The 111,517-nt window shown below is 57.1% G+C and carries 111 protein-coding genes, 1 tRNA gene and 1 pseudogene (2 of these 113 running past the window's edge); 51 read left to right on the top strand and 62 right to left on the bottom strand.

The genetic code is table 11. From position 1 onward, the window contains the following. Window positions 1–145, bottom strand: the start of a protein-coding gene (locus SHM7688_RS04500; protein ID WP_058238781.1) for a nucleotide exchange factor GrpE. It extends 416 nt beyond the left edge of the window; the window shows 145 of its 561 coding nt (coding positions 1–145); the start codon lies at window positions 143–145; its stop codon lies off the left edge, out of view. A 9-nt stretch (window positions 146–154) separates the two neighbouring features. Continuing rightward, on the bottom strand, window positions 155–1,219 hold the full coding sequence (gene hrcA, locus SHM7688_RS04495) for a heat-inducible transcriptional repressor HrcA (protein WP_058238780.1): 1,065 nt from the start codon (window positions 1,217–1,219) through the stop codon (window positions 155–157). A 116-nt stretch (window positions 1,220–1,335) separates the two neighbouring features. Here hrcA and rph point away from each other — a divergent pair, with 116 nt between their 5' ends. The 4 genes from rph to SHM7688_RS04475 are packed head-to-tail and all read left to right on the top strand — an operon-like array spanning window position 1,336 to window position 4,164. After that, window positions 1,336–2,052 carry a ribonuclease PH gene (gene rph, locus SHM7688_RS04490; protein WP_058238779.1) on the top strand — a complete coding sequence of 239 codons (717 nt, stop codon included), beginning with the start codon at window positions 1,336–1,338 and terminating at the stop codon, window positions 2,050–2,052. Further along, window positions 2,049–2,660, top strand: coding sequence for an RdgB/HAM1 family non-canonical purine NTP pyrophosphatase (gene rdgB / locus SHM7688_RS04485; protein ID WP_058238778.1), 612 nt, complete (start codon window positions 2,049–2,051; stop codon window positions 2,658–2,660). The genes rph and rdgB overlap by 4 nt, the downstream gene beginning before the upstream one ends. After that, entirely contained in the window at window positions 2,653–3,810 is a 1,158-nt protein-coding gene (gene hemW / locus SHM7688_RS04480) for a radical SAM family heme chaperone HemW (RefSeq protein WP_058238777.1), read from the top strand. Before rdgB ends, hemW begins: the two co-directional genes overlap by 8 nt. Then, on the top strand, window positions 3,811–4,164 hold the full coding sequence (locus SHM7688_RS04475; RefSeq protein ID WP_058238776.1) for a YbaN family protein: 354 nt from the start codon (window positions 3,811–3,813) through the stop codon (window positions 4,162–4,164). On the opposite strand, the gene SHM7688_RS04470 is transcribed toward SHM7688_RS04475, so the two are convergent. From SHM7688_RS04470 to SHM7688_RS04440, 7 genes are all read right to left on the bottom strand, one after another. After that, complete coding sequence (locus tag SHM7688_RS04470; protein ID WP_058238775.1) at window positions 4,154–5,047, bottom strand: ParB/RepB/Spo0J family partition protein; 894 nt, start codon at window positions 5,045–5,047, stop codon at window positions 4,154–4,156. The two genes, SHM7688_RS04475 and SHM7688_RS04470, sit on opposite strands and share 11 nt — an antisense overlap. A gap of 12 nt (window positions 5,048–5,059) precedes the next feature. Continuing rightward, entirely contained in the window at window positions 5,060–5,869 is an 810-nt protein-coding gene (locus tag SHM7688_RS04465; RefSeq protein ID WP_058238774.1) for a ParA family protein, read from the bottom strand. Beyond that, window positions 5,847–6,485 carry a 16S rRNA (guanine(527)-N(7))-methyltransferase RsmG gene (gene rsmG, locus SHM7688_RS04460; RefSeq protein WP_058238773.1) on the bottom strand — a complete coding sequence of 213 codons (639 nt, stop codon included), beginning with the start codon at window positions 6,483–6,485 and terminating at the stop codon, window positions 5,847–5,849. The genes SHM7688_RS04465 and rsmG overlap by 23 nt, the downstream gene beginning before the upstream one ends. Next, window positions 6,485–8,347 (bottom strand): tRNA uridine-5-carboxymethylaminomethyl(34) synthesis enzyme MnmG, encoded by a 1,863-nt coding sequence (mnmG, locus tag SHM7688_RS04455; RefSeq protein WP_058238772.1) that lies wholly within the window; start codon window positions 8,345–8,347, stop codon window positions 6,485–6,487. The genes rsmG and mnmG overlap by 1 nt, the downstream gene beginning before the upstream one ends. Window positions 8,348–8,370: 23 nt before the next feature. Next, on the bottom strand, window positions 8,371–9,669 hold the full coding sequence (gene mnmE, locus SHM7688_RS04450; protein ID WP_058238771.1) for a tRNA uridine-5-carboxymethylaminomethyl(34) synthesis GTPase MnmE: 1,299 nt from the start codon (window positions 9,667–9,669) through the stop codon (window positions 8,371–8,373). 10 nt (window positions 9,670–9,679) lie between these two features. Further along, on the bottom strand, window positions 9,680–10,951 hold the full coding sequence (gene rho, locus SHM7688_RS04445; RefSeq protein ID WP_058238770.1) for a transcription termination factor Rho: 1,272 nt from the start codon (window positions 10,949–10,951) through the stop codon (window positions 9,680–9,682). 122 nt (window positions 10,952–11,073) lie between these two features. After that, on the bottom strand, window positions 11,074–11,523 hold the full coding sequence (locus SHM7688_RS04440) for a CopD family protein (RefSeq protein WP_058238769.1): 450 nt from the start codon (window positions 11,521–11,523) through the stop codon (window positions 11,074–11,076). A 426-nt stretch (window positions 11,524–11,949) separates the two neighbouring features. Here SHM7688_RS04440 and SHM7688_RS04435 point away from each other — a divergent pair, with 426 nt between their 5' ends. The 4 genes from SHM7688_RS04435 to dnaQ are packed head-to-tail and all read left to right on the top strand — an operon-like array spanning window position 11,950 to window position 14,714. Next, window positions 11,950–12,549, top strand: coding sequence for a Maf family protein (locus SHM7688_RS04435; RefSeq protein WP_058239006.1), 600 nt, complete (start codon window positions 11,950–11,952; stop codon window positions 12,547–12,549). Next, on the top strand, window positions 12,546–13,379 hold the full coding sequence (locus SHM7688_RS04430; protein ID WP_058238768.1) for a shikimate dehydrogenase: 834 nt from the start codon (window positions 12,546–12,548) through the stop codon (window positions 13,377–13,379). The genes SHM7688_RS04435 and SHM7688_RS04430 overlap by 4 nt, the downstream gene beginning before the upstream one ends. Further along, window positions 13,376–13,984: a dephospho-CoA kinase gene (gene coaE / locus SHM7688_RS04425; protein WP_058238767.1), complete on the top strand. Its 609-nt coding sequence runs from the start codon at window positions 13,376–13,378 to the stop codon at window positions 13,982–13,984. The genes SHM7688_RS04430 and coaE overlap by 4 nt, the downstream gene beginning before the upstream one ends. Next, window positions 13,977–14,714: a DNA polymerase III subunit epsilon gene (gene dnaQ, locus SHM7688_RS04420; RefSeq protein WP_058238766.1), complete on the top strand. Its 738-nt coding sequence runs from the start codon at window positions 13,977–13,979 to the stop codon at window positions 14,712–14,714. Before coaE ends, dnaQ begins: the two co-directional genes overlap by 8 nt. Window positions 14,715–14,753: 39 nt before the next feature. Here the strand turns inward: dnaQ and secB are convergent, their stop codons facing one another. Together secB and SHM7688_RS04410 are read right to left on the bottom strand one after the other, a co-directional pair. Next, window positions 14,754–15,245: a protein-export chaperone SecB gene (gene secB, locus SHM7688_RS04415; RefSeq protein ID WP_058238765.1), complete on the bottom strand. Its 492-nt coding sequence runs from the start codon at window positions 15,243–15,245 to the stop codon at window positions 14,754–14,756. Between the two features lie 55 nt (window positions 15,246–15,300). Further along, window positions 15,301–15,852 carry an FxsA family protein gene (locus tag SHM7688_RS04410; protein ID WP_058238764.1) on the bottom strand — a complete coding sequence of 184 codons (552 nt, stop codon included), beginning with the start codon at window positions 15,850–15,852 and terminating at the stop codon, window positions 15,301–15,303. Window positions 15,853–15,956: 104 nt separating this feature from the next. Here SHM7688_RS04410 and SHM7688_RS04405 point away from each other — a divergent pair, with 104 nt between their 5' ends. From SHM7688_RS04405 to SHM7688_RS04395, 3 genes are read left to right on the top strand one after another with little or no spacing between them, the layout of a single operon-like run. Next, window positions 15,957–16,616: a Tim44/TimA family putative adaptor protein gene (locus tag SHM7688_RS04405; protein ID WP_058238763.1), complete on the top strand. Its 660-nt coding sequence runs from the start codon at window positions 15,957–15,959 to the stop codon at window positions 16,614–16,616. Further along, window positions 16,613–17,662, top strand: a complete 1,050-nt coding sequence (gene mltA / locus SHM7688_RS04400; RefSeq protein WP_058238762.1) for a murein transglycosylase A — start codon at window positions 16,613–16,615, stop codon at window positions 17,660–17,662. Before SHM7688_RS04405 ends, mltA begins: the two co-directional genes overlap by 4 nt. Then, window positions 17,659–18,252, top strand: a complete 594-nt coding sequence (locus tag SHM7688_RS04395; RefSeq protein ID WP_058238761.1) for a Smr/MutS family protein — start codon at window positions 17,659–17,661, stop codon at window positions 18,250–18,252. The genes mltA and SHM7688_RS04395 overlap by 4 nt, the downstream gene beginning before the upstream one ends. A 15-nt stretch (window positions 18,253–18,267) precedes the next feature. On the opposite strand, the gene SHM7688_RS04390 is transcribed toward SHM7688_RS04395, so the two are convergent. From SHM7688_RS04390 to hslV, 4 genes are all read right to left on the bottom strand, one after another. After that, window positions 18,268–19,362 carry an alpha/beta hydrolase gene (locus SHM7688_RS04390; protein ID WP_058238760.1) on the bottom strand — a complete coding sequence of 365 codons (1,095 nt, stop codon included), beginning with the start codon at window positions 19,360–19,362 and terminating at the stop codon, window positions 18,268–18,270. A 64-nt stretch (window positions 19,363–19,426) separates the two neighbouring features. Beyond that, window positions 19,427–20,737 carry an ATP-dependent protease ATPase subunit HslU gene (hslU, locus tag SHM7688_RS04385; RefSeq protein WP_058238759.1) on the bottom strand — a complete coding sequence of 437 codons (1,311 nt, stop codon included), beginning with the start codon at window positions 20,735–20,737 and terminating at the stop codon, window positions 19,427–19,429. 12 nt (window positions 20,738–20,749) lie between these two features. Beyond that, a complete protein-coding gene (locus SHM7688_RS04380; protein WP_058238758.1) occupies window positions 20,750–21,814 on the bottom strand; it encodes a hypothetical protein in 1,065 nt (354 codons plus the stop codon). Between the two features lie 60 nt (window positions 21,815–21,874). Further along, on the bottom strand, window positions 21,875–22,432 hold the full coding sequence (hslV, locus tag SHM7688_RS04375) for an ATP-dependent protease subunit HslV (RefSeq protein WP_058238757.1): 558 nt from the start codon (window positions 22,430–22,432) through the stop codon (window positions 21,875–21,877). A gap of 77 nt (window positions 22,433–22,509) precedes the next feature. Between hslV and SHM7688_RS04370 the strand changes: the two genes are divergently transcribed. Then, window positions 22,510–23,472 carry a phosphotransferase gene (locus SHM7688_RS04370; protein ID WP_158500666.1) on the top strand — a complete coding sequence of 321 codons (963 nt, stop codon included), beginning with the start codon at window positions 22,510–22,512 and terminating at the stop codon, window positions 23,470–23,472. Between the two features lie 19 nt (window positions 23,473–23,491). Here SHM7688_RS04370 and trxA read toward each other — a convergent pair whose 3' ends face one another. The 8 genes from trxA to regB all read right to left on the bottom strand — a co-directional run bounded on the left by trxA (window position 23,492) and on the right by regB (window position 35,420). After that, a complete protein-coding gene (trxA, locus tag SHM7688_RS04365) occupies window positions 23,492–23,812 on the bottom strand; it encodes a thioredoxin (RefSeq protein ID WP_058238755.1) in 321 nt (106 codons plus the stop codon). A gap of 59 nt (window positions 23,813–23,871) precedes the next feature. After that, window positions 23,872–27,282 carry a double-strand break repair helicase AddA gene (gene addA / locus SHM7688_RS04360; protein ID WP_058238754.1) on the bottom strand — a complete coding sequence of 1,137 codons (3,411 nt, stop codon included), beginning with the start codon at window positions 27,280–27,282 and terminating at the stop codon, window positions 23,872–23,874. Next, on the bottom strand, window positions 27,279–30,218 hold the full coding sequence (gene addB / locus SHM7688_RS04355) for a double-strand break repair protein AddB (protein ID WP_058238753.1): 2,940 nt from the start codon (window positions 30,216–30,218) through the stop codon (window positions 27,279–27,281). Before addB ends, addA begins: the two co-directional genes overlap by 4 nt. Next, on the bottom strand, window positions 30,211–30,903 hold the full coding sequence (locus tag SHM7688_RS04350) for a nucleotidyltransferase family protein (protein WP_058238752.1): 693 nt from the start codon (window positions 30,901–30,903) through the stop codon (window positions 30,211–30,213). The genes addB and SHM7688_RS04350 overlap by 8 nt, the downstream gene beginning before the upstream one ends. After that, window positions 30,879–31,904 carry an aminoglycoside phosphotransferase family protein gene (locus SHM7688_RS04345; RefSeq protein ID WP_058238751.1) on the bottom strand — a complete coding sequence of 342 codons (1,026 nt, stop codon included), beginning with the start codon at window positions 31,902–31,904 and terminating at the stop codon, window positions 30,879–30,881. Before SHM7688_RS04345 ends, SHM7688_RS04350 begins: the two co-directional genes overlap by 25 nt. Continuing rightward, window positions 31,901–32,374: a tRNA (adenosine(37)-N6)-threonylcarbamoyltransferase complex ATPase subunit type 1 TsaE gene (gene tsaE / locus SHM7688_RS04340; RefSeq protein ID WP_058238750.1), complete on the bottom strand. Its 474-nt coding sequence runs from the start codon at window positions 32,372–32,374 to the stop codon at window positions 31,901–31,903. Before tsaE ends, SHM7688_RS04345 begins: the two co-directional genes overlap by 4 nt. A 50-nt stretch (window positions 32,375–32,424) precedes the next feature. Next, the gene (locus tag SHM7688_RS04335) at window positions 32,425–33,768 is read right to left on the bottom strand and encodes a PAS-domain containing protein (RefSeq protein WP_158500665.1); all 1,344 of its coding nucleotides are present in this window, start codon (window positions 33,766–33,768) and stop codon (window positions 32,425–32,427) included. A gap of 266 nt (window positions 33,769–34,034) precedes the next feature. Continuing rightward, the gene (regB, locus tag SHM7688_RS04330) at window positions 34,035–35,420 is read right to left on the bottom strand and encodes a sensor histidine kinase RegB (protein WP_058238748.1); all 1,386 of its coding nucleotides are present in this window, start codon (window positions 35,418–35,420) and stop codon (window positions 34,035–34,037) included. An 83-nt stretch (window positions 35,421–35,503) separates the two neighbouring features. Here regB and SHM7688_RS04325 point away from each other — a divergent pair, with 83 nt between their 5' ends. Next, window positions 35,504–36,133: an SCO family protein gene (locus SHM7688_RS04325; RefSeq protein ID WP_058238747.1), complete on the top strand. Its 630-nt coding sequence runs from the start codon at window positions 35,504–35,506 to the stop codon at window positions 36,131–36,133. 70 nt (window positions 36,134–36,203) lie between these two features. Next, on the top strand, window positions 36,204–36,758 hold the full coding sequence (locus tag SHM7688_RS04320) for an ActR/PrrA/RegA family redox response regulator transcription factor (protein ID WP_058239005.1): 555 nt from the start codon (window positions 36,204–36,206) through the stop codon (window positions 36,756–36,758). A 121-nt stretch (window positions 36,759–36,879) separates the two neighbouring features. Here SHM7688_RS04320 and SHM7688_RS04315 read toward each other — a convergent pair whose 3' ends face one another. After that, the gene (locus SHM7688_RS04315; protein ID WP_188128092.1) at window positions 36,880–37,764 is read right to left on the bottom strand and encodes a LysR family transcriptional regulator; all 885 of its coding nucleotides are present in this window, start codon (window positions 37,762–37,764) and stop codon (window positions 36,880–36,882) included. 138 nt (window positions 37,765–37,902) lie between these two features. Here SHM7688_RS04315 and SHM7688_RS04310 point away from each other — a divergent pair, with 138 nt between their 5' ends. Beyond that, the gene (locus SHM7688_RS04310; protein ID WP_058238746.1) at window positions 37,903–38,592 is read left to right on the top strand and encodes a type 1 glutamine amidotransferase domain-containing protein; all 690 of its coding nucleotides are present in this window, start codon (window positions 37,903–37,905) and stop codon (window positions 38,590–38,592) included. A 70-nt stretch (window positions 38,593–38,662) separates the two neighbouring features. Here the strand turns inward: SHM7688_RS04310 and SHM7688_RS04305 are convergent, their stop codons facing one another. After that, window positions 38,663–39,709 (bottom strand): Glu/Leu/Phe/Val family dehydrogenase, encoded by a 1,047-nt coding sequence (locus tag SHM7688_RS04305; RefSeq protein WP_058238745.1) that lies wholly within the window; start codon window positions 39,707–39,709, stop codon window positions 38,663–38,665. Between the two features lie 153 nt (window positions 39,710–39,862). On the opposite strand from SHM7688_RS04305, the gene SHM7688_RS04300 reads away from it, so the two are divergent. Beyond that, window positions 39,863–40,318, top strand: a complete 456-nt coding sequence (locus SHM7688_RS04300; protein ID WP_058238744.1) for an Lrp/AsnC family transcriptional regulator — start codon at window positions 39,863–39,865, stop codon at window positions 40,316–40,318. Window positions 40,319–40,320: 2 nt separating this feature from the next. Here the strand turns inward: SHM7688_RS04300 and SHM7688_RS04295 are convergent, their stop codons facing one another. Together SHM7688_RS04295 and SHM7688_RS04290 are read right to left on the bottom strand one after the other, a co-directional pair. Further along, a complete protein-coding gene (locus SHM7688_RS04295; protein ID WP_058238743.1) occupies window positions 40,321–40,812 on the bottom strand; it encodes a GNAT family N-acetyltransferase in 492 nt (163 codons plus the stop codon). Window positions 40,813–40,840: 28 nt separating this feature from the next. Continuing rightward, window positions 40,841–41,404, bottom strand: a complete 564-nt coding sequence (locus tag SHM7688_RS04290) for an HD domain-containing protein (RefSeq protein ID WP_058238742.1) — start codon at window positions 41,402–41,404, stop codon at window positions 40,841–40,843. A gap of 594 nt (window positions 41,405–41,998) precedes the next feature. Between SHM7688_RS04290 and SHM7688_RS04285 the strand changes: the two genes are divergently transcribed. The 3 genes from SHM7688_RS04285 (at window position 41,999) to SHM7688_RS04275 (ending at window position 44,308) form a co-directional block, all read left to right on the top strand. Then, entirely contained in the window at window positions 41,999–42,316 is a 318-nt protein-coding gene (locus SHM7688_RS04285) for a hypothetical protein (RefSeq protein WP_058238741.1), read from the top strand. Between the two features lie 69 nt (window positions 42,317–42,385). After that, entirely contained in the window at window positions 42,386–43,771 is a 1,386-nt protein-coding gene (gene ahcY, locus SHM7688_RS04280; protein ID WP_058238740.1) for an adenosylhomocysteinase, read from the top strand. 195 nt (window positions 43,772–43,966) lie between these two features. After that, window positions 43,967–44,308 (top strand): DUF2853 family protein, encoded by a 342-nt coding sequence (locus SHM7688_RS04275; protein ID WP_058238739.1) that lies wholly within the window; start codon window positions 43,967–43,969, stop codon window positions 44,306–44,308. Window positions 44,309–44,681: 373 nt separating this feature from the next. On the opposite strand, the gene SHM7688_RS04270 is transcribed toward SHM7688_RS04275, so the two are convergent. From SHM7688_RS04270 to tsaD, 5 genes are read right to left on the bottom strand one after another with little or no spacing between them, the layout of a single operon-like run. Beyond that, window positions 44,682–45,077, bottom strand: a complete 396-nt coding sequence (locus SHM7688_RS04270) for a DUF1761 domain-containing protein (protein ID WP_058238738.1) — start codon at window positions 45,075–45,077, stop codon at window positions 44,682–44,684. A gap of 52 nt (window positions 45,078–45,129) precedes the next feature. Continuing rightward, entirely contained in the window at window positions 45,130–45,549 is a 420-nt protein-coding gene (locus SHM7688_RS04265) for an EVE domain-containing protein (protein WP_058238737.1), read from the bottom strand. Next, window positions 45,549–45,824 carry a YciI family protein gene (locus SHM7688_RS04260; protein ID WP_058238736.1) on the bottom strand — a complete coding sequence of 92 codons (276 nt, stop codon included), beginning with the start codon at window positions 45,822–45,824 and terminating at the stop codon, window positions 45,549–45,551. The genes SHM7688_RS04265 and SHM7688_RS04260 overlap by 1 nt, the downstream gene beginning before the upstream one ends. Before the next feature lie 3 nt (window positions 45,825–45,827). Then, window positions 45,828–46,781, bottom strand: a complete 954-nt coding sequence (locus tag SHM7688_RS04255) for an NAD(P)H-dependent glycerol-3-phosphate dehydrogenase (RefSeq protein ID WP_058238735.1) — start codon at window positions 46,779–46,781, stop codon at window positions 45,828–45,830. After that, window positions 46,778–47,875 carry a tRNA (adenosine(37)-N6)-threonylcarbamoyltransferase complex transferase subunit TsaD gene (gene tsaD / locus SHM7688_RS04250; RefSeq protein WP_058239003.1) on the bottom strand — a complete coding sequence of 366 codons (1,098 nt, stop codon included), beginning with the start codon at window positions 47,873–47,875 and terminating at the stop codon, window positions 46,778–46,780. The genes SHM7688_RS04255 and tsaD overlap by 4 nt, the downstream gene beginning before the upstream one ends. An 81-nt stretch (window positions 47,876–47,956) precedes the next feature. Between tsaD and SHM7688_RS04245 the strand changes: the two genes are divergently transcribed. From SHM7688_RS04245 to SHM7688_RS04235, 3 genes are all read left to right on the top strand, one after another. Then, window positions 47,957–48,667 (top strand): uroporphyrinogen-III synthase, encoded by a 711-nt coding sequence (locus tag SHM7688_RS04245; protein ID WP_058238734.1) that lies wholly within the window; start codon window positions 47,957–47,959, stop codon window positions 48,665–48,667. Window positions 48,668–48,742: 75 nt separating this feature from the next. Further along, complete coding sequence (locus SHM7688_RS04240) at window positions 48,743–50,029, top strand: COG4223 family protein (RefSeq protein WP_058238733.1); 1,287 nt, start codon at window positions 48,743–48,745, stop codon at window positions 50,027–50,029. Window positions 50,030–50,039: 10 nt separating this feature from the next. After that, on the top strand, window positions 50,040–51,512 hold the full coding sequence (locus SHM7688_RS04235) for a heme biosynthesis protein HemY (RefSeq protein WP_058238732.1): 1,473 nt from the start codon (window positions 50,040–50,042) through the stop codon (window positions 51,510–51,512). 68 nt (window positions 51,513–51,580) lie between these two features. Here the strand turns inward: SHM7688_RS04235 and SHM7688_RS04230 are convergent, their stop codons facing one another. From SHM7688_RS04230 to SHM7688_RS04205, 6 genes are all read right to left on the bottom strand, one after another. After that, window positions 51,581–52,834, bottom strand: coding sequence for an NAD(P)/FAD-dependent oxidoreductase (locus SHM7688_RS04230; RefSeq protein ID WP_058238731.1), 1,254 nt, complete (start codon window positions 52,832–52,834; stop codon window positions 51,581–51,583). A gap of 74 nt (window positions 52,835–52,908) precedes the next feature. Continuing rightward, window positions 52,909–55,359: a hybrid sensor histidine kinase/response regulator gene (locus tag SHM7688_RS04225; RefSeq protein WP_058238730.1), complete on the bottom strand. Its 2,451-nt coding sequence runs from the start codon at window positions 55,357–55,359 to the stop codon at window positions 52,909–52,911. A 2-nt stretch (window positions 55,360–55,361) separates the two neighbouring features. Further along, window positions 55,362–56,267 (bottom strand): phosphate/phosphite/phosphonate ABC transporter substrate-binding protein, encoded by a 906-nt coding sequence (locus tag SHM7688_RS04220; protein ID WP_058238729.1) that lies wholly within the window; start codon window positions 56,265–56,267, stop codon window positions 55,362–55,364. A gap of 531 nt (window positions 56,268–56,798) precedes the next feature. Further along, entirely contained in the window at window positions 56,799–57,917 is a 1,119-nt protein-coding gene (gene nagA / locus SHM7688_RS04215) for an N-acetylglucosamine-6-phosphate deacetylase (protein WP_058238728.1), read from the bottom strand. A gap of 52 nt (window positions 57,918–57,969) precedes the next feature. Continuing rightward, window positions 57,970–58,872 carry an ROK family protein gene (locus SHM7688_RS04210; RefSeq protein WP_058238727.1) on the bottom strand — a complete coding sequence of 301 codons (903 nt, stop codon included), beginning with the start codon at window positions 58,870–58,872 and terminating at the stop codon, window positions 57,970–57,972. Window positions 58,873–59,135: 263 nt separating this feature from the next. Further along, window positions 59,136–59,696, bottom strand: coding sequence for a TetR/AcrR family transcriptional regulator (locus tag SHM7688_RS04205; protein WP_058238726.1), 561 nt, complete (start codon window positions 59,694–59,696; stop codon window positions 59,136–59,138). Window positions 59,697–59,910: 214 nt separating this feature from the next. Here SHM7688_RS04205 and SHM7688_RS19710 point away from each other — a divergent pair, with 214 nt between their 5' ends. The 3 genes from SHM7688_RS19710 to SHM7688_RS04195 all read left to right on the top strand — a co-directional run bounded on the left by SHM7688_RS19710 (window position 59,911) and on the right by SHM7688_RS04195 (window position 61,269). Continuing rightward, window positions 59,911–60,081, top strand: a complete 171-nt coding sequence (locus SHM7688_RS19710; RefSeq protein WP_158500663.1) for a hypothetical protein — start codon at window positions 59,911–59,913, stop codon at window positions 60,079–60,081. Between the two features lie 97 nt (window positions 60,082–60,178). Then, entirely contained in the window at window positions 60,179–60,649 is a 471-nt protein-coding gene (locus tag SHM7688_RS04200) for a nuclear transport factor 2 family protein (RefSeq protein ID WP_058238725.1), read from the top strand. Between the two features lie 11 nt (window positions 60,650–60,660). Next, window positions 60,661–61,269: a pyridoxamine 5'-phosphate oxidase family protein gene (locus tag SHM7688_RS04195; protein ID WP_058238724.1), complete on the top strand. Its 609-nt coding sequence runs from the start codon at window positions 60,661–60,663 to the stop codon at window positions 61,267–61,269. Between the two features lie 99 nt (window positions 61,270–61,368). On the opposite strand, the gene SHM7688_RS04190 is transcribed toward SHM7688_RS04195, so the two are convergent. Further along, window positions 61,369–61,444: transfer RNA gene (locus SHM7688_RS04190), tRNA-Thr, on the bottom strand. 291 nt (window positions 61,445–61,735) lie between these two features. Between SHM7688_RS04190 and SHM7688_RS04185 the strand changes: the two genes are divergently transcribed. Next, window positions 61,736–62,545 (top strand): ATP-binding cassette domain-containing protein, encoded by an 810-nt coding sequence (locus tag SHM7688_RS04185; RefSeq protein ID WP_058238723.1) that lies wholly within the window; start codon window positions 61,736–61,738, stop codon window positions 62,543–62,545. On the opposite strand, the gene SHM7688_RS04180 is transcribed toward SHM7688_RS04185, so the two are convergent. The 3 genes from SHM7688_RS04180 to SHM7688_RS04170 form a co-directional block, all read right to left on the bottom strand. Beyond that, window positions 62,542–63,288, bottom strand: coding sequence for a metallophosphoesterase family protein (locus tag SHM7688_RS04180; RefSeq protein WP_058238722.1), 747 nt, complete (start codon window positions 63,286–63,288; stop codon window positions 62,542–62,544). The genes SHM7688_RS04185 and SHM7688_RS04180 overlap by 4 nt on opposite strands. Window positions 63,289–63,378: 90 nt before the next feature. Beyond that, window positions 63,379–64,974, bottom strand: coding sequence for a phosphoglycerate dehydrogenase (gene serA, locus SHM7688_RS04175; protein ID WP_058238721.1), 1,596 nt, complete (start codon window positions 64,972–64,974; stop codon window positions 63,379–63,381). A gap of 86 nt (window positions 64,975–65,060) precedes the next feature. Further along, window positions 65,061–66,218 carry a phosphoserine transaminase gene (locus tag SHM7688_RS04170; protein WP_058238720.1) on the bottom strand — a complete coding sequence of 386 codons (1,158 nt, stop codon included), beginning with the start codon at window positions 66,216–66,218 and terminating at the stop codon, window positions 65,061–65,063. Window positions 66,219–66,506: 288 nt separating this feature from the next. Between SHM7688_RS04170 and serB the strand changes: the two genes are divergently transcribed. Together serB and SHM7688_RS04160 are read left to right on the top strand one after the other, a co-directional pair. Next, the gene (serB, locus tag SHM7688_RS04165; RefSeq protein ID WP_058238719.1) at window positions 66,507–67,385 is read left to right on the top strand and encodes a phosphoserine phosphatase SerB; all 879 of its coding nucleotides are present in this window, start codon (window positions 66,507–66,509) and stop codon (window positions 67,383–67,385) included. Between the two features lie 3 nt (window positions 67,386–67,388). Continuing rightward, on the top strand, window positions 67,389–68,147 hold the full coding sequence (locus SHM7688_RS04160; RefSeq protein WP_058238718.1) for a TSUP family transporter: 759 nt from the start codon (window positions 67,389–67,391) through the stop codon (window positions 68,145–68,147). Window positions 68,148–68,256: 109 nt separating this feature from the next. Here the strand turns inward: SHM7688_RS04160 and SHM7688_RS04155 are convergent, their stop codons facing one another. After that, window positions 68,257–69,252, bottom strand: coding sequence for an asparaginase (locus SHM7688_RS04155; protein WP_058238717.1), 996 nt, complete (start codon window positions 69,250–69,252; stop codon window positions 68,257–68,259). Between the two features lie 167 nt (window positions 69,253–69,419). On the opposite strand from SHM7688_RS04155, the gene SHM7688_RS04150 reads away from it, so the two are divergent. Then, window positions 69,420–69,953: an invasion associated locus B family protein gene (locus SHM7688_RS04150; protein WP_058239002.1), complete on the top strand. Its 534-nt coding sequence runs from the start codon at window positions 69,420–69,422 to the stop codon at window positions 69,951–69,953. Window positions 69,954–70,059: 106 nt separating this feature from the next. Beyond that, window positions 70,060–70,716: a Hint domain-containing protein gene (locus tag SHM7688_RS04145; protein ID WP_058238716.1), complete on the top strand. Its 657-nt coding sequence runs from the start codon at window positions 70,060–70,062 to the stop codon at window positions 70,714–70,716. Between the two features lie 16 nt (window positions 70,717–70,732). Here the strand turns inward: SHM7688_RS04145 and SHM7688_RS04140 are convergent, their stop codons facing one another. After that, window positions 70,733–71,413 carry a helix-turn-helix transcriptional regulator gene (locus SHM7688_RS04140; RefSeq protein ID WP_058238715.1) on the bottom strand — a complete coding sequence of 227 codons (681 nt, stop codon included), beginning with the start codon at window positions 71,411–71,413 and terminating at the stop codon, window positions 70,733–70,735. 1 nt (window position 71,414) lies between these two features. After that, window positions 71,415–71,720 (bottom strand): antibiotic biosynthesis monooxygenase family protein, encoded by a 306-nt coding sequence (locus SHM7688_RS04135; RefSeq protein WP_058238714.1) that lies wholly within the window; start codon window positions 71,718–71,720, stop codon window positions 71,415–71,417. Between the two features lie 164 nt (window positions 71,721–71,884). On the opposite strand from SHM7688_RS04135, the gene rlmN reads away from it, so the two are divergent. Both rlmN and SHM7688_RS04125 read left to right on the top strand, forming a co-directional pair. Continuing rightward, complete coding sequence (gene rlmN, locus SHM7688_RS04130) at window positions 71,885–73,078, top strand: dual-specificity RNA methyltransferase RlmN (protein WP_058239001.1); 1,194 nt, start codon at window positions 71,885–71,887, stop codon at window positions 73,076–73,078. A gap of 71 nt (window positions 73,079–73,149) precedes the next feature. After that, a complete protein-coding gene (locus SHM7688_RS04125) occupies window positions 73,150–73,539 on the top strand; it encodes a phage holin family protein (RefSeq protein ID WP_058238713.1) in 390 nt (129 codons plus the stop codon). Window positions 73,540–73,638: 99 nt separating this feature from the next. Here SHM7688_RS04125 and SHM7688_RS04120 read toward each other — a convergent pair whose 3' ends face one another. Further along, entirely contained in the window at window positions 73,639–74,472 is an 834-nt protein-coding gene (locus SHM7688_RS04120) for an LOG family protein (RefSeq protein ID WP_058238712.1), read from the bottom strand. A gap of 75 nt (window positions 74,473–74,547) precedes the next feature. On the opposite strand from SHM7688_RS04120, the gene SHM7688_RS04115 reads away from it, so the two are divergent. Both SHM7688_RS04115 and dapD read left to right on the top strand, forming a co-directional pair. Next, the gene (locus SHM7688_RS04115) at window positions 74,548–75,471 is read left to right on the top strand and encodes a threonine/serine dehydratase (RefSeq protein ID WP_058239000.1); all 924 of its coding nucleotides are present in this window, start codon (window positions 74,548–74,550) and stop codon (window positions 75,469–75,471) included. Window positions 75,472–75,550: 79 nt separating this feature from the next. Continuing rightward, window positions 75,551–76,378, top strand: a complete 828-nt coding sequence (gene dapD, locus SHM7688_RS04110) for a 2,3,4,5-tetrahydropyridine-2,6-dicarboxylate N-succinyltransferase (protein WP_058238711.1) — start codon at window positions 75,551–75,553, stop codon at window positions 76,376–76,378. Window positions 76,379–76,449: 71 nt separating this feature from the next. Here the strand turns inward: dapD and SHM7688_RS04105 are convergent, their stop codons facing one another. Further along, a complete protein-coding gene (locus SHM7688_RS04105) occupies window positions 76,450–77,622 on the bottom strand; it encodes a transporter substrate-binding domain-containing protein (protein ID WP_223229156.1) in 1,173 nt (390 codons plus the stop codon). 21 nt (window positions 77,623–77,643) lie between these two features. Next, window positions 77,644–79,224 carry a choice-of-anchor L domain-containing protein gene (locus tag SHM7688_RS04100; RefSeq protein WP_058238710.1) on the bottom strand — a complete coding sequence of 527 codons (1,581 nt, stop codon included), beginning with the start codon at window positions 79,222–79,224 and terminating at the stop codon, window positions 77,644–77,646. Window positions 79,225–79,548: 324 nt separating this feature from the next. On the opposite strand from SHM7688_RS04100, the gene SHM7688_RS04095 reads away from it, so the two are divergent. Further along, window positions 79,549–79,914, top strand: coding sequence for a DUF8846 family protein (locus SHM7688_RS04095; RefSeq protein ID WP_058238709.1), 366 nt, complete (start codon window positions 79,549–79,551; stop codon window positions 79,912–79,914). On the opposite strand, the gene SHM7688_RS04090 is transcribed toward SHM7688_RS04095, so the two are convergent. After that, on the bottom strand, window positions 79,915–81,024 hold the full coding sequence (locus tag SHM7688_RS04090; RefSeq protein ID WP_058238708.1) for a Hint domain-containing protein: 1,110 nt from the start codon (window positions 81,022–81,024) through the stop codon (window positions 79,915–79,917). Next, complete coding sequence (locus SHM7688_RS04085) at window positions 81,021–82,586, bottom strand: Hint domain-containing protein (RefSeq protein ID WP_058238707.1); 1,566 nt, start codon at window positions 82,584–82,586, stop codon at window positions 81,021–81,023. Before SHM7688_RS04085 ends, SHM7688_RS04090 begins: the two co-directional genes overlap by 4 nt. Window positions 82,587–82,876: 290 nt before the next feature. Between SHM7688_RS04085 and dapE the strand changes: the two genes are divergently transcribed. The 3 genes from dapE (at window position 82,877) to rnr (ending at window position 86,973) form a co-directional block, all read left to right on the top strand. Continuing rightward, complete coding sequence (dapE, locus tag SHM7688_RS04080) at window positions 82,877–84,022, top strand: succinyl-diaminopimelate desuccinylase (RefSeq protein WP_058238706.1); 1,146 nt, start codon at window positions 82,877–82,879, stop codon at window positions 84,020–84,022. Between the two features lie 22 nt (window positions 84,023–84,044). Then, window positions 84,045–84,593, top strand: a complete 549-nt coding sequence (locus SHM7688_RS04075; protein ID WP_058238998.1) for a TIGR04282 family arsenosugar biosynthesis glycosyltransferase — start codon at window positions 84,045–84,047, stop codon at window positions 84,591–84,593. A 109-nt stretch (window positions 84,594–84,702) separates the two neighbouring features. Next, on the top strand, window positions 84,703–86,973 hold the full coding sequence (gene rnr, locus SHM7688_RS04070; protein WP_144432479.1) for a ribonuclease R: 2,271 nt from the start codon (window positions 84,703–84,705) through the stop codon (window positions 86,971–86,973). Here the strand turns inward: rnr and SHM7688_RS04065 are convergent. Continuing rightward, window positions 86,954–87,688, bottom strand: coding sequence for a glutathione S-transferase family protein (locus tag SHM7688_RS04065; RefSeq protein WP_083498907.1), 735 nt, complete (start codon window positions 87,686–87,688; stop codon window positions 86,954–86,956). The genes rnr and SHM7688_RS04065 overlap by 20 nt on opposite strands. Before the next feature lie 84 nt (window positions 87,689–87,772). On the opposite strand from SHM7688_RS04065, the gene SHM7688_RS04060 reads away from it, so the two are divergent. After that, window positions 87,773–88,483 carry a helix-turn-helix transcriptional regulator gene (locus SHM7688_RS04060; RefSeq protein ID WP_058238997.1) on the top strand — a complete coding sequence of 237 codons (711 nt, stop codon included), beginning with the start codon at window positions 87,773–87,775 and terminating at the stop codon, window positions 88,481–88,483. 67 nt (window positions 88,484–88,550) lie between these two features. Continuing rightward, complete coding sequence (locus SHM7688_RS04055; protein WP_058238703.1) at window positions 88,551–89,909, top strand: lytic murein transglycosylase; 1,359 nt, start codon at window positions 88,551–88,553, stop codon at window positions 89,907–89,909. A 129-nt stretch (window positions 89,910–90,038) separates the two neighbouring features. On the opposite strand, the gene SHM7688_RS04050 is transcribed toward SHM7688_RS04055, so the two are convergent. From SHM7688_RS04050 to SHM7688_RS04020, 7 genes and pseudogenes are all read right to left on the bottom strand, one after another. Beyond that, a complete protein-coding gene (locus tag SHM7688_RS04050; protein WP_058238702.1) occupies window positions 90,039–90,617 on the bottom strand; it encodes a L,D-transpeptidase in 579 nt (192 codons plus the stop codon). 114 nt (window positions 90,618–90,731) lie between these two features. Continuing rightward, a pseudogene (locus SHM7688_RS04045) lies at window positions 90,732–91,556 on the bottom strand (ABC transporter permease); the annotation flags it as partial. 32 nt (window positions 91,557–91,588) lie between these two features. Then, complete coding sequence (locus tag SHM7688_RS04040) at window positions 91,589–92,863, bottom strand: ABC transporter permease (protein WP_058238700.1); 1,275 nt, start codon at window positions 92,861–92,863, stop codon at window positions 91,589–91,591. A gap of 144 nt (window positions 92,864–93,007) precedes the next feature. Further along, the gene (locus SHM7688_RS04035) at window positions 93,008–94,114 is read right to left on the bottom strand and encodes an extracellular solute-binding protein (RefSeq protein ID WP_058238699.1); all 1,107 of its coding nucleotides are present in this window, start codon (window positions 94,112–94,114) and stop codon (window positions 93,008–93,010) included. 84 nt (window positions 94,115–94,198) lie between these two features. Beyond that, a complete protein-coding gene (locus SHM7688_RS04030; RefSeq protein WP_058238996.1) occupies window positions 94,199–95,302 on the bottom strand; it encodes an ABC transporter ATP-binding protein in 1,104 nt (367 codons plus the stop codon). Between the two features lie 306 nt (window positions 95,303–95,608). Then, entirely contained in the window at window positions 95,609–96,997 is a 1,389-nt protein-coding gene (locus SHM7688_RS04025) for an aspartate aminotransferase family protein (RefSeq protein WP_058238698.1), read from the bottom strand. 86 nt (window positions 96,998–97,083) lie between these two features. Beyond that, window positions 97,084–97,800, bottom strand: coding sequence for a GntR family transcriptional regulator (locus SHM7688_RS04020; RefSeq protein WP_058238697.1), 717 nt, complete (start codon window positions 97,798–97,800; stop codon window positions 97,084–97,086). A gap of 148 nt (window positions 97,801–97,948) precedes the next feature. Between SHM7688_RS04020 and SHM7688_RS04015 the strand changes: the two genes are divergently transcribed. From SHM7688_RS04015 to SHM7688_RS03995, 5 genes are all read left to right on the top strand, one after another. Next, window positions 97,949–99,034 (top strand): polyamine ABC transporter substrate-binding protein, encoded by a 1,086-nt coding sequence (locus tag SHM7688_RS04015; RefSeq protein WP_058238696.1) that lies wholly within the window; start codon window positions 97,949–97,951, stop codon window positions 99,032–99,034. 74 nt (window positions 99,035–99,108) lie between these two features. Beyond that, a complete protein-coding gene (locus tag SHM7688_RS04010; protein WP_058238695.1) occupies window positions 99,109–100,233 on the top strand; it encodes an ABC transporter ATP-binding protein in 1,125 nt (374 codons plus the stop codon). 3 nt (window positions 100,234–100,236) lie between these two features. Beyond that, window positions 100,237–101,124, top strand: a complete 888-nt coding sequence (locus SHM7688_RS04005) for an ABC transporter permease subunit (protein WP_058238694.1) — start codon at window positions 100,237–100,239, stop codon at window positions 101,122–101,124. Then, entirely contained in the window at window positions 101,121–101,939 is an 819-nt protein-coding gene (locus SHM7688_RS04000) for an ABC transporter permease (protein WP_058238693.1), read from the top strand. Before SHM7688_RS04005 ends, SHM7688_RS04000 begins: the two co-directional genes overlap by 4 nt. After that, window positions 101,936–103,261 carry an NAD(P)/FAD-dependent oxidoreductase gene (locus SHM7688_RS03995; RefSeq protein WP_058238692.1) on the top strand — a complete coding sequence of 442 codons (1,326 nt, stop codon included), beginning with the start codon at window positions 101,936–101,938 and terminating at the stop codon, window positions 103,259–103,261. The genes SHM7688_RS04000 and SHM7688_RS03995 overlap by 4 nt, the downstream gene beginning before the upstream one ends. Here the strand turns inward: SHM7688_RS03995 and SHM7688_RS03990 are convergent. The 3 genes from SHM7688_RS03990 to SHM7688_RS03980 all read right to left on the bottom strand — a co-directional run bounded on the left by SHM7688_RS03990 (window position 103,240) and on the right by SHM7688_RS03980 (window position 106,263). Continuing rightward, the gene (locus tag SHM7688_RS03990) at window positions 103,240–103,962 is read right to left on the bottom strand and encodes a phosphotransferase (RefSeq protein WP_158500661.1); all 723 of its coding nucleotides are present in this window, start codon (window positions 103,960–103,962) and stop codon (window positions 103,240–103,242) included. The two genes, SHM7688_RS03995 and SHM7688_RS03990, sit on opposite strands and share 22 nt — an antisense overlap. Before the next feature lie 216 nt (window positions 103,963–104,178). Next, a complete protein-coding gene (locus SHM7688_RS03985; RefSeq protein WP_058238690.1) occupies window positions 104,179–104,868 on the bottom strand; it encodes a flagellar hook capping FlgD N-terminal domain-containing protein in 690 nt (229 codons plus the stop codon). A gap of 9 nt (window positions 104,869–104,877) precedes the next feature. Beyond that, on the bottom strand, window positions 104,878–106,263 hold the full coding sequence (locus SHM7688_RS03980; RefSeq protein WP_058238689.1) for a flagellar hook-length control protein FliK: 1,386 nt from the start codon (window positions 106,261–106,263) through the stop codon (window positions 104,878–104,880). Between the two features lie 110 nt (window positions 106,264–106,373). Here SHM7688_RS03980 and SHM7688_RS03975 point away from each other — a divergent pair, with 110 nt between their 5' ends. From SHM7688_RS03975 to SHM7688_RS03950, 6 genes are all read left to right on the top strand, one after another. Continuing rightward, entirely contained in the window at window positions 106,374–106,667 is a 294-nt protein-coding gene (locus SHM7688_RS03975) for a rod-binding protein (RefSeq protein WP_058238688.1), read from the top strand. After that, window positions 106,660–107,028, top strand: coding sequence for a flagellar export chaperone FlgN (gene flgN / locus SHM7688_RS03970; RefSeq protein WP_058238687.1), 369 nt, complete (start codon window positions 106,660–106,662; stop codon window positions 107,026–107,028). The genes SHM7688_RS03975 and flgN overlap by 8 nt, the downstream gene beginning before the upstream one ends. 228 nt (window positions 107,029–107,256) lie before the next feature. After that, window positions 107,257–108,477 (top strand): flagellin N-terminal helical domain-containing protein, encoded by a 1,221-nt coding sequence (locus SHM7688_RS03965; protein ID WP_058238686.1) that lies wholly within the window; start codon window positions 107,257–107,259, stop codon window positions 108,475–108,477. An 82-nt stretch (window positions 108,478–108,559) separates the two neighbouring features. Beyond that, the gene (flaF, locus tag SHM7688_RS03960) at window positions 108,560–108,940 is read left to right on the top strand and encodes a flagellar biosynthesis regulator FlaF (protein WP_058238685.1); all 381 of its coding nucleotides are present in this window, start codon (window positions 108,560–108,562) and stop codon (window positions 108,938–108,940) included. Further along, a complete protein-coding gene (flbT, locus tag SHM7688_RS03955) occupies window positions 108,937–109,341 on the top strand; it encodes a flagellar biosynthesis repressor FlbT (protein ID WP_058238684.1) in 405 nt (134 codons plus the stop codon). Before flaF ends, flbT begins: the two co-directional genes overlap by 4 nt. Then, entirely contained in the window at window positions 109,338–110,126 is a 789-nt protein-coding gene (locus tag SHM7688_RS03950) for a DUF1217 domain-containing protein (protein ID WP_058238683.1), read from the top strand. The genes flbT and SHM7688_RS03950 overlap by 4 nt, the downstream gene beginning before the upstream one ends. A gap of 142 nt (window positions 110,127–110,268) precedes the next feature. Here the strand turns inward: SHM7688_RS03950 and SHM7688_RS03945 are convergent, their stop codons facing one another. Next, window positions 110,269–111,517, bottom strand: the 3' portion of a protein-coding gene (locus tag SHM7688_RS03945) for a FliI/YscN family ATPase (RefSeq protein WP_058238682.1). The gene runs 86 nt beyond the window's last position; only the last 1,249 of its 1,335 coding nucleotides appear in the window; the start codon falls outside the window, past its right edge — the gene reads right to left on this strand; it ends in the stop codon at window positions 110,269–110,271.

Here is a 111,517-nt window from a genome sequence, read left to right as displayed (position 1 = left end):
AGCGGTCTTTCAGCTCATCACGTTCGGCGCGCAGCTCATCCAGCTCTATCGCCTCATCTGCGAGCTCATCCAGGCTCTGGGCAAATTCTTCCGCTTCGGCTTCTGCGATGTCATCCAGAAACTCATTGTCTTTGGGCTCTGCCATAAGTCACCTCTAACCGCGGTCGGTGATCAATTTCCCGACCAATTGTGCCGTATAATCCACTATCGGCACGATGCGTCCATAGTTCAGGCGCTTGGGTCCAATCACACCCACAGCACCCACGATCTTTCGATCAGCGTTCATATAGGGAGACACCACCAAAGAGGAACCCGAAAGTGAAAAAAGTTTGTTCTCAGAGCCAATAAAAATGCGCACGCCGTCGCCCTGCTCTGCCAAATCGAGAAAATCAGCAATGTCTTGTTTACGTTCGAGGTCATCAAACAGGCTGCGGATGCGCTCCAGATCCTGTTCTTCCTGATCTGTGCCCAGAAGATTCGCCCGGCCCCGGACAATCAGACGCTCCCGCTGATCACCTTCGTCTGCCCAGAGCGCGAAGCCGTTTTCCACCAGATCCGCGGCCAGGCTGTCGATCTCCTGACGGCGTTTGGTGATCTCTTCTTTCACTGCGCTGCCCAACTCGCTCAGCGTGCGGCCCTCGGCAACGGCATTGAGGAAATTGGCCGCCTCGCGCAGGGAGCTTGGGGTTTGGCCAGCAGGTGGCGTGAAAAGCCGATTTTCGACATGTCCGTCTGCAAAGACCAAAACAACAAGCGCGCGATCATGGGCCAGAGAGACAAACTCAATATGTTTGATCGGTGCCTCATGTTTGGGTGCCAGCACAAGAGACGCCCCCTGTGTCACCCCCGACAGTGCGGTAGAGACGCGATCCAGCATGTTGGAGACATCCGCATCCCCCTCCTCCAGCGTGGCGTCAATACGCTGGCGATCGCCTTTGTCGAGATCGCCGACCTCCAGCAGACCATCGACAAACATCCGCAACCCCTGCTGTGTCGGCACACGCCCAGCCGAGACATGTGGGCTGTCCAAAAGACCGAGATATTCCAGATCCTGCATCACATTTCGGATGGTCGCGGCACTGACTTTCTCTGAAAGCGTGCGTGTCAATGTGCGGGAACCAACCGGATCACCGGTTTCAAGATAGCCCTCGACCACGCGCCGGAACACCTCGCGGCTGCGCTCGTTCATGTCCTGAAGAATTTTGCTGCTGTCTGTCATTCGCCCGTGCCTTTGTCTTCTCAATAAAATAGCCTCAAAGGCAAAGGTCAATCGGGGTTGCGTCCGACCTTGCGCGGCGGGTATCCCCAGCCCAAACCAATAAAGGAAATTTGCCCATGCGTCCCTCTGGCCGTCAGCTCAATGAAATGCGTGAAGTCTCCATCGAAACCAATGTGACAAAACACGCCGAAGGCTCCTGTTTGATCAAGATGGGCGACACCCATGTGCTCTGCACTGCGTCGCTTGAAGCCCGTGTGCCGCCCTTTATCAAAGGCTCCGGTCTTGGCTGGGTGACTGCCGAATATGGCATGCTGCCCCGCTCCACCTCGTCGCGGATGCGCCGCGAAGCCACCTCTGGCAAGCAAGGTGGCCGGACTGTAGAAATTCAGCGCCTGATCGGCCGCAGCCTGCGCGCTGGTGTGGATCGTGTGGCTCTGGGCGAGCGTCAGATCACGGTTGATTGTGATGTCATTCAGGCCGACGGCGGCACGCGCTGTGCCTCCATCACCGGTGGCTGGGTGGCGCTGCGTCTGGCGGTGAACAAACTTCTGAAAGCAGGCGATATTACCTCTGATCCGCTGATTTCTCCCGTGGCTGCGGTGTCTTGCGGCATCTATGCCGGTCAGCCGGTGCTGGATCTGGACTACCCGGAAGACAGCGAAGCCGGCGTGGATGGCAACTTCATCATGCTGGCCAATGGGCAGATGATCGAAACGCAGATGTCCGCAGAAGGCGCCACCTATTCCCGTGCGCAGATGAATGAATTGCTGGATCTGGCCGAAAAAGGTGTGGCCGAACTTGTGGCGGCACAAGAGGCAGCGGTTGCCGCATGACCCGTAAATTCACGGATAAAAAGCTGCTGATGGCGACCCACAACAAAGGCAAGCTTGAGGAGATGATCCATCTCCTTGAGCCCTTTGGCGTGAGCGTCATTGGCGCGGCCGAGATGGATCTGCCGGAGCCGGAAGAGACCGAGGACACCTTTGTCGGCAATGCCCGTATCAAGGCGCATGCAGCGGCGCAGGCCACCGGCCTCCCTGCCCTGTCTGATGACAGCGGCATCACCATTGACGCGCTCAATGGCGCGCCGGGCGTGTATACTGCCGACTGGGCAGAAACCGGCAATGGCCGTGATTTCACCATGGCGATGACGCGTGCGCATAATGAGCTTGAGGCGATCAACGCCCCACATCCCCGTTTGGCACAGTTTCGCTCTACGCTGGTTCTGGCCTGGCCTGATGGGCATGATGAGGTGTTTGAAGGCGTGGCCCCCGGCCATCTGATCTGGCCTCTGCGGGGCAAGGATGGCTTTGGCTATGATCCCATGTTTGTGCCCGAAGGCCATGATGTGACCTTTGCGGAAATGGACCGCTGGGAAAAGAACAAGATCAGTCATCGCGGCCGCGCGGTGAAAGCCTTTGTGGCCGGTTGTTTTGGCTGAGGATTGGCAAAACGGGGGCTTTGGCCTGTATATTCACTGGCCGTTTTGTCAGGCCAAATGCCCCTACTGCGATTTCAACAGCCATGTGAGCCGTGAAATCGATCAAAACCGTTGGATGCGCGCCTATCTGCAAGAACTGGATCGGGTGGCGGCGCTCACCTCCGGTCGCGTTTTAAATACTGTTTTCTTTGGTGGTGGCACCCCAAGCTTGATGGACCCGGATGTGGTAGCCGCCATTCTGGAACGCGTGTTCAAGCTCTGGCCCAGATCCAATGACATGGAAATCACGCTTGAAGCGAATCCGGGATCTGTTGAAGCAGGGAAATTCGCCGCGTTTCGCCAAGGCGGTGTGAACCGCATTTCGATGGGCATTCAGGCGTTAAATGATGCGGATCTGCGCCGTTTGGGGCGCATTCATTCCGTTGATGAGGCCAAACAGGCCTTTGATATCGCGCGTAAAACCTTTGATCGTGTGAGTTTTGACCTGATCTATGCGCGACAGGATCAAACCTTGCAGGATTGGCAAGCAGAGCTGCGCGAAGCGCTTTCCATGGCGATTGATCACCTCTCTCTCTATCAACTCACCATTGAACAAGGCACGACCTTTGGTGATCGGTACAACCGTGGCAAGCTGCGCGGATTGCCAGAGGATGATCTGGCGGCGGATATGTATGAGGTGACACAGGAGATCTGTGCTGCGGCAGGTATGCTGCCCTATGAGGTGTCCAATTACGCGGCGGTTGGATCGGAATCCCGGCACAATCAAATCTATTGGCGCTATGGCGATTACGCAGGGATTGGCCCCGGTGCCCACGCGCGCCTGACTTTAGATGGCCAGCGGCATGCGATTGAAACATGGCGCAATCCAACCAAATGGTTGGAGGCGGCAGAGGCCGGGACTGGTGAAAACCTGAAAGAACAGATTGATCTGCAAGACCAAGCTGCGGAGTTTCTGATGATGGGGCTGCGTTTGTCAGATGGGGTCGATCTGAGGCGGTATGAAGCTTTGTCAGGCACTCGCCTTCGCGGGGCGCGTGTCGAAGGGCTGCAAGAGCTAGGCCTGATTGAACTCTCTGCTCAGCAGCTTAAGGTGCTTCCGCAGGGACGAATGGTTTTGAACTCTGTCCTGGCTGAACTCTTGGTGGATTAGATGCGTGCACTTTGGCTCATTGGTGGGTTGCTCTCTGTGGGATTGGCCCTGATCGGTGTGGTTTTGCCACTTTTGCCAACAGTGCCATTTCTCTTGCTCGCGGCCTTTTGCTTTGCCCGATCTTCAGAGCGGCTTCACGCGTGGCTTTTGTCCCATAAGACCTTCGGACCCATGATTGCTGACTGGCATCGCAGCGGTGCCATTCGCCCCAATGCAAAAAAGGCGGCCACCGTGTCGATTGCCGCCGTTTTTGGGATTTCTTTGATTGTTGGTGTCAAAACCTCGGTTTTGATCATTCAGGCCGTGGTTTTAAGCGCGGTACTTTTTTTCATCTGGACGCGCCCTAATTCGTAGACGTCAAAATCCGGCACAATTCATCCAACTCATCAAGTGTTTGATAAGTAATCGTAATTTTCCCATTTTCGCCGCCAGAGACATGATCCACGGCAACTTTCATGCCTAAGTTCGCCGAAAGATCGCCCTCTAGCGCGACTGTATCGGCGTCCTTACGTGTCTTTGGTCGAGATTTTTTATTTTGCTCGACGAGAGAGCCTGTTTTTTTCGCCAGTTTTTCTGTCTGGCGCACGGACAGACCGTCTTTCACAACTTTGCGTGCCAGATCAGAGGCATTTTCGGAGGTCACCAAAGCGCGCGCGTGGCCAGCAGAGAGCTGGCCTTCTCGCAACATCGACTGCACATCATCCGGAAGATTGAGCAAGCGCATCAGGTTGGCGATATGGCTGCGGCTCTTACCAAGGGCCTCTGACACTTTCTCCTGCGTGTGACCAAACTTCTGCATCAGTTGGCGATAGCCCATCGCCTCTTCAACCGGGTTCAGATCAGCCCGTTGAATGTTTTCGATGATCGCAATTTCGAGCACTTCGGTATCATCGTATTCTCGCACGATGATGGGCAGCTCATGCAGCTTTGCCATCTGAGAGGCGCGCCACCGGCGCTCACCGGCGACAATTTCATAGCGGTCGTTCGCTTTTTTCCGAACGATCAGCGGCTGAATGACGCCTTTTTCCCGAATGGAATTGGCCAGATCATCGAGCTGTTCCGGCGTAAAGTCGCGCCTTGGCTGATCCGGATTGGGCTCGATCCGTTCAATTGGCACCACAAGATCGGCGCGCCGCGGAGCCTCTCCAGCCTCCTGGCGGGTTTTCTCTTCGGTCACATCCGCCATCAATGCGCTGAGGCCGCGGCCGAGGCCACGCGGTTTTTTCTTATCTGCCATTTGGAGCCTCCCTTAAGCGGCGAGCTTTTTATTTTTCACAAGCAATTCTTTCGCGAGCGCACGATATGCCACTGCTCCCTTGGAGGTGGAGTCATAATCCAAAACCGCTTGCGCATAGGATGGGGCCTCTGACACCCGCACATTTCTTGGAATTTTGGTATCAAAAACCAATTCACCCAAATTGTCGCGTGCATCCTGCTCCACCTGTTGTGACAGGTTGTTGCGCGCATCAAACATGGTCAGAACAATGCCCTCAATGCGGAGACTGGAATTCGCTGTCTGACGGACTTCGCGCACGGTCAGCATCAGCTGAGACAAACCTTCAAGCGCAAAAAACTCACTTTGAAGCGGGATCAGAACAGAATGCGCGGCGATCATGGCATTGACCGTCAAGAGATTCAGGGATGGTGGGCAATCGATGAGGATATAATCAAAGCCATAATGATCCATTGCGGTTTGGCGCAAGGCATCATGCAGCAAGAAACTGCGCTTTTCGTTGGACATCAGTTCGATATCTGCCGAGCTGAGATCTACCGTCGCCGGGACGATCATCATATTCTCAGACTCTGTTTTCTGAATGACGTCTTCCAGCTCAACTTCACCCGTCAGCAAATCATAGGTCGTGTTATTGCGATCCTCGACCTCCACACCGAGCCCTGTTGAGGCGTTGCCTTGTGGATCGAGATCGACCAAAAGCACGCGACACCCCTCCTCGGCGAGGGCTGCGGCGAGGTTGATAGCGGTGGTGGTTTTGCCCACGCCGCCTTTTTGATTGGCGACAGCGATGATCTTGGGGCCCTTAGGGCGTGTGGGATCCGACACGTTTAATCTCTCCGACCTTCAGGATGACCGCTTCAGGGTCCGTAATACTTTTTACCACTTGGCATTCAAATGACCACGATTTCTGAGCCGTTTCGACCTCTTTTTCCCAACGTGCGCCTTTTGGGAACACGGCTTGACCGGATGCCTTCAAATGCCGCTCTGCAAAATCAAACAGAAGTGAGAGATCGGCCAGCGCACGGGCGGAAAGCACATCTGCATTCTGTGGCGTGGCTTTTTCAATACGCTCGGAGATCACTGTGGCCTGCACCCCAGTTTCGCGCAAAACCGTGCGTAGAAAAGCACATTTGCGTTGATCGCTTTCGATCAATGTTACTTTTTTAGGAGCCTCTGGCTCCTGCTGCATAAGGGCGATGACCAATCCGGGAAAACCTCCCCCGCTGCCAATATCCACCCAGTGATCGGCATTGGCCGGTGCAGATTTCAACACCTGCACGGAATCCAGAATGTGCCGTGTCCAAAGATCTTTCAGCGTGGATTTGGACACCAGATTAATCCGCGGGTTCCATTTTTGCAGAAGATCCGCAAGCGTTTCCAAACGATCCAATGTTTCACGTGAAACATTCAACTGTGATTTAACGGTATCTGGACAGGACATCAGGCAGTTTTCGCTTTCTGAGCTTGACGCAGTTTGGCCAACAGCAAAGTCAGCGCCGCAGGTGTCATCCCATCAATACGCCCCGCCTGCCCCAGATTGGAGGGGCGCACCGCGTTGAGTTTGGTCTTGAGCTCGTTGCTCAGCCCATCAATCACATCAAAGTTAAAATCAGCGGGAATGGTTTGTGTCTCATCCCGGCGCATGGCCTCAACATCCCGCTTTTGCCGCTCAATGTAGTTGGCATAGAGGGCGTCACGTTCGAGTTGCAGCTGAACCTCTTCGTCCATTGCCCCAAAACGCGGATCAAGCGCTGTGATATCAGTGAAGCTGACTTCTGGGAAGGCGAGCACCTGAAAAGCGGTACGGCGATTGCCATCCTGATTGACCGCGATTCCGGAGGCTTTGATCTCTTTGGGCGTAAAGCCTTTCTCTTCCAACATGGCTTTGCCTGAGGTGAGTTTCTCCAATTTGTCGGAGAAGGCAGCTTTACGTGTTTCCCCAATAAGTCCCAAATCAAGCCCAATTGGCGTCAATCGCTGGTCTGCATTATCCGCGCGCAACGACAGGCGGAACTCGGCGCGTGAGGTGAACATGCGGTAGGGTTCTGTCACCCCGCGCGTGATAAGGTCATCGACCATCACACCAATGTAGCTGTCAGAGCGGCTGAAGTGATGGGGATCCCGCCCCTGCGCGGACAAGGCCGCATTGAGACCGGCAACCAGCCCCTGTGCCGCCGCCTCTTCATATCCGGTCGTGCCATTGATCTGCCCGGCCAAGAAGAGACCGGGCACGGATTTCACGCCAAGTTCTGCATTGAGCGCGCGCGGATCAATGTAGTCATACTCAATGGCGTAGCCCGGCTGCACAATTTCCACATCTTCAAGGCCGTACATTGAGCGCACATAGGCCTCCTGCACATCTACGGGCAAAGAGGTGGAGATCCCGTTTGGATACACCGTGTCATCATCCAGACCTTCTGGCTCAAGAAAGACCTGATGAGACTCCTTATCCGCGAAACGCACGATTTTATCTTCGATGGATGGACAATACCGTGGCCCAACCCCGTCGATATGGCCGCCATACATGGCAGAGCGATCAAGGTTCTCGCGAATGATCTCATGCGTTTTGGGATTGGTATGGGTGATGCCACAGGCAATTTGCCGCGCGAGGGGGGCTTTGTTCAGGAAAGAGAAGACAACCGGGTCTTCATCGCCGGGCTGGCTGGCCAACAGATCCCATTTGATGGTCTTGCCGTTCAGGCGCGGTGGCGTGCCAGTTTTCAAGCGGCCCAGAGGCAGGCCAAAACTGTCAATGCGCTCGGCCAGCTTGACGGAGGCCTCATCACCCATCCGCCCGCCAGGACGCGAGACATCGCCAATGTGAATGACACCGCGCAAAAAGGTGCCTGTCGTCAGGACGACGGCATGCGCAGAAATTTCGGAGCCATCTGCAAGGATCACGCCGCGCACGGCCTGCCCTTCCATACGGAAATCCGTGGCTTCGCCTTCGACAATTGTCAGATTTGGTGTGGCTTCGATCTCTGCCAGCATCTCTGTGCGGTAGATCTTGCGATCAGATTGCGCGCGTGGGCCTTGCACCGCCGGGCCTTTGCGGCGGTTGAGCAGGCGAAACTGAATACCGGCTTTATCCGCGATGCGGCCCATCACACCATCCAGCGCATCCACTTCACGCACCAGATGGCCTTTGCCAAGGCCCCCAATCGCCGGGTTACAGGACATGACGCCAATGCCGGATTTTTTCAGCGTGATAAGCGCGGTTTTTGCACCCATACGCGCAGCCGCGGCGGCAGCGTCCGCTCCGGCGTGTCCGCCGCCCACAACAATGACGTCAAAATGTTTCACGTGAAACACTCCTCAAGTTTGATCTATTTTCCGATGCAGAAGCTCGAAAAGATCTCATCCAATAGGTTCTCTACATCGACATGGCCGACGATGGAATCAAGAGCACGAATCGCGCTGCGCAGTTCTTCGGCACCGATATCATAGTGATCCGGCCCCAAAGCGAGAATGGCCCGTCCGGCATCAAGCGCATCGGAAGCCCGCTTCATCGCAATGCGATGGCGTTCGCGGGTTGCCACACCAGAACGACCAGCCTGTTCCGAGAGTTTTTCTGTGATCTCTGAAACCAGCTCAGACACACCAAATCCGGTTTTGCCTGAAATCGCGTTCTGCGGATCTGCCAGCATATCGGCCTTGGCAGATCGGATCACATCATCAGGCAAAGGGGTGAAATCCAGCTCTTCGCCCTCAGATTTCAGGAACACACGCAGATCTGCGGCCTCAGCCCGTTCCCGCGCACGCTGAATGCCGATGCCTTCGACGTGATCATCCGTTTCGCGCAATCCAGCGGTGTCGAGCAGGGTCACCGGAAGGCCATTCAGCTCCATACGGACTTCGATCACATCGCGCGTGGTGCCAGCATATTCAGAGGTGATCGCCGCTTCGCGCCCGGCAAGTGCATTGAGCAAAGTCGATTTGCCGACGTTGGGCGCGCCAAGAATAGCAACTTCAAATCCGGTGCGGATACGTTCGGCTGTGTCTACTCCGGTAATCTCTGTATCGAGTTCCGCGCGCACACCAGACAAAAGCGCTGTGACCTCTGGGGTCACATCAACGGGGACATCTTCGTCAGCAAAATCAATGGTGGCTTCGATCAGAGCTGCCGCGCGGATCAGGTCAGTGCGCCATTTGCCCGCGAGTTCCCCAAGATCGCCAGACAAAACCCGCAAGGCTTGCCGACGTTGCGCTTCGGTCTCTGCATCTATCAGATCGGCTAGGCCCTCGACCTGCGCCAGATCAAGACAGCCATTCTCCAAAGCGCGGCGGGTGAATTCGCCCGCTTCGGCCAGGCGCAGACCTTCCATCTCTGACAGCTCTCGCAACACCGCATTCACCACGGCGGTGGAGCCATGCAAATGCAGTTCAAGCACCTCTTCGCCGGTGAAGCTGGCTTTCTCTTCGAAATAGAGCACCAAAGCCTGATCCAGACGACGGCCCTTGGCATCTTTCAAAAGTTTCAGAGCGGCAAAACGGGGTTTGGGCAAAGCCCCAAAGAGCGCTCTGCCCGCCTCCGCCACGCGGGAACCGGACACACGAACGACAGCGACCCCCGCTTTACCGGGGGCCGTGGCTAAGGCAAAAATTGTGTCAGGCACATAGGCCATGTCACGTTCCTTAGGTGTTCATCGAGTCAAAGAACTCGCCATTGGTTTTGGTCTGCTTGAGTTTGCCAAGCAGGAATTCGACAGCATCGGTTGTGCCCATCGGGTTGAGGATACGACGCAGCACGAAGGTCTTCGCCAGGTCGCCCTTGTCGACCAGCAGGTCCTCTTTGCGGGTGCCGGATTTGAGAATATCGATCGCCGGGAAGACACGCTTGTCTGCCACTTTACGGTCGAGCACGATCTCAGAGTTACCGGTGCCTTTGAATTCTTCGAAGATCACCTCGTCCATGCGCGAGCCGGTGTCGATCAGCGCGGTGGAGATGATGGTGAGCGAGCCGCCCTCTTCGATGTTACGGGCCGCACCAAAGAAACGCTTGGGACGTTGCAATGCGTTGGCATCCACACCACCGGTCAGAACTTTGCCAGAGGATGGCACGACAGTGTTGAAGGCACGACCAAGTCTTGTGATCGAATCCAACAGGATCACAACATCTCGTTTGTGTTCCACCAGACGTTTGGCTTTCTCGATGACCATTTCAGAGACCGCAACGTGGCGTGTGGCCGGTTCGTCAAAGGTGGAGGAGATCACCTCGCCTTTTACCGAACGCTGCATATCGGTCACCTCTTCAGGGCGTTCATCGATCAGCAGAACGATCAGATAACACTCCGGGTGGTTGGCCTCGATGGAATGTGCGATGTTTTGCAGCAGCACGGTTTTACCGGTGCGCGGCGGCGCCACGATCAGGGAGCGCTGTCCCTTACCAATTGGGGCCACAAGATCAATCACACGGGCGGAGCGGTCTTTGATGGTGGGATCTTCGATCTCCATCTTCAGACGCTCATCGGGATAGAGCGGTGTGAGGTTGTCAAAGGCGATCTTATGCTTGGCCTTCTCTGGGGCCTCAAAGTTGATCTGAGAGACACCTGTGAGGGCAAAGTAACGCTCGTTGTCGCCAGGGGCTGTCATAACCCCATTCACGGTGTCACCCGTGCGCAGAGAGTACTGACGGATCATGTCTGGGGAGACATAGATGTCATCCGGGCCCGGAAGATAGTTGGCCTCTGGGGAGCGCAGGAAGCCAAAGCCATCCTGAAGCACTTCCAACACACCATCGCCGGAGATTTCCCATCCATCATCTGCGCGTTCGCGCAGAATTTGGAACATGATCTCACCTTTGCGCATGGTGGAGGCGTTTTCGATCTCCAGCTCTTCGGCCATCGCCAAGAGATCTTTCGGGCTTTTGGCTTTCAAATCGCCAAGCGCGAGCTTTTCTTGTGTCATGGAAATATCCTGTGCTGCCCGAAATGGGGGCAGGTCATGTGCTCTTTATATGGAAGACACTTAGCCCGGACGGGCCAGTTGGCGCTTCTTCTAAGCCAAATGGAGGGCTTGAGTCAAACCCCTTAGAATTTGACGACGACGGACAGGACAATGATCACCATGAGCAGCGTCGGCACTTCGTTCATCATTCGGTACTGACGACCGGTCAGCGTATTTTCATTGCGACCAAACTTTTTGCGCATCTGCATGAGCCAGTGATCATAGGCTGTCATGGAAATCACACTAAAGGCTTTGGTGTAGGGCCAGACAGAAGACCAATCAACAATACCAGGGGTGAAGACAAGCGTCAGACCGGCGAGCCATGTGGCAATGCTTGCTGGGCTCATGATGTAGCGCTGAAGTTTGAATTCCATGATCTTCAGCGTTTCATCAAGTTGATCCCCCTTCTCTGCTCTTTCTGCATGATAGACGAAGAGCCTCGGCAGATAGAACAGACCAGCCATCCAGCTCATCACTGCCATGATATGGAACGAGAGAACGTAGGGATAAATATCTACGAGAAAGTAGCCCATGGCGAAGTGTACCTCGGTTTTGGGTGCGCGCCCTGTCTGAGCCTCTCTAATAAAATAAATATATATAGAAAAGGATGATGATTTAGTTGGGAGGACAAAACCTGTGGATTATCGAGTCCTCCCATGAGTTACGCACAAGGGGATAGAAATTCGGAAGGATTTTCAGAAATTTGGACAAAAGTTAAAAGTTGTTAACGTTTTCAAGCAGATCGAGAAAAAATGACAGATTTATGAGTGTGGATAACTGTGAGGATGGATTTGTATGTGGATGATTCCTCCCCTGAAAAAAGTTTTCCTCATCCACGGTGCAGGAAAACGGGGGATCTTCGTGAAGTGGCAGGGTGTTTCCCCAGCTTGCAAATTTCCACAGAAGTTTCCAGAAAGGACTCCAAAGATGTTCCTTCCCTTCTCCACGGATTTATCCACATGCCCGCCCCCTTGATTCTTGCATCAGGCTCCGAGATACGTGCTCAGCTCCTATCTAAATCGAATGTTGGTTACGAAATCATTAAAGCGCGTGTGGATGAGGATATGATTCGCCGCTCTTTGCAGGCGGAGGGAGCCTCGCCACGCGATGTTGCCGATGCGCTGGCCGAGGCCAAAGCGCGGAAAGTGAGCCTCAAACATCCAGAGGCTTTGGTGCTCGGATGTGATCAGGTGCTGGATTTTCAGGGCACGATTTTTTCCAAACCGGCCAGTGTGGAAGATGCGCGCAATCAGCTTCTTTTGTTGCGGGGCAATCGCCATATGCTTTTGTCTGCGGCGGTGATCTATCAAGGGGGCGAGCCCTTGTGGCGGCATGTGGGGGTGGTGCGTTTGCAGATGCGCCAATTCAGCAACGACTTTCTTGAGGACTACCTGACGCGCAACTTTGACAGCATTCGCCATTCCGTTGGCGGCTATAAGTTGGAAGAAGAAGGCGTGCGGCTGTTTGACAAGATTGAAGGGGACTACTTCACTGTGCTTGGGATGCCGCTTTTGGAAATACTGTCTTATCTGACCTTGCGGGGAGATCTACCAACATGAGCCTGCCATCTATTCCTCTGGCTGGTGTGATCGGACACCCGATTGCCCATTCCAAATCACCTTTGCTGCATGGGCACTGGCTGAAGACTTATGGCATTCCTGGGCACTATGTGCCGTTGGAAGTTGAGGCTGATGCGCTTGGGGATGTGTTAAAAATGATGCCGAAGATGGGGTTTGTGGGCTGCAATGTCACCATTCCGCACAAAGAGCATGTGGTGCAATATGTTGATCAGATCACCGATCGGGCCACTTTGATTGGCGCGGTCAACACGCTGATCTTTCGCCCGGATGGTGGCATTCTTGGCGACAACACCGATGGCTATGGGTTCATTGAAAACCTGCGCCAAGGGGCGCCTGAGTGGGATGCTGCGGCGGGGCCTGCGGTGGTCTTGGGTGCAGGCGGCGCAGCGCGTGCGGTTGTGGCCTCTTTGCTGGATGCCGGAGCGCCGGAGATCCTTCTGACCAACCGCACCCGGATTCGCGCGGACAATCTGCGGGAAGACTTCGGGGCGCGGGTCAAAGTGGTGGAATGGGTGCAGGCTGGCAATATTCTGGAAGAAGGCGCCACGCTTGTGAACACGACCTCTCTGGGCATGGCTGGGAAATCAAAACTGCGCGTTCCGATGGATGGGCTGCGCAAGGAAACGGTTGTGACAGATCTGGTTTATACGCCGCTGATCACAAGCTTACTGAAAACGGCGCAGGAGGCTGGCTGTGTCACGGTCGATGGTCTGGGCATGTTGCTGCATCAGGCGGTGCCGGGTTTTGAACGCTGGTTTGGCCGGCGTCCTGTGGTGGATGACGCTACCCGTCAGGTGGTGCTGGGATGAGCGAAAAAAGACGCCCATTTTTGCTTGGGCTGACGGGCTCTATTGGTATGGGCAAATCCACGACGGCGCAGATGTTTGTCGATCTGGGCTGTGCGGTGTGGGATGCGGATGCGGCGGTGCATCGGTTGTATCATGTCGGTGGCGCAGCGGTCGCCCCCCTTGCCGAAGTCTTACCGGAAGCGATTGAGGATGGCGCCGTGTCGCGGGAGCGGCTGAAGGCAATGATCAGTGCGGATGCGGCTGTTTTGAAAACCATCGAGCGCATTGTGCACCCTCTTGTGGCGCAGGACCGTGCCGCATTCATTCAGAACGCCACTGCGGAGATTCTGGTTTTTGACATCCCGCTTTTGTTTGAAACCGGGGGCGATGGTGCCATGGATGCGGTGGCCTGTGTGAAAGTTGCGCCAGACATTCAACGTGCGCGGGTTTTGGCGCGAGGCACGATGAGTGAGGCGCAGTTTGAGCAGATCCTCGCCAAGCAAATGCCAATCGCAGAGAAGATCGCACGCTCTGACTATGTGGTGCACACGGACACGCTTGACCAAGCGCGTGTGCAGGTGGAGAAGATCGTCAACACCATCAAAGAGGGCGCGGATCATGCGTGAAATCGTACTCGATACGGAAACCACCGGGTTTGATCCATTTTCTGGCGACCGGATTGTCGAGATTGGGGCGCTGGAACTCTATAATCATCTGCCAACGGGGGAGACATATCACGTCTACATCAACCCGATGCGCAATATGCCAGCTGAGGCTTTTGGCGTGCATGGGATCGGGCCGGATCTGCTGGACAGCCCACGTGAAGCGCAGCCCGGTGAGGTGACGTTGAAAGACAAGAAGGTCTTTGCGGCCCATGGGCAGGGGTTTTTGGATTTCATTGGCAATGACAGCAAGTTGGTCATTCACAACGCGAAATTCGATATGAAGTTCCTGAATGCAGAGCTGAGCTGGATGAACCTGCCGCAGATCCCGATGGAGCGGGCTGTGGATACGCTGGAAATGGCGCGCACCAAATTTCCCGGCTCCCCCGCCACGTTGGATGCGCTGTGTCGTCGTTTTGGCATCGACAACTCATCGCGGACTTTGCACGGCGCGCTGTTGGACTCCGAAATTCTGGCAGAGGTCTATCTGGAGCTGATTGGTGGTCGCCAGCCGGATCTGGTGCTGGCCTCTGGTGGCGCCGGACGCAGTGCCGGTGGTGCGGCACAGGATGACTGGCGACCAAGCGCACGCCCTGCGCCGCTTCCGAGCCGGATCACCGCAGAGGAAGAAGCACGTCATAAGGAATTTGTGGAGAAAATGGGCGAAGACGCCCTATGGGCCAAGCTGGGTTAGGCCAGAGTGGCGCCGCCCCAAAGGGCAGCGCCGATCGTCTTAGTTGACTGCAGGCTGTGCGCCCTGCTCCGCGGCGCGGCGCTGAAGCTCGGCGCGGTAGAGCGCGACAAAGTCGATGTTTTCCAGGTTCAGCGGTGGGAAGCCGCCATCGCGTGTCACATCAGAAACGATGCGGCGCACGAATGGGAAGAGCATGCGTGGGCATTCGATCAGCAGGAAGGGGTGCAGTTGATCTTCTGGCACGCCTTCGATGTGGAAGACACCGGCGTAGTCGAGTTCAAGAATGAACATCTCACCGCCGTCTTCTTTGTTTTTGGAGGTGATGTTCAGCTTGATGGACACTTCAAACTGATTGTCCACAGTGCGTTTTTTGGCGTCAAGGTTGACCTGAACCTGAACGTCTGGCTGTGGGTTTGCGGCGGAGCCTTTTTGAGCCAGAATATTCTCAAAGGACATGTCACGCACAAATTGGGTCAGCACATTCATTTTAAGCTGAGGCGCCTGCGCTGCACCGTTTTCGTTTTCCGCCATGGGAACTCTCCAAAAAATAACGTTTGGCCTGCTTTAACAGGTCAAAAGGGGTGTCTCAATGCTTAGTCCAGCCAGAAGGAGGATGAGTGGGCTTTTTGCCCCCCTCGATCTGCTCGGCCGGGGATTGCGGCTTTGGATCCACTTCAGAAAACTCGCCATCTATCACGTCTGAGCGACCCGCATGTCGGCCCTGATCTGCGTGAAAGCCCGGACCTGCGCGGAAATGGGTGGATTGGGTGCCGCCCATCGTGAAACTTTGAACCCGCACGCGTTTGCGTGCGTAATGAAACATAGCACTGCGGAATGGTGGTGTGAGCAAGGCGAAACCCACAGCATCGGTGAAAAATCCAGGCGTGAGGAGAAGGACACCAGCGATGAGGATCATGGCACCATGGGCCAGAGGCTCGGTCGGGTCGTCCAGTTCATTAAACGATTTCTGGACACTTCCTAGGGCCGCAATACCCTGGCTGCGCACCAGATGTGTGCCCAAAATCGCGGTCAGAAGTACAATTGCGAGGGTTGGCCAGAGACCAATCGCTCCGCCAACGCTGATGAAAAGGGCGATCTCAATCATGGGGATCGCAACAAAGGCCAACAAGAGCCACATCTTAGCTTTACTCCAATGCATCCTTTGGCGAGGTAGACTTGACCCCGCCTGTAACTTACATAAGTGCGTGAGAACGCTGTTTCCATGCCCAACATGAGGTTCAAATGAACTCCTCCCTTCTTCAACTCCTCGTTCTTGCCGGTATTGCGGTGTTTCTGATTTTGCGTCTGCGCAATGTTCTAGGCACGCGAGACGGCTATGAGCCACCGCGCGAACAGGCCACCACACAGACACAACGCCGGGCGCCGGATCTGGAAGTGATCGAAGGGGGGCCGGATCAGGACATTCTGGATCATGCCGAAGAAGGCAGCGCGCAGGCCATTGCTTTGGCCAAGATGAAATCGGCAGAGCAATCCTTTGGTGTCAGTGACTTTCTGGGAGGCGCGCGTGGCGCTTATGAAATGATCCTCATGGCCTTTGAAAAAGGCGAGCTTGCAGAGATCAAACCCTTCCTTGGCGCAGAGGTCTATGACAGCTTTGCCCAAGTGGTGGAGATGCGTGAGACGCAGGGGCTGACCGTGGAAAGCGAATTTATTGGCGTGCGGGAAATGGCACTGCAGGATGCGCATTTTGATGATGCCACCAAAGAAGGTGAGATCACCGTGCGCTATATTGGGGAACTGACCCATGTGGTGCGTGACAATGGTGGTGACATTGTTGAGGGCAGCGAAAGTCAGATCAAGCGGCAGAAGGACGTCTGGACCTTTGCCCGCGTGATGGGATCGGATGACCCCAACTGGCAGCTTGTTGCCACGGGCGAATGATCCGGGCGTTTCGGGCGGCGCTGGCCGCGGCCCATCTGGGGCTCATCTGCTTGGCCGGAGGGGCCGCCTTGTCCGAAACATCCATGAAAATTCTTTCCTTCGAAGACCTTGAGGGTTGGGCGGCAGATGATCATGAGGCTGCGCGTCAGGTTTTTCTGAACACGTGTGCCGATTTGGATGCGCCGGATTGGCAAACGCTTTGTGCGGCGGCCACGGGCATCCAAGATGCGCGCAAGTTCTTTGAGCTGCTGTTTCGTCCTGTGCTGATCGAAGAAGACGGCAAAGAGGCGTTGTTCACCGGGTATTTTGAGCCAGAACTGGACGGTGCCTTGTCGCCCAGTGGGCGCTATCGGTTTCCTGTGTACCGCATGCCGCGTGAGGCCCGCAGCGGGCAGTGGCTGACACGCCGTCAGATTGAGACCAGTGGGGCGATGCAGGGACGTGGCTTGGAAATTGCCTGGGTGGATGATTCCGTCGAATTGTTTTTCCTTCAAATTCAAGGATCTGGGCGCATTCGCCTTCCCAATGGATCTTATGTGCGTGTGGGCTATGGGGGCTCTAACGGGCACAATTATAGCTCGGTCGGGGCCGAGCTGGTGCGGCGTGGCGTTTATTCTGCGCATCAGGTCAGCGCGCAGGTGATCAAGAATTGGGTCAAACGCAATCCGAGTGCTGGAGCGGAGCTGTTGCGGCACAATGACAGCTTTGTGTTCTTTCGCGAAGTCAGCCGTGTGCCCGCACACAAAGGCCCTCTGGGGGCGATGAACCGCTCGATCACAGAGATGCGCACTGTAGCCGTGGATCCGAAGTTTACCCCTTTGGGGGCGCCTGTGTGGGTGGAAAAAGATGGGGCCACATCTTTGCGTCGTCTGATGATTGCACAGGATACAGGCTCGGCGATCAAAGGCGCGCAGCGGGCGGATATTTTCTTTGGGACGGGCGATGCGGCTGGTCTTGAAGCGGGCAAACTCAAAGATCCGGGACGTATGATTGTCCTGCTGCCCATCCAGCGCGCCTATGCGATGTTGCCGGAGTCTGTGCTGTGACACGCCGGAAATTGAGCGAGGATGAAGTGGCGCTTTGGCGCAAGGTTGCAGATACCGCTGAGCGGCTCAATCCAGCTGCAAAGCCGCATGATCTTCCTAAGCCGAAACCCAAGCCACAGAAGACGCCAAGAGCCCATCCCGCACGTGATGTGATGCCTGCCTTCACAGTTGGTTCGCGGGCGCAAAGCCCCCTGCCCGGCCATGATTTGATGGGCACGGTGTCAGAGCGTGTGGCGCGCCAGCCGGTGCAGATGGACAAGAAAGCCTTTGGCCGCATGAAACGTGGCAAGCTGGTGCCAGAGGGCAAGATTGACTTGCATGGCATGACGGCGGATCAGGCCCATGGTGCGCTGACAGGGTTTATCTTGCGGGCACATGGCGAAGGCAAACGGCTGGTGCTGGTGATCACGGGCAAGGGCAAATCCAAGCGTGACGACGGCCCTATTCCGACACGTCGCGGGGTATTGAAACATCAGGTGCCGCAGTGGTTTGCCCTGCCCCCTTTGAAAAGCTGCATCCTGCAAGTGGCCGAAGCCCATATCAAACACGGCGGCACCGGAGCGTATTACGTGTATCTACGGCGTCGGTGACAGGCCTGTCTGTGATCAGTTTGGCGGTGCGCCCACCTCAATGGCGACCGTCTGGCCGGTCACCAGAATGCGTTCAGCACTGCGAGACAGAATGGTCGAGTCTTCTGGTGACAGAAGTGTGTCGATGTCGCGTGCATCACGCAGCAGAGCGATCAAGGCAGGGCTGCCGGCCACGGTCAAATGATTGAAACTGGCGCTGTCGTTGAAATTGGACACATCCACCAAAGCAATAGGAAGCCCATCCAGGACACTGGGATCTGTGAGCTGGCCCAAGCGCTGTTTTGTGCCGTTGATTTGACTGGAGAGAAAGAGCGCGCTGTCTTTGGTGGAGGTCACAATGGCTGTTGCTGTGGGCAGTGCTTTGATGGATTCCAGATTGCGCAGGAAGAGATCGACCGGCATGTCCGGCGACAGAAGCGCCAGCGCGTCAATGTTGCGCACCGTCCAGCCTGGTTCCTTTCGGTCAATCTGGCGCAGGGTTTCGGTGATGAGCATGGTGCCCAAAGAGTGCCCGACCAGAAGCAGCTTGTGAGGTTGCTGTTTTGCAAAGGCGCGCAGGGTGCGTTCCAAGTCGTCGCGTGAGAACAGAACACTTTCGCGATCATGGGCATATCCAAGGGCCTGCCCTGCACTGGACCATGTGAAGTTCACCATAGCGCCCGAAACTTCGAAGTCTTCTTTCATTTGCGCGGTGCGAAAGAGGCTGTCCTGATATGTGTTGTGATACCCATGGACAAACAGGATGATTTCCCTGTCGCGCGGCGGAAGGCTCTGGACGTCGGAGGAGACCTTCTGGACGAATTCTGACAACCTGGACACTTCAGTTTCGCTTGCGATTGTGAAGTGCCTTTGCGGATCTGGGGTTGCGTTGTAGCTGGGAGGCTTGCCGGTTTTATGTGAGGGCGGAACAGAGACGACGCTGTCCAAATAGGTCATGTCAGAACTGCGTTCTGCACCAAAGAAACCAGCATCATTGCGTGCGCGGTTGGTGGCGACGTAGATTTTATGTGTGGTTTCATTGCTGAGGGCCTGAGGGACAACGGGAGCCGTGATGCGATCAGCGCAGCCGCCCATCGTCAAAGTCAGCAAAGCGAAGGTCAGAATGCGCATGAATAGTCCCGGTCGATGTTTCGCCGGGACTATGACGCCCTCTGATAGCGGGCTCTAGTGGAAATCAGAGCACGTAGCGGCTGACGTCCATGGATTTTGCGAGTTCTCCGAGGTTTGTTTCCACGAAGCTGGCGTTCACGATAATTTCTTCACCTGAGCGATCTGGCGCGGAGAAGCTGAGCTCTTCGAAGACGCGCTCCATCACGGTGTAGAGGCGGCGTGCGCCGATGTTTTCGACGGATTGGTTCACATCCGCAGCGATTTTGGCCAGAGCAGAAATGCCATCATCCGTGAAGGACACAACAACCTCTTCTGTGCCCATCAAAGCGGTGTATTGGCGGGTTAGAGCGTTGTCGGTCTCTGTGAGAATACGCACAAAATCCTCTTCGGTCAGCGCCCGCAGTTCCACGCGGATCGGAAGACGCCCCTGCAGTTCGGGCAGCAGATCAGAGGGTTTGGCGATGTGGAAGGCGCCGGAAGCGATGAAAAGGATATGGTCGGTTTTTACGGGGCCATGTTTGGTGGAAACGGTGGTGCCTTCAATCAGAGGCAGCAGGTCACGTTGCACCCCCTCGCGGGAAACATCGCCGCCACGGGCTTCCTGACGAGCGCAGACCTTGTCGATTTCATCAAGGAAGACAATGCCGTTTTGCTCTACAGCCTGCAATGCTGCGGCGTTGACGGTTTCATCATCCAGAAGCTTGTCCGCCTCATCAGAAATCAGCACCTCGTAGCTTTCGGCAACGGTCATGCGTTTTTTGGTGGTGCGGCCGCCCATGGCTTTGCCAAAGAGATCACCGATATTCATCATGCCCATCTGGCTGCCGGGTTGCCCCGGAATGTCAAACATGCCGCCCAAAGGATTTGATGTGTCGGCCAGCTCAAGTTCGATCTCCGTGTCATCCAGCAGCCCGTCTTTGAGCTTCTTGCGGAACATTTCACGGGTGGCCTCACGGGCGTCTGTGCCGGCGATGGCTTCGATCACGCGATCCTCGGCGGCGGCATGGGCTTTGACTTTGACATCTTCGCGCATGTGTTCACGGGTCTGGATGATGGCAGCATCCACCAGATCGCGAATGATCTGTTCGACATCGCGGCCCACATAGCCCACCTCGGTGAATTTGGTGGCCTCAACCTTGATGAAAGGTGCGCGGGCCAGTTTGGCCAGACGGCGGGAGATTTCGGTTTTGCCCACGCCGGTTGGGCCGATCATCAGGATATTCTTGGGATAGACTTCATCGCGGATGTCATCCGAGAGCTGTTTGCGGCGCCAGCGGTTGCGCAGGGCCACGGCGACGGCGCGTTTGGCGTCGTTCTGACCAATGATAAAGCGGTCCAGTTCGGAAACGATTTCGCGGGGCGTGAGATCAGTCATGGCTGTGTCCAATCAGTGAGAGGGTGGCAGGCGGTGCAGTGGCAGGATGCCAGAGAGTGGTGCCAGAAGGGCTGCGCGGAAGCGGGACCAGAAGGCACCCAGCACCACCAGAAAGATGCCGAGGATGAAGATGGTCATGGCGGTGCCCTCCCCTTCGAACACGGTGCCTGCGAGGGCAACGGTGTAGCCGATGGCCGCAATGAGGAAGGAGCGCCGGTCGATGATGATGGCGATCAGGGCAAACAGCACCAGAACGGCCAGGAGCGCCATGTGTGCGTCGGCTGTGCCGCTTTCCAGCAGGCTGAGCGCAAGGGTGTTCACCAAAGCGGGGGCAGCCACCACATGCAGCCAGAACCCCTGTGCGCTGCGGCGGGTGACGCGGTGTGGATCGGACATGTCAAAGAACATGGCCACTGCGAAAACCGCGAGACCGACGCCCAGAGTGATGAAGGCAAAGGGGCCACCTGCCGACAGGAGAAAGAGATCAGCCGCACTTGTGGGGGTGCCGGTTTGATTGGCCCCCAACATGAGGGCGATGCCAAAGACGCCAAGCGCGATCAACGCCATGGCAAAGGGCACGCGAAAGCGCAGCCAGTAGAGCAGCATGGCCACCGTTGTCAGACCCAGCGGCAGTGGCAGGCTGGAGAAATCTTCCTGCGCAACCATGAAGGGTTGCGCAAAATAGGCGGTGATGCCGGTGCCAGCGTTTATGGCCCAAAGACAGGACAGCGCGATGGCCGGTGCCACCATGCGGCGGCGGCGGATGAAATATTCTGACAGCAGCCAGAGGATCACGCCGGAGATGGCGGTGGTGCTCAGGATCTTGGCTTTGTAGTTCACGATTTCCATGGCCATGGCGATGCCGTTGAGCGCGGCCCAGCCGCTGGCGAGGATCAAAAGCCCAATGACGATGAAAATCTCGTTGAAGCCTTTGAAAAGCTCAAAGGGTTCATCCCCGATGGCGAGATCTTCGCGGGCGCCACGCCGGCTATCGGCCAGCGCCGCCAGTGCGGCGGCCTGTTTTTCATTGAGCAGGCCAGAGCCCACTGCAGCGCGCAGATCGTCTTTGGAAATCATGACTTTATGGTCTCTCGTTACGCGGGCACTTTGTGACAAAAAAGGCGTTCAAAGCAGAGCTCATTTGGAAATGGTTTCCACCGTCAGATTGCCATTGGTGTAGACGCAGATGTCGCTTGCGATGGCCATGGCCTTGCGCGCGACCTCTTCGGCAGAATGATCACTGTCCATCAGGGCACGACCGGCGGCGAGGGCAAAGTTGCCACCCGACCCAATGGCGGTGACATCATGTTCTGGCTCCAGCACATCCCCTGCCCCGGTGATCACAAAAATATCGGCCCCATCTGAGACGATCAGCATGGCTTCGAGTTTTTGCAGGTATTTGTCTGTGCGCCAGTCTTTGGCCAACTCAACAGAGGCGCGCGCCAATTGTCCCGGTGTCGCCTCAAGCTTGGCTTCCAGACGTTCCAGCAAGGTGAAGGCATCGGCGGTGGAACCGGCAAAGCCTGCGATGATGTCATAGCCGCCGGGCGAGAGGCGGCGTACCTTGCGCGCCGTGCCCTTGATGACGGTTTGGCCAAGAGAGACCTGTCCGTCACCTGCAATCACCACTTCGCCGCCTTTCTTGACGCCAATGATGGTTGTGCCGTGCCAACCGGGGAAGTCTTGGTTATCCATGGATAAGGTCTCCGTTTTGGATGTATTTGAGGATCCTGTCGGGAATTAACAAGGGAATACAGGGTAAAGGATCAAAGGTGAACGTGAATTCGGAGATTGACGCGCTGGCGCAGGAGACCTTTGCCCATCTTGCAGAACAGGGCAATTTGAGTGGCGCTTACACAAAAACGCGCAGCTGGTTCAAGAATGACAAGCGCCGACTGCATATCGTGCAGCGCTATGATGCCAAAGACCACGCCCCCGTTATTTTAAAACAGGTGTTTCGGCCCGAAGATCCCACGGAATTTAACGGCATTCTGGATGCACATCACCTTGCATCACAGGCGTTGCAGGCATGTTCGGAGCAGCATGCGCCAGAGATTTTGGTGGAAGATCGCGCCTTAAAAGCCTGCCTTATGCGGTTTCAACCCGGCGAGACCCTGCGGGATCTTTGTGAAACCCATGAGGATCACGCTGATATTTTGATGCAGACAGGGCGGTGGTTGTCAGCCTATCATCGCGGCACCTTTGAGCAGGCGCGCGGATTTCAACCCAAATTCATGGCGCGTCATATGTTGCACCTTGCGGATCAGATGCAGACAGGCGCACGGCGCATCAAAGGGCAGAAACGTTTTGTCGCTCTGGCGCATCAGGTGCAGGATATGGTGGCTGACTATGAAGGGCGTCCCAGTAAGATTGCCGCGAAACATGGGGATTTCAACAGTCACAATATTCTTATTGAGGGCAACCGCACCGCGGGATTTGATTTTCTGCCCATCAGCCATGCGCCGGTTGGATATGACATTGCCCGTATTCTGTTGAGCTATGCGCTAACGGCGGTTGATTTGGACCGTATTCCGAAGGGTCATGTGTTGCCGCCGGAGGCGTTGGCGGCCTTTTTCGAAGGGTATGATTTTGTCCCAGCGGATGATCCGAGCGTGGGGTTTTTGCTGCGCATTCAGATTTTGAGTGACTGGAACCGCATGAGCGACAAAAAAGGCGTTCAAAACCTGATCAATTTTGAACGCCTTCGGGTCATTGCACGCCGGGCTTTTGCCTAGATCGGCGTGCGTATCTCTTTTAGAGGGAGTCTTCGATCCAGCTTTGCAGTGCGGCCTTTGGGGCGGCACCTGCGCGGTTGGAGATCACCTGACCGTCTTTGAAGATGAACAGCGCAGGGATACCGCGCACGCCCAGAGCGGCGGCGGCATTTGGGTTGCTGTCCACATCAACTTTGGCAATTTTCACTTTGCCGTCCAGCTCAGCGGAGAGCTCTTCCAGAGCTGGGCCGATCTGCTTACAGGGGCCACACCATTCGGCCCAGAAATCCACGACGACAGGGACGTCGGCGTTCTTTACTTCTTCGTCAAAGGTGGCATCGGTGACAGCGACAGTTGCCATGGGAGGTCTCCTAAAGGGGAACGAGGGGTCATCTCGGGTTTGTCTTGGTTCGAGGGAACCTAGGTTTGCGGGGGCAGGGCGTCAAGGTGGGCGGCGTCCTGCAACGATTTTGTCACGAGATCGTGTGGCAGCTCCATCAGCTCGGCTTTGGCTGTCCAGAGGATGGCCATGTGGATCGGTATATCTTTGAAAACCTGTGACAAAGCATGGCTGTAAGCGCCCATTTGACGGAGGATACCTTCCGGTGTGCGGGTGGGGTTTTCTGGTAAGATGGCGTTGGATTTGAAATCTATCACCCAGATTGCCTCTTTTGTGATCACAAGCCGGTCGATGATGCCATAGAGCCGCTGCGCCCCCAGATTGGCGGTGATGGGCACCTCTGCCAAGGTTTCTGGCGCAAAGATCCATGCCAGCTCTGATTTGGAGAGATTGCGCGTGGCTTCTGCAAAGATCTCTTCAAACTCCGCTGTGGTGGGAGCGGTGTCACTGGCGTCTAGCAGGCGCTCGGCCACGCTGCGCCATTGGGCCTGCGGATGATCTGGCAGATGCTCCAGCAAGCTGTGGAGCCAGATCCCACGGGCCTTGGCGGCCTCTTGATCCAGACCCTGATCGCCCGCCAAGGCTTTGGCACCGCCCAGATCTGAGGGGCTGAGCGTGGTTTGGGGATCAGGCGGTAAGGCGGCGGTGCATGTCAGGAAGCTGGGCAGGGCGGTGGTGATCTCCTGCGGTGGTGTGGCTGGGGCCGACACAGCACCGCTCCAGTCGCCATGGGACAGGCGCAGCCCTTCGCCCCCGTCAAATTGCATCGGCGCTGCGGCGGAGGCCAGCATGGCGCGGCGTACGGTGTCATACCAGCTGTTGCCATCTTTGCCGAGATCCCCGGCCGCCGCCACGATCAGCCATTTTTCCGCACGGGTCAAAGCCACGTAAAGCAGGCGCAGCCGTTCTGCGGCCTGCGCTTCTGCCAACTGGCTGCGCGCCTCCGCCAGAGGGGCGGGGGCGGAATCTGCGGACATGTTCCAAAGTGCGGTGTCTTCAACCGGCACGATGGGTGCATCGGTCTTGATCAGCCGTTTGCCGGTGTCAGGCATGATGACGATGGGGGCTTCGAGACCTTTGGAGCCATGCACGGTCATCACGCGAATGCGGTTGGTGGCGCTGTCCATCTGGCGTTTGATTTCCAGATCGTCGGTTTCCATCCATTGCAGGAAGCCGGTCAGGCTGGGCACCGAGGATTTTTCATAAGCCAGCGCCTGTGACAGCAGCGCGTTGATGCCGTCTTCGGCCTCGGCCCCCAGACGGGCGAGGAAATTGTGACGCCCGGCGTGGCGCGTCAGGATACGCTCGATCAGATCATAGGGGCGCAGGAAGTCGGTTTGTTTCAGTAGATCGTCGATAACTTCCAACGTTTCAGGGTAGTCTTCGCGCCTATTTCGAAGGGCTTCCCAAAGGTAGACGTGACAACCCTTTCTGGTTGGACGACGATGGGCCAGATCAAACAGCGCCTGCTCGCTCCAGCCAAACAGCGGGGAGCGCAAAATGGTGGCCAGTGACAGGTCATCTTCAGGCGTGGCCAGAAACGAGAGCAGCGCGCCAAGATCGCGCACCGCCATTTCACCCCCAACCTTCAGCCGGTCTGCCCCGGCGATGGGCAGGCCATGCAATTTGCAGGCGCGGATGATTTCGTGAAACAGATCAGAGCGGCGCTGCACAAGGATCAGGAAATCCCCCGGCTGAATGGGCCGTTGCGTATAGGCACCGGTGTCATCGCGACCATCAGCGATGGTGTCTTGCGCGATCATGCGTTTGATCTGGCGTGCAACCCGCTCTGCCAAGATCACCGTGTGGTGGGTATCGCCAAGGCGATCCACGGGATCAAACCAATCATCTTTCTCGGCTTTGCCCATCGGCTCCACCACAGGCCAGAGATCCACGCGACCGGGCATGTCATCGTTAAAGGCGATGTGGCGGTTGCCTGCGGGAAAGCCCGCCTCGACCTGGGTTTCAAAACACTTGTCCACCAGATTGAGCACCGCAGGGGAGGATCGGAAGGAATACTCCAGGCTGAGATTTTGCAGCTGATGGCCGGTTGGGTTCAGACGCGCGGCGAATTCCTCACGCATGCGGTCAAACTCCGCAGGATCCGCACCCTGAAAACTGTAGATCGACTGTTTCTGATCGCCGACCACAAAGATGGTGCGGGTGATGTCGCTGCGCGCGCCGGTGCCGGAGGTGAATTCCTGAGCCAGCCGCTCGATCACCTGCCATTGCACCGGGCTGGTGTCCTGGGCTTCATCCACGAGGATATGGTCGATGCCACCGTCCAGACGGTAGAGAACCCATTCGGCCACAGCAGGTTCATTGAGCAGGTTGCGGGCGCGCAGGATCAGATCGTCAAAATCCAGCCAGCCGCGCTTGAGCTTGGCCTCCTCATAGAGCGCGATGAAGCGGGCGGAAAAAGCATGCAGAGCGGCGCTGCGGAGGGCCGCGCGCAGGGCAAGTCGGCGCGGACGGGTGTCTTCGACACGCAGCATGAGCGGCTGCAACTTGTCGATCAGATCCGGATTTTCACTGCGCAGTTTTTTGGTTGGAAACGTCTCTAACTTGGCTGAAAATGGGGATTTCGCACCCGCGCCATTCAAAAGAACCCCTTCGAGCACGTCAAGCGCGGTGTGATCTGCTGCGGTGATCCTGCTGAGTTTGTCAGCGGCGCGATTGTCGGTTGTGCCGCCGCTGCGCAGGACCGTGATCAAGGTTTGAAGCAGCTCCATTTCGCCGCCCAGAAACACATCTGCCAGCACCTGCGCGCTGGTGTATCCGCTGGGAAGATCCAGCAGGGTGGCGAGGTCGTCAAAGGCTGCGCCGTGGCGCAGCCGGTCAGCGTTGCGAGTGATGTCGGCGGTGAGGTCGCCCAGATCCGCACCTGTGAAATGCTCGGCCAGATCCCGCAAAAGCGGCGCATCGGCGCCTTCTGCCATCTGTTCCACGATGTCTTCGCGCAAGAGTGCTGCGGCGCGATCTTCCATTTCCGAAAACAGAGGGGACACGCCAGCCTCAAGCGGGAAGCGGCGCAGCAAAGACGAGCAGAATGAATGAATGGTCTGAATTTTCAGCCCGCCAGGGGTCTCGATCGCGCGGGCAAAGAGCGTGCGCGCTTGTCGCAGATCTTCGGGGGCGGATTTGCCACTCACCCCCAGCTCTGCCAGCTCCGCAGAGAGATCCGCATCGCTTTTCATCGCCCAGCTGCCCAGACGTTTGAACAGGCGGTTCTGCATCTCGGAGGCGGCGGCTTTGGTGTAGGTCAGGCAGAGGATATGCTGCGGCAACACCCCTTCGAGCAGCAGCCGGGCCACGCGGTCGGTCAACACACGGGTTTTGCCAGAGCCCGCGTTGGCAGAGAGCCAGGTGCTGGCGTCTGGCCGGGCGGCGGTGATCTGGCGGCGGGTGGCGTCATTCATCGGCAAAGTCATGACAGCACCTCCGGCGCGGGATCATCGGTGGCGTCCCATTCCCCAAAACGGGCGAGTTGATCATAGGTGCCTTCATCGCGTTCGGACTGCATGGCGCGCCGAGCGGTGAAGCCTTTGCCCTCTTCCAGATATTGCGCGATCAGATTGGAGAACTCTTCCCAAATCTGGGCAGTTGAGGTTTCGGCGAGGGGCGCGGGCTGATCTTTGGGTTTTGTGCCCAGACCAATATAGATCGCATCTGCGACGCGGGCCGGATCAATGCCTTTAAACCCGGTTTCCTCGGCCATGGCCGCCTCCAGCAGCAGTTGTTTGTCAAAATAGGTCTGTTCATCGCGGGTGGGTGGCGCGCCTGTTTTGTAATCATAGAGGATCAGCTCACCGCTTGGCGTGCGGTCAATGCGATCCGCTTTTGCTGTGAGGGTAAAGCCAAGGCTCTCAATGTCGCGGCTGGTGGTGGCCTCAAAGGCTTCGGGGGTGCCACGGGTTCGACGGCGTGTTTCGCCATCCACGATGTGGTCCGCCACGCGCGACATGCGGGCCATCCACATCACACGTGCTGTGGCCCAAGGCACGTTTTGTGCCAGAACAGTCTCTGTTATTTGCAAAATACGCTCCCGTGTCACCGGGGTATCCTGATCTTTGCTTTCTGTGATCAGCTTTTCGAGCACCTCATGCACGATGATCCCGCGCAGCAGCGCGTCTGGCGTGCGCATCAGAGGATCCAGCGGCCGTAGATGGAGCACGCGTTTGGCATAGATGGCATAGGGATCGCGGATCAGGCGTTTGATTTCAGTGACGGACAGTTCCCGCGGACGGGCCTCCGGTGGCGGTGTTGGAGAGGGGCGCGCGGCGGCCGGAACGGTGGGCACGGTTTCCAGAGCGCGCACCCGATCCAGCCAGAGTTTGCCCCGATCCCGCATGTCAGCGAGCGCTTCTGGGCCGTTTTGGTCAGGAAGGCCGCCCAGAAGATTGATCATGCGATTGATCCAACGTGAGGGCACGGTTTCGGCCTCATCAGAGCGCACGGCGCGGGTGATCCAGACTTCGGGCGCACAGACAGCCTGCTGAAAATCATGGGCGGCAAGGCCGATGCGGCGTTCGGGCAAAAGCAGACCTGCGTCATGGCGCATTTTGCGATTGAGCCACGGATCCGGATTGGGGGCTTCTGGCCAACTGCCTTCGTTCAAACCGCCAAGGATGACCAGATCGGCACCCTGAACACGGGCCTCCAATGTGCCCCAGATCAGGATCTGCGGGTGTCCGGCATCGCGGTCACGCACTTCGCCGCGGGACAGAAGCGCACCGAAAAGATCGGCGTAGTCGGTCGCGCTGATTGCGCCAACGACATGTGCGTTTTCTCTGATATCCTCTATCATGCGCTGTGCCGCGCGACCCGCGCCCTCTTTCCAGAGTTCGCCCGATGTTGTCTCACTCTCAGGCATGGGGCCGCCTGAGATGGCTTCTGCAAGGGCGATATGCGCGTTGAGCAGCATTGGCATATCGTGTTTGTCTATGCGTTCTTGGTGGCAGAAACAGCGGGTCAGCCATGTCATCCAGTCGGACATGTCGGTTTTTGCCGCAGCGGCCCATGCCAAGAGCTTTTCAGCGTCCGGATATGTGGTGCCCTTGCGCCGCAGGTGGAGTTCGAGTTCGCGGGTGAATCTCAGATGTGTGCCGCGATCCTGCGCGCTATGACAGAGAGGATGTTTGAGCAATGTGAGCAGCATCTCTGAGGTCAGTTTCTGGTGAAACAGAGCCACAACATGGCGCAGGAAGCGACCGGGAGGGGAGAGCTGAAGCGGTTGACCCGCGCTGTCATCCGGGGTGATGTTCCAACGATCCAAAGCGGCGGTGACCTGGCGGGTCAGCATGCGATCGGGAGTGATCAGCGCGCAGGTCTGACCGTCTTCTGCGGCCTTGCGCATGCGGGCTGCGATGGTCAGCGCCTCTTCGCGTTGTGTCGTGGCCTCAATCAGTGTCACGTTTTCCGTGGCAGGGATGAGATCACCCAGCGTGGGGCCCTCTGCCAGCCATTGATCGGTGACGGGCGCGGGCCGCAGCGCGAGGGAAACCAGCCGGTTGCGCGCCGGGGCCGGTGGCGGTGTGTGGTCCCATGGCTCAATGTCATGCGGCGTGAGATCCATCATCTGCATGATCGCGTGATAGCGATATTGCGGGTGATCTTCACTTTCCATGCCGGAGCCAAGATGCGCCCATGTGGCAGCTGGCATGTCAAAATCATAGCCGGGCAGGACAATCGCCCCCTGCGGAAGATGTGCCACGGCTTGCATCAAAAGCTGCATGGTTCCGCGAGAGCCGGTGGAGCCTGCGAGGATGATGGGATGCTGTGGCGGGTTTTCCTGCCAGCGGGCAATGATGGTTTCTACCGCATGACGTTGCAGCGCGTCTTTGCCCGGGTCGCTGTCAAGATCGTCGAGAAAATGCCGCGCAATCGAAAAGAACTGTTGCGCGCGGGCCCAATGGCCGGATTGGTCGCTCACGTCCAGCGCGTCAATCGTATCAACATCCACGCCTTCGCCGGCCATTTCATCAAACAGGCCTGCAAGACTGTCTGCCAGATCATAGACCGAGGCGCGCGCGGCCAGATCCGGCTGTTGTTCCAGCAGGCTGGTGACAAGCTGGATCAACTCAAAGCGTTGGCGAATGGGGGAACTGGGGCGCGGGAGGTCTGCGGTTGCAACTTTGGTGAAGCTGCCCAGCACATCAATCTGGGGCAGCAGCATGGCTGGACCGGTGTTGAACAACATCTGCACACGGCGCGCCATGCGAGTTGTGTTGACGATGATTTGAGATCTGGCCACTTCTTGAGGGGCCATGTAGGAAAAGCGGGTTTGCAGCCCTGTGACCAGCGCTTTGGGGAAGTCGACGCCTGCGGGCAGGGCAAAGACGCGCGGCGCGTCTGTGGGCTTAAACATCTGAGGACTCCAGCAGGGTTTCGGCCAAGGCAATGCCCTCTGGCGTGCCGACATCACACCACTCGCCGGGATAAGTTATGCCAAAGAGACGCTTGGTTTCGCGCATCTGATCCCAGAGCAGATTGAGGGAAAAGGCAGTGTCGGCAATCGCATGCAGCCCCTCTGTCTTCAGGATCTGAATGCCAGAATAGACCACACCGGGGCCGCGGGTGAGGCGACCGTCGGCATCCATCAGAAAATCCCCATCCCGCGTGTAGCCGAGCGCGTTGGCACGTGGCAGGCAGAGTAGAAGCGCATCCATCTCGTCCGGCTTCCAGGCCTCTTGCAGCAGCGCAAAGGGGTTGGGGCCGCGCCAGATGGCATCGGTGTTGCTGGTGAAGACGGGGGCGTCTCCTAACAGTGGCAAGGCCTGTCGCAGGCCCCCGCCGGTTTCCAGAATTTCAGGAGTTTCAAGCGATACCGAAACCGGAGTGTTGGCAAGATGCGCGGTGATCTGATTGGCGTGATAGTGCGCGTTGACCACGATCTGACGTGGCGTGATGGCTTGCGCCAGCGCCAAGGTATGATCCAGCAGAGGTTTCCCCGCCACGGGCAATAGCGGCTTGGGACAGGCCTGTGTCAGTGCGCCCATGCGTGTGCCAAAACCGGCGGCAAAGAGCATTATGGCATCGGGTGTGTGGCGCATTTGTCTTTCAATGTTTTGAGAAATTCAGGAGTTGGGTCAGGCAGGATCTCAATGAGGAGAGGCGCGACAGGCGCAAGGGCAGGGTGGCGCAGATTGTGCAGCACATGGCCATGCACACGTGGGATGAGATCGACATACTGTGCTTTGCCCATCTGCATACACAGGCGGGCAAAGATGCCCAGAATGCGCAGGTTCCGCTGAGCGCCAAGCAGATGATAAGCGGTGTTGAAGTCATCTTCTGTTGCATCTGGCAGTGCGATGAAATGCGCTTTGACTTCAGCCTCAACGGATGGGGCGACATCCCGGCGCGCGTCTTGCAGCATAGACACGAGATCATAGGCGCGATGGCCGATCAGAGCATCCTGAAAATCCAGAAGCCCGACGCGGGCGACGCCCTCTCGCGCTGGCAACCACAGCAAGTTTTCCGCGTGAAAATCTCGCAAGATCAGAACATCTGGCGGTGGCAGCTGCGCTGTGAACAGGCTTTCGAAAGCCTGTTTGATCTGTTCCTGCAAAGCCGGTGAGACAGGTGTGTGGGCGGCAATATAGAAGTCAAAAACAGGGGTGATCATCTCTGCCAATGTGGTGGCATCCATGATCTGCATATCACGTGGCAGCGGGGCTTTATGTAGGGCGATTAAGGCTTCGGTTGCTGCCTTGTAAAGGGGGGCTTCCTGATCAGGCGCGCGCATCATTTCGCGTGCAAAAAGCGCGTCGCCCAGATCTTCAATCAGCAGCATGCCATTGGCGATGTCCTGCCCGAGGATGCGCGGAGCCGAAAGATGTTGGGTGATAAGATGTTCGGCAATCTGCACAAAGGGCTGGACGCTGCCATTTTCATTTGGGGGCGCATCCATGAGAATGGCTTTGTCGCCATTTGGGCGCTTTAGCCGTTCGTAGCGGCGGCTGGAGGCATCCCCTGCCAAGGGGGTGCGCCGAGCATCTGACCAACCAAGCGTTACCAGAAAAGCGTCAAGTGTTTCGCTGCGTCGGGTGGTCATGTGGCGAGGCTTTCAAACAGGTCGGCCCAGCGTTCATCGGTGGCCGTGAACGTTGCAGCGCGCGCGTTTTCTGCCTCTTGGAGGGAGAGAGAGAGTGCCAGGGCGTTCTGTGGGGAGAGGTCGGCAAGGCGATCTGGCCATTCAACAAGGCATATAGCGTCTTCAAAGGCGTCAGTGAGGCCAAGTTCAACAACCTCGTCAGGGGCGTTAAGCCGGTAGAGATCGGCATGCCAGATTTCGCAATCCTGTCCGTCATAGACTTGGACGAGCGTGAAGGTTGGCGACGGGACATCTTCGGGCATAATCAGCAGAGATTGGATCAGGCTGCGCGCAAAATGGGTTTTGCCTGCGCCAATCGGGCCTTCCAATGTAATCACATCACCCGCCTTGAGCACGGCACCAATTTTGCGCGCAAGATCGGCAGTGTCTTCAGGAGAAGTGAGGTCGCGGGAAAAGTGAAGCGTGGTCATGGCGCCACAGTAGAAATCAGCGCGCCCCGCCGCAAGCTGGATCGCGCGTATTAAAGGGTCAGGTGGGATGTGTTTTGCATATTCGAGCTGGAAGGCGCCTTGTCAAAAGATACCACGGTCAACCCGCCCGTGATTGGAATGACCTTTACCTTAAGAACGGCGCGCGATTTCAGTGTGATCACAGCTTCCCAGCGTTTTCTGTCAACGGTTGCGAATACATGTTGTGACAGCTCGGACCAGATGGAACTTGGCATGCAGTCCTCCTGCCAATGGCCGATGGCATCATGCAGCGTATAGTCTGCAAAGCTGCTGTCTGGATCTGACTTCCAAAGCTGTCGATAGGCTTGATTACACAGGGTCAATTGGCCGCTGTTGGCAAAGAGCGCCAGAGCGCTTTCGATCGTGTCGATAACATTGTGGCAGTTTTCAATTTCAGTTCTGAATTTGCGGGTGAGTTTGATTTCGGAGGTGATGTCTTCAAATAGGAAAGCCAATGAGCCATCAGGGTGGGGGCGGCCCGTGATGCGATAGGTTGCTCCGGAGGGAAGGGTCCAAGTCTCGCAATACCGCCCTTCTTGGGAAGCTGTGATCACAGTGTTGATCTGAGTACGCCAATTGGTTTGTGAGATCGACGCAGGCATGATGTGACGCTCGCGCAATTGGTCAAAAAACGTGTAAAGGTCGCAGTGATTTGAAAGAAAATCAGCCCCGATGTCGGTCATTTTTGAGAGGGCTGGGTTGAAGAGTATCAGTTGTCGATCGCGATCAAAAATGGCCAGCCCAATGGCCAGATGTGCAAAAGTTTTGGAGAGGACACGCACAAAACTGCGTTGTGCATCCAAGGCAGACACCAGAGCATCTGCCTCTGTGGCGTAGTACATCACATTTGATCCGGCCTGCACCGCAGTCACATCGAACCAGCTGTCTTTGGTTCCGTTTTGATTAGATACGCACAATCGCTTTGGTGGGTCACCCGGAAGCAGATTGGTCACGTCAAACAAGCGGCGCAACTTTGGGGAGTAGCCAAGATGTGCGACGAGATCCTTGTAAGCAGCATTACGCCAGACGGCCATGCCATCGGCATCAGATTTCCAGACTGGATTTGGCGCCTGAAACATGGCTTGCAGGATTGCCGTGCGTCTTGTGGCATCAAGCGTGTCATCCTGCTTGAGCGTCACGCGAGCGACATCGTCCCACTGATCCAGAGTGAGTGTACTGGCATCGCTGGGATCTTGTGATTGCAATATGGTCACATCCCGCGGGTGCAGGCTGCCCTGCGCGCGTGGAAATTCAGGAAAGCGGGCAGAGAGATACTGATTGAGGTCTGACCAGTCAAAAGCAGGTGAAGGGAACTCTGCGCATATTTTTAACGCTGTAGCATTGGCATCGATCAATTCACCCGCACGAAAGAGAAACCGTGCGTGGCCTTGGGTCGCAGACGGTCTTTGTGACGCGTTAGGCATGCGATTAGAAATAAAAAAAACGTGCCAAATGGTTGCAAATGCCAAGCCCGCTAAAACAAATAAAAACAAAAGCTGGGTGAAATAAAACACCATGGAAGACCCCAAATGCGTAATAAACGGTATTAAGTTCTTCAGAATTTCTCAGATCATTATATGGAATAATTTTATTTAATTTGCAATGATATTGCGCTTTTCGGTTAAGTGGTGTGCAACGGGTTCTCGCCAGAGCCGAGCGCCTCGAGGTTGAATTTCGCATCGATTTTCTGTCTTGGCCAGATCACCTCCACGACCGCACCACGTTGTTTGGGGTCACTTAAGTCTTCTCCTAAGTTGTTGACTCCATTTGCAAAGCTGACTTCTGCGCCGGAACGCTCCAAGAGTGTCTTGGCGATGAAGAGACCCAGGCCCATGCCTTCGTAGCCGGGACGACGTTTGCGATCTCTTTCGCTCTTGCGATAGCGCATGAAGGGGTCGCCAATTCGGCCAATGAGATGTGTCGGATATCCAGGGCCGTCGTCCATAATGCGCAGATAGATCGACTCATCTGACCATTCGGTTTCCACCCAGACCGTTGACTTCGAAAAATCTACGGCATTTTGAATAAGATTCCGCAGTCCATGAATTATTTCGGGTCTTCGAAGTATTTCTGGCCCATCGAGTAGGTCAAAATGGTCAAAGATAATGTCTTTGCCGCGGCCAATATGCGGCTCTGCCGCTTCTTCGATCACTGTAGAGAGGGGCGCTTTGCGTAGATGAAGGTCATCTTTGCCTGCGCGGCCCATGGATCGCAGGATGTCTCGGCATCGATCTGCCTGTTGGCGGATCAGGGCGGCATCCTCGCGCAACTCCGGGCGGTCATCGAGCTCTTCCATCAGCTCTGCGCTGGTCAGTTTGATGGTGGCCAGGGGGGTGCCCAACTCATGTGCGGCCGCGGCCACCACACCGCCCAGATCGGTGAGCTTCTGTTCGCGGGCCAAAGCCATCTGCGTGGCGGCAAGCGCTTCGGCCATAGAGGACATTTCGGACACCACCTGGCGTGAGTAGAATGAGGAGAAGAAGATCGCGATGACGATGGCGGCCCAATTGCCGAATAAGAAGACCATTGGCACCTGAAGCAGGTCTAAGCTGCTGGTGCGCAATGGAATATGAAATTCCAGCAGAATGGTCATCAACATCACGGTCAGGCCCGCCAAGGTAACAGCAGAACGGATAGAGAGTGCAGAGGCGGCGATGGTGACAGGCGCAACGACAAGGAAGGAAAACGGATTGTTCAACCCTCCTGTCAAAAACAGAAGTGCGCAGAGTTGCAGCACATCAAACAAGAGCATGAAGCGGTTTTCAGACTCTGTCAGAAGCTTGTTTTCGGGAAACACAAAAACTGCGATGAGGTTGCCAATAACGGACACACCAACAACAAGATAGCAAAGCCCGTATTCCAACTGCAGGTGGAAACCGAACTGCGCGACCAGCAGCGCGACAATTTGCCCGGCAATGGCGATCCAGCGCAGCATGATGAATGTACGCAGGCGAATCCAGTTGCTTCTACGATTTGAGAACATCAGCGCGTCTGACAAATCCGTCATTTTCAGGCCTTTCCGCTTGCACCCTCGCCCTCAGTTGATACGTCTCTGAACGATATCTCGCAATATGACAGATGAGGTCCGACATGGTTCGTATGGTTGCAGCAGTGGCTGCCTTCGTAGCGGTTTTGGCTCTTGCGGCCATGTGGTTTGTGGGACGTGAAACGGGCGGCGGTGATCAGTTTGCGCAATGTCGCACCAGTCAGGTCGCCGGAGGCACCAGCGCTATTGGGGGCGCGTTTGAACTGGTGCATGAGGATGGTCAGACGGTGACGGATAAAGATGTGCTGACGGAGCCATCTTTGATCTATTTTGGATATACTTACTGTCCGGACGTGTGCCCTCTGGATGCGACGCGAAATGCCGAAGCTGTTGAGATCCTTGAAGGAAAAGGGGATCTGGTGACGCCAGTCTTCATCACAATCGACCCTGAGCGTGACACGCCGGAAGTAATGAAGGAATTTACGGACTACCTGCACCCGCGCATGATTGGTCTGTCAGGTTCTGCGGAACAGATCAAAGCGGCCAGTCAGGCCTATCGCACCTACTACAAGAAGCAGGCACCGGAAGATGGGGATGAGGACTATTACCTCGTGGATCATTCCACCTTTACCTACCTCACTTTGCCGGAGCACGGGTTTGTAGAGTACTTCCGTCGTGACATTTCTGCAGAAGATATGGCCCAAAGGGTCGGTTGCTTCGTAGAAAACATGTAAGGGCGGTGATGGTTTGACCCCGATAGGCTGTGCCGCTAATACTTGGAAAATTGGCATGGGACACACGCATATGGTGGACAACGCGCTGCCGGAGATTGGGCCGGATAAATCACTTCTCTTGGTTGATGATGATGAGCCGTTTCTGAGACAGCTTGCAAAAGCTATGGAAAAACGGGGCTTTGAGGTTGAAACCGCGAGTTCTGTTGTCGCCGGTCAAGCCATTGCCACAGCCCGCCCACCTGCCTATGCGGTTGTCGATCTGCGTCTGGGGGATGGCAACGGTCTGGATGTTGTCGAAGTGCTCCGCGAGAAGCGGGCAGACAGCCGAGTGGTGGTTCTGACTGGGTATGGTGCAATTGCCACTGCGGTGGCTGCGGTGAAGATCGGGGCGACAGATTATCTGAGCAAACCGGCAGATGCGACGGATGTGATGAACGCGCTTCTGAGCTCAGGAGATGAACTCCCGCCGCCACCTGAAAACCCGATGAGCGCCGATCGTGTGCGCTGGGAACATATTCAACGTGTCTATGAACTCTGTGATCGCAATGTCAGCGAAACGGCGCGTCGGTTGAACATGCACCGGCGGACGTTGCAGCGCATTCTGGCGAAGCGTTCGCCGCGTTAAGCTCTGCCGAAAACGGTCAAAACGGCGTGTCTGTATCCCGTCGGTATTGCGGCTGTTTCGCGGAGGTGCCGTTTTTCGCCCGTTTGCATTAACCTTTTGCGCAACAGCCCTATGAGGGCTGTCATCTTTGTGTTGCAAAAACCGTGAGCAGATGGTCAATCGCGGCGCGGACGTGGCGGGGCATCAGGTGGCGGTCGGCATAGACAATCCAATGAGAGCGGCTGTGATCTTCGTAGGGGTGCAGGATAAGCTCGGCCTCGCCGGCATCAATCAACCCCTGCAAATTTCCAATGGGTGAGTAGGCAATGCCGAAACCGCGCCGGACCGCTTCTTGCAGCATAGGGATGTCATTTGTGCGCAGGCGTCCGGAAACTTTGACCGGCAGGGTGGCTTTGGTGTCGGGATCCTGAAACAGCCAGGTGTCATTGCTGGTGACCAGACAGGAGTGCTGTCTCAGATCCTGTGGCGTTTTTGGGGTGCCATGGCGCTTCAGATATGCGGGAGATGCGGCGCAGGCGAGGCGGTGGTTCACCAGTTTGCGGGCGATTAGGCTGCTGCTGGTGAGCACGCCGTAGCGCAGAGCAAAATCATAGCCGTCTGCCACCAGATCCACGTTGCGATTGTTGAAATCCATATCCAGTGTGATCCGGGGATGCTGTTCAACAAAGTCCAGTAGAACGGGAGCGACCTCGCGTTCGGCAAAAGGGCCGGCGGCAGAGATCCGAAGGGGTCCGGACAGTTCGGCTATGTCACCACGAAGGGTTTGGTTGGCCTCCTGCAACGCCGATAGAACATGTTCGATTTGAGACAGGTATTCGCGGCCCTGTTCTGTGACACGCACGGTGCGGGTTGTGCGCGCAAGAAGTTTCACGCCAAGCCGCTCTTCCAGAGCCTGCACGCGTCGCGACACATGCGAGGTGGAGACTTTCATGCGCTGTGCCGCTGTGGTGAAGCTACCGGTCTGCGCCACCATGGTAAATTCTTCTATGCCATCCCAATCGGACAAGGCTGTTTTCCCGATTATTGTTGTCTGTGTGCAAAGATGTCTTTCTGATTATATGACTTGAGGCAGAAGAGCAATGATCCCTAGATGCAGTTCAGATGAGGCAACAGGGGTTGTCTCCGAAAGTGACAGGAACATCCAATGACCAAGAAAATTCTTGTGGCGCTGACCTCGCATGACCAATTGGGCGACACCGGAGAGAAGACCGGTTTCTGGCTGGAAGAGCTGGCGGCGCCGTATTTTGTATTTGTGGACGCAGGATGTGAGGTCACGCTGGCTTCGCCAAAAGGTGGATTGCCGCCGCTGGATCCAAAGAGCAATGTGCCGGATTTCCAGACAGAGCACACACATCGGTTTGAGGCGGATGCTGCTGCAAATGCCGCGCTGAACACCACTGCGAAACTGTCAGATGTGGACGCGGGTGACTTTGATGCGATTTTCTATCCCGGCGGTCATGGCCCGATGTGGGATTTGGTGGAGGATGCCCATTCCATCAAGTTGATTGAAGATTTCTTTGCCGCGGGCAAGCCTGTGGGATCGGTGTGCCATGGGCCCATTGTCTTGGTGAACGCAAAGGATGCGGCGGGCGAATTTATTGTGAAAGGCCGTAAGGTGACCGGGTTTACAAACTCCGAAGAGGAGGCTGTGGGTCTGACCAATGTGGTGCCACAGCTGTTGGAGGACACCCTGATTGCGCGCGGAGGTCTGTATGAAAAGGGAGAAGATTGGCTGTCGTTTGTGCAGAAAGACGGCAATCTGCTGACCGGTCAGAACCCCAACTCCTCCACCGCAGTGGCGGAGCTTGTGATTGACGCGCTCTCAATTACCTAAGTGACTGAGAAAAAATCGTGTTTCACGTGAAACAACGCGCCGGAGGGGAGTGGCTCCGGCGCGATTTTGTTCAGGCAGCGCGGTCTGTCAGCATCTCATCTACAATGGATACCGCCACTTCGGCCGGGCTGCAGTCAAGGGAGGCGGCACGCTCAAAAATCCGCTCCAGAGTGAGCTCAACAGCGGCGAGTTTTTCGTCCACGTAAGCGGCGCGGTCAGCGATGCCCAGCACTTCGGTGGCGACGTTGATGATGCCACCGGCGTTTGCGACAAAATCGGGAGCATAGAGAATACCACGGGCGTGCAGGCGGGCACCGTCTTCCGGGGTGGCCAGTTGGTTGTTGGCCCCGCCACAGATGGCAGCGACCCGAAGTTTTGCGATACTGTCTTGGTTGAGGATGGCGCCAATGGCACAGGGCGCGAAGATGTCCGCTTCTACGGTAAGGATTTCATTGGGGCCCGCGATGGTGGCGCCGTATTTTTTAGCCAGTTTGGCGACACGTTTGGGCTCGATGTCGGCAATGATCAGTTTGGCACCAGCGTTATGCAGAAGATCGCATAGATAGGTGCCGACATGGCCGAGCCCTTGCACGGCGACCTTGCGCCCTTTCAGATCCGCAGATCCAAAGCGGTGCTGCGCCGTGATTTTGAGGGATTGGAAGATGCCGCGCGCGGTGATTGGAGATGGGTCTCCGCTGGCGTGTGGCCCATTGGGTAGACCGGCGACAAATTTGGTTTCGGTGGCCAGCAAAGCCATGTCGTCCGGGCTCATGCCCATGTCTTCTGCTGTCCAGTATGTGCCCTCAAGCGTGTTGATGGCGCGCGCGAAGGTCAGCAGCTGGGCAGACGTCTTCTGAGTTGCGTCCCCCATGATCACAGCTTTGCCACCGCCAAGCGGCAGGCCCGCGGCGGCGTTTTTATAGGTCATGCCTTCAGACAGGCGCAGTGCGTCTGTCAGAGCCGCGTCTTCTGACGTGTAGCGGCGCATGCGCAGACCGCCCGCAGCAGGCCCAAGTTTGGTGGAATGCACCGCGATAAAGCCCGTTAGGCCGATGGTGTCGTCGCAAACGCGCAATACGGTTTCGTGACTGCTGATCGGCAAGCGGGAGATTTGCATGGCTCTTCCTATGGTCTCTTCTTAGAATCGCTGAGTGAAGTGGCGCAGAAAATGGCACATCACAAAGAGAGGTTTTCCCCAAATACCCCTACCCAAATGGGTTATTTTTAGAGATAAACTCCTAAATAGGGTTAATTTTTGGAGAAAATCTTTATGGATGCCATTGATCTTAAGATTGTGCGTGCGCTGCAGCTTGATGGGCGCATGAAGATTGGCGACCTTGCTGAGAAAGTTGGCCTCTCGCCAACGCCCTGTGCACGGCGGCTTGAGCGGCTGCAAAATGATGGCGTGATCACGGGGTATGGCGCTCGCGTGGATCCGCGCAAAATTGGGCTGCCTGTGACGATTTTTGTGAATGTTGAGCTGGAACAGCAATCCGCAGAATCCGTGCGCGATTTTGAGCGGGCCGTGCGGGCCTTTGAGGAGGTGATGGAATGTTACCTGATGACGGGGTCGCGAGATTTTCTGCTGCGTGTCGTGGCGGCGGATCTGGAGGCTTTTGATGCGTTTCTGGAACACCGCCTGATGCGGGTCAAAGGGGTGCGCAACATTGGATCGCATTTTGCTCTGCGCGCGCTGGTGCGGCGCGATGTGTTGCCCGCGATGTGAGCCTAGAGATCGTAGCGTTTTAGAATTTTGGACACTTCTGTGCCGTCCTCCAGCTGAATGCCGTCTTTGCGACCATAGGTTTCAAAACTGCGGCTTTGATAATAGGCCAGACCTCCGGCGTTATCTGCGCGGATTTCAGCGTTGATCCAACTGTACCCCATGGTGCGGGCGGCGGCTTTGGTGGCATCAAAAAGTTTGGAGCCGATGCCAAGCCCGGTGCGCCCGGTCTTTACAAATGTGCCGATTTCACAGGCCTCCGCTTGCAGGCCCGCGAAGGGGCCAATCCATTGGAAGCCGAGGACATCTCCCGCGTGATTCATGGCAACATGCCAGATCGCACGATCGGGATCGGCCATCAGCCAATCTGCCAATGCCTCCCGCGACAGGGGCGTGGTCAGAGCGGTGGTGCCGCCGATTTCAATGATGTCATTGAGCAGATCAGCGGTTTGGCGCAGGTCTGCGGACGTGCCTTGTTGAACGATGACATGAGACATTAAGGGGCACCTGACCTTGGGGTGGCATTCAGAGGCTTGAAAGAAGCGTGATGTGACGTGTGGTGAAGTCTTTGCGCACCTCAACCGGTGGACGCAGATGGATGGAGAGACCGTCGATGATTTTGGGGTCGGGGGTTCCAAAGAGTTTGTTGGCCTCGCTCACGGAGAAGCCAGCGATCTGTGTGGCCTCCATCCAGGCGGAGATCTTATCGGCTTTTTTGATCTGAGATTTCAGACGCTTTGGGGTTTCTGCGGGGAGGCCAAAGCGGATGTGAATGGCCGCAGTGAGCCGGTCGTCGAGCTTGCCGTAATCGGGACCGACAGCGGCTTTGACCGGTGAAATCATATCGCCGATGACATATTCCGGCGCGTCATGCAGCAGCGCGGTGAGCCGGGTTTTGGGGGTGGCGGATTTAAACATGCGCCCGTAGATTTCTTCGACCAGGAGAGAGTGTTCCGCCACAGAATAAGGGAAATCACCCTTGGTTTGCCCATTCCAGCGGGCGACAAAGGCGAGACCGTGGGCGATGTCTTCGATTTCGATGTCCACCGGGGTCGGGTCCAGCAGGTCGAGCCTGCGCCCGGACAGCATACGTTGCCAAGCTCTTGTCACGCGAAAGCCTTTCACTACTTCTCAGTGGTAGCTACTGCATTGAAACGGTGGGGAGCAATGACTTTGCGTGATGCACCGTGGCATGCGGCGCAAGGGAGGCGGCAAAAAGTGCCGATAGCGGGCTTAGCTGGCGGCAACACCAGAGGACATCATCACGTTCACAAGAACGATCAGCGTGGCCAGAAGCAAGACGGTTGGGACAAGAAGAGCTGATTTAAACATGCCCCTTAGTGACGGAAAATTCATAACCAAAAACCTAACAATTAAAGGTTTCTTATAGGTTGGTTTCCAAAGACCTAACAGTCAGGGGAGCCTGACTAAAAATTAGGCAATTGCGCTTGACCTGTGGGCGAGGCCACAAAAGCGCCACAATCACCGTGCAGCCTGAAGCGGTGCCGGGATCACGTGCTGCCACAATTCAACGTGATCTGCTGTGTTTTGTAAAAGCGCGCCGGGGCACCGACATGTTTAGCGAGGGGGGCACGTAATCACGGCTTCCTCCCGCGTGTCCTCCTCTCCAACCTCAACGGCTTGACTTTATCTGGTTGAGCCAGCGCGAGAAAGGAGAGCGCTATGTTTAAGAGACTTGTAGGAACTGCGTTGTTGTTTGGCATGGCTGCGGCCGCGCCGCCTGCATTTGCCAATGCATGTGGGCCACGAGAGATGGTGGTCGACCGGCTTGAAAATCACTATTCAGAAGCGCGCAGTGCCGCTGGATTGCAGGGTGGCGGGGGCAAGAAAATGGCCATTCTGGAGGTCTTTTCCTCTGATACCACAGGCACGTTCACGGTGATCCTGACCAATGCGGAGGGGATGTCTTGTATCCTTGCGGCGGGCACGGATTGGTTTCAGCACGCGCCAGACCTGCGTCCGGCAGGTATTGATGGGTAGTAACGTTGTAGAAACCCTGTGTGAGTGTTATCTGGTCGCCAAGGAAACCCTGCATAGGAGCTGGGCGCCATGGCGACCGATTACACTGTAAAAGATATTTCTCTGGCCGATTTTGGCCGCAAGGAACTGGATATTGCCGAAACCGAAATGCCGGGCCTGATGGCGCTGCGTGAGGAATACGGCGAAGCGAAGCCACTGAGCGGTGCGCGCATCGTTGGCTCGCTGCACATGACCATTCAGACCGCTGTTCTGATTGAAACGCTGGTGGCTCTGGGCGCGGATGTGCGCTGGGCAAGCTGCAACATTTTCTCCACTCAGGATCACGCGGCGGCGGCGATTGCCAAAGCGGGTATTCCGGTGTTTGCGATCAAAGGCCAGAGCCTTGAGGAGCACTGGGACTATCTGGACAAATCGTTCCTGTTTGAAGACGGGCCCAACATGATCCTCGATGATGGCGGCGACGCGACGCTCTACGTGCTGCTGGGCGCAAAGGCGGAAGCGGGCGAAGACCTCGGCGTGCCAACCTCTGAAGAAGAGGAAGTGATCCACAAGCAGATCGCCAAGCGCATGGCACAAAGCCCCGGCTGGTTCACCAAGACCCGTGACGCGATCCAAGGTGTGTCGGAAGAGACCACCACCGGTGTGCACCGTCTCTATGATCTGGTGAAACGTGGCGAGCTGCCGTTCCCGGCGATCAACGTGAATGACTCCGTCACCAAATCCAAATTCGACAACAAATACGGCTGTAAAGAGAGCCTTGTGGACGGCATCCGCCGCGCCACCGACACGATGATGGCCGGTAAAGTGGCTGTCGTTTGTGGCTATGGTGACGTGGGCAAAGGCTCGGCTGCGTCGCTGCGCGGCGCAGGTGCGCGCGTGAAGGTGACTGAGGTGGATCCGATCTGTGCGCTGCAGGCGGCGATGGACGGCTTTGAAGTGACCACGCTGGAAGATGAGATGGCCACCGCGGATATCTTCATCACCACCACCGGCAACAAAGACGTGATCCGCATCGAGCATATGCGCGCGATGAAGGACATGGCGATTGTTGGCAACATTGGCCACTTCGACAATGAAATTCAGGTGGCAAGCCTGAAGAACCATAAGTGGACCAACATCAAAGAGCAGGTGGACATGATCGAGATGCCATCTGGCAGCCGCCTGATCCTGCTGTCTGAGGGGCGTCTGCTGAACCTTGGCAACGCCACTGGTCACCCGTCGTTTGTGATGTCTGCCTCTTTCACCAATCAGGTGCTGGCGCAGATTGAGCTGTTCACCAAAGGCGAGCAGTACAACAACGAAGTCTACATCCTGCCTAAGCATCTGGATGAGAAAGTGGCGGCGCTGCATCTCGCGAAAGTGGGCGCGAAGCTTTCCAAGCTGAGTAAAGAGCAGGCGGATTACATCGGTGTGGGTACCGAAGGCCCGTTCAAGCCAGAGCATTACCGCTACTAAGCCGGTATGTGAGATTATGAGAGCGGCGTCCCAAACTGGGGCGCCGTTTTTATTCGTGTGAAGGCCTTGGGCGCTGTGCGGGGAAAGCGGGGGTGGTTTTCCCTTTGTGCTATGTGCTGCCATGGCTAATTTATGCGCCATACTGGGGTCTGATCCACAGATCAGATGCTTTCATCACCACTCTGGGAGAAAAACATGGGAAAACGGGACGCGCTGATCGCGAAATATGCGGAAGATCTGAAAAACAAATGCGGTATTGAGCCGGATATGGATCTGTTGACCAAAGTGACCATTGGCTGTGGTCCGGCGATCTACAATGATGATGCGTCAACTGTGGCGAGTTCCCAGCCGGAAGAGCTTGAGACGGTCAAAAACAACTTTCTGATCAAGAAGTTGGGCTTGAGCGACGGGCCGGAGCTGATGAGCGCGATTGATGCTGTGATTGAGACCTATGGCAAATCGGAGCGCAACAAATACCGGGCCGTGGTATATTATATGCTGACCAAACACTTCGGTAAAGAAGCGCAGTATCTCTGAAATATTTCGGGATGAGAGTGCGCGCCTGAGGCCTTTCGGCCTTGGGCGTTTTTTCATTTCTTGACAGAGTGCAGAGGGTTCGAGTCAGATTGTAGATACTTGATATTTGCAAGATCGGCTGCGGCTCGGTTAGAAATAATATGTCAGGCTAGGATGGCCGGACCCTAAGAATCAAGGACGCGTGTGGTGGTATGGGATACACGCGGGGTGCATAGGGGGTCTGGCTGGAGCGGAGACAGGCCCCCTATGTTAAATTAGAAATCCCTTCCGAATATGGATCACGGAGATGTATTTCTATAGATCCTAGACGTAAGCGCGCCAATGTAAGCGCGCGTTTTGTGCTTTTAAGGCGTTTCGCGGGAGATGCCAGTTCTCAGAACAGCATGTGCACGGCACCCATGGCCGTGCAGCCCAATGTGGCATAGCCCCCATCAATCACCATGAGCGCGCGCGGACGGCTGGCGAAGCTGTAATTGGTGATGATCCAGGGGGTGGCCAGAAAAAGCCCAATCCCCAAGCCTGCGATGAGCCCTTCGCCAATGTTGTCAAAGCCGGAAAGCGCAAAGACATGGCGCATCATGCCGGAGACGATCAGGGCACAGACAAAAGCCCCGATATAGAGCATTGGATTGTTGGCGTTGGCGGGTTTGCCATCCTCTGTTGTGGGCACGCCGGAGGCCGCCATCCAGGGTTTGGCAAGTGTCATGTACCAGATGGAGCCCAGCACATATGAGGCCAGAGCCGCGGCAAAGACTGCTAGAAATTCCATGAAGTGTTCTCCCCTCCGCTAAAATGACGCAGGGGAAATTATGCCTGAATTTTCAGATTTGAGAACCGCTGAGTTCGAGAATGATCTGCCATTCTTCCGCGGTGACTGGTTGCACCGAGAGGCGGGCGCTTTTGACCAGAACCATCTCGCTGAGCCGAGGATCGGCTTTGATCATTTCCAGCGACACCGGGCGTTTGAGTGGGGCGACGGCTTTGATATCCACACAGTCCCAGCGATCATCCTCTGTGGTGCTGTCGGGGTGGGCTGCGGCGCAGACCTCCACAACACCCACCACGGATTTCTCTTTCTGAGAATGGTAGAAAAAGCCGCGGTCTCCCACGGCCATGTCCCGCATGAAGTTGCGCGCCTGATAGTTGCGCACGCCGTCCCATTCCTCCCCGGCTTCGCCCTTTGCAACCTGCTGGTCCCAGCTCCAGGTGGAGGGTTCGGATTTGAACAGCCAATAGCGCATCAGCCCAGAACCTTGTTCCAAGCCTGAAGCGTGACGCTCTCAAACAGACCGGCGGCTTTGTAGGGGTCATTTGCGGCCCAGGCCTCCGCTTCGGCCATATCTGCGACGTTGAGAATGATCAGGGAGCCGCACATCTCTCCGGCGTCATCCAGAAAGGGGCCCGCCATCATGATGGTGTCGCCGGAACCTTTCAGATAGGCAACATGGGCGTCACGGTTGGCTTTGCGCACATCCAGCGCGCCGGGTTTGTCTTTGGCCATCAGGGCGATCAGCATCGGTCATTCCTCCTTGGGGGGTCTTGCTAGCAACATTTCCATGGCGTCGCGGATTTGCAAGCCCCCATCGAGGATTGCGACCACGGCTGCGGTGATAGGCATGTCGATATTCATCACTTTTGCGCGGGCATGGGCGGCGCGGGCGGTTGCCGCTCCTTCAACAGTCACCGATGGGTCAAAGTCTTCTCCCCGCCCCAGAGACAGGCCAAAGCGATAGTTGCGCGATTGGTCAGATGAACATGTCAGGGTCAGGTCGCCAAAACCGGACAATCCGGCAAGCGTGTCTGGCTGGGCGCCAAGTGCTTGCGCCATACGCTGCATTTCGGCGTAGCCGCGTGTCATCAGTGCGGCGCGGGCGCTGTCGCCGAGACCGGCACCAATGGCGATGCCACAGGCGATGGCAATCACGTTTTTGAGCGCCCCGCCCAGCTCGGCCCCCACTGTATCTGTGGTGCGGTAGATGCGTAAATTAGGGGATAGCAGTCTCTGTTGCAGGGCTTTTCCGGTATGTTCTTCAGGCGTGGCCAAGGTCAGCGCGGTGGGCAGGCCACGGGCGATGTCGGCGGCAAAACTGGGGCCGGTGAGAATGGCCGGTGTCGCCTTTGGCAACACATCGCGGATCACTGCCACAGGGCCAAGTTGTGTGCCAAGTTCGACCCCCTTGCAACAGGCGATCAGGGTGCGGCCTGACAGCTCTGGATGGGATTGCAGCAGGCCGCGCAGTTTTTGCATCGGCACGGCCAGCAGGATCACATCGGAAAGAGAAGCGGTGAAATCAGCTGTAACAGAGACTGTTTTGGGCAGTGTTACCCCCGGCAGGCGGGGGTTTTCACGCTGGCTCTGCATGTCTTGGGCGGCCTGCGCATCCCGGGCCCAAAGCGTGACCCGATCACCGCCACGGGCAAAAGCCACGGCGAGTGCTGTGCCAAAGGCGCCAGCGCCGAGAACGGAAATCATGCTTTGGCTCCTTTTTTGCCAGAGCCAAGCAGGGCAGGGGCAGTTTGATCCAGCGGCCAACGTGGGCGCGCGGCAAGCGACATATCATCGATCTGTCCGGCGACGTATTTCTCTAACCCGGCATAGGCAATCATGGCGGCATTGTCGGTGCAGAGCGCCAAAGGGGGTGCCGTAAAGGTCACATTGTTTTGAGCACAAACAGTCTCTAACGCGGCACGAATGGCGGTATTTGCCGCCACGCCTCCGGCTACGGCAAGCAGGGGCTCTGAGGGGGCGTCCGCCAGATAGAGTGCCAGTGCGCGGCGGGTTTTTTCGGCCAGAACATCCACAACAGCGGCTTGAAATCCGGCGCAGAGATCGGCGCGATCCTGAAGGGTCAGGCCGCCCTGTTCGGCGATCAGAGCATCGCGTTGACGCAAGAGTGCGGTTTTGAGGCCGGAGAAGGACATGTCACATCCCGGACGATCCAGAAGCGGCCGGGGGAAGCGGAAACGTTTGGGATCCCCTTTGGTCGCTTCGGCCTGCACGGCGGGGCCTCCGGGCTGTGGCAGACCCAGCAGGCGGGCGGTTTTGTCAAAGGCTTCGCCGGGGGCATCGTCAATTGTGCCGCCCAGTCGGGTGAATTTTTCGGCGCTATGGGCGATGAGAAACTGACAATGTCCGCCCGACACCAGAAGCATCAGATAAGGAAAGGCCACCTGATCTGTGAGGCGCGGGGTCAGGGCGTGACCGGCCAGATGGTTCACGCCAATCACCGGCACACCGAGGCTGGCAGAGAGGCCTTTGGCACACATCACGCCGGAAATCACACCGCCGATCAGACCCGGCCCGGAGGTGACGGCGATGGCATCAACCTCTTTGAGGGTCACACCGGAGGTCACGAGCGCTTCCTCGATGCTGAGGTCAATCTTTTCGGCATGGGCGCGGGCGGCGATCTCTGGCACCACGCCGCCATAGGGCGCATGCAGATCAGTTTGGCCATAGACCACAGAGGCGAGGATCTCGGCGGGGCCTTCCACAGGTTGGCGCAGAATTGCGGCGGCGGTGTCGTCACAGCTGCTTTCGATGCCGAGAATGGTGAGGGGTCTGTCCATGTGCCACATGTCCTTGCCGTTGCGCCGGGGTTCTGTGGCAGGTAACACCAGAAGGCGGTTCAAACAATCCCGGCGGGCCTGATGGTGGATGAGACCCCTTTGATTTTGCTGACGCGGCCACGGGCCGATGCGGAGGGGTTTGCCGCCAATCTGAGGAAACAGGGTGTCATGGCGCGCATTGTGGTCTCTCCGATTGTGGAGATTGTGCCGATGCCCAATCAAAGCGCGCTTATGGCGGAGGTCAGCGGGGCCAGCGGCGTGATCTTTACATCCCGCAACGCGGTGGCGGCGGCACCAGAGGGCGTGGGGCAGTTTGCGTGGTGTGTTGGCTCAGCGACGGCGGAGGCCGCGCGTGCCAAAGGCTGGTCTGCGGTGGCGGCAAAGGGGGATGCGGATCAGTTGGTTGCGCGAATTCTGGCCGATGCGCCCAAAGGTCCGCTGATACATCTCTGCGGTGCGGTGACACGGGGCGCGGTGGCACAGCGCCTGAATGCTGCGGGGCTGAACACGCGGGAAATTGTGGTCTATCGACAAGAGGCGCGCGGGCTTTCGGAACCTGCTTTGCAGATATTGTCGCAAAAAACCCCTTTAATAGTGCCGCTTTTCTCTCCCAGAGCTGCTGCCCTCTTTGGGGCGCAAGGCCCGTTTGACGCGCCGCTTACTGTGGTTACCATGAGTGAGGCTGTGAAAGAGGCTTTGGGGGAATTGCCCTGTGATCAGGTGATTTTGGCGGCGCAGAAGGATGCAGAGAGTATGACAAATGCCATCACGGGACTGTTAGACGCAGGGTGACGCATTGAGACAAAAGAGATGCTCGCCTAGATTGGTGCTGCATTTGCAAAAAAAACGGATTCGAAAGGGTGACCTGTGGGGACCACGGATAAGTCGGACAAGCCAAGCGAAGATCTCAAGGATCAGCCTGATGTTCAGGCAGCGGAGCTGACAGAGGAGGCCGATCAGGTCGAAGACGCCGAGATTTTAGAAGACATCGCGGCGGAGGCGGAGGATCCAGACCTTGAGGGGGCGGAGCCCACTGCAGAGGACCCGTTGGAAATCGCGGAACCTGCGGAAGATGCGCTGTCCGTTGAGACGGATGAGACGCCGGAGGACGCAACAGATGTGCCGGAGAACGCTCCAGAGCCAGAAGTTGAGGCTGAGATTGCGCCGGAGCCAGAGGTATCTGCGCCAAGCACGGAGGCGCCACCCGTGACGCCCGCACCGCGCAAAGGTGGCTTTGTCCCGCTTGTGCTTGGTGGTGTGGTGGCTGCGGCCATTGGATTTGGCGGGGCTGTCTATTTTGGCGATCAGCTTGGCCTTGGGGCCGATACCAAAGCAGCCATGGCCGAGATGTCTGAGACCTTGAAGGCGCTTGAGGCGGCCCAAGCCGCGCAGGTGGAGGCCGCTGAGACAGCCCGCAGCGAAGGGGCGCAGCAAGGCGCAGCTTTGACGGGGCTTGGGGCAGAGATCAGTGCCATGTCAGAGGCAGTGGCCGCGCTGGAGGCCCGGCTGACCGCGATTGAGACACGTCCGCTGGATGAAGGGGCCAGTGCCGCGGCGCTGGCGGCCTATGGGCGCGAAGTGGCCGCACTTAGGGAGCTTGTGGCAGAGCAGGCAGACACGGCTGCGGCGCTGAAGGAGAAGGCGGATCACTCTGCACAGGCGGCTTTGGCGCGCACAGCGGTGACGCGTATTGTGGCCGCGCTGGACAGCGGCGCGCCGTATCGCGCGGCGATTGTGGATCTGACCTCTGTGACGGGTGGCAGTGTTGCCCCCATTCTGGACAGTCACGCGGATGAGGGCATTGTGACGCTTGCGGCTCTGATTGAGAGCTATCCGGATGCGGCACGGGCCGCCTTGGCGCAGGCGCGGGCTGATAAGGTTGATGCGGGCAGCGGCAATAAGCTGGGCAATTTCCTGAAAACGCAATTTGGCGCGCGCTCTGTGGAAGCGCGGGAAGGCAGTGACACGGATGCGATCCTCAGCCGCGCGGAAGCGGCGCTGAAAGCGGGGGATCTGGACGCGGCACTTGCTGAATTGGACACGCTGGCCGAGGGGCCAAAATCTGTGATGTCAGAATGGGCCGCGCAAGCGCAGACCCGTCGCGATGTCGCGCAAGCCGCCGAAGATCTGGCGCAAACCCTGAACAACAACTGAGGGTCGTTTTATGCTCTGGTCCCTGATCAAAATTATTGCGTTTATCGCCATTGTCGCCGGGCTGACATATGGCTCGATTTATCTCCTTGAGACCGAAGGTGGTGTCATGGTCACTGTGGCGGGTGTGGAATACAGCCTTGGCCCGTTTCAGACCGCGCTGGCGCTGATTGCGCTGGTGACGGCAGTCTGGTTTGGCATCCTGCTGTTTGGCTTTCTGGTGGCTGTGCTCAAATTCCTCAACGGCGATGAGACGGCGATCAGCCGGTATTTTGACCGCAACCGCGAAAAACGGGGCTATCAGGCGCTGTCTGACAGTGTGATGGCGCTGGCCTCTGGTGAGGGGCGCGCGGCCATGGAGAAGGCGCGGATTGCCGAGAAGAAGCTGGGCAAGCCGGAGCTGACCAATCTGATTGTGGCGCAGGCTGCGGAGATGAGCGGCGACAGCAAGAAGGCCGAAGAGACCTACAAAAAGCTGCTCAAGGATGAGAGCACGCGCTTTGTGGGTGTGCGGGGGCTGATGAAGCAGAAGCTGGTGGCCGGCCAGACGGATGTGGCGCTGAAGCTGGCTGAGACGGCCTTTGCCCTCAAGCCGCGCCATGAAGAGGTGCAGGACACGCTGCTGCGGTTGCAGACGGAGAGCAAGGACTGGAAAGGCGCGCGTGGGACACTCAATGCGAAGCTGCGCCACGGCACCTTGCCACGCGATGTGCACCGGCGCCGGGATGCGGTGCTGGCTCTGTCTGAGGCCAAGGATGTGATTGCCGAAGGGGCCACAGTGGAGATGCGCGAGCAGGCCATTGAAGCCAACCGCCTGTCTCCGGATTTGATCCCGGCGGCGGTGATTGCCGCCAAAGGCTATATCGACAAGGGCAAGCCGCGTAATGCGACCCGCCTGATCAAAAAGGCCTGGGATGCGCAGCCGCATCCGGATCTGGCGGCGGCCTTTGCGGAGATCGCGCCAGAGGAAACCCCAGAGGCGCGCATCAAACGGTTCAAAGCGTTGGTTAAAAACACGCCGGAGCATTCTGAAACCAAGATGCTGATGGCGGAGCTTTACATTGCGGCAGAGGACTTCCCGGAGGCCCGTCGGGCGCTGGGCGGTCTGCATGAGAGTGACCCGACGCAGCGTGCGTTGACGATCATGGCGGCGATTGAGCGCGGTGAAGGTGCCAATGACGCGGTGGTCAAAGGCTTCCTTGCCAAGGCGCTGAGCGCGCCGCGTGGGCCGCAATGGGTGTGCAGCAACTGTAATGCGATCTATGCGGAATGGACGCCGGTCTGTGACAATTGCGGCGGCTTTGACACGTTGGTCTGGACCACGCCACCGGAGAGTGAGGCGCTGAACGTGACCAGCGCAGCCATGTTGCCGCTGATCATTGGGGCACTGGAAGACCACTCCGAAGAGGAGGTGCCGGAAGCGGCGGATGTTGTGGAGGGGGACGCCAGCGAGGCCCCTGAAAGCGCAGAGGCCAAACCCGTCTGAGGCGCGGCCTCCTAAGACCCAGAAAATTAAGCGGCTCTGACTTTGGTCAGGGCCGTTTTTCTTTGGGCCTAAGCTTGGGAAAACCGCATTGGATCAAAGGGAGAGAGATCTGTGTTGGGGCTGCGTCCTGTGATCAGATCCGCCACCAGACGCCCGGTTTTGGCCCCGCCGGTAAGGCCGATATGTTGATGGCCGAAGGCGGCAAACACGCCACTTTGACCAATCTCTCCGACCATGGGCAGGCTGTCTGGCAGCGTGGGGCGGAAGCCGAGCCATTCGCTTTCGCTTTCGGCTGTGAGCGTGGGGAAGACCTCGGCCACCTTGCGGCGCAGCAAGGCCAGAGGGGCCTTGGATTTTTTCTCTGACAGATCGGCAAATTCTACAATGCCGGCACAGCGCAGGCCCTGATCCATCGGGGTGGCCACAAATTTGGCGGCATTGATCATGACGGGATGGTTGGTGCGCGCAGAGGGGTTTTTGAAGGTGATGTGATAGCCGCGTTCAGCCTCCAAGGGCACAGTCAGGCCCAGTTTGCGCATCAGAGGCTTGGACCAGATGCCCGAGGACAGCACAGCGTGATCACACGCAAATTGTGCGGTCTTGGTTTTCACCACAGACACATGGCCGCCGGACAGATCGAAATCTCGCACCTCATCCTGCACAAAGGTGCCGCCCATCTCCGTGAAAGTTTCAACCAATGCCTGCACATAGGAGGCCGGATTGAGGATAAACCCGTGGTTCTTGAGCACCGCGAGAAGCTGTGTTTGGGCGTTTAGGATCGGTTCAATTTCCTGAACGGCAGGGCCTTCGACGATGTCGGGCACAAAGCCAGCTTCGGCGCGCAAGCCCCAGCCGTAGCTGTCTGCCTCAAAAGCGGCGCGGTCTTTGTAGGCAAAGAGATAGTCCGTTTCGACGATGAACCGCGCGGCGGCGGTGTTATGGGCAAGTGACTTGTGTTGGTCCACGCTGTCGCCGATGAGATCCGCCAAGGCGCGACTGACCCGACGGGCGTCTTTGTCATTGGCGTGGCCGAGAAATTTCACAAACCAAGGCAGCAGGCGTGGCAGGTGCTGTGGTTTCAGAAACAGAGGGAAATTCGGATCCATCAGATAGCCGGGTGCTTTGCGCGCGAGGCCGGGTGTGGCATTGGGCACGATGGCCGCGCTTGCCAGCAGGCAGGCGTTGCCAAAAGAGGCCGCCATGCCGGGTTTGTCCCGATCAATCAGGGTGACGGCACAGCCCGCGCGCTGTAGCCACAAAGCGGTGGCCGCCCCATTGATGCCTGCGCCGACCACGACGACGGTTTTCTGTGTCTGTGACATGCACCCGCTCCCCTTGTTTGACACAGTAGTGACGCTACCTGAGGGAGGTTTCAAACAAAATTCCGGGCTTTGGGTCAGATGCCGCGCAGCACCTCACGCAACTGATTGAGTTTGATCGGTTTGGCCATATGCGCATTCATCCCGCTGTCGAGACAGGCTTGTCGATCCTCAGGGGCGGAATGCGCGGTCAAGCCGATGATATGGCTGGGCTGCGCGCCGGAATGTGTTTCCAGCTTTCGGATTTCGCGTGTCGCATCCAAACCGTTCATAACGGGCATGGAAACATCCATCAAAACCAGATCAGGATGCGCTTTTTCAAACTGTGTCACAGCTTCTTGTCCGTCATTGGCTGAGAGGAAAGGAATACCCAACCGCGAGAGGAAGATTTCAATCAGCCTGCGGTTGGTCTTGTTGTCATCCACAATCAGGATGGTCTTGTTTGAACCAGCAATCGACAATTCTTCTGCAATTGTCTCACGGGCGTTGGTTTTGGGAGATGCGCGTTGGTTTTCAGCCTCGGATTGCGGATCGTTGTGGATGGCCGGATTCTCTGGCTGAACGGCCTGAAGGAGCTTGCTTGTCTGGACAGGTTTGAGCAGCTCGCCATCATAAGTGCAGACGCCGTGGTGTTCTGTTACCAGCGCATCTTCGATTGGGCGGATGGCGATCACGCGGGTGGCCGCGCCTGCGAGGGCCGTATCCAGATCGGTTCGCAGTTTCTGTTCCTCAAAGTCGGTGAATTTGGTCTCCGTCAGGACGACATCAAAAGGCGCACCGTCGCTCTGAGCGGTTTGCAGGGCGGCACACGCATCCTGCGGTGATGAGAAGGTGGCGACCTGTGCGTTCCACTCTGAGAGCACCTCGTTCATGACAAACAGGGCGGTCGGTTCAGGCTGTAGCACCAGAATTTTGGCGTTGTGCAGATCGGCCGTGTGAATGTGTTGCTCTGGCAGTTTGCTGTCGGGCGTACGGATCGGAATATTGAATGAGAAGGTGGTGCCTGTCCCCAGTTCGGACTTCACCCAGATGCGACCGCCCATAAGTTCGACGAAGCCTTTGGCGATTGCGAGACCAAGGCCAGTGCCCTGATGCTTGCGGCTGTAGGAGCCATCGACTTGTGTGAACTGATCAAACACCGCGCTGAGGCTTTCTTCGGGGATGCCCACACCGGTGTCACAGACGTCGATCTGAAGCATTTCGCCCTCGACCTCCTGCTTGCGGGTGGCATTGATCAGCACATAGCCGTCATCGGTGAATTTGAGCGCATTGCCCACCAGATTGATGATCACCTGCTGAATACGTGCGTCATCCCCAAGCAATGTCAGCGGCAGATCTGGTTCCACCCGTGTCAGGATGTCTACGCCCGCTTGCGCGGCCTGAAAAGCGAGCATCTGAGCCGGGCCTTCGATCACGTCAATGGGACGAAAGCGGGTTTCGCGGATCGTCATATGGCCGCTGTCGATCTTGGAAAAATCGAGAATGTCATTGATGATGTGTAGCAGCGTTGAGCCGGAGGAGTGGATGGATTCCAGCAGGCTGTGCTGATTGGGGGACAAATCTGTGTCGGCCAGAAGTTCCGACATGCCAAGGACACCATTCATCGGCGTGCGGATTTCATGGCTCATGCGGGCAAGGAACTGAGATTTTGCCTTTTCGGCGGCTTTTGCCTGTTCGACGGCCACCTGCAGCTCTGTGTTCTTGGCATTCAGGTCGCGCCCGGACACTTCGAGTTTGGTTTGCGTGTCTTCGAGAGATTTCACCCAGGCCCGCAGGTTGCCGAGCATCAGGTTGAAGCTTTCTGCGAGGCTTTCCACTTCGTCGTTGGTGCGGATCACGATGGATTGGTTCAGGTTGCCTTTGGCCGCACGTTCGGTGGCGGAGTTCAGGCGGGCCAGCGGCTCTGTCAGGCGGCGCGAGATCCAGACGCTGAGAAGAATGCCCGTGAGCGTGAAGAAAACGCCAAACATGAGGTTTCTGCGCAGCACCAGATCGACTTCGCGATTGGCGGCGCTGCCATCCAGATCAAAGCGGATCGTGCCGTAATTCACATTGCCATAAAGCGCGGGCACGGCCACCTGAATGCGATCATCTTCAGAAACGATCTGAGTGGTTTCAGAGGCCAGAGCCAGTTCGACAAGCGGGTCTTCGGTGCGCCCCAGAAAAAGGGCGTTGCCATCGGAGGCTCCGTTCACAAGAAGGTAGCCTTCAGGATCCACAAACTTCAGGCTCAGGATATCCGGCTGGCGCATCAACTCCTGATAGATGATGTCGAGTTCCGCAGGTCGGTTGTCAAACAGGTAGGGCAGCGTGACCTCCTGAATGAGGATGCCAAGCGAGTCTGAGCGCTCTGAAAAGCGGGTGTGCACCAATTCAAGCTGCGTAATGGTGTTGAGGTAAATCAGCGTTGTCACAAAGGCGCCGATCATCAGACCAAAATACATGGTCATGCGCCGCCCGAGACCATAGGTCAGTGAGCGATGCGCCTTAAGGATACGTCCTGTCGTATGGGTTTCTGCGCCAGACATGGTCAGTAGAGCCCTGCCCTCTCTAGATCATCAAGGATTTCATAGATGGGCGCAAAGGCAGCTTCTGCTCCTTCGGGAAAATCATCAAAGCCTGAAGAGTTCTGAAATTTCTTGAGCACCTCGCGCCCATCTGGCGTGCGGTAGAGGTTGGCAAGCTCTGCGCGCAGGTCGCGCAGAATGTCAGGGTCCATGCCTGCGCGGTGCAACAGCACCTGGCGTGGCACGGTTGGCGATTTTGCGAAGGAGACAAATGTGTCCGGGCGGACCTCTTGCAGGAGGCGCAGGCTTTCTGGGTTGGTGGCAATTGCGTCAACGCGGCCACTGGCGAGTAGGTAGATTGAATTTTTGTCGTGGGCGGAGAAAACATATCCCACTTCGTCTTCTTTGGGATCAGCGCTGATGTTGTGCAACTCGTGCAGTTTTAATCCTGAATTGATCAGCATCTGAGCGGGTAGGAGGAACCCGGAAGTGGAGTCCTTTTCCTCAAACGCCATCTTTTTACCTTTAAGGTCTGAAACAGATGTGATGCCACTGTCGACATTGGTGACCAACACTGCGTAGTAGCTGCTTTCACCCTTCTTCCAGTGGCGCATGGTGGGTTTTGCACCAGACACCCGCGCTACTTTCGCGGCGACAAGCGGGCTGTCCATGAAGACATCCACTTCGCCATTCATCATCGCATGAGACATGCGCTCTGATGTGGGGAGCATCAAGACACGCACGCGCGTGACCTTGGAGCCTTCCAGATGGGTTTGCAGGTGGCTGACCAGACTTTCATAGGCGCGCATCTGCGCGCGGACCCCTTCGTTGAGAGTTCCGATCGTGAGTGTTTCCGCGGTCGCCGACAGCGACGCGAAACTGATCAGACAACAGATCAGAGCAGCGCAGACACGTTTCACGCACAACATTTTTTATATCCCCATGCCGTTCTTAAGGCCCTAGAGAGAAAATCTTGACCACCTGTTAACGTGCGCCAAAAGTAAATAAATATATATATTTTTTTATAGAATTCTAATAATCGGCCTTGCGCAGCCATCGAGGCATCTTCTTGCGGCCAGAGGTCATCCTGACATGATTCGTGACGGATCTGATACATGGTGAGACTTTGCAATGAATTTGGGGCACGTACCAGATCGTTGGCGCGGCAAAAGCAAAATGGCGCAACGGAACTTTCTCTCATTGGAAGTCTTATTGGGAATGTCGCTGGTAGACGTAGTTTGAAAAATCAAAAAATAACTAAGTGAAAAACTTTGCGATTTTAATGGGACGTTTGGCGGATTTTCTGAGCTTTTATTATGAAGGTCATGAAGAACTGATCATGATCAGATGCGCAACGCTGCGGATCTCGACGGATGGTAAGGTGAGTTGCTCCGGGGATTTGACGATGTTGGAAGGCATCGAGAGAAATCACTGCGTCAATCCTGGCCTCCAAGCTGCATTCATTCGGCTGCAATTGTCTCTGCCAGCGTGTGGCGCAGACCGTAGTCTGTGTCGAGCACAAGGAGGTCAGCCAGGGGCCGCCCGACCGGTGTTGCAAGATCCGGGCGGCCGATGCAGGTGGCCGGTGTGGTGATGGCCATGCGCAGCGCAGCCTCAGGGGACAGGCCAATGTTGTGGATCAGGCGCTGCACCCCCCGCGCCTGTGTGATATGGGCGCCTGCGAGCGTGCCCTCGCGGTTGATGAGGCGGCCGTCGCGCAGCGTCACGTCATGCCCGTAGAGGGTAAAGTGATCTGGCCCGCCGATGGTGGGCATGGAGTCTGACACCAGCATCATACGGTCAGGTTCTGGGCGGGCGCGAATAGTCAGACCCACCATGCTGTCATCGACATGATAGCCATCGGCGATGATGCCCGCAAAAACGGTCGAGTTGATGATGGCCCCCACCGCGCCGGGGGCGCGGCTGGTCATTGGGGACATGGCGTTGAAAAGATGGGTGGCGCAGGAGGCCCCTGCGGCGATGGCGGCATTGACCTGCGCGGCGGTGGCATCCGTGTGCCCGAGAGACACCACAGCACCGGTTTTGGCCAGAGCGGAGATCTGATCCAGTGTCGCGCTCTCTGGGGCAAGCGTGATCATCACCGGAATGTCGATGTCGCGCAGATGAGTGACCACCGCCATGGTGCGATCATCCAGCGGACGGATGAAGCGCGCCTCATGGGTGCCTTTGCGCGGCTCGGAAATATGCGGGCCTTCGATATGCAGGCCAATAACCCCGTTCATGCCTTCCGCCGCGATCATCGCATTGGCGGCATCTTCGAGCACTTCGGCACGATCGGTGATCACCGTGGGCAAAATCGCAACGGTGCCATGGCGGCGGTGGGCATCAGCCATGGTGGCAATGGTAGCACGGGTTGGGGTGCCATTCAGAAGGGCACCGCCCCCGCCGTTGACCTGAAGGTCCACATAGCCTGGCGTCAGGATGCCAGCGAGCGGTTGGGCGCTCTGCGGGGCCGGTGCAACTTCTTGCACCACATCCTCTGCGATGCGCAGGGCTTGACCTGCACGGAGTGTGGTGCCGTCAAACAGAAGATCCGGGGCGATCCATTGGGGGGTCATATGTGCACCTCGAAGATAGAGAGGGTCTGAGGGAGAGGGCAAAGGGGCGCTTTCATGTGTTGGCCTCTTGCCAGGCAGCATAGGCAGCACCGCGGGCACCGCTGCTGTCCCCGCCCTGTGCCAAGGTCAGATGCGCGGCGGGCAAATCTCCGATTTGGGCGGTCTGTGCGGCCTTGGAGAGCGCCGGAATGACGCCATTGATTTGACTCAGCCCTCCTCCGAGAATGATCAAGTTGGGATCCACCATAAGTGTGAGGCTGTGCAACAGTTCGGCAGTGAGGGCACACCAGAGTGCCCAGACCTCAGCCATGTCCCCATGACGGCGCGCAGCGATCTCCTGCGGCGTAACATCTTTGCCGGTGAGCGTTTTGGCCAGCCGCGCCATCCCCGGCCCGGAAATATAGGTTTCGATACAGCCTTGACGGCCACAGCCGCAGGGATAAACCGGCAGGTTGTGCTGTGCGATAAGATGGGCCGGCGCGGCGGTGTGGCCTACTTCGCCGCCTGTTGCTGTTGGCCCTGATATCAGAGACTGTTTCACCACAACACCGCCGCCGATGCCGGTGCCAAGGATTAAGGATATCACTGTATCATGACCTTGGCCTGCGCCAAAAACGGCCTCAGACAGTGCCATGGCATGGCTGTCGTTCACATAGGTGATCGCTCGTCCGCAGGCGGCATTGATATCGCTGGGAAACGCCCTGCCTGTTGCCGGCAGATTGGCGGTGAGTGTGATCCCGGTGTGTGGATTGATCAAGCCAGCGGCGCCGATGCCGACGGGCAATTTGCTGCCGCATTGGGCCTCGGCCCAGGCAACCTGACCCGCGACTGTTTGTACCAGAGCGCCATAGGTTTGAGGTGTGGCTGTGCGGTGGCGGGCCACCTCGGTCCAGGCCTCATCAAACAAGCGCACCTCACATTTGGTGCCGCCCAGGTCAATGCCTGCGGCGGTCATGCGCCCACCCCATGTCGGGGCTCGCGCTTACTCTGACCTGCCAGAGAAGACGTGTGTCTCCAACCGCGCCACTCCGCCGTGGAGCGGTGAGTTTTGCGCCATCTTGCCCAGCTGAAAAGAGCGTCGGTCATAGGGGCTGGATCACTTTCAAGTGGGATACTGATGGCGTGGATTCAAACTCAATGTCTGAGCAGTTTCAAGGATGTCCGTTGCACAGGCGCAGCAGTGGGCAGAAGAATAGGGGGCGTCTAGGCAGAGCGTGCTCAATTTGTCTCAGAGAGCAGAACCTCTGCCATGCGTTTGGCTTGCATGGCGGGGGCATGGCTATGGGACATGGCTGCAAGCACAATGGCACCCTCTTTCAGCAGGAGCAGTTCTCGTGAAAGCTGCGTGGCCTGTGCATACCCAGCCTCTGCGGCGAGGTTGTGAAAATGATCTTCAAGCAGGCGTTTGTGGTCAAAGGACTGTAGATTGATGGCGTCTTCTTTGGATTGAAATTCTGCGCTGGCTTTGATGAACATGCAGCCCTGAAATTTGTCTTCCAAAAACCACTCTTCCAGCGCATCAAACATCGCGAGAAGCTGCCCTTTGGGGGTGTCAGATAAGGCTTCCATGCGGCCAAAAAGCCAAGTTCGAAAATTCTCGTCCCGCAGCTGTAGCACCGCGCGGATTAAGTCCTCTTTTGTGCGGAAGTGTTTGTAGATCGAGGTTTTGGACACCCCGGTTTCTTTGGCGACCAGATCCATTCCGGTCGCATGAAACCCGTTCCGATAGAAGAGTGGCAGGGCGTTTTGAATCAGTTCTGCGCGCTTGTTGTGGCTCATCGTGGCCTCTTGCTTGACTGCATTGTGCATAAAACACCTATGAACGTGGGTCAATTCACAGGGATGTTTTCTATACTTTACAGAGCTTTAAGAGAGTGGATCACAGTTTGCGAAGAGCGTGATCACGATTTTGCGTTTTGCAAAGGTGAACAGATCGGTGCATGTATTCAGATAAAGATTAACAGATCAGTTCACGTTGAAGGATGCCAACACAATGCACCGATACCCTCTGACCGCTACGCCAGCCAATCTGTTGTTTGTGCTGGCCTTGGCTCTGATCTCCTACGCTGTGGGTCCGGCGCCAACACAAGCCGCCTTGCCCAAGCCCGAGCAGGTTCACGCGCCGCCTGCGTTTTCTCTCCCTCTCACGCGTAAAGACGATTGAGCCCATCGTCTTGCGTGGTTCCGGTCGGTGGCCAGATCCGTCCCAAGACTCCGCCGGCCGGAACCTTAAAAAAACACACCCAAAAGGACCGATATCCATGTCAGTACAACGCCCTCCTCTGCCTCCCTTCACCTTTGAAACCGCCACAGAAAAAGTACGCCGCGCAGAAGATGCCTGGAACACTCGCAATCCCGACATTGTGACCCCGGCCTATTCCGACCACAGTGAGTGGCGGAATCGGGCGACCTTCCTGAAAGGCCACGCGGATATCCATGCGTTCCTGACCGCCAAATGGCAGCGAGAACAGGAGTATCGACTGATCAAAGGCTTATGGACCTTTGCGGAAAACCGGATTGCCGTGCGCTTTGCCTATGAGTGGCATGATGCAGCGGGGCAATGGCATCGCTCTTATGGCAATGAGAATTGGCAGTTTGACGCAGATGGGCGCATGGAGCGCCGGATTGCCTCAATCAATGATCTGGAGATCACCGAGAAAGAGCGTCTGTTCCATTGGGCCTTGGGGCGCCGGCCAGAGGGTCACCCCGGTCTCGAAGACCTGAACCTGTAAGGAGGTTTGGCATGGCGATTGCCTTTGCAGAGATTGCATTCACGCCTGAGGTGCAGCGTCAGCAGGAGAAGTTTGGCGCCACCAGCTATGGCAGGTTTTTGTCCGCCGAAAGCGCAGGCGGTGACCGCTTGTCCTTGACTGAAGCCACCTTCATTCAGGCACAGGAGGGGTTTTATCAGGCAAGCGTCTCGGAGACCGGATGGCCCTATGTCCAGTTTCGTGGAGGGCCTGCTGGGTTTTTGAAGGTGCTGGATGACAAGACAATTGCCTATGCCGATCTGCGGGGCAATCGCCAGTATATCAGCCTTGGAAACCTTCAAGGCAATGATCGGATTTCGTTGATTTTGATGGATTATGTCAACGCGCGGCGACTCAAGATCTGGGGGCGGGTGGAGATCGTGGATCGGGACTCGCCCCTGTTCAATGCCTTGCCTGCTGCGCTTTTGCCGCCGCGCGCAGAGCGGTTGATTAAAATCCATGTGGAGGCTTTTGACTGGAACTGTCCGCAGCATATTCCGCGCAGGTTCACCGAAGGTGAGGCGGTGGATCGCATTGCTGAACTTGAGGCGGAGAATGCCGCGCTGCGTGGTGCGTTACGCGATGGTGTGGCGGCGGGATAGACGCCTGAACACGGGCGGTCATACGTTTAGATGGTATTGTTTGTGTCGCGACTTGCGCCCCGCTGGACGCTGGTTTTGATCACGATTTGAGGGGGGGGGTGGTGCCGCTGATAGGACTCGAACCTACGACCCCATCATTACGAATGACGTGCTCTACCAGCTGAGCTACAGCGGCGCCGACGCGGTGTATAGGGGCATGACTTTGGCATGGCAAGTAAAATTCAGGCGCATAAACCTACACGAATCCCCCCGGCCAGCCCCCCTTTTGAGAGGTAAGGAAAGCCGTAGGAAAACGTCATAAAATGCACGGATTTTGCGCTCGGACCGCATGATTTTTGAACTTTAAAGGAAGCTTTAAGCCCTGTTCCTCTACAGCAGAGGGACGCCTGAGGTGGCGCGATCAAGTCCAATTTTCGATGTGAAGACCGGGCGGCGCTCTCGGGCCAGTGGGTAAGAAGGGCGCAGAATGGGCAGTGGCCAAAACATCGTGTTGCAAGTGGATGAGCTGGGGCACAGCTACCGTCCAGAGCATCGTGGATGGCTGACGGTCAGGCCCGAGTTGCGCCCGTTGCGCGATGTGTCTTTTACAGTGCGCGCGGGGCGCATCCTTGGGATTATCGGTAATAGTGGGGCGGGCAAATCTACTTTGTTGCGTATTCTGCGAGGACTGGAGAGACCCGAGAGCGGGCATGTCCGGCTTATGGGCAAGGATCTCTACAGCTTAAAACATGCGCAGTTGCGCAGGCTTCGGTGGGGTTTTCAGTATCTGTCCTGTGAAACTGTTGATGCGTTGCCTGTGAACAGAACAGCCTTCGATCTTGTGGCGCGCGCGTTGAAGGCGCATGGGTTGACCAACACACAGGTGCGCAAAGCACGGGTGGAAGAGGCGCTCCGGTTGCTGGAGTTCAGTTTTGCGGACGGCCAGAAACCGGTGCGTGCTTTGTCTCAATATCAAAGGCAGCGTCTTGTGATTGCGGTGGCAATCGCTTGCCGTCCCCATCTGATCATGGTGGATGAGTTGGCGCAGGGCATGGATCTTTCGGTTCAGGCAGGCATGCTCAAACTGTTGCTCGAGTTGCAGGATATTCTGGAGCTGACATTGGTGGTCAGCAGTGCCAACCTCAGCATCGCTGGCAGTTTCTGTGATGATCTGGTGATCTTGCAGGATGGCGAGGTGGTTGAAGCTGGCCCCGCCCACCGGGTGATGTGGGAACCCGCACATGCGCATACGCAGCATCTTCTACAACAGGCGCGGCAGGCTGAGGTGATGGCTTAGGCCCGCGCTTTTGAGGGCGACATAAGCGGTTCACGACCGTTTTCTGTCAAGACCCAGCAGTCCTGCTCCTCAAACACACCAACAGAAATCGGCTGCCCATAGCCTGCGCCAGTGTCCAGCGCGACGCGGTTGCCAAAATGCGTCGGCGTTTGCACAGGCGTGTGGCCGTGTACCACCAGCCATGGGTGCGGATCCTGATGGAGCAGAAATGGCTCGCGCAGCCAGCAGAGATCATCGGGAGATTGCAGGCCAAGTGCGACACCGGGTTGAATGCCCGCATGCACAAACAGCAGCGCGTCTTCCTGAACATAGTAAGGCAGGGCGCGCAGAAAGCGGATGTGCCGCTCTGGCACTTTGGCGCGTGCTGCGCGGTGAATGGTGCCGAGGCGCTCATCTTCAGGGAAGGTCACCCCATAGGAGGCCAGCGTTTCGGTGCCGCCCAGACGTTTGTGCAGCCAGTGCAGATCAGCGCGCAGGCGCAGCTCGGGGCGGGGTACAGGCTCCATAAAATAGGTGAACATGCGATCGTGATTGCCCATCAAGGCGGTCCAGTTGCGGCCCTCCTGCATGCCAGACATCACAAGATCAATCACGCCGCAGCTGTCCGGGCCGCGATCCACCAGATCGCCCAAGAAAATCACCCGTGCATCCTTGCCGCCATCTGCGTCGATGCGGGCGAGAACCTCTTGCAGTTTGTCCAGATGTCCGTGGATGTCCCCGATGGCATAAATGGGCGTTGGCATGTCTGTCTTCCTCGCGTTCAGGAGAGGCTTAAACAAAAAGCGCCGCCCGGAACAGGGCGGCGCAGATGAAGCTTTTATGACCGTTGCGGATTAAGCAACGTCAAAGGCCAATGGTTTGATCTGACGGAACATGTCTGTCTCCGCGAGTTTGGCACGGGCCTCTGCGGGAACGGGCTCATCCACATAGAGCAGCGCAATTGCCTCGCCACCCACATCTGCACGACCAAGCGTAAAGTTCGCGATGTTCACCCCATTGTCGCCCAGAGTCTGACCCAGGGTCCCGATGATGCCGGGCACGTCTTCGTTGGTGGTGTAGAGCATGTTGGCGCCAATTTCGGCGTCAATGTTGATGCCTTTGATCTGAATGAAGCGCGGCTTGCCATCAGAGAAGACCGTGCCCGCGATGGAGCGTTCCCGTTTGTCGGTCACCACCGTCACTTTGATATAGCCATCAAAGGTGCCGGATTTGTCCTGATTGGTGGTGGAGATCTGAATGCCACGCTCCTTGGCCACCACTGGGGCGGAGACCATGTTCACGTCAGGATTGGCCTTCTTCATGATGCCGGCCACAACCGCACAGTTCAGCGCGGCCAGGTTCATATCGGCCACAACCCCATCATAGAGGATGTTGATGGCTTTGATCGGTTCATCCGTCATCTGACCGGAGAAAGCACCGAGGTGATCGGCGAGTTTGATCCATGGCCCCATGACCTTGGCTTCCTCTGCGGTCACAGACGGCATGTTCAGGGCGTTTTCGACAGCACCGGTCAGCAGGTAGTTGGACATCTGCTCCGCCACCTGCAGCGCGACGTTTTCCTGCGCTTCGGTGGTGGCAGCGCCCAGGTGCGGTGTGCAGACCACGTTGGGCAAGTTGAACAGCGCGTTTTCCTTCGCGGGTTCTTCGGAGAACACATCAAAGGCAGCGCCCGCGACATGGCCCGATTTCAGCAGTTCGGCCAGCGCCTCTTCGTCTACCAGACCGCCGCGGGCACAGTTGATGATGCGCACGCCTTTCTTGGTTTTGGCGAGGTTTTCCTTGGACAGGATGTTGGCCGTGGCATCGGTGAAGGGCACGTGCAGCGTGATGAAATCGGCGCGGGCCAGCAGCGTGTCCAGCTCCACTTTTTCGACGCCCATCTTGTTGGCTTTCTCTTCCGACAGGAAGGGATCATAGGCCACCACTTTCATTTTCAGGCCACGGGCGCGATCACACACGATGCCGCCGATGTTGCCTGCGCCAATCACACCAAGGGTCTTGTTGGTCAGCTCCACACCCATGAATTTGGATTTTTCCCATTTTCCGGCGTGGGTGGATTCACTCGCCTCGGGGATTTGGCGCGCCACGGCAAACATCATCGCAATCGCGTGCTCGGCGGTGGTGATCATATTGCCAAAGGGCGTGTTCATCACGATCACACCTTTCTTGGAAGCGGCTTCTTTGTCGACATTATCTGTGCCGATGCCTGCGCGGCCGATGACTTTGAGGTTATCGGCTTTCTCCAGCAGCTTGGCTGTTGCCTTGGTGGCGGAGCGGATTGCAAGGCCGTCATACTGGCCAATCACTTCGGCCAGTTTGTCTTTGTCCTTGCCGAGGTCTGGCATGAAGTCGACGTCGATGCCGCGATCGCGGAAGATCTGAACGGCGGTTTCGCTGAGTTTGTCAGAAACGAGTACTTTGGGAGCCATGATGAGCGTCCTTTGAGAAATCTGTGTCAGGTGAGGTGCGCAGTGAATGCGCACCCTACGTAGGGTGTGCCCTCTGGGCGCACCGCTTAGGCAGCTTGTGATTGTGCCGCGATTTCGGCCTCAAAGGCCCATGTCAGCCATGGCAGCATGGCCTCAAGATCTGCGGTCTCTACTGTGCCACCACACCAGATGCGCAATCCGGCCGGCGCGTCGCGATAGGCGCCGATGTCCAGTGCGATGTTTTCCGCCTCCAGACGTTTGGCCACGGCTTTCGCAAAGGCCGCACCATCCTGAATGCGGGCATCAGTGAACTTCAGACACACGGAGGTGTTGGAGCGGGTGGCGTCATCCTCGGCCAGATTTGCGATCCAGTCATTGGCATCGCAGAACTCAAAGATGGCCTGCGCATTGGCGTCTGCACGGGCGATCAGCCCTTTCAGGCCACCCTCAGACCTGGCCCAATCCAGCGCGAAGAGATAGTCTTCGACGGCCAGCATGGAGGGCGTGTTGATGGTCGCACCGGTAAAGATGCCTTCGATCAGCTTGCCGCCTTTGGTCATGCGGAAGATCTTTGGCAGCGGCCAAGGGGGCGTGTAGCTTTCCAGCCGTTCCACAGCGCGCGGGGAGAGCACGATCACACCATGGGCTGCTTCGCCGCCCAATACTTTCTGCCAGGAGAAGGTGGTCACATCGAGCTTGTCCCACGGCAGATCCATTGCAAAGGCCGCAGAGGTGGCATCACAGATGGTCAGCCCGTCGCGGTCATCGGCAATCCAGTCCGCATTGGGCACGCGCACACCGGCGGTGGTGCCGTTCCATGTGAAGACAACATCGTTGTTTTTCGTGTCCACGGTGGCGAGATCTACGATCTGGCCGTAGTCTGCGGTTTTCACCTCGGCGTCGATTTTCAGCTGTTTCACAACGTCGGTGACCCAGCCTGCGCCAAAGCTTTCCCATGCGAGCATTTCAACTTTGCGCGCGCCCAGAAGCGACCAGAGCGCCATTTCCACTGCGCCGGTGTCAGATGCGGGGACGATGCCGATGCGATAGTCTGCGGGGATGCCCAGAATCTCGCGGGTGCCTTCAATCGCGGATTTCAGCTTGTCCTTGCCAACAGCGGCACGGTGGCTGCGACCCAGAGCGGCATTCGCGAGTTTGGTGACATCAAATGTGGGGGGTTTGGCACAGGGGCCAGAAGAAAAACGCGGGTTGGCCGGCCGCGTTGCCGGTTGCTGAGTAGCCATTGCTGCTATCCTTACAGATATATGCCTCTCGTTGGGGAGAGGTGTCCCACGAACCGAGATAGAAGGCGCGCGGCGGATGTACAACAGGGAAAATTCACGATCCCGACTGTTTGCAGATCAAAAGCGACGCATTTTGACCACTATCGGAAACTTCCGTTCTTGGTTGGCTGGGGCCCGTATAGCAAATCTGGATGCGCGGGTGCTGTGGATGGATTGGGGTCTGGTCATGACCGTGGTGCCATGCTCTATGCGAAGCGACCCTGCTAAATCTGTCGCTTGAGGCCCCTGATGTATATCGCAACGCTTTTGACTGCGCCGAGTGCGCCCACTCTTTCTGCGGAGCTGGTGGAGAACCTGCGCAATGCCTGGGGCGGCGGAGAGGCACAGTGGCTGGCCCCGGAGGAAGCGGCGGAGTTTTCCCTGACTGCGCTGCCCGACAATCGGTGGGATGTCTGGGCGGATCTGCAAAAAATGGATGTGGATCTTGTGATGTTGCCACAGGAAGGACGACGCAAGAAGATGCTGCTGGCTGATATGGACAGCACCATGATTGAGCAGGAATGCATTGATGAGTTGGCTGATGAGGCTGGTGTTGGCGCGCATGTGAAGGAGATCACCGCGCGGGCCATGAATGGCGAGCTGGATTTTGAAGGCGCTTTGATTGAGCGCGTGGGGCTTTTGAAGGGTCTGGATGAGGCGGTGATTGCCAAAGTGCTGGCCGAGCGCATCAGCTTCATGCCCGGCGGCAAGGTGCTTTTGGCGACGATGAAGGCGCAAGGGGCCTATGCTGCGCTGGTGTCTGGTGGCTTTACCGCCTTCACTCAGAAGGTGGCCGCCACGCTTGGCTTTGATGAAAATCGCGCCAACACCTTGCTGACGGAGGCAGGCAAGCTGACCGGGGATGTGGGGCGCCCGATCTTGGGACGTGAGGCCAAGGTGCAGGCGCTCAAGGAGATCACCGTGCGTCTGGGGCTGACACAGGGGGATGTGATGGCGGTGGGCGATGGTGCCAATGATCTGGGCATGTTGGGGCTTGCTGGTGCCGGTGTGGCCTTGCATGCGAAGCCCTCTGTTGCGGCGGAATGTGACATTCGCATCAATCACGGCGATCTCACTGCACTGCTTTATATTCAAGGCTATGCCCAGAGTGACTTTGTGACGGAATAAACCATGCTCGACATTGGACTTGAGGCGCTGCTGCTTCTGCTGGCGGCAGGGTTTTTTGCGGGATTTGTGGATGCCATTGCGGGCGGCGGTGGGTTGATCACTGTGCCGTCGCTGCTGATCGCGGGCGTACCTCCGGTGCAGGCGCTGGCCACCAATAAGATTCAGGGCATGTTTGGCTCTGGCACAGCGGCGTTTTCTTATGCGCACAGTGGCTTGGTGGATCTGAAGGCGCAGATTGGGCCCGCGCTGCTGGCGTTTTGCGCGTCGCTTCTGGGGGCGCTGGCGGTGTCGGTTCTGCCAACCGATTGGATCCGTCTGATCCTGCCGCTGCTTCTGATTGGCATCGCACTGTTTTTTGCCTTTCGCAAAGGCCCCAGTGATATGGACCGCACGGCGCGGCTCAAGCCGGTGCTGTTTTCCCTGACGGCCGTGCCGGTGGTGGCGTTTTATGACGGTATTCTTGGCCCCGGCGCGGGCAGTTTTTACATGATCGCCTTTGTGGCGCTGGGCGGCTACGGCATTCTCAAAGCCACCGCGCATACGAAGCTTTTGAATTTTGCTTCCAATGTTGGGGGGCTTGTGGGGTTTTTGCTGGTGGCCAATCCGTTGTGGGCAATTGGGCTCGCGATGGGCGTGATGCAGGTGCTGGGCGCACGACTGGGCGCAAAAATGGCCATGGCCAAAGGGGCGCGGTTGATTCGCCCCCTGCTTGTGGTGACCTCCGTTGCGCTGGCGCTCAAGCTGTTGTGGGATCTGTTCTGATCGAGGCGGTGGGGCCGCGTATCACGCGGTCAGGCTCAGCCTTGGCTGAGCCGGGCCCAACCGCGGGCGGCACCTTTGGTGCCTGCCCGTGGGCGGGAGGGTCGCCGGATCAGCGCAGCGCAGAGCTGGCGCACATGCGGCCGGTTTGCAGCCCGTCCCAGTTGCGGATCGGCGCATCGAGATATTTGGCCGCTTCGGGGTGGGCAGGATCCAGCACGCCCAGTTTGGCCAGAATGGCGGCAATTGCGTTTTCCGCAGCGCGGGTGCCGCCGTCGATGATCTTCAGCGCGACGCCCAGTTCCTGTTCCGGAAGAATGGCGATGAAATAGGCTTCCGCACCGGTTTTGATCGCCACTTTGTGCCCCATGGCGCGCATCAGATTGGTGCAGGCCCGACCTTCCCCCGCGACATATTCAGGATGGGTGGCCATGGCATCCCGCAAACGCGCGGCGGCGGTTTCACGGGGGCCTTGTCCCTCGCGTGCGGCAGCAAAGAAGGCCATGGCGCGGGCCATGCCTTTGAGTGTGCTGGCGTGGTTGGGGGCGGAGCAGCCGTCAATGCCATAGCCGGGGCTGGTTTCTCCGGTCAGCTCCTCATGTACAGTGAGCACCGCTTTCTGTACCGGGTGATCCATGGACACATAGTTTTTGTCAGCCCCCAGATGTTTGGTCAGGGTCAGAAAGCCGCTGTGTTTGCCAGAGCAGTTGTTGTGCACACGACAGACCGGATCGTTGCAGCGGATCAGATCATCGCGCACGGCAATGTCGCGCGGCTCCTGCGGGCCGCAGATCAGATCCTCGTCCGCATAGCCCAGATGAGACAGCCAGTCGCGCACCATGTCATTGTGAATCTTTGAAGCATTGTGCGACGCACAGGCTAGGGCCAGATGCTGTGTGGTCAAACCTGCTGCATCTGCCGCGCCACTTTCCACCAAAGGCAGGGCCTGAATCATTTTTGAAGAGCTGCGCGGCAGCACCACGGCTTCCGGATCGCCCCAGGCGTGAACGATCTCGCCGTCTGGCCGACAGACCACGGCGTGGCCGCTGTGCACGCTTTCCAGAATATCTCCGCGCCAGATTTCGGTCATTGGGACAGCTTGGGTCATCGTGGGCTCACTTTCATGGGCAATTTTATGCCTTCGGGACTTTTGTCTGTTGGCAAAACTGGGCTAGACTGTCTCTATCGAGTAAAACAAACTCCAGCCCGTGACAAATGGCAAAAGCCAAGGGGCGGAACCATGAGGCAAATCACAGCTGGGAGGCTGTAGAGCAAATGACATCACATGTGGTGAAAGCCCTTGCAATCGGTGCAGGTCTGTTTTGGGCAGCGGGCGCGCAGGCACAGGCGTCCAGCGAAAATCAGGTGAATGCGATCACCGATTGGAGCGTTTTTGAACATAAAGAAAGCGGCAAAAATGAATGCTGGGCGGTGAGCACAGCGAAAGAAAGTGTCAACACCCGCAGTGGTCAGGTGGTTGCCGTGCGTCGCAGCGATATCCTGCTGCTCGTGTCCTATGTTCCACATGCGGATGCCAAAGGTCAGGTTGGCTTCACCGGTGGATACCCGTTTGCCGGTGGCTCCACCGTTGATGTGACCATCGGGGATCAGAAATTTGTCATGATCACGGATGGCGAATGGGCCTGGCCGGCCTCTGCTGGTGATGACGCCAAGCTTGTCGCGGCGATGAAGCGTGGCGCAGATGCCACTTTTAAAGCGCGGTCCTCGCGCGGCACACAGACGGCCGACACATTCTCGTTGCGCGGCTTTACCGCGGCGGTGGAAGACGCGGAAAAGCGGTGTAACTGACGATTTGTAAACCTCTGCCAAGGTTTTCTTTAAACTCATATTGCCACCATGGGGGAGGGTCAGCCTGAAACACAGGGTGATCCTATTGATCATGGGAGAGCAGGGAATGGCACAGGCATATTCGGCACAGACCGCAGCGGAGGCCACATCACAGGGGATCGACATCACCGAGACCGGCCTCAGTCTTGTGCGCCGGGGGGCAAAGATCGCCACGCGCCATGGTGAAAAGGCTGTGGAAACCCTGCAAATCGGCGATGATCTGGTCAGTCGTGATAAGGGGCTGATACCGCTGCGCTGGTTGGGGCGGCTTCGTGCGGATACACCCTCTGTGATGGTGCCGGCTGGGGCTCTGGGGCGCAATGTGCCTGTGCGCAACTGTTATGTGTCACCAGAAGCCCGGATTTGGATGCGCGGCGCAGAGTTTGATGCGGTGTTTGGCGCGCATGAGGTGCTGGTGCCGGTTCGGGATCTGGTCGGGTGGCGCGGCATCACAGAGGATCAGACCGGTGGCGATCTTGGGGGCGATCTTCACGAATATTATCTGGTGCTTTGTGATACGCCGCAGATTTTGACGGTGGATGGGCTACAGGTGGACATGCGGCATGTGCAGGACAGCATCCATCTGTTTGAGACAGTTCAGGCAGATGACATGGCGCGTCTGTTCCCTGAGCTTCTCGCACTGGAAGCGCGCTCTGACAAATGGCGCCGTCGGCTTGACCGGCAGGAAGCGGCGCGTGTGGTGGCTGTCAGAAACCGGGCGTAGCCAGCAATAAAAGAGGCTACTCAGGCGCAAAACGTTCCATATAGCGTGACAAGGAGGTCTCTGCTGTGATCTCAAAACGCCTATCGGTGCGCAGAATTGTTTGAATGTGGTCGATGCGGAAGACACGAAAATCGGTGCGCAATTCACACCAGGCCGTGCAGGTCCAAGCGCGTCCCCAATATTCCATTTGCAGGGGGCGTATGTGCCTCCGGCTGTGCCGTCCGTCGAGGGTGTCATAGGCGATCAGCAGAACTTCCTGTTCCCGAATAGCTTGGCGCAATAGCGGCATATTGGCAAAACTTGCGGCCACGGCAGGCGCGGCAAAAATCTCTTTGCCAAAGCCATCCAACGCGCCCGGCAGGGGTTCTGGCATGGCTTGGTCCACTTTGGTGAGCACCCGCGCGGCTGCCTCTTGCAGTTCGGCATCTGCGGTCTGACGCACCAGCGCCGCGCCGAGATGCAGGGCTTCCAGTTCCACTTGGGTCAGTGACATCGGAGTCATGAACACTGGCGCGCGCAGAATATAGCCGACCCCGCGTTCTCCCTCCACGGGAATGCCAGAGGCCACCAGCGTGTCCATATCGCGGTAGATGGTGCGGACCGACACTTCCATTTGTTCTGCCAGAGCGGAGGCCGTGTGCAGCCGCCCATCCCGAAGGCATTGGATCAGTTCAAACAGTCGATCGGTCCGCCGCATTTTAAGACGATCTGCCTTGGATGGTGTAATGGGTCATGGTCATGGAAGTCTGATCCAGAATGGCCACGAGGTCCATCAATTCTGGATGGGCCTCCGGATCAAACGCTGCGCTTGCGGCATGGGCGTGATCAAGGCTTTCCCATTCCACTTCGTCGATCCACTCCCCATCCGAGGTTGTGGCGATGCGGCGGCGCAGAAAGCCGGGCTGGCTTTGGGCAAAACTTTGGGACTTTTCCCAAGCAGCTGTGGCCTGTGTCGAGGTGACGCCAGCGTTCAGGCGAAAGCGCACGATTTCAATCACGGACATGGGGTGCTCCTTTTCTGTGTCATGTGATGCGCCGTCTGTCGCACAGGCCAACTGACAGGGTCTGTCAGTTGATCACGATGTTAAGGGTGTTTTCTGGCAATATTTGCAAAAGCCCTTAAATGGTGTATCTGCAGCGCTTGAATTCCCAGATGAGTCCCAGAGCCATGAGTACCTCCGCGCCAATCACGCAGGACGTGATGACCATTCCCCGCAAGCTGCCGGAAGGTGGCAAGATCAACCTCGTTGGGTTGACGCGTGAGCAGATGCGCGAAACGCTGATTGCGAATGGCACCAAAGAAAAGCAGGCCAAGATGCGGGTGGGCCAGATCTGGCAGTGGATCTACCAGTGGGGCGTGCGTGATTTCCATGCGATGACCAACCTGTCCAAAGCCTATCGCGCCGAGCTGGATGAAACCTTTGAGATCGCCATTCCTGAGGTGATCACCAAACAGGTGTCTGAGGATGGCACGCGCAAATATCTGGTGCGCATTGCCGGTGGGCATGAGGTTGAGGTGGTCTACATCCCCGAGGATGATCGCGGCACGCTGTGTATCTCTTCCCAAGTGGGCTGCACGCTGACCTGTTCCTTCTGCCATACTGGCACACAGAAGCTTGTGCGCAATCTGACGGCGGCTGAAATCATTGGGCAGCTCATGATGGCACGGGATGATCTGAACGAATGGCCTGTGCCCGGTGCACCAAAGGATGAAACGCGTCTGTTGTCCAATATCGTGCTGATGGGCATGGGGGAGCCGCTTTATAACTTCGACAATGTGCGCGATGCGATGAAGATCGCCATGGACCCGGAAGGCATTTCGCTTTCCCGTCGCCGCATCACGCTGTCCACATCGGGTGTGGTGCCGGAAATCGCGCGCACAGCCGAAGAAATTGGATGCCTCTTGGCGATCTCTTTCCATGCGACCACGGATGATGTGCGTGACGTGCTGGTGCCGATCAACAAACGCTGGAAAATTGATGAGCTGCTGCAGGCACTGGCGGATTATCCCAAAGTGTCCAATTCGGAGCGCATTACATTTGAGTATGTGATGCTGGATGGGGTGAATGACAGTGATGAGGATGCGCATCGTCTGATTGATCACATCAAACGCTACAACATTCCGGCCAAGATCAATCTCATTCCGTTCAATGAATGGCCCGGCGCGCCCTATAAGCGCAGCTCCAACAATCGTATTCGTGCTTTTGCCAATATCATCTATCAGGCGGGCTATGCCTCCCCGATCCGTAAAACCCGCGGCGAAGATATCATGGCGGCCTGTGGTCAGCTCAAATCCGCAACGGAACGGGCCCGTAAATCACGCAAACAGATTGAGGCCGAAGCGGGTATGACGCAGGGCTGACTGCGTAACGGCTTGGACCCATAAAAGAAACTCGGTAGGATTGGGGGGATTTCCATGAGGAGAGGCACCCCATGCCCAAGTTTGTTTTGTCTGCCGCCGCCCATTTGATTGCCAATGCTGTTGGCTTGGTTCTTGCCAGCCTGCTCTTGCCCGGATTTTCCATCGGGTTGCTGGGCGGCGTCATTGTTGTCTTGGTGTTCACGGTGGTGTCGGTTGTGCTCTTGCCGATCATCCGCAAATTGTCCGAAAAGAAGATCCCGGAGTTGCTGGGCGGGATTTCTTTGGTTGTGACCTTTGCGGGTCTTTTGATCACGGAACTGCTGGTCAGTGATTTTGCCATTGGCGGTGTGGCCAACCTTTTGGCGGCGACGCTGATTGTCTGGCTTGGGGCGCTGATTGCGGGGGTTTTGCTTCCCAAGTATCTCTTCCCCTCTCTGGCAGTGGCAAAGCCCAAGGCATAATGCCGAAAACACCCAAGACCTAAGGCGCATGGCGTCCAACGAAAAACGCCCCGGCTTTCTGCGGGGCGTTTTGACATTCGGTCGCTATGATTTGAGGGATCAGCGCCCTGGCAGGGCCTCACGGCGGGAAAAATCCTGCCAGTTGTTGAGCGCGTCCACGGCCTCTTCGGCGGTTTCCACGAAGCGGAACAGGTCCAGATCATCTTCGGAAATCGTGCCGGCATCAGACAGCGCGTCCCAGTTGATGATCTTTTCCCAGAAGGCGCGTCCAAACAGCAGGAAGGGCACGCGTTGCATGCGCCCGGTCTGAATGAGCGTCAGCGCTTCGAACAGTTCATCCAATGTGCCAAAGCCACCGGGGAACACGCAGATTGCATTGGCGCGCATCAGGAAGTGCATTTTTCGAATGGCGAAATAGTGGAAATTGAAGCAGAGATCCGGCGTGACATATTCATTTGGGGCCTGCTCATGGGGCAGAACGATGTTGAGGCCAATGGAGCGCCCCCCGGCTTCAACCGCGCCACGGTTGCCCGCCTCCATCACGCCGGGGCCGCCCCCGGTGACAATCACATTCTCATTGCCATCGCCGGTTTCCGTCATGATCTTGGCGAATTTGCGGGCTTCGTCATAAAAGCGCGACAGCTCTGCGAGGGTCTGCGTGCGGGCGCTGTCTTTCTTGGCAGGCTCGGGGATGCGGGCGCCCCCAAACAGCACAACGGTGCTTGCAATGCCGTGGGCATCCAGCGCCAGCTCCGGTTTTAGCAGCTCCAGTTGCAGGCGCACAGGACGCAGCTCTGGGCGACAGAGAAAATCCTCATCCGCAAAAGCCAGCCGGTAGGAGGGCGCACGGGTTTGCGGGGTGTCGGGGACATGGGCGGCGGATTCGCGGTCTGAATGCGCATCAGAGAGCGGATGACGGCGATCGTCTTTCATGGTGTGATCCTTCTTGCGCGTGTGTCTCAGGCCTATAGGGTTCGCGCGGACAAAACCAGTGACAGGGATGTGAAAATGGATTGGAGCGCGGAAATTACAGCGGCTGCTGAGCGCATCAAAGGGCATGTGTTGCGCACGCCTGTTGTGACCATCACAGAGGGATTTGACCTGTCTTATCCGGTGCAAGTGAAGCTGGAGCAGATGCAGCACACCGGCACGTTCAAGGCCCGCGGTGCGTTTAATACGTTGTTGTCGTCCAATGTGCCGGAAGCCGGACTGGTGGCGGCCTCTGGCGGCAATCACGGTGCGGCGGTGGCCTATGCGGCGCATAAGCTGGGACACAAGGCGCGGATTTATGTGCCGGAGATGGCGGGGCCTGCCAAAGTGGCGCTGATCCGGGATGCCAGGGCTGATCTGGTGGTGGTGCCGGGGGCCTATGCGGAGGCTCTGGAGCAGGCTTTGGCCTATGAGCAAGACACCGGTGCGATGCAGATCCACGCCTATGATGCTTTGGGTACGGTTGCAGGACAGGGCACCGTTGCGCTGGAATGGGACGCGCAGGGCTTGGATGCAGATACGGTGCTGATTGCCGTGGGTGGCGGCGGGCTGATCGGCGGGGCGATGGCCTGGTTTGATGGCCGTCGCCGCATTGTGGCGGTGGAGCCGGAAACCTCCTGTGCGCTGAATGCGGCCTTGTCTGCGGGCGCGCCTGTGGATGTGGAGGTCTCTGGTGTGGCCGCCAATGCGCTTGGCGCGCGCAAGATTGGACAGATCTGTTTTGACCTTGCCGTGTCCTCTGGTGCGGAGTCTGTTTTGGTGACAGATGCGGCGATCACCCGCGCCCAAGAGGCGCTTTGGCGTGCGCACCGCCAGCTGGTGGAGCCCGCAGGGGCGACGGCGCTGGCGGCCTTGATGTCGGGCGCCTATGTGCCTGCGCCGGGCGAAAAAGTGGCTGTCTTGGTCTGTGGCGCCAATATTGCGCCGGACCCTTTCCAATAAGTGTCGCAAAGAAGGCGTGACGCCTGCGCCTGATCTCGTTAGAACAGCTCAAATCCAAGTCATCCGGAGCCTTACCAATATGTCGAATGCCCAACTGGAACGCGCCATCGAAGCCGCATGGGATGCGCGCGATACGATCACATCTGCCACCACCGGCGAAACCCGTGAAGCGATTGAAGACACGCTGAACGCTCTGGACAGCGGCAGCCTGCGCGTTGCGGAAAAGCTGGAGAGCGGCGACTGGCATGTGAACCAATGGGCCAAGAAAGCGGTTCTGCTCGGCTTCCGCATCAAGGATATGGAGCTGCAGGACGGCGGCCCTCAAGGCTCCGGCTGGTGGGACAAGGTTGACAGCAAGTTCAAAGGCTGGGGCGAAAACCAATGGCAGGCCGCAGGCTTCCGCGCCGTGCCGAACTGTGTTGTGCGCAAATCCGCCTTTATCGCGCCCGGTGTGGTGCTGATGCCGTCTTTTGTGAATCTGGGGGCCTATGTTGATGAAGGCACTATGGTCGACACATGGGCCACAGTTGGCTCCTGTGCGCAGATCGGCAAAAACGTGCACCTGTCCGGCGGCGTTGGCATTGGTGGCGTGCTGGAGCCGATGCAGGCTGGACCAACCATCATTGAAGACAACTGTTTCATTGGGGCGCGTTCTGAGGTTGTGGAAGGCTGTATCGTGCGTGAAGGCTCCGTGCTGGGCATGGGCGTCTTCATCGGTCAGTCCACCAAGATTGTGGATCGGGAAACCGGTGAAGTGATGTATGGCGAGGTGCCGCCGTACTCGGTGGTTGTTGCGGGTTCCATGCCGTCCAAGAACGGTGTCAGCCTCTATTGCGCGGTGATTGTGAAGCGCGTGGATGCAAAAACCCGCTCCAAGACAGGCATCAACGAGCTGCTGCGCGACTAAACCCCGGCGTGATGAATGACATTGAAAGCCCGTCTGCTGTGTCAGGCGGGCTTTTGTTATGTGGCGGGCTGCTATCGGCGGAATGTGGCCCCAAACCACTTTTCCAGTAGCGTGTCATAAGTGCCATCTTCGCGCAGTTTTAGCAGCGATTGATCAATCGCTTCACGTAGGGCGCTGCCGGTGGGCAGGGCGATGCCGTAGTTTTCCGGGCGATAGACGCGCTCAATCAGCCGGGCAGAATTGCGCGCCTCATTGCGCACAAAATAGGCGAGGATGGGGCCGTCAAACACGGCAGAGTCGATGGTGCCCTGTTGGAAAGCGGCGAGCATGTCTTGCGGTGTGGTGTAGGCGCGAAACCGAATGTCACGGGTATCAAGGAAGCGCGCACTGGTTGAGCCTTCGACAGAGCCGACATTGCGCCCATCCAGATCATTGATGGAGTCGACGGAGTCATGCAGCACTTCGACGGTCACGGCTGCGGTGATGGTGGCCACAAAGACCGACACCACAAAGAGGCTTGAAATCACCAGAAGCACCGCGAAAAATCGCCCCGGACGGGATTGTGGCATGCGCTCTTCAAAGCCGCCGTTCACCACCAGATTGAGCGCCCACCAGAACGAGGGGAAAAGCGCGTCTTTGGCGGGGCGATCAAAATAGGTCTGATGGTGTCTTTCAAAGACCCACATGATCATACCGCCACCAAACAGCAGCCCCATGGCCACCAAGATGGCGGTGAGGATTTCACGGGTGAGCAGACCACCAACACGGGCCAGCGTGCCTGTTTCGGCGGGCATCAGGATTTGAATGCCGCTTTCAAAGATCGGCTGGCTGAAATCCATGATGGTTTCGCGAGAGGCGGTGATGGAGATATTGGCAATCGCCCCATCGACCGTTCCGCTCTGCACCACCTCCAGCATATCGGCGAAACTGTCTTGGGCGACAAAGCGGATGTTCATGCCCAGATCATCTCCGATGGCGCGCATGAGATCGATGCTGAAACCGGCTGGTCCTGACTCTTCGAGAATTGCAAAGGGGGGCCGATCCACCGTCGCAAAGACAAGTGTTTCGCCTGATTGCGCCCAGGCGGGCACAATCAGTTGGAGACATGTCAGAAGCGTGAAGAAAGCGACGGCAAGGAAGCGCATGGTCAGTACCGGGATTGTTCCGGCTTTCCCTTGCGCGCCTTTTTGCATTGGGTCAACCGCCGGAATGCCAGACCTTGGGGCACATGGCGCAAAAGCCACGCAATCACCCCCGCTTTGAGCCTATGCGGCCGTTATAAGCGCTTGCGCCTCAAAAGCGCGCAGGGAGATACGGGCAGACGGACCATAGCCGTATCCCATGAGCGCATCGGTGTTTGGCATCAATCGCAGAATTTCATCGCGGGTTTCGAGATCAAAGCTGTCCAGAGTTTCCTGCCCCGGATGATAGCTTTCGCTGTCCAAACCATTGGCGCGCACGATTTCATGGCGTTCAAACAGCAGGTGCACATAGGTCACTGGCGCGCAATCCTCGCGAATAGTGATGGAAGCGCCGTTCACCAGATCTTTCGCCTTCACCAGCACTTCGGACTCGCCAAATAGCATCGCAGCGCGTGAAGATTTCAAAAGAATGCGGTGATTGGGAGAAAATTCAACCGCGTCATGTGTGCCAAGTGCGCCCTTGGCGAAGTGAATGGGCGCGTCTTTGCCCATTGCTATGCGTGTGCTGGTTCCGATCCATACCAAGGATTGAAACCCGTTGTCACGAGTCAGCACTTTCATACCCGATTTGAGCTCTTCGACCTGCACGAGCCCCGATTGGGTGACAATTTTTGTGCCAGCTACAAAGCAGGGCGCCGTTGTGGTCGTTACTTTTACAAAGCCGGTGTCGGTGTTGCCCTCTGAATCTTCAACTTGATAGGTGAAGACGTTGGTGCCCAGATCGTCGTCGGTGGTGATGGAGAGCGTGCCATCCGGATTGAGGGTCACAACCTCGCCAGTGGCCAGTGTGACGCTGTCGCCTGCGCTGACTTCCTGACCGTTGATATGGGTGATTGTCAGCGTGGCCCCGTCTGGACCTGTATCATTTGAGAGCACATCCACAGTGCGTGTCGCACCACTGCCAATGTCCACGGCATCATCTGTGGCAATCAAGGCGGATTGCACCGAATTTCCGGCGATCAACAGATTTGAATCGTAGCTGCGGTCGCCGATGTCGGCAATGCCGATCTTGATCGTGTTCACTTCTCCTGCCTTGACCGGTGCTTTGAGGGTGAGCGTGATGGTCAACCCATCCATTTCGGTATTGGCCACTTCGCCAGAAGCGGGGTTGTCGATATAGAGGTTGCTGTTGTCCTCAGTGTTGATGTTGTCGATGGTGATATCGCCATCCCCCACAGTGAGTGCGGCGGGTTCGCCATTGACCCAAATGCCGACCGCGTCGTTGAACCCGGTATCGACCCATTCGAGATATTCTTCGGAAGAAAACACCACCTGCATGGTCAGCGTGTTGCCTTCGGGTACGAAGCTGGCTTCCAGAACTGCGGCGTCATAGCTTTTGCCACCACCGAGCTCGCTCAGGTCTTTGTCACCTTTGGTGTACATACGCCCGGTTGTACTGTGAGAAATATTCGCATCACCAGAGCTGTTGGTGACAGAAGCGGCGCGTCCAGTGGACAGGATTACGCCGGTATCTGACGGCGTCAGTGCGGATGCGACGTCATCGCCATCAGAGTAAATGCCAGATGATTGGCTATGCCCAGTGTAACTCGCAGACTTGATTTCTATCCCAGTGCCGAAAATTGCTTCGGCCATTTCCATATCGGTTGCATGTGTATCAATTGGGAGTTCGGACGCAGTCGGCATAGTGCTCTCCGTGGTGATCTATAAAATAGTTGGTGCCCCTGATACTTTGGGGCCTTGCGTCCTCATCTGTTTTTTAAGCGCTGCTCAGCAAGCCGACGGCTGGCTTTTGGGAAAGTGCAACTCTTAAGGCGTGCAATGCGACGCAATGTACTCGCGAAGATTGAGAGCGAACCCTTTCAAAAAGGTGACTGACCACTTTGGAGGAGGGCGGAATAGTATTTAAAACTTGATAGAGTGGAGCTTGCTCAGCGTCAGTATTGGGCCAGGAGTTGACCGGCAACCCCGGCGCGCGTTAAGGGCTCAGTCATCAGGAAAGGCGTGAACATGACCACAGAGAAGAAAAAGAAAAACCGTCAACAGGTCTACACGCTGTTGGTGCAGGTTGGGCGCAAGGATGGCGATGGTCTGCCGGAAGAGGCCACCGGTGGTGCTTTGATGATCTATGCCAGTGGTGTGGATGAAGCGGAGGCCGTGCGCGAGACCGTGGCCATTCTCAAGCAGGCAGACCTCAACCCGTTGGACGTGACCGGATATGGCACCATTGAAGAGCGTGAAGCCCAGGGGCATGAAATTGATGGTCAGGAACGGGAGCTGATGCAGCGGGCGTTGGATGAAAACTCTGTGGTTGTTGCCCAGATGACGCCTTTCTTCCATGGGGAAGAAAGCGAAAGTGAACAAACCGAACATTGATCATGCGGCGCGTTGAGCCGCCAAGGTGAGCGCGTCAAATTCTCGCAATTCAGGATAGGCCGCGCGGGCATGTTCAGGGAGACGTGCGCTTGAAAACTGCCACATCATACTTGCGCGCAGGATGTCACGCCGTCGACGCAGACGCCCTATGTTGAGACTCTCCACAAAGGTACCTGCGGCCAGAATGGCTTCGTGATCTGGCAGTAAGAACTGGCAATAGGTGGCCAGTGGCAAACGGCTGCCGCGCGTGGCGGCTTTGCCATGCAGCAGATGGCCTGCGGGCACCAAGACATGCTCTGCGCCAAACATGTATTCTACACGACTTCCGCCGATGACCAGCCGCTGTACCGGGCTTGTGACAATATCCTGTGACAATCCGAAATAGGGCGCACGCAGGCGGATGGGAGTGAATTGACCGGCAGCAGGCACGGTGCGGATGACCTTTGCCAAGATCGGAACCAGCGCTCCGGAGGCCGTCTGTACCACGTCACCGCGCTGCAAACGCCCCGCCAGACGATAGCCATCTGCTGTCATGATAGGAACGTCTGCCGCAAGGCTGGGCATGGGCCCGATGGGTTCGATGCGGTTTGAGGTGGCCAGAAAGGACATGTCACTGGACATGACGCGCGCGCCCTCGGTTTGAATGCAGGTCTTCATGTCTTGCAGGCTCAGGGCCACAGGGTCTTCAAGGGTGCGCTGTATGACGCGGAAGGTGCCGGGTTGTTCCACCGTCAACCGACCAAGCCCATGGGAGGTTTCCCATGAATAGGTCACGCGCAGCACATCCGCCCGCCCGCCTGTATCCAGATTGACGGCGGCGTGGCAGGTCTTGCCGCCCTTGTGGATCACCAGCACAACGCCGCCCCCCGGCACCGCCTGCAACGTCAGCCGGAAACCTGTGCCATCGGGCGAGGTGACACCCAGCAAGGTCTGCGGCCGATCATAAGGTGACACATGGGTTTCCGCCACGAGACTGCCTTGTCGCAGAGGTACATTGGAAGCTATTTGGTGCGCAGGCAGCTGTTCTGCGCTCTGGTCGTTGCACAGCTGCGCAAGACCGTCAGGGGCGAACCAGCTGTTTTGCCCATCTGTCAATCCGATCCAACTCATTCCGCAGCCCAGTTGCTGAGGGCGGCCACTTCGTAGGCGCGCAGACCACGGCGAGCCATTGGCCCATAGCCGGTGCCGGTGTGCATATCCATTTCCGGGAAAATGGACGCGATTTCCTCTACGATCTCAGGTTCAAAGCTGGCTTTCGTTTGAGGGCCGGGCAGAAAGCTTTCAGTGGCCAGCTTCTCGGAAAATACGATCTGATGCTCGTCAAAGAGAATATGTACGTATTCCACGGTGCCGCCAGAAACACGGGTGACGGTGGTGTCGTTCACCAAATCCCGGGCGGCCACAAGCACCTGCTCTTCGCCAAACAACAGCTCTGCCCAGGCATCTTGTACCAGCACCCGGTGTAGTGGCGACAGCGCCAGCGCACGATGCTCTCCAAAGGTATTGGCGGCAATGTGGATGGGCGCCAGTTTGCCTTCTGCGGGCACTTCACGGCGGCCGATCCAGCGGATGGGCTGCGGACCATTGTCCAGTGTCTCTACCAGATCGCCAATTTCAAGGCACTCCACCGGCACTTCGCCATTGGGGGTGCGAATAAAGGTACCTGCGGTGAAGCAGGGGGCCTGATTGACGGTGACAAACCCCACATCCGTGGTGCCGTTGCCATCATCCACCGTATAGGTGAAGTTGACCACCTCTGTATCATTGTCCCCCACCAAGGTGAGGGTGCCATTGCCATTCACGGTGATCTGTTGGCCGCTGGGCAGGGTCACGGTGGACCCGGCGCTCACGGGTTGGCCCAGAATATGGGTGATCGTAAGGCTGTTGCCGGTGTTGTTCACATCATTGGCCAAGATATTGACCGTGCGTGTGCCGTTTAGGCCCAGATTTATGGTATCTGTATTGGCGACCAGAGATGTCTGTACGGACCCGCCTGCAATCAGCAGGGAACTGTCATAGCGATTGTCGGACACATCCGCGATCACGATCCTCAGATCATTGACCCCTTCATTGATGTTGAAGGTCAGGGTCATGGTCTGTGTGAAACCGTCCATCTCGGTGTTGTAGATGCCGCCGGTATTGTTGACAAAGAGGCTCTCGTTTGTACCCGCGTTGATGTTGCGCGGGTCGACATCGCCATCGCCAATCGCCAGCGGCACATAGCTCCCGTTGATCGAAACCGCGACAAAATCCTGATAGACAGAGTTTGTGAACTCTGGATATTCCTCAGAGGCAAAGACAAACTGCATGGTCATCTGACCGGCCTCAGACGCCTCAAAAGACACGTCCAGATAAGAGGCGTCAAAGGTGCGCGCACCGGCCAGCGCATTGAACTCCGGATTGTCATCTTCACCGTTGGTGTTTGAGGACCGATTGGTGCGCTGGTTGAATGCCCCGTTGCTGTTGGTGAAATTTGTGGCACGGCCTGTGGATAGAATCACGCCTTCGTCGCTGGGCGTGACGCCCGGAGAGATCGTATCGCCATTGGTGTAGATGCCTGACGATGAGTTCTGAACATTGATACTGGCATTCAGGATGGTAACGTCATCCCCAAAAATCGTTTCCGCCATCTCTATTGCGGACGCGTTTGTGTTCACTGGCAATCTGGGCATGTCGCGCGCCTCCCTCTGCCAAAGGCACGCCACGCAACCGACCACGCCCAAACAGGGGCGCGTTCTTATAGATTCCCGCGCATGTCCTGCTGCGCTTTGAGGGGATCTTTGGCTTTGAGAAGCCGTACTGCTGGTGACCTGCCTCGGTCGTTTGTTATTGGCTTGAGTAAACCTCAGTTTTTGGCATTTGTTAAGGGCAGCGCACCGCTTTGTGTCCGAATTGTGGCTTTCGGGCCAAGCGGGCTTGTGCCACAACCCACAACAAACACCGCGAGAGACAGAGGATATCCATGCGCCAGACAGACGCCGCTTCATTGACTGCAGAGTTGATTCAATGCCCATCTGTGACGCCGGAAGAGGGCGGCGCTTTGACCTTACTTGAAAGGTATCTCTCGGAAGCGGGGTTTGATTGCACACGGGTGGATCGGGGCGCGGTCTCCAATCTTTTTGCCCGTTGGGGCGACAAGGGGCATGCGCGGTCTTTTGGTTTTAATGGACACACCGATGTGGTGCCGGTCGGAGACGCGGCCGCCTGGAGTGTGGACCCGTTTGGGGCCGAAATCAAAGACGGTATCATGTATGGTCGTGGGGCCACGGATATGAAATCCGGCGTGGCGGCTTTTGCGGCTGCGGCGATCGATTTTGTCTCTAACACACCGCCAGACGGTGCCATTATCCTCACCATCACCGGCGATGAAGAAGGTGATGCCATTGATGGCACCACGGCGCTTCTCGATTATATGGAAGGCGCGCAGGAGCAGATGTCTGTCTGTCTTGTGGGGGAGCCAACCTGCCCCAATGAGATGGGGGAGATGATGAAGATCGGGCGACGCGGCTCCATGACCGCCTACTTCACTTTCACCGGCGTGCAGGGGCATTCGGCCTATCCGCATCGTGCCAAGAACCCGGTGCCGGTGATGGCGCGGCTGATGGATCAGCTTGCCAGCCACGAACTTGACACAGGCACCGAGCATTTTGACGCCTCCACATTGGCCGTGGTCACGATGGACACCGGCAATCCCGCCACCAATGTGATCCCCGCAGAGTGTCGCGCGACGCTGAACATTCGCTTCAATGACGCCCATTCCGGGGCATCCCTGACGGCCTGGATGCAGGGAAAAGCAGAGACTATTGCGGCCCAAACTGGTGTTTCAGTGGATATGAAAGTCACGATTTCCGGGGAAAGTTTCATTACCCCACCCGGCGCGCTGTCTGATCTGGTGGGCAGGGCGGTTGAGGCCGAAACCGGCCGCCGCCCAGAGCTCTCAACCTCCGGGGGCACGTCAGACGCTCGTTTTGTGCAGCACCACTGCCCAGTGGTGGAATTTGGCCTTGTGGGCAAAACCATGCATCAGGTGGATGAACAGGTGCCTGTGGATCAAATTCAGCAGCTCAAAGCCATCTACAGCCGGATTCTCAGTGACTATTTCAGCTAAAACACGCCCCAATATTGTGGTGATGATCAAAGAGCCCCGGCCCGGACGTGTGAAAACCCGCCTGGGGCGTGACCTCGGTATGATAGCAGCAGCCTGGTGGTTTCGCCATCAATCCGCGCAGCTTCTGCGGCGTCTGGAGGATCCGCGCTGGCGGCTCATTCTGGCGGTGGCGCCAGATCACCGGGGGTTGACCTCGCGGGCGTGGCCCTCGCATCTGCCGCGTGTGCCACAGGGGCAGGGCGATCTGGGCGCACGCATGGCGCGCCAGTTTAAAACTCTGCCGGGCCCGACATGTGTGATCGGCGCAGATATCCCCGGCATCACGCCGTCTCATATTGCGCAGGCGTTTTCGGCGCTGGGCGACCATGATGCGGTTTTCGGCCCGGCCCCGGATGGCGGCTATTGGCTTGTGGGGCTGAAACATGCGCCCAAGGCAGGCCTGTTTGAAAATGTGCGCTGGTCCACAGAACACGCGCTTGCAGACAGCCGCGCTTCGCTGAAAGATGCAAAAATTGCCACCATCGCCACATTGGCAGATGTGGACACCGTCGCCGATCTTACCCGGCTCTGATCTTCATTTGACCAAAAATATCCCGGGGATGAATTGGGCCGTTGGCCCAAGAAGGGGCTGGCCCCTTCCATTCCCGCGTGACCTTATGCACAACCCGTGTTAGGGCCGGATTATGCCCATGCCTTCCAAAGAAGAAGTCCTTGAGTGGATTTCCGAGAACCCGACCCTCACTTCCAAACGTGACATCGCCAAAGCTTTTGGCATCAAAGGTGCTGCGCGGATTGATCTCAAACGCCTGCTCAAAGAGCTGGAGGCGGAGGGACATCTTCAGAAACGCCGCAAAACCTACCGCGATCCGGAAAGCCTGCCACCTGTCACCGTGTTGCAGATCCTGCCGCCGGATGCGGATGGCGATCTTTTTGCGCGCCCATTGGAATGGCATGGCGAAGGGGACGAACCCAAGATCCATGTGATTCCACGCGCTTCCGATCCGGCCTTGGGGGCCGGGGATCGCATTCTGGGGCGGCTGACAAAGCTGGACGAGGGTGAGATCGCTTATGAAGCGCGTCTGATCCGGCGCATTGGCACCAATCCACGCCGCGTTTTGGGCCTGTTCCGCAAGACCGCTGAAGGTGGGCGCATTCTTCCGATTGATAAGGGTGATGGCAAAGAATGGTCTGTGGCCTCTGATCAGAGCGCAGGCGCCAAGGATGGCGAATTGGTTGAGGCCGAGCAATCCGGGCCTAAGGGGCGGCTTGGTTTGCCGCGCGCCCGTGTGGTGGCGCGTATTGGGGATCCGACTGCGCCTAAGGCGGTGTCGCTGATCGCCATTCACCAGCATGGCATCCCCGATACTTTCCCTGATGAGGTTGTTTCAGAGTCTGATCAGGCCAAACCCGCGCCTTTGGGCACACGGGAAGATCTGCGTGACATGCCGTTTGTCACCATTGATCCGGCAGATGCGCGCGATCACGATGATGCCTGTTGGGCCCATGCGGATGATGATCCCAAGAATGCAGGCGGGCATGTGCTTTGGGTCGCGATTGCCGATGTGGCACAGTATGTGACACCGGATACAGCGCTGGATCGTGAGGCGCGCAAACGGGGCAACTCAAGCTATTTCCCGGATCGCGTTGTGCCTATGCTGCCAGATCGGCTCTCTGGTGATCTCTGTTCTTTGCATGAAGGCGTGCCACGGGCCGTTCTGGCCCTGCGCATTCAGATTGATGCGCATGGCAAAAAGATCGGTCACCGTTTCACACGGGCCATGATCCGCTCTGTGGCCTCACTCAACTACGGCGAAGTGCAGCAGGCGCAGGATGGGCAGCCCAACGCGCGCTGTGCGCCTCTGATGGAAGAGATCATCACGCCGCTTTATGCGGCCTATGCGGCGCTGAGTAAGGCCAAAGCAGAGCGTCAGCCGCTGGCCTTGGACCTGCCGGAGCGCAAGATTGAGCTATCAGACAAGGGCGATGTGCTGTCGGTCAATTTCCGTGACCGCTTTGATGCGCATAAGCTGATCGAAGAGTTTATGGTGCTGGCCAATGTCTGTGCCGCAGAAACATTGATTGCCAAGAAATCCCCACTGCTGTTCCGCGTGCATGAAGAGCCCAGTCCGGAAAAGCTCAATGCCCTGCGTGATACGGCGCAGGCGGCGGGGTTGACCCTGGCCAAGGGGCAGGTGCTGCAAACCCGCCACCTCAACCAGCTGCTGGATGCGGCCGCAGGCACGGAACAGGCGGAGCTGATCAATCTGTCCACTCTGCGCTCCATGACACAGGCCTATTATGCGCCGCAGAACTTTGGCCATTTTGGTCTGGCGCTGCGGGCCTATGCGCATTTCACATCGCCCATTCGGCGCTATGCGGATCTGATTGTGCACCGCGCTCTGATCACGGCCCATGGCTGGGGGAGTGATGGCTTGAGCCCGGAGACGGTTGAAAAGCTGGAAAACACTGCGCAGCATATTTCAGACACGGAACGGCGCTCCATGCTGGCAGAGCGCGATACCACCGACCGCTATCTGGCGGCCTATATGTCAGAGCGCATCGGCAATGAGTTTACCGGACGGGTCAGTGGCATTGCGCGATTTGGCGTCTTTGTGAAGCTGGATGAAACCGGTGCGGACGGGCTGATTCCCATGCGTGAGCTGGGGCGGGAATATTTCCATTTTGATGCGGAAACCAACACGCTGACAGGCTCTGATACGGGGATTGTGATCGGATTGGGACAGCGCGTGACGGCGCGGCTGACCGAAGCGGCGCCTGTGACGGGAGGCATTGCGCTGGAGCTGATCTCGCTGGATGGAGAGCTTGTCAAACGCGCGGGCCGTGGCGGCGGTAAGGGGCGCGGGCGTGGGGGTCCGGTGCGGCGCAAGGCCGCCAAGGCAAAGCACAAGGCGGCCAAGACCAAACGCAAAGTCACTCGGCGGCGGAAGTGAGCGCCGCCATGTGGCGTGTCATATCCGGGTAGATCGCGGCCCGCACCCGTGCGACATAGGGTGTGAACGTGGGCTTGGCGGCCACGGCGCGACGCAGATCTGTCTCGGCGGGCAGCCGTTGGATCATGTCCAGCACGGGCGCAATTGTGGCATCTGCCGCGCTGGGTGTCGGGCCAAAGAGAAACTCTTGACCGCCCAGTTGTGTCTCTATTGCGGCCAAATCCTTGTCAAAACGGGCCTGCCGATCTTGAGGTGAGAAACGCGCAATCCCCTGTGCCATGAGGGCGGCGCGCACGCTGTCTTGGGCCTGAGCGGCGAGCGTGTCGCGCAGCTCACTTGGCGCTTCGGCAAAAAAGGCTTCCCGCATGATGGCCCAGACATCCGGATGCATCCAGCGGTCATGCACCATGCCCAGAACAAGGCTGTTTTCGACCATGGTTTTCAGCGCATGGGCGTGATTGATGTCAACTTGTGACAGGCCGGGATAGAAATCGGCACCCCGCGCCGCGAGAAAGTCTTCGATGTTGGAACTGTCCGGGATCAGACGGTCTTCAAACCGCAGAAAGGGCAGTTTGCCCAGCGGCCCCACGGTAACATCGGTGGTGTATTCTGGCTGCCAGTCTTCGCCCGCCATTTCCAGAAGGCACAGCGCTTTCAGACAGAAGGGGGAATAGGTGGGCATGGTGGCGTCGCCGGGGAACATTACGAGATGCATGGGTTTCTCCTTGGTCAAATGATGGTGACGGAGTAACCGGCCCTCTTGTCATTTTTTGTCAGCATGGTGCAGTATCTTGATATCATGAGCCGTACCGACCGCCTGTTCCAATTGATGCAAGCCCTGCGCGATCTGCCGCCACCTGCCACGGCACAGGTTCTGGCGCAGGAGACCGGCGTGTCGGAGCGCACGATTTATCGTGATATCGACAGCCTGCGTGCGCTTGGCGCGGTGATTGATGGCGAGGCCGGGTTTGGCTTTACGCTGATTGAAGACGCCACATTGCCGCCGCTTGGTTTTGGTCCAGAAGAGATCGAGGCGCTTGTGGTGGGGTTGAAAGAGGTTATGGAAGTTGGCGATCCATCGCTTGCACAGGCGGCAAAATCGGCTCTAACAAAGCTGAAATCACGCTTGCCTGAGGGGCAGGCACATCGTCTCAAACATGCGGTGCTCAGCGCCAAACGGTTTTATGAGCCGCCAGAGATCACCATTGATGCGGGTGTCTTGCGACAGGCGGCATGGGAGGAACGCAGGGTGGGGTTTGATTATGCGGATGCTGCGGGCAATCGCACCACGCGCTCCGTGGATCCGCTGTCGATCGTTTTTCTGCAGTTCACCCATTGCTTGCTGGCGTTCTGTCATTTGCGGCAGGATTACCGTGCGTTTCGCTTGGACCGGATGCGCAACCTGACCCTCACAGATCAGTTCTTCCGCCCCCGGCGGATCCCCATGTTGCGGGAGTATAGCGCGCGTCTGAAGCAGGAAGGTCAGACGTCGGCAAATCCCCGCGCCTGAGTGGATGAGTGCTTTTGCCGGTCTGTGCTTCGGGCTACAGTTTCCGAAACAGGCAAGGAGCAGTGCCATGTGGGTACAGGGTATTTTGGTAGGTTTAGTTTTGGGAACCACTGCGGTGGCTGCGGCGGCAGCACCAGCGCAATCGCTACGGCCGGTTTTGCGGCCGGCGACCGTCACGGTGGTCTCATCAGGGGGCACCATCCCCTATGTTCAAAAAACAGCGGCGCCGGTTGCCTCACAGCGCCCCGTATTGCGCCCGGTCACTCCAGAGATCAAAGCCCCCGAAGCGCAGCCCGTGGCGGCGGCAAACAAAGGGTTTCAGCGCTGGATTGATGGCTATCGCAGCCGCGCACTGAAGGCTGGCATCAGTGCGGCGGTATTTGATCGGGCGTTTCGTGGCGTTGAATACAACACGGATGTGATTCAGAGAGACCGCAATCAGAGCGAGTTTACGAAAACCATCTGGGAGTATCTGGACAGTGCTGCGTCTGACACTCGGGTGAAAAACGGTAAGGCAGCACTGAAAAAGCATCGTAAGACGTTGGAGCGGATCGAAGCGCATTATGGTGTGGACAAAGAGGTTGTGGTGGCTGTCTGGGGGCTTGAGAGCAACTATGGCACTTACAAAGGCACCACCCCGATCATCGAAGCGCTCGCAACACTGTCGTATGATGGGCGTCGGGGTAAATTCTTTGAACAGCAGCTGACAGCGGCGCTGAAGATCATTCAAAGCGGGGATGTGCGCCCACAGAATATGACCGGCAGCTGGGCCGGCGCCATGGGGCATACGCAGTTTATTCCCACGTCTTACCTTGCGTTTGCGGTGGATTTCACTGGTGATGGAAAGCGTGACATCTGGTCGGACGACCCCACTGATGCGCTGGCCTCCACAGCCGCTTATCTGAAGCGCTCTGGTTGGGTGACAGGGCAGCCCTGGGGCGTAGAGGTACAGCTTCCCAAAGGCTTCAATTATGCCTTGGCCAGCCGCAAAATCCAGAAGTCCCCAAGTGAGTGGGCGCGTCTTGGGGTACGAGACATGCAGGGGCGCAAGGTGCCCAATCATGGCAAGGCGTCGATTCTGCTGCCAGCGGGCGGGCAGGGCGTGGCCCTTATGATCTTCAAGAACTTTGCCGCCATCGAACGGTACAATGCAGCTGATGCCTATGTGATTGGTGTGGGCCATCTCAGCGACCGTATCAAAGGCGGGCCTGAGTTTCAGGGCAAATGGCCGCGTGGCGATCGGGCTTTGACATTCAAAGAGCGCAAAGAGTTGCAACGTCGTCTGACGCGTGCTGGGTTTGACACACAGGGTGTTGACGGCAAGATTGGCCCGATCACCATCGAGGCGGTGCGGGCCTATCAGAGGTCTGTGGGAGCCACGCCAGATGGCTATGCTTCTCTGACGCTTCTGAAATCGCTGCGCTAGCTGTGCCCGAGGCCGGGCGCGCCGCTTATAGCGTTTTGGGCTTCACTTGCGACACGAATACCCCGCCATGCCTACGGCATTCTCGGGAGATTCGTGTCGCGAGATGATTGGGGTAAAACCCGAAACGCTTTAGGCGCTGCCGCTCATCACAATCACTTCGGTGCCGAGGGGAACCTGCTCATAGAGCGCTTCGATATGGTCGTTGACCATGCGAATGCAGCCGTTTGAACTGGGCGTGCCGATGGATTGTGGCGCGGTGGTGCCGTGGATACGGAACAGCGTGTCGCGACCGTCCTGATAGAGATACATGGCGCGGGACCCAAGCGGGTTGTTGGGGCCGCCGGGCATGCCATCGGCGTATTTTGCATAAGCAGGATTGCGTTCGATCATATCCTGCGTGGGGCGCCAGCTTGGCCATTTCACCTTGCGGTCAATGGTGGCCCTGCCCTCAAAGTTCAGACCTTCCTGACCAATTGCCACGCCATAGCGCACAGCGTTGCGCTCATCTTGCATGTGGTAAAGGTGATACGAGGCGAGCACGACCACAAGCTGGCCGGGTTGGAAGCCATATTTCTTCTTCACCCGCACCTCCTTGGGACGTAGGTGCTCCATCAGTTCAAAGGGGGCTTGGGAGCTCTGTGCGGCCCGCAGGACCTGTGGTGTGGCCAAAAGACTGGCCGTACCAGTTAGAAAGTGACGTCGCTGCATATCGTGCCTCCATCGTTTTCTTTTAACATGGCACAGGGCCAAAAACAGACAAAGCCGGGGAACCCCGACTTTGCCCATATTCACCAGAATGTGCTGTAAAATGCCTAACGCAGGTTAGGTTGGGGACATGCCTCTCAACTTTTCCGAGCGTCGGCGGAGCATTTCCACCGTTGCCAGCAGCAGGATCGAGATTGCCACGAGGATTGTGGCAACCGCCAGAATCGTCGGGCTGATCTGCTCTCGCAGGCCTGTGAACATCTGCCAAGGCAGGGTTTGTTGCTTGGCGGAGCCCACAAAAATCACCACCACAACTTCGTCAAAAGAGGTGATGAAAGCAAAGAGCGCGCCGGAAATCACCCCCGGCAGGATGAGCGGCATCTGCACCCGGAAGAAAGTGGTGACCGGATCTGCGCCCATGCTGGCGGCCGCACGGGTCAGCGAGCGATCAAAGCCCACAAGCGTTGCCGTAACGGTGATGATCACAAAAGGAATGCCAAGCGCGGCATGCGCCAGCACCACGCCCCAATAGGTGCCAGCAAGGCCCATGCGGGAGTAGAAGAAATACATGCCCGCCGCCGAAATGATCAGAGGCACGATCATCGGAGAAATCAGCGTTGCCATGATGGCGCGACGGAAGGGGACATGGGGCTGGCTGAGGCCGATGGCGGCCAATGTGCCCAGCGACACCGACAGCAAAGTCGCAGCAGGGGCGATCTTTACCGAGTTCCACAGAGCGTCCTGCCAGTCGGGATTGCCGAAGAAATCCCGATAATGTTTGAGCGAATATCCCGCCGGGTCGAAGCTCAGCATTTCTTTCGTGAAGGTGAAAAAGTCCTGTGAGTTAAAGCTCAGGGGAATCACCACCATGATCGGTGCGATCAGAAAGAAGAAGATGAACCCGCAGAGAACCCGGAAGGAGTAGTGCCAGACGCGTTGGCCGGTCGATGCATATGTTGGAAGAGCCATGTCTGTTACCCCAGCTTCACGTTATCGATGCCGACAATCTTGTCGTAGGCCCAGTAGAGCACCAGAACCACTGCAAGCAGAATGGCGCCAAGTGCCGAGGCCAAACCCCAGTTGAGCGATGTCGAGATGTGGAAGGCGATCTGGTTGGAGATAAAGGTGCCTTTGGTGCCGCCGACCAAAGCCGGTGTGATGTAATACCCAATGGCGAGGATGAACACGAGGATCGAGCCTGCACCAATGCCCGGAACCGTCTGGGGGAAATAGACCCGCCAGAAAGCTGTCCAGTCTGTGGCGCCCAGTGATTTTGCCGCCCGCAGATAAGACGGGTTGATGGTTTGCATCACGGAATACATTGGCAGGATCATGAACGGCAGCAGGATGTGCGTCATGGCTGTGATGGTGCCAAATTGGTTGTTGATGATCACAAGGCGACTGTCGTCAGCCACAAGGCCTATGTAGACAAGGATGTCGTTGATCACCCCCTGTTGTTGCAGCAGGATTTTCCAGGCTGAGGTGCGCACCAGCAGGGATGTCCAGAAGGGCAAAAGCACGAGGATCATCAGCAGATTGGCTTTGCGCGCAGGCAGGTTTGCCAGCAACCACGCCACCGGATAGGCCAGAAGAATACAGCAGCTGGTGATCGCCATGGACATCCACAGCGTACGACCCAGAAGCTTCATGTAGATCTGTTCGTCTTCCGGGCGCATTTCCGGGCCATCCGTGCCAACCCGCATATCGACGGCGTTGAGGAAATAACCAGAAGTGATGGGGGGCGAGTAGGTCTGAAGCGTGCGCCAGTTGTCGTGCTCACCCCAGCCTTTGTTGATGTCAATCAGCGTCTCTTTCCAAGGGCCACCGGTTTCGAGATCAAATTTCTTGGCTTTGCGTCCCGTCTTGCGGAACAACGATGACATGCCCGGATTTTCATAGTTCAGGCGCGTGCCGACCTTGGTGTGGATTTTCTGTTCCGCCGCCGCTTTCAGATCGACCGCGAGGGCGGCATAAACCGCCTCTTCGGGCAATTCTCCGGTGGTGGCATCCCAATCTGCCAAAGCCACAACCGTGTTTGGCAGTGTTTTGGAGACGATGCCATTTTGCACCGAACGGTAGAGCATATCCACCACGGGCAAGATGAAACTGATCAGAATGAAAAGCAGCAGCGGTGCGATCAAAAAGAGCGCCCGCAGTTTCTGTTGCCGGAGCGCCCGCGCAAGGCTGCGCTTGAGTGGCGTTCCATCCGCGGCCAGAACCGGGCCGGCTGTTTCGGTCATGTCGCTCATGATATCCCTGTCGGCTGTTGCCGTTTGTTCGTTTTAAGTCCGCATCGTTGGCGGACGAACGATCCCTGTTTTCAGGGTGTTCTTGTTGGGGAAGAAAGGGCCATGTGTGTGGCCCTTTCCCAGTGTTTTAAAGCGGAGCGAGATTTATTTCGCCAGCCACGCTTCGAATTTTGCGTTCAGATCATCGCGGTTGTCGGCCCACCACTCGTAGTCATAGATGTGCACGTTGGTCGCGTTGGCCGGATCGGTTGGCATGTGAGGCGCCATGTCGATGCCCAGCTCTGCGTGTTTACCAACCAGCGGTGCGGAAGAGGCGCGCGCTGGACCGTAGGAGATGAATTTCGCCTGATCTGCCAGACGCTGTGTGTCGGTGGCGAACTTCAGGAAGTCCATCACACGGGCTTTGCGATCTGCTGGCAGACCTTCTGGAACAATCCAGCCGTCCAGATCAAAGGACTGCATGTCCCAGAGCATGCCGATTGGCTGGTTCTGCTCTGCGATGGCAGAGAAGAGACGACCGTTGAAGGTGGATCCCATCACAACTTCGCCGTCCGCCAGCAGCTGTGGTGTTTCCGCACCGGCAGTCCACCAGACCACCTGATCTTTGATGGTGTCGAGTTTGGCCAGCGCCTTGCTCACACCTTCGTCGGTGCCCAGCGTGTCATAGATGTCTTCTTTGGCAACGCCGTCACAGAACAGAGCCCATTCCATGTTGTCGATTGGGCGTTTCTGAAGCGCGCGCTTGCCGGGGTAGGCGGCGAGGTCGAACACGTCACAGACGGATGTTGGCGCAGTGTCGCCCACCAGATCGGTGCGGTAGCCGAAGGTGGTGGAGTAAACGATCTGAGGCACGAAGCACTCAGACACCAGCAGATCACCGAAGTCATCTTCGGCAGAGGTGCCATCAGGTGCCGCTGCGAGGTCTGCTGCTGGGTCGATTTCAACCGCCAGACCTTCGTCACACAGGCGCATGGAGTCAGAGGCCACAACGTCGACCAGATCCCAAGTGACGTTGCCTGCTTCGTTCATGGCGCGCAGTTTGGCCACGGCTTCGGCAGAGCTTTCATCCCAGGTGACTTTCACTTCTGGGTGCATTTCCAGATAGGGCTCTACATAGGCTTTGATCTGGCTGGACTGGTACGCACCACCCCAGGACACGAGGGTCATTTCGTTGGCCATTTCTTCCGCAATTGCTGCGGGCGCGCACAGTGCGGTTGTGGCCGCGAATGCTGCAAGTTTGGTGAGTTTCATAGTTCACTCTCTCCTAGTTGGTTTTCTTTGGTTTGGCTCGTTGGTCCCCCGGTCAATTTGGCGCCGGGGGTTTTATTTCTGTGATCAGGCGTCGAGTGCGCGGCAGTCTTCGGGCAACCAGCCGATCTCGATCTGTTGACCTGGTTTCAGGCGATCCACATCGGGCGCGTTGCGTGTCTTGATGATGAACTCATCATTGCCTGCCACCGAGAGACGCGTGCGGAAGATATCGCCCATATAGATGAACTCTTTCACCTCGGCCTTCAGCGTATGTGCGCCTTCCTGAATGCGGTCTTTGTTGTATTCCACCCGTTCTGGGCGAATGGACACGCGGGTGCGGGCACCGGGTTTGACGCTTTCATGGACAGGCATACAGTCGATGATGTCACCATCGTCCAGCTGCACCAGCGCAACGCCATTGTTGATCTCTTTGACGATGCCTTCCAGCGTGTTGTTCTCACCGATGAACTGCGCGACGAAGCTGTTTTTGGGCGCTTCATAAAGCGTGTCAGGTGGATCCAGCTGTTGAATGCGGCCGTCATCAAACACTGCAACGCGGTCTGACATGGTCAGTGCTTCGGTCTGGTCGTGGGTCACATAGACCGTGGTGATTCCCAGATTGTGGGCGAGATTTGTAATCTCAAACTGCATTTTTTCGCGCAGTTGTTTATCCAACGCGCCCAGCGGTTCATCCATCAGCACCAGTTCAGGTTCAAACACCAGCGCGCGGGCCAAGGCCACACGTTGCTGCTGACCGCCGGAAAGCTGTGCCGGACGGCGGCCGCCAAAGGCGCCCATTTCCACCATGTCGAGCGCGCGTTTGATTTTCTCTTCGCGCTCACTCTTGCCCATCTTGCGCACTTCCAACGGGAAGCTCAGGTTCTCCGCAATGGTCATATGCGGGAACAGGGCGTAGTTCTGGAAAACCATCCCAATGCCGCGTTTGTGCGGTGGAATGTTGTTGATGGAGGTGCCGCCCAGACGGATATCGCCGTGGGTTGCGGTTTCAAAGCCTGCCAACATCATCAGACAAGTTGTCTTCCCTGAGCCAGATGGCCCCAACATGGTCAGAAACTCGCCGCGAGGCAGGCTTAGGTTCAGATCTTTGACGACGAGTGTCTCACCATCATAGCTCTTTTGAACGCGGTCGAATTCGACAAACGCGTCGTTAGATGCACTATCAGCCAAAATCGGCTCCCTGTGTTTTTGGTCGGCAGATTTGCTCTGCTCGTCTGTTTCAAGTGTAACCACACCTGAGCTAAAATGCGCAACACCGCATTCCGTTAGGAAAGTGTGACAGTCGATTTGCGATCACGAAGTCCGTTTGCGACATATCTGATTCATTTTTCGCCAAAAACGACGGGATGGTAAAGTCACAAGTGTTCAAAACGACTAACTTTTTCGACTGAAAAGTAAAAAAGTGGCGTCCGTGACCAAATAAAAAACCCCAGAAAAAAATCTGGGGTCTTATGTATCAGCGATTTTGAGGGCTGATTACTTGTAAAGATCTTCGGCTTTGATCTGTTCGAAGGTCAGATCCAGAGCGCGAGTCGCCCGTTCAATGAGCGTGTCCACCTCATCACGCGTCATGACCAGAGGGGGGGAGATGATCATCCGGTCGCCGACATGGCGCATCACCAGATTGTTGCCAAAGCAGTGTTCACGGCATTTGTAGCCCACTGTGCCAGTGTCCGCAGCGAAAGGCGCACGCGTCTCTTTATTTGGGGTCAGGGCGATGGAGCCCATCATGCCAACGATCTTCGCTTCTCCAACCAGCGGATGATCGGCAAGCGCTTCCCACTTTTCTTTCAGGTAAGGCGCCACGTCATCGCGCACATGGCCGATGATGTTTTCCTCTTCGATGATCCGGAGGTTCTCCAATGCCACAGCGCAGGCCACCGGATGACCGGAATAGGTGTAGCCGTGGTTGAATTCCGTTGCGGCCACCACTTCGGCAACTTCATCGCAGACGATGCTGCCCCCGATCGGCGCGTAGCCGGAGGAGAGGCCTTTGGCGATGGACATGATATGCGGTTTGATGCCCACGGTCTGACTGCCAAACCAATTGCCGGTGCGGCCAAAACCACAGATCACCTCATCGGCGATCAGCAGGATCTCATATTTGTCGCAGATGCGCTGGATCTCTGGCCAGTAGGTTTCCGGTGGAACAATTACGCCACCCGCACCTTGAATAGGCTCGGCAATAAAGGCCGCCACACGGTCTTCGCCCAGTTCCAGAATCGCCTCTTCCAGCTCTTGCGCACGCTGCAAGCCGAATTCTTCGGGGGACATATCGCCGCCTTCGGCCCACCAGTTTGGCTGGTTGATGTGGTGGACATCGGGGATTGGCAGGCTGCCCTGTTGGTGCATGGGGACCATGCCACCCAGGCTTGCGCCCGCCATTGTAGAGCCGTGATAAGCGTTTTTGCGGCTGATGAAGATGGTTTTGCTGGGTTTGCCTTTGGCGGACCAATAGTGGCGCACCAGGCGCATGTTGGTGTCATTCGCCTCAGAGCCGGATCCGGCATAAAAGACGTGATTGAGATCCCCTGGCGCCAGCTCTGCCAGTTTGGCAGATAGCGCAATCACAGGCACATGTGTGGTTTTAAAGAATGTGTTGTAGTAGGGCAGTTCGCGCATCTGACGTGCGGCGACATCGGCCAGCTCTTCGCGGCCATAGCCAATGTTGACGCACCAAAGGCCCGCCATGGCATCCAGAATTTGCGCACCTTCGCTGTCCGTCAGAGTGACTCCTTTGGCCTGGGTGATCACCCGCGCGCCAGTGTCGTTGAAGTCGTTCTGAGTGGAGAACGGGTGCATGTGGTGCGCCACATCCAGCGCCTGAAGCTCTGCGGTTGGCAGATGATTGGTGATCGCGTTCATGGCAAACCTCTTTGCGAAAATCGACCGAGTCCGCACCTCACGCGCGGCCCGAAACCTCTTTGATCAAAAATATGATCAAATTCTGATTAGTCAATCACATCGCTGAGACCAGAGCCATCAAGCAGCGCGGCGCGGATTTGTTCTATGCCCTGCACCACATCCTCTCGCAGGGCGTCCCCCGCTGCCTGTGCGTCTTTTTTATGCAACGCATCCAGCGCGGATTTGTGGTTGTCCGGCAGGCTTTGTGTGCCCATGCGCCCGCAGACCATCCGCATAGAGGGGCCGAATCGCAGCCAGAGACTGTTGGCCACATCCATCAGAATCGGGGCTTTTGCGATGGCATAAAGCCCTGCATGGAAAGCGTAATTCTGTTTCAGATAGGCGGCGACATCACCGCGTAAAATGGCCTCGTCCAGCTTGGCATCAATGCCTTCTAACGTCATGATTTCTGAAGGCGTTATCTTTTCTGCAGCTTGCATGGCGAGGCGTGATTCGACGGATTCTCTCAGGAAAATAAGGTCGTCGATCACGTCTTCGGTCAAAAGTGGCACCACCACGCGGCGGTTGCCGCGAAACTCCAGCGCGCCCTCGCTGGTGAGGCGGCGAATCGCTTCTCGAATTGGGGTCATGCCGGCACCGGTGCGTTCGATCAGACCCTGAATGGTCACCGCTTGGCCCGGTGCCAGATCACCAAACAACACAGCCTCTCTCAGCTGTGCATAGACCTGCTGATGCACAGGGACGCGCGGCGTATTTTCGCTGTTTTGTTCAGTGTCTTGTCCCAAAAGCCCTGTGCCTTCCATTTGTGCAGCCCTATGCCTGATTTGATGTGTTAGAACGTATATTGGCGAGCGAAATGCACAAGCATATTGCCATAGCGCAAAAACTTGATCAAATTAATCTCGCAGAATACGACCGGGTCCAACGCCCGGCACCCAACGGGAGATCACCATGAAGACATCCTTTCTGACATTCGTATCAGCTCTGGCTTTGGGCGCGGCGGCAGCCACCGCCGAAGAAGTGCGCGTATACAACTGGTCTGATTATATCGACGAAGCGCTGCTGACCAAATTCGAAGAAGAGACCGGCATCAAGCTGATCTATGACGTGTTTGACAGCAACGACGTTTTGGAAACCAAGATGCTGGCCGGTAACTCCGGCTATGATGTTGTGGTGCCAACGGGCGCCTTTCTGCAGCGTCAGATCGCGGCGGGCGTGTTTCAGAAGCTGGACACATCCAAGCTCAGCAACAAAGGCAACATGTGGGATATGGTTGAGGCGCGTACCGCGACCTATGATCCCGGCAATGCCTATTCGATCAACTACATGTGGGGCACCACCGGTCTTGGCGTGAATGTTGCCAAAGTCAAAGAGGTTCTGGGCGAGGATGCCCCGATTGACTCTCTGGCGTTGATTTTCGATCCGGCAAACATGGAAAAACTCGCCTCTTGTGGGGTGCAGATTCTGGATGCCTCTGATGAGATGATTCCGGCGGCGCTGGCCTATCTGGGTGAGGATCCCACCAGCCTAGACAAGGACGTGTTGGCAAAGGCAGAGCCAGTTCTGGCGGCGATTGCGCCTTATGTGCAGAAATTCCACAGCTCCGAATATATCAACGCATTGGCCAATGGCGACATCTGTGTGGCAATGGGCTGGTCTGGCGATGTCTTGCAGGCACGTGATCGCGCCGCCGAAGCAGATAACGGTGTGGAAATCGCTTACAACGCCCCTTCTGAGGGCGCGTTGATGTGGTTTGACCAGATGGCCATTCCCGCGGATGCACCAAACCCCGAGGCGGCGCATACTTTTCTGAACTTCATCATGGATGCGCAGAATATGGCCGATGCGTCCAACTATGTGTATTACGCCAATGGCAACAAGGCGTCTCAGCCTCTGCTGGAAGAGGATGTGATCGGCGATCCGGCGATCTATCCAAGCGAAGCCACCATGGAGAACTTCTACACGGTGTCGCCATACCCGCCAAAAGTGCAGCGTGTTGTGACCCGCATGTGGACCAAGATCAAATCGGGCACCTGATGTGATCTGATTTCGGGCCTGCGCAGTGCTTTGCGCAGGCCTTTTGCCTCCCCCGACAATTTTCGGAGACCGCCATGGCGCTTGATGTCTTTGCCCCCTGGAATGACCCAGATGCAAAACCCCTCATTCAATTCAAAAACGTAAGCAAACGCTTTGGTGATTTTACCGCCATTGATGATTTGACGGTGGATATTTTTGAACGGGAGTTTTTTGCGCTGCTCGGCCCTTCGGGCTGTGGCAAGACCACGATGATGCGCATGCTGGCCGGGTTTGAAACCCCGACAGAAGGTAACATTTTGTTGGCTGGACAGGACATTGCACCGGTGCCGCCCAACAAACGCGCGGTCAACATGATGTTTCAGTCTTATGCGCTGTTTCCCCATCTTTCGATCTGGGACAACATCGCCTTTGGCCTGAAACGGGACAAGATGCCAAAGGATCAGATCGCAGCGCGTGTGGAAGAGATGCTGCGCCTGACCCGCATGGAAAAATTCGCAAGCCGTAAGCCACATCAGGTGTCTGGTGGGCAGCGTCAGCGGGTGGCGCTGGCGCGGTCTCTGGCCAAGGCACCAAAGCTTCTGTTGCTGGATGAACCGCTGGGCGCGCTTGATAAAAAACTGCGTCAGGATACGCAGTTTGAACTGATGGACATTCAGGAAAAGACCGGCACCACTTTTGTGATCGTGACCCACGATCAGGAAGAGGCCATGACAGTGGCCAGCCGTGTGGCGGTGATGGATCATGGCCAGATCGTACAGGTGGCGACGCCGGATGTGATCTATGAGGCCCCCAATTCGACCTATGTTGCCGATTTTATCGGTGAGGTGAACCTGATGAAGGGCAAGGCCGATCCCCAAGGTGACAGCCTGCAGATGCATTGGGCCGAAGGGCAGCCTGCGGTGGTTGGCTCCCCATTGGCGGGCGCGAGCAAGGGGCAGGATGTGCACTATGCCATCCGGCCTGAAAAAGTCTCTATTTCGGCTGAAAAGCCGGTTGATGCCGCCAATGCGGTGCAGGGCAAAGTGCTCGACATTGCCTATCTCGGCAATATCTCCACCTATCATGTGGAGCTGGCCGGGGGACAGATCATCAAGGCGCAGGCGGCCAACAACCGCCGTATTTCGCGCCGGGCCTTTACCTGGGAAGATCAGGTCTGGCTCAGCTGGACCGCCACCGCTGGCGTCTTTCTGGAGCGCTGAGCCATGCGCCGTCTGTTGATCGCCATCCCGTTTGTCTGGTTGCTGGCACTGTTTATCGTGCCCTTCCTGATCGTTTTCAAAATCTCGCTGTCCGATCTGGCTGTGGCGATCCCGCCGTATACGCCAACCCTGGATCCTGCTGACGGCTGGGCAGGGTTCAAACACTTCCTGTCGCAACTGGACTGGGAGAATTATGTCTGGCTCACCGAAGATGCGCTTTATTGGAAAGCCTATCTGTCGAGTCTGAAAATCGCGGTGATTTCGACCCTGCTGACCCTGCTTGTCGGCTATCCAATCGCCTATGGCATGGCGCGGGCGCCAGAAGAGTGGCGCGCAATGCTGTTCATGCTGGTGATCCTGCCGTTCTGGACCAGCTTTCTGATCCGGGTGTATTCCTGGATGGGGATTTTGAGCCAGGAGGGGTATCTGAACCAGTTCCTGTTGTGGATCGGGGCCATCAATGAGCCACTGGTGATCCTCAACACCAATATCGCGGTCTATATCGGCATTGTGTACACCTATCTGCCGTTCATGATCCTGCCCATCTATGCGGCGCTGGAGAAGCTCGACATCAGCCTGCTGGAAGCAGCCGAAGATCTGGGCTGTTCACGCTTCTCGGCGTTCTGGCTGGTGACAGTGCCGCTCTCCAAACAGGGCATCGTTGCGGGCAGCTTCCTTGTGTTTATTCCCACCATCGGCGAATTTGTGATCCCCTCCCTTTTGGGCGGTTCCCGCACGCTGATGATTGGTAAGGTGCTTTGGGAGGAGTTCTTCTCCAACCGAGACTGGCCTGTGGCTTCTGCGGTGGCGGTGGTGCTTTTGCTGATCCTGATCATCCCGATCGTGCTGTTTCAGCGCAATGAGCAGAAACAGAGGGAGGCTGGCAAATGAGACGTATGAGCTGGTTTAATATCACGTCGCTGACATTGGGGTTTGCCTTCCTGTATCTGCCGATGCTGATCCTGATTATCTTCAGCTTCAACGAAAGCAAGCTGGTGACGGTCTGGGCTGGGTTCTCGACCAAATGGTATGGGGAGCTGCTCTCAAACGGGGCCTTTCTTGATGCGGCCTGGGTGACACTCAAAGTGGCCTTCCTCAGTTCCACAATGGCGACGGTGCTGGGCACGATGGCGGCGATTGTCATGGTCAGATCCGGGCGGTTTGCCGGGCGCACGCTGTTTTCCGGCATGATCTACGCACCGATGGTGATGCCAGAGGTGATCACCGGCCTGTCGCTGCTGCTTTTGTTCATCAGCCTGAATGTGGACCGTGGTGTGATGACCATTGTTTTGGCGCATACCACATTCTCCATGTGTTACGTGTCTGTGGTGGTCAGCTCGCGTCTGGTGAGTTTTGATCAGTCGCTGGAAGAAGCCGCGCTGGATCTGGGCTGTTCCCCGTTTCAGGCCTTCCGCCTTGTGACCCTGCCGATTATTGCCCCGGCGGTGATTTCTGGCTGGCTTCTGGCCTTCACCCTGTCGCTCGATGATCTGGTGATTGCGTCGTTCACGGCCGGGCCCTCCGCAACAACCCTGCCGATGAAAATCTGGTCCTCAGTACGCCTTGGGGTGAGCCCGGAGATCAACGCCTTGTCCACATTGATGATCCTGATTGTGACGGTGGGCGTGGTTGGCGCATCGCTGATCAATAAGCGCAATGTGGTGCGACAACGCCGGGAAGAGGCGGCCGCGGCCAAGCTTGCATGACCCGAATCTGTGACCCTTTCTCCTATGGAGAAGGACCGATCAAAGAAGGATTTTGGGGAGAAACAGTCTCTGTTTCTCCCCGAATTTCGTTGGTAGGGCATCACACAGCTGAGGTGGCAATCATTGGGGCGGGCGTGACCGGGCTCAATGCCGCCTTGCGGCTTGCGGAGTGCGGGGTGAATGTCACCGTTCTTGATGCGCAGCGGGTTGGCTGGGGCGCGTCTGGTCGTAATGGTGGGTTTTGTTGCCTTGGGGGTGCCAAAGCCTCTTATGAGAGCCTGAAACGCAAGTTTGGCGCGCCTGCGGTGCAGGATTTCCTGAGAGCAGAGCGTGCGGCGGTGGATCATGTTTCAGATTTGATCGCACGCTTTGGGTGGCAGGTGGACCGGCACAGCGATGGGGAAACCTTGCTGGCGCACAATCCGCGCGTCGCGGCCACTTTCCCGCAGGTGGCAGAAGATCTGGCAAACACGTTTCAACTGCCCATTGAGGTCACCGCGAAAGAAGATCTCGCTGCACAGGGGTTTGGGTCAGGTTTCCATGGTGCGCTGACCATTACCATCGGTTTTGCGCTGAACCCGCTGAAATACGTGACGCATTTGGCCGAGGCGGCAGAAGACTTTGGCGCAACCATTTTTGAAAATAGCGCTGTGTTAGAGACGAAACACAGGGATGGGTGCTGGCATCTGACAACGCCAGAAGGTGAAGTCAGCGCCAAACATCTGGTGATTGCCAGCAATGGCTATTCCAGCGAACATATCCCGCCTTGGATGGCTGGGCGCTATCTGCCGGCGCAGTCCAGTGTTTTGGTCACACGGCCCTTGACGCAAGAAGAGCAACGCGCGCAGGGCTGGACATCGGCACAGATGGCCTATGACAGCCGCAATCTTCTGCATTATTTCCGGCTCATGCCGGACGGGCGATTTCTGTTTGGAATGCGCGGCGGTCTGGCGACGTCGCAGCGGGCGCATGACGCCATTCGCCCTGTGATCCGGCGCGATTTTGAAAAGCTGTTCCCAGCCTGGGCAGATGTACAGACGCCTCACTTCTGGGGGGGATATGTGTGTTACAGCCGATCGCTGACCCCTTTTGCCGGACCTGTCAGGGGGGCGGAAAATCTCTATGCCGCTTTTGCCTATCACGGCAATGGCGTGGCCGTGGGCAGCTATGCCGGGGCGATGCTGGCCGAGCAGATCCTGCAGCAAAAGCAGCTAGTGCACCCGGAGATCATGCTGTCGCAGCCGGGACGCTTTCCCTTGGGGCGTTTTCGGCGCCTGCTGATGTATCCGGCCTATCTTTATTATGCGCTCAAAGACCTCTGAAGCGCTTCGAGTTCGAGCTGTAGCCCCTCTGCGTAGGCCGGTTGATCATGCTCAATCTGCCACTGGCAATAGGTTGCCATGCGCGCATGATAGAGCGGGGCGAGCCGTTTGTAGCGGGTTGTGATCTCTGGCGCATCATAGCCATCAAAAAAGGCGTCAGCCTCTGTCTGAGACAGCACTTTTCCACGATATAGAGACTGCATGGCAGGCGAAAGAAACACGGCGATGTCCTCGCAGGGATCTCCAACGGCTGGGCATTGCCAGTCAATCAAATACAGACCGGTTTCATTTTCAATCAGATTGCCGGGAACAATGTCACCGTGCAGCAGCACCATCGGCGCATTGGCCGGAACCGCGATCTCAGAAAGAGCGTCAGGAAATGGCAAGTTTTGACCATATTGGGATTGAATAGTCTCTATCTGGGCGCGCAGTGCCGCTGCGCCATCAGGGATGAGGCGCAGCCCCTGAGGCGGGGGCAGCCCATGCAGTTTCCGCATGAGTTTGGCAACAGATTCGGTGTTCTCTGACCAGATATTGCCGGGGATATGCGCATAGACATTGCATCGGCCGGCCCCTGTTTCAAAACAGCCAAGCAGTTTGGGCGCAATGTCGTTTGGTGCCAAAAACCGCAGCAGCCGCGCTTCCGCATCGGGATCATTTGGGAAAAGAGGATTTCGCGCTGGCCCCTTATAGAGCTTCACGACGATGCTCTCTAATCCGGGCGCCGACCCCAGCCAAGCCATATTGGTGCGCCCGCCAAACAGCGCAGACCAAGCCTCAGGCTTGGCTCGATCCGGCAACGCCAGAGCAAGCTTTGAAAGCACCGAAGGCGGTGGAATGTCAGGCAGGGTGGGCAGCGCGGCGGTCCTTTTTCAGAGCGCCGCGACGCTAGTTCACGCCGGGAGAGGAGGCAAGGCTCAGCTTGCCTGAGGCTCGCGCAATGCGATCACATCATCAGAGGCGAACTCAATGCCATCCGCTGTGGACAGCATAACGCCTTTGTCAGTCATGCGCGCCTCGCTGACGCGGGCATAGGTATCTGCATAAACCGAATCGAGCTTTTCACCGTTGGCGTAGCTCTCTGTGACAAATGTATAGAGACCGTCCTCAAAAACATTGCCCGCATCATCAATGCCGGACCAGGTCACAGAGCCCTTCTTCGGATCAATGGCATAGCGTTGAACTTCAGTGCCATCGGAATCCCGCACAATCAGGAAGGCCGAATCCGCGCTGGTATTGGCATTGGGGGCCACTTCAATTGCAGAGCCGGAGAAGTTTGCTGGGGCTGCGACACGCGCTTCCATGCCCACCCAGGTCGACAGGCTGCTGAGGTCGTTGGACGTGAACTGGGAGCTCATGTTTTGCAGCAATTTGTTTGTCAGCGTCTGCTGTTCAACTGTGGAGAATTGCGCAAGCTGGCTGGCAAATTCGGTGGAATCGGTCGGATTGAGCGGATCCTGATTCTTCATCTGCACAGAGAGCATGTTCAGGAAGGTTTCAAAATCTGACGACAGCACGCCTTCATTCTGCGCCTCTTCGGCGGCAGCGGCGCGGGCCTGATTCGCAGCCTGTGCGGTGCTCGAATTTGTCGGAGCGATGGTGTTCATAGGGTTCTCCTAGAGTCTGATGTCGATGCCGCCACCGGGCAGGGTGGTCGCGGCGGCCTGTTGGGAGGCGATCATGTCGGGATCAATGAGCGGTGCGCCGTCAGCCTGCGCCATGCCGGCACCATTGCCTAAACTGCCGCCTGATTGTGCGTTCTGCTGAGAGGAATCGCTGCTGTTCTGCTCAAAAGAGAAGGAGACGTTTTCGTAGCCCATCTCCATGAAGTCTTTGCGCAGCATATCAATATGGCGACGCATCAACTCGGTGGTCGCCTGATTCTCTGCGGCAATTGACACGGTCATCACACCGGAGGATTCCGACAAAGACATACGCACTTTGCCAAGCTCCGGGGGATCCATGGCCAGCTCGATCAGGCTCTTGTCAGACATTTTCACCGCATCGGCGATTTGACGCACGACATAGGCTGGATTCGGTGCGCTGTTGGCCAGACGGGCCTGAGACACGGCCTCTTGCGGGCTCAATATGCTGCGTGCGCTGCTTTCTTCGATGGCGGCTGCCAGGGCCGAATCGACCGTTTGTAATGTGCTGACTTCTGCGGTTTTGAGCTGAATGGGCTGCACACCGGCCTGCACCTGCTCGACGATGGCCTTGGCCTGCATCTGTTGTGTTGCTGTTGGCCCAGTGGGGGCGGACGTGTCTGGTTTGACCTCCACGGTCTCCGCTGCTGGAACCTCTGCTACAGGTTGGATGAGGCCACGGCGTTCGGCGCCGGTCTGCACAGGTGCGGCGGCGGCCAGCGCCTGCGTGGCGGTTGTGGCTGTTTGTGCGGTCTTGTTGCGCACGGTCACCTGCATGGGATCCAGGCCCTCTTCGGCCTCCGCAACACGCTGGAGTTTCTCAACATCCCCCTTGGGCGCAGGCTGTGGGCCGGTGTCGATGTCCTGAACAACGGGCTTGTCCGTCTTGGTGACGATCTGAGGCTCGCTTTGCCGCGTGTCGCCCTCTGTGCTGGCTGAGGTTGCGGCTTGGCGTCCGGTTTGACCATCAAGGCGCAGCATGGCGGCGTTCTCGCTGGTGCCGGTCGGTGCGCGGCGCTCCTCACTGCGCAGCGCTGGCTCTGTATCTTCTGTTGACGCTTCGGCCACCTCAGTCGCCGCAAAATCGGCATCTTGGGGCGCGTCGTTTTCCGTGGTTTCCCCATCAGGCCGTCCCTCACGGGGCGTAGTCGAATCGCCACTGTCGGCGGTATCTTCGGAAGGGGTGTCGTCTGTTGAACGCGCATCATTCACATCGCCGGATGGGCGTGTGTCTTCGCGATCTACATCGTCGTAAATATCTGAAAAATCACTGTCTTCCCGTCGCGGAGAGACGTGTTTTTTTGGGGCAGCCACCTCCGCTGGGGAGGGCTGAGTCGTCGCAAAAGGCAGGTTGATCATGGGACCTCCGGGAATTCTTCCACTGGGAGTCCTCTACCGGAATCATCCTTACCACTTCTTTACCGTCCTCGGTCACAACTCAAAAATATACACAACCTGCGAGGCAAGAAATGCTCACACACACGGCCCCTGTTGCGCCTGCCGCACCACCGGTTCAGCCGCTTCCCTCCGCAAGAGAGGACACTCTGCGCGAAGCGGCGCGGGAACTGGAAACCACCTTTTTGGCGGAAATGTTGAAATCTGCGGGCTTTGGAAAATCCCGTGAAAGCTTCGGCGGCGGTGCTGGCGAAGAACAATTCTCCTCCTTCCTGCGCCAAGAGCAGGCCCGCGCCATGGTGGATGCGGGCGGCATTGGCCTGTCCGAAGCTTTCTTCAACGCCCTAAAGGAGCGCGCAAATGTCTGAAGAGATCGAAATTACCCTGCTCGATTCGCTGGAAACCCTGCTGGAAGAAGAGCGTCAGGCGCTCCTTAAAGGTGACCTTGAGGCGCTGCCTGATCTGCTGGAGCGCAAAGAATCGCTGTTTGAAGATCTGGAAGCTCAGCACGAAGAAATCCCGCTTGAGGCGGAGGCGCTGGAACCGTTGCAGCATTTGTTTGTGCGCAATCAGTCTTTGTTGGAATCAAGCCAGAACGGGCTGCGTGCCACCACAGAACGTATGGGCACCCTGCGCCGTGTGCGCACCTCTCTGGAAACATACAACAACAACGGTCAACGCCAGGCGGTTCAATTGACCTCCGGCCAACGCGTTGAAAAGAGAGCGTAAATTCAACTCTCTCAAGTTTTAGTGAAATGCGAGTAACTGGGAGAGGGGCGTTTAGGAAAGCCTTAGCACTTCTCCCGCCATGTTGATCCCGCGCTCCAGACGGAGTGGCACCAGTCCAAACGGACAGAAGGTAAATGTCAGAACGACGTTCAGGAGCGCCTCCATAGAGAGGGGCGCAAAATACAACCCGGCGCAAAAGCGCCATATGAAAAGAGATATAGGAAAGCCATGACCAGCCTTCTGACAAACAACGGCGCAATGGTTGCGCTGCAAACCCTGAAATCCGTGAACGCAAGCCTGTCCGAGACTCAGGGCATGATCTCCACCGGTAAAAAAGTGGACAACGCCAAGCAGAACGCAGCTGTTTGGGCCATCTCCAAAACCATGGAATCTGACGTAAGCGGCTTTAAAGCTATCTCCGAGAGCCTGTCTCTGGGTGAATCTACTGTTGCCGTAGCCCGTCAAGCAACTGAGACGGTGAATGACCTTCTGGGTCAGATCAAAGACCGTGTAATCTCTGCAACAGGCGACAACGTGGACCGTGACAAACTGCAGTCCGAAGTTGTCGAACTCCGCAACCAAATTGGTTCTGTTGTAGGCGCTGCGCAGTTCAACGGTTTGAACCTGGTTGACGGTTCTGTAACCCAAACCAACGTTCTGTCTTCGCTTGACCGTGACGCAAGCGGTACCGTGACAGCATCTAACATCACCGTTGCTGCACAGTCTTTGACACGTACTGGCTATGTCGCAAATGATATTTTTGCTGCTGGTGCAACCACTGCTGGCACAAACATCAGTGCTGCGGAAGATCAGTTCTCTTTGTCTCTGGCTGAGGGTGGCGGAACAAACGACATCTTGCTTCAAGATGGTACTAACGCTTGGGCTGCTGGAGATACCATTACCCTTGCAATTGGTGACCAATCTGCAAGCTATACTCTGCAAGCGGGTGATCTTGTTGCTAACACCATTGATATGGTCGCAACTGGTCTTAAGTCTGCAATTGACGAGCTTGGTATCGCGAACTTCGAAGTCACCTATGATCCTGCCGCTGCTGGACAGCTTTCTTTTGAAAACAACAGCACTGAAGCATTGTCTATTAGTGGTTCCTACCAGAACGCGGCTGCGGGTGGACTTGCAGGTCTTGACACGATCGACATTTCCTCTGGCTCGGGCGCGACTTCTGCTCTGTCTGCAATTGAGGGCATGATCCAGAACACCATCGATGCTGGTGCTGCGTTTGGTACTGTTGAAAATCGCATCAGTACTCAGAATGACTTCGTGTCCAAACTGACCGACTCCATGAAATCCGGTATCGGCTCTCTGGTTGATGCGGATATGGAAGAAACTTCTGCACGTCTGCAGGCACTTCAGGTTCAGCAGCAGTTGGCGACACAGTCGCTGTCTATTGCGAACCAGGGTCCACAGCAGCTGCTGTCCCTCTTCCGTTAATGGATCTGGGTGGGGGCGCCGCGCGCGCCCTCACTCCCTCCATTAAATCGCCCGACCGCTCTACTTTTCAGGGAATTCTGACGTGACCCCAAACGTTCTTGCCAAAAAGGCATACAGTCAAGCTTCTGCACCAACCAGAACAGCGGGGAAACTCGAGTATGATGTGATTGCACGCATCACGCACAAACTGAAGGAAGCGGCCAAAAAGGGCAAAAAACGCGGATTTCCGGCATTGGCAGAAGCCATTCATGAAAATCGCCAGCTTTGGAACCTGCTCGCCACGATGGTGGTTGATGCGGACAATGAATTGCCCAAAGAGCTGCGTGCCCAGATTTTCTATCTAGCCGAGTTTACAGATCATCATAGCACCAAGGTGCTGGCGGGCGACGCCAATGTACGCCCCCTTCTTGAAGTCAACACCGCCATCTTGCGCGGTCTTCGAAGCGGAGCAGCAGCAGCATGAGCGGCCTTGTTCTCAAATTGAGCCCCAAAGAGCGGGTTCTGGTCAATGGAGCAGTGATTGAAAACGGCGATCGCCGGTCTCGTCTCTCCATCATGACCCCAAATGCAAATATTCTGCGTCTTCGGGATGCCATTCACCCTGAAGAAGCCAACACGCCGGTGCGCCGTGCCTGTTATTCCCTGCAACTGGTTCTGTCTGGTGATACGGATGCCGATGAAGTGGAACGCACCCTGCTGCGCCATATTGAGGATCTGAGCCAGGTGTTCACCGATCCGGACAGCCGGCGCCAAATCGGCCTTGCCACCGAAGCGGTGATTGGGGGCCGGCACTATCAGGGCCTGAAAGCTCTGCGCGCACTTCTGCCGCGTGAGGAGCGCTTGATGGCGGTGGCACGCCAATGACCTATCAGCCGATTGTCGTAGGCAGTGGTCTTGTTGCATGGAACTTTATGCAGCGGACCATGGAAACGCAGACAACTGCGTTTGAAAACTCTGCCGTGGTGCAACGCGATCTTGACTATTTTGCCGAAAACATCGGTAAGGTGGAGAGCGCGGAAGACCTGGTGAACGACCGTCGGCTGTTGCGCGTGGCGCTGGGCGCGTATGGGCTGGATGATGATCTGAACAACAAGTTCTTTGTGCAGAAAATCCTCTCCGATGGCACGCAGGCGGATGATGCGCTGTCCAATCGACTGGCCGACAAACGCTATCGAGAATTTTCCGAAGCCTTTGGTTTTGGTGATCTTGGCGGGCCCTGGCACAAGACACCGAGTTTTGTGGAAAACATCAAAGAAGATTACCTTGCGCGCCAGTTTGAGACCGCGGTTGGCAATCAGGATGAAAATCTGCGATTTGCTATGAATGCCATGCGCGAGCTGGATGACATTGCCCTCTCTGGTCAGAGTGACAATACTAACTGGTTCACGGTTATGGGCAACCCGCCCCTGCGCAAGGTGTTTGAAACCGCCTTTGGCCTGCCGACCGAATTTGGATCGCTGGATCTGGACAAACAGCTGGATACTTTCCGCGAGCGTCTGGAAGATTTGACTGGCAATGGCGAGATTTCCCAGTTCGTCGGCACCGATACGCGCGAAGCGATTGTGGAGCGGTTTCTGTTGATGTCGGAAATCGGCAATGTCTCTGTGGCCAGCTCTGGCCAGATTGCTTTGACGCTTCTGTCATACTGAGCAAAATTCGCCGGTTGATCCGCAGTAAATTTACGGACGTTTGCCCGATGGGAAACCGACGGGATACAGATGTGATACCGACAGGATACTGACGCTATATTTTGGTTTGAAGGCGCGCTGTGAGGAGCGCGCCTTTTGGGTTTCAGACGCCGCGTGATCCGGCCCGCCGCAGCAGCAGGGTCAGCTTGGCAAAGGCATTCTCAATAGAGGGGCTGGTGCTGTCTGCGAGATAGGTGTCAAGCTCTGGCCAGGCGGCAATGGCCACATCCAGAAGCGGGTCGGAGCCTGACGTGTAAAGCCCGGCGCGGATCATGGTAGCGGATTGCTCATAAGCCCCCAGCAGGCGGCGTGCCTCAGAAATCGCTGCGTTTTCAGTATCTTTGGCGCAATGCGGCAGGCTTCGGGAGACAGAACGCAACAGGTCAACTGCCGGATAGCGCCCGCGCTCCGCAATCTTGCGATCAAGCACAACATGCCCATCCAGAACACCGCGCAAGATATCTGCGATGGGTTCATCCATGTCAGAGCCGGCGACAAGCACGCTGAAAATACCGGTGATGTCCCCTTGTCCGTCCATTCCCGGGCCAGCCCGTTCACAGAGGGACATAATCATATGAGAGGTTGAGGGCGGATAGCCGCGCAAGGCAGGCATTTCGCCAGAGGCAACGGCCACTTCCCGGTGGGCTTCAGCGAATCGCGTGATCGAATCTGCCATGAAAATCACATGCTTGCCCTGATCTCGAAAGTGCTCTGCCACGGTCATGGCCGCCAGCGCGCAACGCCTGCGTACAAGCGGTGACTGATCCGACGTGGCGGCGATCACCACCGACCGTGCCAGCCCTTCAGGCCCCAGAACATGCTCGACAAACTCACGCAATTCGCGCCCCCGCTCCCCGATCAGGGCGATGACTGCGATGTCGCCGGTCATATGGCGCGCAAACTGCCCCATCAGGCTTGATTTGCCGACGCCAGAGCCCGCAAACAGGCCGATCCGTTGCCCTTTGACGATGGGCAGCATGGTATTGAACACGGACATGCCGGTTTCGAGGCGATCCCCCAACGCCCGGCGCGCGGCGGGCGGTGGTGGGCTTGATTTGAGTGGGCGAACCTCACTGCCCCGCAAAAGGGGCTTTCCATCCAAAGGGTTACCATAGGGGTCAATAATTCGCCCGACCCAGGAATTCGCAGGAGCGATTCCGATTTGATCCCGCAAAGAAACGGGATCTCCTATGGAGACTCCGTCAGGAGCATTATCGGGCAACATGGTGATGTCTTTGCCGTGCAGCTGGATCACCTCACCAGAGATTTCCTGCCCCTCGTGAAGCTGCACACGGAGCAAATCTCCGATTCGTGCAACAGTGTTGAGCCCGCGCACGCGCAAAAGGTTCCCT

It is taken from the genome of Shimia marina (assembly GCF_001458175.1).
In the GTDB taxonomy this organism is placed as follows: domain Bacteria; phylum Pseudomonadota; class Alphaproteobacteria; order Rhodobacterales; family Rhodobacteraceae; genus Shimia; species Shimia marina.
Note: the sequence above shows the minus strand (reverse complement) of the source record. Positions and strands in the feature narration are given on the sequence as shown.

Excerpts from the sequence above, each read along its gene's own strand:
- hrcA (WP_058238780.1), bottom strand. The coding sequence starts at position 1,219 with ATGACAGACAGCAGCAAAATTCTTCAGGACATGAACGAGCGCAGCCGC.
- rph (WP_058238779.1), top strand. The coding sequence starts at position 1,336 with ATGCGTCCCTCTGGCCGTCAGCTCAATGAAATGCGTGAAGTCTCCATC.
- rdgB (WP_058238778.1), top strand. The coding sequence starts at position 2,049 with ATGACCCGTAAATTCACGGATAAAAAGCTGCTGATGGCGACCCACAAC.
- SHM7688_RS04475 (WP_058238776.1), top strand. The coding sequence starts at position 3,811 with ATGCGTGCACTTTGGCTCATTGGTGGGTTGCTCTCTGTGGGATTGGCC.
- SHM7688_RS04470 (WP_058238775.1), bottom strand. The coding sequence starts at position 5,047 with ATGGCAGATAAGAAAAAACCGCGTGGCCTCGGCCGCGGCCTCAGCGCA.
- rsmG (WP_058238773.1), bottom strand. The coding sequence starts at position 6,485 with ATGTCCTGTCCAGATACCGTTAAATCACAGTTGAATGTTTCACGTGAA.
- mnmE (WP_058238771.1), bottom strand. The coding sequence starts at position 9,669 with ATGGCCTATGTGCCTGACACAATTTTTGCCTTAGCCACGGCCCCCGGT.
- rho (WP_058238770.1), bottom strand. The coding sequence starts at position 10,951 with ATGACACAAGAAAAGCTCGCGCTTGGCGATTTGAAAGCCAAAAGCCCG.
- SHM7688_RS04440 (WP_058238769.1), bottom strand. The coding sequence starts at position 11,523 with ATGGGCTACTTTCTCGTAGATATTTATCCCTACGTTCTCTCGTTCCAT.
- SHM7688_RS04435 (WP_058239006.1), top strand. The coding sequence starts at position 11,950 with ATGCCCGCCCCCTTGATTCTTGCATCAGGCTCCGAGATACGTGCTCAG.
- SHM7688_RS04430 (WP_058238768.1), top strand. The coding sequence starts at position 12,546 with ATGAGCCTGCCATCTATTCCTCTGGCTGGTGTGATCGGACACCCGATT.
- coaE (WP_058238767.1), top strand. The coding sequence starts at position 13,376 with ATGAGCGAAAAAAGACGCCCATTTTTGCTTGGGCTGACGGGCTCTATT.
- dnaQ (WP_058238766.1), top strand. The coding sequence starts at position 13,977 with ATGCGTGAAATCGTACTCGATACGGAAACCACCGGGTTTGATCCATTT.
- secB (WP_058238765.1), bottom strand. The coding sequence starts at position 15,245 with ATGGCGGAAAACGAAAACGGTGCAGCGCAGGCGCCTCAGCTTAAAATG.
- SHM7688_RS04410 (WP_058238764.1), bottom strand. The coding sequence starts at position 15,852 with ATGTGGCTCTTGTTGGCCTTTGTTGCGATCCCCATGATTGAGATCGCC.
- SHM7688_RS04405 (WP_058238763.1), top strand. The coding sequence starts at position 15,957 with ATGAACTCCTCCCTTCTTCAACTCCTCGTTCTTGCCGGTATTGCGGTG.
- mltA (WP_058238762.1), top strand. The coding sequence starts at position 16,613 with ATGATCCGGGCGTTTCGGGCGGCGCTGGCCGCGGCCCATCTGGGGCTC.
- SHM7688_RS04390 (WP_058238760.1), bottom strand. The coding sequence starts at position 19,362 with ATGCGCATTCTGACCTTCGCTTTGCTGACTTTGACGATGGGCGGCTGC.
- hslU (WP_058238759.1), bottom strand. The coding sequence starts at position 20,737 with ATGACTGATCTCACGCCCCGCGAAATCGTTTCCGAACTGGACCGCTTT.
- SHM7688_RS04380 (WP_058238758.1), bottom strand. The coding sequence starts at position 21,814 with ATGATTTCCAAAGACGATCTGCGCGCTGCAGTGGGCTCTGGCCTGCTC.
- hslV (WP_058238757.1), bottom strand. The coding sequence starts at position 22,432 with ATGGATAACCAAGACTTCCCCGGTTGGCACGGCACAACCATCATTGGC.
- trxA (WP_058238755.1), bottom strand. The coding sequence starts at position 23,812 with ATGGCAACTGTCGCTGTCACCGATGCCACCTTTGACGAAGAAGTAAAG.
- addA (WP_058238754.1), bottom strand. The coding sequence starts at position 27,282 with ATGACTTTGCCGATGAATGACGCCACCCGCCGCCAGATCACCGCCGCC.
- addB (WP_058238753.1), bottom strand. The coding sequence starts at position 30,218 with ATGTTTAAGCCCACAGACGCGCCGCGCGTCTTTGCCCTGCCCGCAGGC.
- SHM7688_RS04350 (WP_058238752.1), bottom strand. The coding sequence starts at position 30,903 with ATGCGCCACACACCCGATGCCATAATGCTCTTTGCCGCCGGTTTTGGC.
- SHM7688_RS04345 (WP_058238751.1), bottom strand. The coding sequence starts at position 31,904 with ATGACCACCCGACGCAGCGAAACACTTGACGCTTTTCTGGTAACGCTT.
- tsaE (WP_058238750.1), bottom strand. The coding sequence starts at position 32,374 with ATGACCACGCTTCACTTTTCCCGCGACCTCACTTCTCCTGAAGACACT.
- regB (WP_058238748.1), bottom strand. The coding sequence starts at position 35,420 with ATGACGGATTTGTCAGACGCGCTGATGTTCTCAAATCGTAGAAGCAAC.
- SHM7688_RS04325 (WP_058238747.1), top strand. The coding sequence starts at position 35,504 with ATGGTTCGTATGGTTGCAGCAGTGGCTGCCTTCGTAGCGGTTTTGGCT.
- SHM7688_RS04320 (WP_058239005.1), top strand. The coding sequence starts at position 36,204 with ATGGTGGACAACGCGCTGCCGGAGATTGGGCCGGATAAATCACTTCTC.
- SHM7688_RS04310 (WP_058238746.1), top strand. The coding sequence starts at position 37,903 with ATGACCAAGAAAATTCTTGTGGCGCTGACCTCGCATGACCAATTGGGC.
- SHM7688_RS04305 (WP_058238745.1), bottom strand. The coding sequence starts at position 39,709 with ATGCAAATCTCCCGCTTGCCGATCAGCAGTCACGAAACCGTATTGCGC.
- SHM7688_RS04300 (WP_058238744.1), top strand. The coding sequence starts at position 39,863 with ATGGATGCCATTGATCTTAAGATTGTGCGTGCGCTGCAGCTTGATGGG.
- SHM7688_RS04295 (WP_058238743.1), bottom strand. The coding sequence starts at position 40,812 with ATGTCTCATGTCATCGTTCAACAAGGCACGTCCGCAGACCTGCGCCAA.
- SHM7688_RS04290 (WP_058238742.1), bottom strand. The coding sequence starts at position 41,404 with ATGCTGTCCGGGCGCAGGCTCGACCTGCTGGACCCGACCCCGGTGGAC.
- SHM7688_RS04285 (WP_058238741.1), top strand. The coding sequence starts at position 41,999 with ATGTTTAAGAGACTTGTAGGAACTGCGTTGTTGTTTGGCATGGCTGCG.
- ahcY (WP_058238740.1), top strand. The coding sequence starts at position 42,386 with ATGGCGACCGATTACACTGTAAAAGATATTTCTCTGGCCGATTTTGGC.
- SHM7688_RS04275 (WP_058238739.1), top strand. The coding sequence starts at position 43,967 with ATGGGAAAACGGGACGCGCTGATCGCGAAATATGCGGAAGATCTGAAA.
- SHM7688_RS04270 (WP_058238738.1), bottom strand. The coding sequence starts at position 45,077 with ATGGAATTTCTAGCAGTCTTTGCCGCGGCTCTGGCCTCATATGTGCTG.
- SHM7688_RS04265 (WP_058238737.1), bottom strand. The coding sequence starts at position 45,549 with ATGCGCTATTGGCTGTTCAAATCCGAACCCTCCACCTGGAGCTGGGAC.
- SHM7688_RS04260 (WP_058238736.1), bottom strand. The coding sequence starts at position 45,824 with ATGCTGATCGCCCTGATGGCCAAAGACAAACCCGGCGCGCTGGATGTG.
- SHM7688_RS04255 (WP_058238735.1), bottom strand. The coding sequence starts at position 46,781 with ATGATTTCCGTTCTCGGCGCTGGCGCCTTTGGCACAGCACTCGCCGTG.
- tsaD (WP_058239003.1), bottom strand. The coding sequence starts at position 47,875 with ATGGACAGACCCCTCACCATTCTCGGCATCGAAAGCAGCTGTGACGAC.
- SHM7688_RS04245 (WP_058238734.1), top strand. The coding sequence starts at position 47,957 with ATGGTGGATGAGACCCCTTTGATTTTGCTGACGCGGCCACGGGCCGAT.
- SHM7688_RS04235 (WP_058238732.1), top strand. The coding sequence starts at position 50,040 with ATGCTCTGGTCCCTGATCAAAATTATTGCGTTTATCGCCATTGTCGCC.
- SHM7688_RS04230 (WP_058238731.1), bottom strand. The coding sequence starts at position 52,834 with ATGTCACAGACACAGAAAACCGTCGTCGTGGTCGGCGCAGGCATCAAT.
- SHM7688_RS04225 (WP_058238730.1), bottom strand. The coding sequence starts at position 55,359 with ATGTCTGGCGCAGAAACCCATACGACAGGACGTATCCTTAAGGCGCAT.
- SHM7688_RS04220 (WP_058238729.1), bottom strand. The coding sequence starts at position 56,267 with ATGTTGTGCGTGAAACGTGTCTGCGCTGCTCTGATCTGTTGTCTGATC.
- nagA (WP_058238728.1), bottom strand. The coding sequence starts at position 57,917 with ATGACCCCCCAATGGATCGCCCCGGATCTTCTGTTTGACGGCACCACA.
- SHM7688_RS04210 (WP_058238727.1), bottom strand. The coding sequence starts at position 58,872 with ATGACCGCCGCAGGCATTGACCTGGGCGGCACCAAATGTGAGGTGCGC.
- SHM7688_RS04205 (WP_058238726.1), bottom strand. The coding sequence starts at position 59,696 with ATGAGCCACAACAAGCGCGCAGAACTGATTCAAAACGCCCTGCCACTC.
- SHM7688_RS19710 (WP_158500663.1), top strand. The coding sequence starts at position 59,911 with ATGCACCGATACCCTCTGACCGCTACGCCAGCCAATCTGTTGTTTGTG.
- SHM7688_RS04200 (WP_058238725.1), top strand. The coding sequence starts at position 60,179 with ATGTCAGTACAACGCCCTCCTCTGCCTCCCTTCACCTTTGAAACCGCC.
- SHM7688_RS04195 (WP_058238724.1), top strand. The coding sequence starts at position 60,661 with ATGGCGATTGCCTTTGCAGAGATTGCATTCACGCCTGAGGTGCAGCGT.
- SHM7688_RS04185 (WP_058238723.1), top strand. The coding sequence starts at position 61,736 with ATGGGCAGTGGCCAAAACATCGTGTTGCAAGTGGATGAGCTGGGGCAC.
- SHM7688_RS04180 (WP_058238722.1), bottom strand. The coding sequence starts at position 63,288 with ATGCCAACGCCCATTTATGCCATCGGGGACATCCACGGACATCTGGAC.
- serA (WP_058238721.1), bottom strand. The coding sequence starts at position 64,974 with ATGGCTCCCAAAGTACTCGTTTCTGACAAACTCAGCGAAACCGCCGTT.
- SHM7688_RS04170 (WP_058238720.1), bottom strand. The coding sequence starts at position 66,218 with ATGGCTACTCAGCAACCGGCAACGCGGCCGGCCAACCCGCGTTTTTCT.
- serB (WP_058238719.1), top strand. The coding sequence starts at position 66,507 with ATGTATATCGCAACGCTTTTGACTGCGCCGAGTGCGCCCACTCTTTCT.
- SHM7688_RS04160 (WP_058238718.1), top strand. The coding sequence starts at position 67,389 with ATGCTCGACATTGGACTTGAGGCGCTGCTGCTTCTGCTGGCGGCAGGG.
- SHM7688_RS04155 (WP_058238717.1), bottom strand. The coding sequence starts at position 69,252 with ATGACCCAAGCTGTCCCAATGACCGAAATCTGGCGCGGAGATATTCTG.
- SHM7688_RS04150 (WP_058239002.1), top strand. The coding sequence starts at position 69,420 with ATGACATCACATGTGGTGAAAGCCCTTGCAATCGGTGCAGGTCTGTTT.
- SHM7688_RS04145 (WP_058238716.1), top strand. The coding sequence starts at position 70,060 with ATGGCACAGGCATATTCGGCACAGACCGCAGCGGAGGCCACATCACAG.
- SHM7688_RS04140 (WP_058238715.1), bottom strand. The coding sequence starts at position 71,413 with ATGCGGCGGACCGATCGACTGTTTGAACTGATCCAATGCCTTCGGGAT.
- SHM7688_RS04135 (WP_058238714.1), bottom strand. The coding sequence starts at position 71,720 with ATGTCCGTGATTGAAATCGTGCGCTTTCGCCTGAACGCTGGCGTCACC.
- rlmN (WP_058239001.1), top strand. The coding sequence starts at position 71,885 with ATGAGTACCTCCGCGCCAATCACGCAGGACGTGATGACCATTCCCCGC.
- SHM7688_RS04125 (WP_058238713.1), top strand. The coding sequence starts at position 73,150 with ATGCCCAAGTTTGTTTTGTCTGCCGCCGCCCATTTGATTGCCAATGCT.
- SHM7688_RS04120 (WP_058238712.1), bottom strand. The coding sequence starts at position 74,472 with ATGAAAGACGATCGCCGTCATCCGCTCTCTGATGCGCATTCAGACCGC.
- SHM7688_RS04115 (WP_058239000.1), top strand. The coding sequence starts at position 74,548 with ATGGATTGGAGCGCGGAAATTACAGCGGCTGCTGAGCGCATCAAAGGG.
- dapD (WP_058238711.1), top strand. The coding sequence starts at position 75,551 with ATGTCGAATGCCCAACTGGAACGCGCCATCGAAGCCGCATGGGATGCG.
- SHM7688_RS04100 (WP_058238710.1), bottom strand. The coding sequence starts at position 79,224 with ATGCCGACTGCGTCCGAACTCCCAATTGATACACATGCAACCGATATG.
- SHM7688_RS04095 (WP_058238709.1), top strand. The coding sequence starts at position 79,549 with ATGACCACAGAGAAGAAAAAGAAAAACCGTCAACAGGTCTACACGCTG.
- SHM7688_RS04090 (WP_058238708.1), bottom strand. The coding sequence starts at position 81,024 with ATGAGTTGGATCGGATTGACAGATGGGCAAAACAGCTGGTTCGCCCCT.
- SHM7688_RS04085 (WP_058238707.1), bottom strand. The coding sequence starts at position 82,586 with ATGCCCAGATTGCCAGTGAACACAAACGCGTCCGCAATAGAGATGGCG.
- dapE (WP_058238706.1), top strand. The coding sequence starts at position 82,877 with ATGCGCCAGACAGACGCCGCTTCATTGACTGCAGAGTTGATTCAATGC.
- SHM7688_RS04075 (WP_058238998.1), top strand. The coding sequence starts at position 84,045 with ATGATCAAAGAGCCCCGGCCCGGACGTGTGAAAACCCGCCTGGGGCGT.
- SHM7688_RS04065 (WP_083498907.1), bottom strand. The coding sequence starts at position 87,688 with ATGCATCTCGTAATGTTCCCCGGCGACGCCACCATGCCCACCTATTCC.
- SHM7688_RS04060 (WP_058238997.1), top strand. The coding sequence starts at position 87,773 with ATGAGCCGTACCGACCGCCTGTTCCAATTGATGCAAGCCCTGCGCGAT.
- SHM7688_RS04055 (WP_058238703.1), top strand. The coding sequence starts at position 88,551 with ATGTGGGTACAGGGTATTTTGGTAGGTTTAGTTTTGGGAACCACTGCG.
- SHM7688_RS04050 (WP_058238702.1), bottom strand. The coding sequence starts at position 90,617 with ATGCAGCGACGTCACTTTCTAACTGGTACGGCCAGTCTTTTGGCCACA.
- SHM7688_RS04040 (WP_058238700.1), bottom strand. The coding sequence starts at position 92,863 with ATGAGCGACATGACCGAAACAGCCGGCCCGGTTCTGGCCGCGGATGGA.
- SHM7688_RS04035 (WP_058238699.1), bottom strand. The coding sequence starts at position 94,114 with ATGAAACTCACCAAACTTGCAGCATTCGCGGCCACAACCGCACTGTGC.
- SHM7688_RS04025 (WP_058238698.1), bottom strand. The coding sequence starts at position 96,997 with ATGAACGCGATCACCAATCATCTGCCAACCGCAGAGCTTCAGGCGCTG.
- SHM7688_RS04020 (WP_058238697.1), bottom strand. The coding sequence starts at position 97,800 with ATGGAAGGCACAGGGCTTTTGGGACAAGACACTGAACAAAACAGCGAA.
- SHM7688_RS04015 (WP_058238696.1), top strand. The coding sequence starts at position 97,949 with ATGAAGACATCCTTTCTGACATTCGTATCAGCTCTGGCTTTGGGCGCG.
- SHM7688_RS04010 (WP_058238695.1), top strand. The coding sequence starts at position 99,109 with ATGGCGCTTGATGTCTTTGCCCCCTGGAATGACCCAGATGCAAAACCC.
- SHM7688_RS04005 (WP_058238694.1), top strand. The coding sequence starts at position 100,237 with ATGCGCCGTCTGTTGATCGCCATCCCGTTTGTCTGGTTGCTGGCACTG.
- SHM7688_RS04000 (WP_058238693.1), top strand. The coding sequence starts at position 101,121 with ATGAGACGTATGAGCTGGTTTAATATCACGTCGCTGACATTGGGGTTT.
- SHM7688_RS03995 (WP_058238692.1), top strand. The coding sequence starts at position 101,936 with ATGACCCGAATCTGTGACCCTTTCTCCTATGGAGAAGGACCGATCAAA.
- SHM7688_RS03985 (WP_058238690.1), bottom strand. The coding sequence starts at position 104,868 with ATGAACACCATCGCTCCGACAAATTCGAGCACCGCACAGGCTGCGAAT.
- SHM7688_RS03980 (WP_058238689.1), bottom strand. The coding sequence starts at position 106,263 with ATGATCAACCTGCCTTTTGCGACGACTCAGCCCTCCCCAGCGGAGGTG.
- SHM7688_RS03975 (WP_058238688.1), top strand. The coding sequence starts at position 106,374 with ATGCTCACACACACGGCCCCTGTTGCGCCTGCCGCACCACCGGTTCAG.
- flgN (WP_058238687.1), top strand. The coding sequence starts at position 106,660 with ATGTCTGAAGAGATCGAAATTACCCTGCTCGATTCGCTGGAAACCCTG.
- SHM7688_RS03965 (WP_058238686.1), top strand. The coding sequence starts at position 107,257 with ATGACCAGCCTTCTGACAAACAACGGCGCAATGGTTGCGCTGCAAACC.
- flbT (WP_058238684.1), top strand. The coding sequence starts at position 108,937 with ATGAGCGGCCTTGTTCTCAAATTGAGCCCCAAAGAGCGGGTTCTGGTC.
- SHM7688_RS03950 (WP_058238683.1), top strand. The coding sequence starts at position 109,338 with ATGACCTATCAGCCGATTGTCGTAGGCAGTGGTCTTGTTGCATGGAAC.